Source organism: Mycolicibacterium elephantis DSM 44368 (genome assembly GCF_004014805.1).
Taxonomy (GTDB): domain Bacteria; phylum Actinomycetota; class Actinomycetes; order Mycobacteriales; family Mycobacteriaceae; genus Mycobacterium; species Mycobacterium elephantis.
Map to the genome: position 1 here is coordinate 1 of NZ_ATDN01000006.1, position 111,502 is coordinate 111,502.

Annotated in this window: 111 protein-coding genes and 3 pseudogenes (1 of these 114 cut by a window edge); 66 read left to right on the forward strand and 48 right to left on the reverse strand. The window is 68.4% G+C overall.

The features are described 5' to 3' along the window. The first annotated feature begins 96 nt into the window (after positions 1-96). Positions 97-1,383 carry an HNH endonuclease gene (locus MELE44368_RS05685; RefSeq protein WP_128107612.1) on the forward strand — a complete coding sequence of 429 codons (1,287 nt, stop codon included), beginning with the start codon at positions 97-99 and terminating at the stop codon, positions 1,381-1,383. Here the strand turns inward: MELE44368_RS05685 and MELE44368_RS27405 are convergent. Continuing rightward, positions 1,380-1,658 carry a hypothetical protein gene (locus MELE44368_RS27405; RefSeq protein ID WP_306439136.1) on the reverse strand — a complete coding sequence of 93 codons (279 nt, stop codon included), beginning with the start codon at positions 1,656-1,658 and terminating at the stop codon, positions 1,380-1,382. The genes MELE44368_RS05685 and MELE44368_RS27405 overlap by 4 nt on opposite strands. A 360-nt stretch (positions 1,659-2,018) precedes the next feature. On the opposite strand from MELE44368_RS27405, the gene MELE44368_RS05695 reads away from it, so the two are divergent. Further along, positions 2,019-2,879, forward strand: a complete 861-nt coding sequence (locus MELE44368_RS05695) for an oxygenase MpaB family protein (RefSeq protein WP_128107614.1) — start codon at positions 2,019-2,021, stop codon at positions 2,877-2,879. A gap of 7 nt (positions 2,880-2,886) precedes the next feature. Here the strand turns inward: MELE44368_RS05695 and MELE44368_RS05700 are convergent, their stop codons facing one another. Continuing rightward, entirely contained in the window at positions 2,887-4,518 is a 1,632-nt protein-coding gene (locus MELE44368_RS05700; RefSeq protein ID WP_128107615.1) for a fatty acid--CoA ligase, read from the reverse strand. Between the two features lie 118 nt (positions 4,519-4,636). On the opposite strand from MELE44368_RS05700, the gene MELE44368_RS05705 reads away from it, so the two are divergent. The 3 genes from MELE44368_RS05705 (at position 4,637) to MELE44368_RS05715 (ending at position 6,755) form a co-directional block, all read left to right on the forward strand. After that, the gene (locus tag MELE44368_RS05705; RefSeq protein WP_128107616.1) at positions 4,637-4,876 is read left to right on the forward strand and encodes a hypothetical protein; all 240 of its coding nucleotides are present in this window, start codon (positions 4,637-4,639) and stop codon (positions 4,874-4,876) included. A gap of 72 nt (positions 4,877-4,948) precedes the next feature. Beyond that, positions 4,949-5,797, forward strand: coding sequence for a hypothetical protein (locus tag MELE44368_RS05710; protein ID WP_128107617.1), 849 nt, complete (start codon positions 4,949-4,951; stop codon positions 5,795-5,797). 37 nt (positions 5,798-5,834) lie between these two features. Then, positions 5,835-6,755: an alpha/beta fold hydrolase gene (locus MELE44368_RS05715; RefSeq protein WP_128107618.1), complete on the forward strand. Its 921-nt coding sequence runs from the start codon at positions 5,835-5,837 to the stop codon at positions 6,753-6,755. Here the strand turns inward: MELE44368_RS05715 and MELE44368_RS05720 are convergent. Beyond that, positions 6,745-6,969, reverse strand: coding sequence for a hypothetical protein (locus tag MELE44368_RS05720; RefSeq protein ID WP_046751766.1), 225 nt, complete (start codon positions 6,967-6,969; stop codon positions 6,745-6,747). The two genes, MELE44368_RS05715 and MELE44368_RS05720, sit on opposite strands and share 11 nt — an antisense overlap. A gap of 42 nt (positions 6,970-7,011) precedes the next feature. Between MELE44368_RS05720 and MELE44368_RS05725 the strand changes: the two genes are divergently transcribed. Continuing rightward, positions 7,012-7,509, forward strand: coding sequence for a macro domain-containing protein (locus MELE44368_RS05725; RefSeq protein ID WP_128107619.1), 498 nt, complete (start codon positions 7,012-7,014; stop codon positions 7,507-7,509). Here MELE44368_RS05725 and MELE44368_RS05730 read toward each other — a convergent pair. Then, on the reverse strand, positions 7,506-8,777 hold the full coding sequence (locus tag MELE44368_RS05730; protein ID WP_128107620.1) for a competence/damage-inducible protein A: 1,272 nt from the start codon (positions 8,775-8,777) through the stop codon (positions 7,506-7,508). The genes MELE44368_RS05725 and MELE44368_RS05730 overlap by 4 nt on opposite strands. A gap of 58 nt (positions 8,778-8,835) precedes the next feature. On the opposite strand from MELE44368_RS05730, the gene MELE44368_RS05735 reads away from it, so the two are divergent. Then, positions 8,836-9,222, forward strand: coding sequence for a PaaI family thioesterase (locus tag MELE44368_RS05735; RefSeq protein WP_046751763.1), 387 nt, complete (start codon positions 8,836-8,838; stop codon positions 9,220-9,222). A gap of 30 nt (positions 9,223-9,252) precedes the next feature. On the opposite strand, the gene MELE44368_RS05740 is transcribed toward MELE44368_RS05735, so the two are convergent. Beyond that, complete coding sequence (locus tag MELE44368_RS05740; RefSeq protein WP_128107621.1) at positions 9,253-9,999, reverse strand: glucose 1-dehydrogenase; 747 nt, start codon at positions 9,997-9,999, stop codon at positions 9,253-9,255. Between the two features lie 70 nt (positions 10,000-10,069). Between MELE44368_RS05740 and MELE44368_RS05745 the strand changes: the two genes are divergently transcribed. The 7 genes from MELE44368_RS05745 (at position 10,070) to MELE44368_RS05775 (ending at position 17,022) form a co-directional block, all read left to right on the forward strand. Continuing rightward, positions 10,070-11,170: an NAD(P)H-dependent amine dehydrogenase family protein gene (locus MELE44368_RS05745; RefSeq protein WP_128107622.1), complete on the forward strand. Its 1,101-nt coding sequence runs from the start codon at positions 10,070-10,072 to the stop codon at positions 11,168-11,170. Positions 11,171-11,183: 13 nt separating this feature from the next. Beyond that, positions 11,184-11,948, forward strand: a complete 765-nt coding sequence (locus MELE44368_RS05750) for an HAD family hydrolase (protein WP_128107623.1) — start codon at positions 11,184-11,186, stop codon at positions 11,946-11,948. Positions 11,949-12,061: 113 nt separating this feature from the next. After that, complete coding sequence (locus MELE44368_RS05755) at positions 12,062-13,195, forward strand: nitronate monooxygenase (protein ID WP_128107624.1); 1,134 nt, start codon at positions 12,062-12,064, stop codon at positions 13,193-13,195. A 79-nt stretch (positions 13,196-13,274) separates the two neighbouring features. Then, complete coding sequence (locus tag MELE44368_RS05760; RefSeq protein ID WP_064927680.1) at positions 13,275-13,610, forward strand: DUF6766 family protein; 336 nt, start codon at positions 13,275-13,277, stop codon at positions 13,608-13,610. An 87-nt stretch (positions 13,611-13,697) separates the two neighbouring features. Beyond that, on the forward strand, positions 13,698-14,288 hold the full coding sequence (locus MELE44368_RS05765; RefSeq protein WP_128107625.1) for a TetR/AcrR family transcriptional regulator: 591 nt from the start codon (positions 13,698-13,700) through the stop codon (positions 14,286-14,288). Further along, on the forward strand, positions 14,285-16,552 hold the full coding sequence (locus MELE44368_RS05770) for a molybdopterin-dependent oxidoreductase (protein WP_128107626.1): 2,268 nt from the start codon (positions 14,285-14,287) through the stop codon (positions 16,550-16,552). Before MELE44368_RS05765 ends, MELE44368_RS05770 begins: the two co-directional genes overlap by 4 nt. Positions 16,553-16,554: 2 nt before the next feature. Further along, positions 16,555-17,022, forward strand: a complete 468-nt coding sequence (locus MELE44368_RS05775; protein ID WP_128107627.1) for a hypothetical protein — start codon at positions 16,555-16,557, stop codon at positions 17,020-17,022. A 4-nt stretch (positions 17,023-17,026) separates the two neighbouring features. On the opposite strand, the gene MELE44368_RS26560 is transcribed toward MELE44368_RS05775, so the two are convergent. Then, complete coding sequence (locus MELE44368_RS26560) at positions 17,027-17,578, reverse strand: hypothetical protein (RefSeq protein ID WP_206613699.1); 552 nt, start codon at positions 17,576-17,578, stop codon at positions 17,027-17,029. 216 nt (positions 17,579-17,794) lie between these two features. Between MELE44368_RS26560 and MELE44368_RS05790 the strand changes: the two genes are divergently transcribed. Continuing rightward, on the forward strand, positions 17,795-19,036 hold the full coding sequence (locus tag MELE44368_RS05790; protein ID WP_128107630.1) for a cytochrome P450: 1,242 nt from the start codon (positions 17,795-17,797) through the stop codon (positions 19,034-19,036). On the opposite strand, the gene MELE44368_RS05795 is transcribed toward MELE44368_RS05790, so the two are convergent. Beyond that, positions 19,015-19,320: a hypothetical protein gene (locus MELE44368_RS05795; protein WP_128107631.1), complete on the reverse strand. Its 306-nt coding sequence runs from the start codon at positions 19,318-19,320 to the stop codon at positions 19,015-19,017. The two genes, MELE44368_RS05790 and MELE44368_RS05795, sit on opposite strands and share 22 nt — an antisense overlap. A gap of 110 nt (positions 19,321-19,430) precedes the next feature. Between MELE44368_RS05795 and MELE44368_RS05800 the strand changes: the two genes are divergently transcribed. The 5 genes from MELE44368_RS05800 to MELE44368_RS05820 are packed head-to-tail and all read left to right on the forward strand — an operon-like array spanning position 19,431 to position 22,495. Then, positions 19,431-20,207, forward strand: a complete 777-nt coding sequence (locus MELE44368_RS05800; protein WP_128107632.1) for a helix-turn-helix domain-containing protein — start codon at positions 19,431-19,433, stop codon at positions 20,205-20,207. A gap of 42 nt (positions 20,208-20,249) precedes the next feature. Next, positions 20,250-20,669, forward strand: a complete 420-nt coding sequence (locus MELE44368_RS05805) for a lipoprotein LpqH (protein ID WP_128107633.1) — start codon at positions 20,250-20,252, stop codon at positions 20,667-20,669. Positions 20,670-20,675: 6 nt separating this feature from the next. Continuing rightward, positions 20,676-21,047, forward strand: a complete 372-nt coding sequence (locus MELE44368_RS05810) for a nuclear transport factor 2 family protein (RefSeq protein WP_128107634.1) — start codon at positions 20,676-20,678, stop codon at positions 21,045-21,047. Between the two features lie 51 nt (positions 21,048-21,098). Further along, a complete protein-coding gene (locus MELE44368_RS05815; RefSeq protein WP_128107635.1) occupies positions 21,099-21,821 on the forward strand; it encodes a FadR/GntR family transcriptional regulator in 723 nt (240 codons plus the stop codon). Next, positions 21,818-22,495, forward strand: a complete 678-nt coding sequence (locus MELE44368_RS05820) for a sterol desaturase family protein (RefSeq protein ID WP_128107636.1) — start codon at positions 21,818-21,820, stop codon at positions 22,493-22,495. The genes MELE44368_RS05815 and MELE44368_RS05820 overlap by 4 nt, the downstream gene beginning before the upstream one ends. A gap of 5 nt (positions 22,496-22,500) precedes the next feature. Here MELE44368_RS05820 and MELE44368_RS05825 read toward each other — a convergent pair whose 3' ends face one another. From MELE44368_RS05825 to MELE44368_RS05835, 3 genes are all read right to left on the reverse strand, one after another. Beyond that, the gene (locus MELE44368_RS05825) at positions 22,501-23,277 is read right to left on the reverse strand and encodes a L,D-transpeptidase family protein (RefSeq protein ID WP_409366104.1); all 777 of its coding nucleotides are present in this window, start codon (positions 23,275-23,277) and stop codon (positions 22,501-22,503) included. A gap of 146 nt (positions 23,278-23,423) precedes the next feature. Continuing rightward, positions 23,424-24,716, reverse strand: a complete 1,293-nt coding sequence (locus tag MELE44368_RS05830; RefSeq protein WP_128107637.1) for a DUF7159 family protein — start codon at positions 24,714-24,716, stop codon at positions 23,424-23,426. 166 nt (positions 24,717-24,882) lie between these two features. Then, complete coding sequence (locus MELE44368_RS05835; protein ID WP_128107638.1) at positions 24,883-25,830, reverse strand: threonine ammonia-lyase; 948 nt, start codon at positions 25,828-25,830, stop codon at positions 24,883-24,885. A 52-nt stretch (positions 25,831-25,882) separates the two neighbouring features. On the opposite strand from MELE44368_RS05835, the gene MELE44368_RS05840 reads away from it, so the two are divergent. Both MELE44368_RS05840 and MELE44368_RS05845 read left to right on the forward strand, forming a co-directional pair. Next, complete coding sequence (locus MELE44368_RS05840; protein ID WP_128107639.1) at positions 25,883-26,872, forward strand: NAD(P)H-dependent flavin oxidoreductase; 990 nt, start codon at positions 25,883-25,885, stop codon at positions 26,870-26,872. Between the two features lie 5 nt (positions 26,873-26,877). Continuing rightward, the gene (locus MELE44368_RS05845; protein WP_128107640.1) at positions 26,878-27,255 is read left to right on the forward strand and encodes a thiol-disulfide oxidoreductase DCC family protein; all 378 of its coding nucleotides are present in this window, start codon (positions 26,878-26,880) and stop codon (positions 27,253-27,255) included. Here MELE44368_RS05845 and MELE44368_RS05850 read toward each other — a convergent pair. Continuing rightward, the gene (locus MELE44368_RS05850) at positions 27,252-27,809 is read right to left on the reverse strand and encodes a lipoprotein LppJ family protein (protein WP_128107641.1); all 558 of its coding nucleotides are present in this window, start codon (positions 27,807-27,809) and stop codon (positions 27,252-27,254) included. The genes MELE44368_RS05845 and MELE44368_RS05850 overlap by 4 nt on opposite strands. Then, complete coding sequence (locus tag MELE44368_RS05855; RefSeq protein ID WP_128107642.1) at positions 27,793-28,443, reverse strand: TetR/AcrR family transcriptional regulator; 651 nt, start codon at positions 28,441-28,443, stop codon at positions 27,793-27,795. The genes MELE44368_RS05850 and MELE44368_RS05855 overlap by 17 nt, the downstream gene beginning before the upstream one ends. Positions 28,444-28,504: 61 nt before the next feature. On the opposite strand from MELE44368_RS05855, the gene MELE44368_RS05860 reads away from it, so the two are divergent. The 3 genes from MELE44368_RS05860 to MELE44368_RS05870 all read left to right on the forward strand — a co-directional run bounded on the left by MELE44368_RS05860 (position 28,505) and on the right by MELE44368_RS05870 (position 31,476). After that, complete coding sequence (locus tag MELE44368_RS05860) at positions 28,505-29,356, forward strand: alpha/beta fold hydrolase (RefSeq protein ID WP_128107643.1); 852 nt, start codon at positions 28,505-28,507, stop codon at positions 29,354-29,356. A gap of 63 nt (positions 29,357-29,419) precedes the next feature. Then, positions 29,420-31,240: an MFS transporter gene (locus MELE44368_RS05865; RefSeq protein WP_128107644.1), complete on the forward strand. Its 1,821-nt coding sequence runs from the start codon at positions 29,420-29,422 to the stop codon at positions 31,238-31,240. Further along, positions 31,237-31,476, forward strand: a complete 240-nt coding sequence (locus MELE44368_RS05870; RefSeq protein WP_128107645.1) for a DUF1660 family phage protein — start codon at positions 31,237-31,239, stop codon at positions 31,474-31,476. Before MELE44368_RS05865 ends, MELE44368_RS05870 begins: the two co-directional genes overlap by 4 nt. A gap of 1 nt (position 31,477) precedes the next feature. On the opposite strand, the gene MELE44368_RS05875 is transcribed toward MELE44368_RS05870, so the two are convergent. Then, positions 31,478-32,362, reverse strand: coding sequence for a cyclopropane mycolic acid synthase family methyltransferase (locus MELE44368_RS05875; RefSeq protein WP_128107646.1), 885 nt, complete (start codon positions 32,360-32,362; stop codon positions 31,478-31,480). A gap of 256 nt (positions 32,363-32,618) precedes the next feature. Here MELE44368_RS05875 and MELE44368_RS05880 point away from each other — a divergent pair, with 256 nt between their 5' ends. Both MELE44368_RS05880 and MELE44368_RS05885 read left to right on the forward strand, forming a co-directional pair. Continuing rightward, positions 32,619-32,918 carry a hypothetical protein gene (locus MELE44368_RS05880; RefSeq protein WP_128107647.1) on the forward strand — a complete coding sequence of 100 codons (300 nt, stop codon included), beginning with the start codon at positions 32,619-32,621 and terminating at the stop codon, positions 32,916-32,918. Positions 32,919-33,001: 83 nt separating this feature from the next. Continuing rightward, positions 33,002-33,466, forward strand: a complete 465-nt coding sequence (locus MELE44368_RS05885; RefSeq protein WP_128107648.1) for an SRPBCC family protein — start codon at positions 33,002-33,004, stop codon at positions 33,464-33,466. Positions 33,467-33,494: 28 nt separating this feature from the next. Here MELE44368_RS05885 and MELE44368_RS05890 read toward each other — a convergent pair whose 3' ends face one another. After that, positions 33,495-34,460: an alpha/beta hydrolase gene (locus MELE44368_RS05890; RefSeq protein WP_128107649.1), complete on the reverse strand. Its 966-nt coding sequence runs from the start codon at positions 34,458-34,460 to the stop codon at positions 33,495-33,497. 25 nt (positions 34,461-34,485) lie between these two features. Here MELE44368_RS05890 and MELE44368_RS05895 point away from each other — a divergent pair, with 25 nt between their 5' ends. Further along, complete coding sequence (locus MELE44368_RS05895) at positions 34,486-35,946, forward strand: glycosyltransferase family 39 protein (protein ID WP_128107650.1); 1,461 nt, start codon at positions 34,486-34,488, stop codon at positions 35,944-35,946. A gap of 74 nt (positions 35,947-36,020) precedes the next feature. After that, a complete protein-coding gene (locus tag MELE44368_RS05900) occupies positions 36,021-36,524 on the forward strand; it encodes a nuclear transport factor 2 family protein (protein ID WP_128107651.1) in 504 nt (167 codons plus the stop codon). On the opposite strand, the gene MELE44368_RS05905 is transcribed toward MELE44368_RS05900, so the two are convergent. Then, positions 36,521-38,446: a flavin-containing monooxygenase gene (locus MELE44368_RS05905; protein ID WP_128107652.1), complete on the reverse strand. Its 1,926-nt coding sequence runs from the start codon at positions 38,444-38,446 to the stop codon at positions 36,521-36,523. The genes MELE44368_RS05900 and MELE44368_RS05905 overlap by 4 nt on opposite strands. 101 nt (positions 38,447-38,547) lie before the next feature. Here MELE44368_RS05905 and MELE44368_RS05910 point away from each other — a divergent pair, with 101 nt between their 5' ends. Further along, a complete protein-coding gene (locus MELE44368_RS05910; RefSeq protein ID WP_128107653.1) occupies positions 38,548-39,831 on the forward strand; it encodes a cytochrome P450 in 1,284 nt (427 codons plus the stop codon). Here the strand turns inward: MELE44368_RS05910 and MELE44368_RS05915 are convergent, their stop codons facing one another. The 5 genes from MELE44368_RS05915 to MELE44368_RS05935 all read right to left on the reverse strand — a co-directional run bounded on the left by MELE44368_RS05915 (position 39,832) and on the right by MELE44368_RS05935 (position 42,898). Continuing rightward, entirely contained in the window at positions 39,832-40,530 is a 699-nt protein-coding gene (locus MELE44368_RS05915; RefSeq protein WP_241566495.1) for an HAD family hydrolase, read from the reverse strand. It lies immediately after the preceding gene. Beyond that, positions 40,520-40,891, reverse strand: a complete 372-nt coding sequence (locus MELE44368_RS05920) for a hypothetical protein (RefSeq protein WP_128107654.1) — start codon at positions 40,889-40,891, stop codon at positions 40,520-40,522. Before MELE44368_RS05920 ends, MELE44368_RS05915 begins: the two co-directional genes overlap by 11 nt. 140 nt (positions 40,892-41,031) lie before the next feature. Further along, entirely contained in the window at positions 41,032-41,460 is a 429-nt protein-coding gene (locus MELE44368_RS05925) for a cupredoxin domain-containing protein (RefSeq protein ID WP_128107655.1), read from the reverse strand. 80 nt (positions 41,461-41,540) lie between these two features. Beyond that, complete coding sequence (locus MELE44368_RS05930) at positions 41,541-41,936, reverse strand: hypothetical protein (protein WP_128107656.1); 396 nt, start codon at positions 41,934-41,936, stop codon at positions 41,541-41,543. 53 nt (positions 41,937-41,989) lie between these two features. Further along, positions 41,990-42,898 carry a dienelactone hydrolase family protein gene (locus MELE44368_RS05935; RefSeq protein ID WP_128107657.1) on the reverse strand — a complete coding sequence of 303 codons (909 nt, stop codon included), beginning with the start codon at positions 42,896-42,898 and terminating at the stop codon, positions 41,990-41,992. 118 nt (positions 42,899-43,016) lie between these two features. Between MELE44368_RS05935 and MELE44368_RS05940 the strand changes: the two genes are divergently transcribed. Together MELE44368_RS05940 and MELE44368_RS05945 are read left to right on the forward strand one after the other, a co-directional pair. After that, the gene (locus MELE44368_RS05940; protein WP_241566496.1) at positions 43,017-44,807 is read left to right on the forward strand and encodes an N-acyl-D-amino-acid deacylase family protein; all 1,791 of its coding nucleotides are present in this window, start codon (positions 43,017-43,019) and stop codon (positions 44,805-44,807) included. Between the two features lie 16 nt (positions 44,808-44,823). Beyond that, a complete protein-coding gene (locus MELE44368_RS05945) occupies positions 44,824-45,240 on the forward strand; it encodes a nuclear transport factor 2 family protein (protein WP_206613701.1) in 417 nt (138 codons plus the stop codon). 20 nt (positions 45,241-45,260) lie between these two features. On the opposite strand, the gene MELE44368_RS05950 is transcribed toward MELE44368_RS05945, so the two are convergent. From MELE44368_RS05950 to bfr, 4 genes and pseudogenes are all read right to left on the reverse strand, one after another. Further along, positions 45,261-46,622: a type I glutamate--ammonia ligase gene (locus tag MELE44368_RS05950; RefSeq protein WP_128107660.1), complete on the reverse strand. Its 1,362-nt coding sequence runs from the start codon at positions 46,620-46,622 to the stop codon at positions 45,261-45,263. Between the two features lie 29 nt (positions 46,623-46,651). Then, the gene (locus tag MELE44368_RS05955) at positions 46,652-47,134 is read right to left on the reverse strand and encodes a carboxymuconolactone decarboxylase family protein (protein ID WP_128107661.1); all 483 of its coding nucleotides are present in this window, start codon (positions 47,132-47,134) and stop codon (positions 46,652-46,654) included. A 67-nt stretch (positions 47,135-47,201) separates the two neighbouring features. Next, positions 47,202-48,695, reverse strand: a pseudogene (locus MELE44368_RS05960) (MFS transporter); the annotation flags it as partial. A 76-nt stretch (positions 48,696-48,771) separates the two neighbouring features. Then, the gene (gene bfr, locus MELE44368_RS05965; protein ID WP_128107662.1) at positions 48,772-49,257 is read right to left on the reverse strand and encodes a bacterioferritin; all 486 of its coding nucleotides are present in this window, start codon (positions 49,255-49,257) and stop codon (positions 48,772-48,774) included. A gap of 241 nt (positions 49,258-49,498) precedes the next feature. Between bfr and MELE44368_RS05970 the strand changes: the two genes are divergently transcribed. After that, positions 49,499-50,134, forward strand: a complete 636-nt coding sequence (locus tag MELE44368_RS05970; protein WP_128107663.1) for a fatty-acid--CoA ligase — start codon at positions 49,499-49,501, stop codon at positions 50,132-50,134. Positions 50,135-50,142: 8 nt separating this feature from the next. Then, positions 50,143-50,337, forward strand: coding sequence for a (2Fe-2S)-binding protein (locus tag MELE44368_RS05975; protein ID WP_128107664.1), 195 nt, complete (start codon positions 50,143-50,145; stop codon positions 50,335-50,337). A 24-nt stretch (positions 50,338-50,361) separates the two neighbouring features. Here the strand turns inward: MELE44368_RS05975 and MELE44368_RS05980 are convergent, their stop codons facing one another. The 5 genes from MELE44368_RS05980 to MELE44368_RS06000 are packed head-to-tail and all read right to left on the reverse strand — an operon-like array spanning position 50,362 to position 53,821. Further along, complete coding sequence (locus MELE44368_RS05980) at positions 50,362-51,123, reverse strand: enoyl-CoA hydratase/isomerase family protein (RefSeq protein WP_128107742.1); 762 nt, start codon at positions 51,121-51,123, stop codon at positions 50,362-50,364. Between the two features lie 14 nt (positions 51,124-51,137). Beyond that, complete coding sequence (locus MELE44368_RS05985) at positions 51,138-51,866, reverse strand: EthD domain-containing protein (RefSeq protein ID WP_128107665.1); 729 nt, start codon at positions 51,864-51,866, stop codon at positions 51,138-51,140. Positions 51,867-51,911: 45 nt separating this feature from the next. Continuing rightward, a complete protein-coding gene (locus MELE44368_RS05990) occupies positions 51,912-52,268 on the reverse strand; it encodes a thiocyanate hydrolase (RefSeq protein WP_128107666.1) in 357 nt (118 codons plus the stop codon). After that, positions 52,265-52,966: a thiocyanate hydrolase subunit gamma gene (gene scnC, locus MELE44368_RS05995; RefSeq protein ID WP_128107667.1), complete on the reverse strand. Its 702-nt coding sequence runs from the start codon at positions 52,964-52,966 to the stop codon at positions 52,265-52,267. The genes MELE44368_RS05990 and scnC overlap by 4 nt, the downstream gene beginning before the upstream one ends. 15 nt (positions 52,967-52,981) lie before the next feature. Continuing rightward, entirely contained in the window at positions 52,982-53,821 is an 840-nt protein-coding gene (locus MELE44368_RS06000) for an SH3-like domain-containing protein (protein WP_128107668.1), read from the reverse strand. Between the two features lie 269 nt (positions 53,822-54,090). Between MELE44368_RS06000 and MELE44368_RS06005 the strand changes: the two genes are divergently transcribed. Next, complete coding sequence (locus MELE44368_RS06005) at positions 54,091-56,079, forward strand: FUSC family protein (RefSeq protein ID WP_128107669.1); 1,989 nt, start codon at positions 54,091-54,093, stop codon at positions 56,077-56,079. On the opposite strand, the gene MELE44368_RS06010 is transcribed toward MELE44368_RS06005, so the two are convergent. After that, a complete protein-coding gene (locus MELE44368_RS06010; RefSeq protein ID WP_128107670.1) occupies positions 56,048-56,677 on the reverse strand; it encodes a PaaI family thioesterase in 630 nt (209 codons plus the stop codon). The two genes, MELE44368_RS06005 and MELE44368_RS06010, sit on opposite strands and share 32 nt — an antisense overlap. A gap of 76 nt (positions 56,678-56,753) precedes the next feature. Between MELE44368_RS06010 and MELE44368_RS06015 the strand changes: the two genes are divergently transcribed. The 10 genes from MELE44368_RS06015 (at position 56,754) to MELE44368_RS06060 (ending at position 68,493) form a co-directional block, all read left to right on the forward strand. Next, positions 56,754-58,424, forward strand: a complete 1,671-nt coding sequence (locus MELE44368_RS06015) for a tetratricopeptide repeat protein (protein WP_128107671.1) — start codon at positions 56,754-56,756, stop codon at positions 58,422-58,424. Between the two features lie 11 nt (positions 58,425-58,435). Then, a complete protein-coding gene (locus tag MELE44368_RS06020; protein WP_128107672.1) occupies positions 58,436-58,912 on the forward strand; it encodes a nucleoside deaminase in 477 nt (158 codons plus the stop codon). 26 nt (positions 58,913-58,938) lie between these two features. Further along, entirely contained in the window at positions 58,939-60,216 is a 1,278-nt protein-coding gene (locus MELE44368_RS06025; RefSeq protein ID WP_128107673.1) for an alpha-amylase family glycosyl hydrolase, read from the forward strand. Positions 60,217-60,227: 11 nt separating this feature from the next. Beyond that, positions 60,228-61,472 carry an alpha-hydroxy acid oxidase gene (locus MELE44368_RS06030; protein ID WP_128107674.1) on the forward strand — a complete coding sequence of 415 codons (1,245 nt, stop codon included), beginning with the start codon at positions 60,228-60,230 and terminating at the stop codon, positions 61,470-61,472. A gap of 203 nt (positions 61,473-61,675) precedes the next feature. After that, positions 61,676-62,680: an esterase family protein gene (locus MELE44368_RS06035; protein ID WP_128107675.1), complete on the forward strand. Its 1,005-nt coding sequence runs from the start codon at positions 61,676-61,678 to the stop codon at positions 62,678-62,680. 177 nt (positions 62,681-62,857) lie between these two features. Beyond that, on the forward strand, positions 62,858-65,191 hold the full coding sequence (lon, locus tag MELE44368_RS06040) for an endopeptidase La (RefSeq protein ID WP_128107676.1): 2,334 nt from the start codon (positions 62,858-62,860) through the stop codon (positions 65,189-65,191). Between the two features lie 53 nt (positions 65,192-65,244). Beyond that, positions 65,245-65,892, forward strand: a complete 648-nt coding sequence (locus MELE44368_RS06045; protein ID WP_128107677.1) for an HhH-GDP family DNA glycosylase — start codon at positions 65,245-65,247, stop codon at positions 65,890-65,892. Then, complete coding sequence (locus MELE44368_RS06050; protein WP_128107678.1) at positions 65,889-66,653, forward strand: DUF72 domain-containing protein; 765 nt, start codon at positions 65,889-65,891, stop codon at positions 66,651-66,653. Before MELE44368_RS06045 ends, MELE44368_RS06050 begins: the two co-directional genes overlap by 4 nt. Before the next feature lie 11 nt (positions 66,654-66,664). Beyond that, on the forward strand, positions 66,665-67,870 hold the full coding sequence (locus MELE44368_RS06055) for an NAD(P)/FAD-dependent oxidoreductase (protein WP_128107679.1): 1,206 nt from the start codon (positions 66,665-66,667) through the stop codon (positions 67,868-67,870). Positions 67,871-67,911: 41 nt separating this feature from the next. Beyond that, positions 67,912-68,493: a hypothetical protein gene (locus MELE44368_RS06060; protein ID WP_241566498.1), complete on the forward strand. Its 582-nt coding sequence runs from the start codon at positions 67,912-67,914 to the stop codon at positions 68,491-68,493. A gap of 4 nt (positions 68,494-68,497) precedes the next feature. Here the strand turns inward: MELE44368_RS06060 and MELE44368_RS06065 are convergent, their stop codons facing one another. Both MELE44368_RS06065 and MELE44368_RS06070 read right to left on the reverse strand, forming a co-directional pair. Beyond that, positions 68,498-69,967 (reverse strand): acetyl-CoA acetyltransferase, encoded by a 1,470-nt coding sequence (locus tag MELE44368_RS06065; RefSeq protein ID WP_128107680.1) that lies wholly within the window; start codon positions 69,965-69,967, stop codon positions 68,498-68,500. Beyond that, positions 69,967-72,279 carry a CaiB/BaiF CoA-transferase family protein gene (locus MELE44368_RS06070; protein ID WP_128107681.1) on the reverse strand — a complete coding sequence of 771 codons (2,313 nt, stop codon included), beginning with the start codon at positions 72,277-72,279 and terminating at the stop codon, positions 69,967-69,969. The genes MELE44368_RS06065 and MELE44368_RS06070 overlap by 1 nt, the downstream gene beginning before the upstream one ends. 90 nt (positions 72,280-72,369) lie before the next feature. Between MELE44368_RS06070 and MELE44368_RS06075 the strand changes: the two genes are divergently transcribed. Together MELE44368_RS06075 and MELE44368_RS06080 are read left to right on the forward strand one after the other, a co-directional pair. Continuing rightward, positions 72,370-74,787 carry a phosphoketolase family protein gene (locus MELE44368_RS06075; RefSeq protein ID WP_128107682.1) on the forward strand — a complete coding sequence of 806 codons (2,418 nt, stop codon included), beginning with the start codon at positions 72,370-72,372 and terminating at the stop codon, positions 74,785-74,787. 11 nt (positions 74,788-74,798) lie between these two features. Next, a complete protein-coding gene (locus MELE44368_RS06080) occupies positions 74,799-75,563 on the forward strand; it encodes a CPBP family intramembrane glutamic endopeptidase (protein WP_164890034.1) in 765 nt (254 codons plus the stop codon). An 8-nt stretch (positions 75,564-75,571) separates the two neighbouring features. Here the strand turns inward: MELE44368_RS06080 and MELE44368_RS06085 are convergent, their stop codons facing one another. Continuing rightward, positions 75,572-76,159, reverse strand: coding sequence for a CGNR zinc finger domain-containing protein (locus MELE44368_RS06085; protein WP_128107683.1), 588 nt, complete (start codon positions 76,157-76,159; stop codon positions 75,572-75,574). A 108-nt stretch (positions 76,160-76,267) separates the two neighbouring features. On the opposite strand from MELE44368_RS06085, the gene MELE44368_RS06090 reads away from it, so the two are divergent. Then, positions 76,268-76,735 carry a hypothetical protein gene (locus MELE44368_RS06090; protein ID WP_241566499.1) on the forward strand — a complete coding sequence of 156 codons (468 nt, stop codon included), beginning with the start codon at positions 76,268-76,270 and terminating at the stop codon, positions 76,733-76,735. Here MELE44368_RS06090 and MELE44368_RS06095 read toward each other — a convergent pair. Then, entirely contained in the window at positions 76,732-77,808 is a 1,077-nt protein-coding gene (locus MELE44368_RS06095; protein WP_409366105.1) for a zinc-binding alcohol dehydrogenase family protein, read from the reverse strand. The two genes, MELE44368_RS06090 and MELE44368_RS06095, sit on opposite strands and share 4 nt — an antisense overlap. A gap of 170 nt (positions 77,809-77,978) precedes the next feature. On the opposite strand from MELE44368_RS06095, the gene MELE44368_RS06100 reads away from it, so the two are divergent. Then, positions 77,979-78,224, forward strand: coding sequence for a CDGP domain-containing protein (locus tag MELE44368_RS06100; protein ID WP_046754462.1), 246 nt, complete (start codon positions 77,979-77,981; stop codon positions 78,222-78,224). A 35-nt stretch (positions 78,225-78,259) separates the two neighbouring features. Here MELE44368_RS06100 and MELE44368_RS06105 read toward each other — a convergent pair whose 3' ends face one another. From MELE44368_RS06105 to MELE44368_RS06115, 4 genes and pseudogenes are all read right to left on the reverse strand, one after another. Beyond that, a complete protein-coding gene (locus MELE44368_RS06105; RefSeq protein ID WP_128107684.1) occupies positions 78,260-79,333 on the reverse strand; it encodes an alanine and proline-rich secreted protein Apa in 1,074 nt (357 codons plus the stop codon). A 224-nt stretch (positions 79,334-79,557) separates the two neighbouring features. After that, positions 79,558-80,070 (reverse strand): TOBE domain-containing protein, encoded by a 513-nt coding sequence (locus MELE44368_RS27485; protein ID WP_409366106.1) that lies wholly within the window; start codon positions 80,068-80,070, stop codon positions 79,558-79,560. A 138-nt stretch (positions 80,071-80,208) separates the two neighbouring features. Next, a pseudogene (locus tag MELE44368_RS27490) lies at positions 80,209-80,550 on the reverse strand (ATP-binding cassette domain-containing protein); the annotation flags it as partial. 66 nt (positions 80,551-80,616) lie between these two features. Then, entirely contained in the window at positions 80,617-81,408 is a 792-nt protein-coding gene (locus MELE44368_RS06115; RefSeq protein WP_206613702.1) for an ABC transporter permease, read from the reverse strand. 168 nt (positions 81,409-81,576) lie between these two features. Here MELE44368_RS06115 and MELE44368_RS06120 point away from each other — a divergent pair, with 168 nt between their 5' ends. From MELE44368_RS06120 to urtE, 8 genes are all read left to right on the forward strand, one after another. Then, entirely contained in the window at positions 81,577-82,248 is a 672-nt protein-coding gene (locus MELE44368_RS06120; protein WP_128107686.1) for an SDR family oxidoreductase, read from the forward strand. 29 nt (positions 82,249-82,277) lie between these two features. Further along, complete coding sequence (locus tag MELE44368_RS06125) at positions 82,278-83,207, forward strand: LLM class F420-dependent oxidoreductase (protein ID WP_128107687.1); 930 nt, start codon at positions 82,278-82,280, stop codon at positions 83,205-83,207. A 112-nt stretch (positions 83,208-83,319) separates the two neighbouring features. Next, on the forward strand, positions 83,320-84,693 hold the full coding sequence (locus MELE44368_RS06130; RefSeq protein ID WP_128107688.1) for a type II NADH:quinone oxidoreductase Ndh: 1,374 nt from the start codon (positions 83,320-83,322) through the stop codon (positions 84,691-84,693). A gap of 181 nt (positions 84,694-84,874) precedes the next feature. Then, a complete protein-coding gene (gene urtA / locus MELE44368_RS06135; protein WP_128107689.1) occupies positions 84,875-86,125 on the forward strand; it encodes an urea ABC transporter substrate-binding protein in 1,251 nt (416 codons plus the stop codon). Positions 86,126-86,132: 7 nt separating this feature from the next. Beyond that, the gene (urtB, locus tag MELE44368_RS06140; RefSeq protein WP_128107690.1) at positions 86,133-87,017 is read left to right on the forward strand and encodes an urea ABC transporter permease subunit UrtB; all 885 of its coding nucleotides are present in this window, start codon (positions 86,133-86,135) and stop codon (positions 87,015-87,017) included. Then, positions 87,014-88,138, forward strand: coding sequence for an urea ABC transporter permease subunit UrtC (gene urtC / locus MELE44368_RS06145; RefSeq protein ID WP_128107691.1), 1,125 nt, complete (start codon positions 87,014-87,016; stop codon positions 88,136-88,138). Before urtB ends, urtC begins: the two co-directional genes overlap by 4 nt. After that, the gene (gene urtD / locus MELE44368_RS06150; protein ID WP_128107692.1) at positions 88,135-88,941 is read left to right on the forward strand and encodes an urea ABC transporter ATP-binding protein UrtD; all 807 of its coding nucleotides are present in this window, start codon (positions 88,135-88,137) and stop codon (positions 88,939-88,941) included. Before urtC ends, urtD begins: the two co-directional genes overlap by 4 nt. Next, positions 88,941-89,633 carry an urea ABC transporter ATP-binding subunit UrtE gene (urtE, locus tag MELE44368_RS06155; RefSeq protein WP_128107693.1) on the forward strand — a complete coding sequence of 231 codons (693 nt, stop codon included), beginning with the start codon at positions 88,941-88,943 and terminating at the stop codon, positions 89,631-89,633. The genes urtD and urtE overlap by 1 nt, the downstream gene beginning before the upstream one ends. Here the strand turns inward: urtE and MELE44368_RS06160 are convergent. From MELE44368_RS06160 to MELE44368_RS06195, 8 genes and pseudogenes are all read right to left on the reverse strand, one after another. Further along, a complete protein-coding gene (locus MELE44368_RS06160; protein WP_128107694.1) occupies positions 89,630-90,256 on the reverse strand; it encodes an urease accessory protein UreD in 627 nt (208 codons plus the stop codon). The two genes, urtE and MELE44368_RS06160, sit on opposite strands and share 4 nt — an antisense overlap. After that, positions 90,256-90,942, reverse strand: coding sequence for an urease accessory protein UreG (ureG, locus tag MELE44368_RS06165; RefSeq protein WP_128107695.1), 687 nt, complete (start codon positions 90,940-90,942; stop codon positions 90,256-90,258). Before ureG ends, MELE44368_RS06160 begins: the two co-directional genes overlap by 1 nt. 10 nt (positions 90,943-90,952) lie before the next feature. Beyond that, positions 90,953-91,554: pseudogene (locus MELE44368_RS06170) on the reverse strand (urease accessory protein UreF). Continuing rightward, entirely contained in the window at positions 91,554-93,275 is a 1,722-nt protein-coding gene (locus tag MELE44368_RS06175) for an urease subunit alpha (protein ID WP_128107696.1), read from the reverse strand. The pseudogene MELE44368_RS06170 and the gene MELE44368_RS06175 overlap by 1 nt, the downstream one beginning before the upstream one ends. Next, positions 93,272-93,586, reverse strand: a complete 315-nt coding sequence (locus tag MELE44368_RS06180) for an urease subunit beta (protein WP_128107748.1) — start codon at positions 93,584-93,586, stop codon at positions 93,272-93,274. The genes MELE44368_RS06175 and MELE44368_RS06180 overlap by 4 nt, the downstream gene beginning before the upstream one ends. An 8-nt stretch (positions 93,587-93,594) precedes the next feature. Next, a complete protein-coding gene (locus MELE44368_RS06185; protein WP_128107697.1) occupies positions 93,595-93,897 on the reverse strand; it encodes an urease subunit gamma in 303 nt (100 codons plus the stop codon). Positions 93,898-93,951: 54 nt separating this feature from the next. Further along, positions 93,952-94,356 (reverse strand): PaaI family thioesterase, encoded by a 405-nt coding sequence (locus tag MELE44368_RS06190; protein ID WP_128107698.1) that lies wholly within the window; start codon positions 94,354-94,356, stop codon positions 93,952-93,954. 187 nt (positions 94,357-94,543) lie between these two features. Then, positions 94,544-95,323, reverse strand: coding sequence for an iron reductase (locus MELE44368_RS06195; RefSeq protein WP_128107699.1), 780 nt, complete (start codon positions 95,321-95,323; stop codon positions 94,544-94,546). Positions 95,324-95,543: 220 nt separating this feature from the next. On the opposite strand from MELE44368_RS06195, the gene MELE44368_RS06200 reads away from it, so the two are divergent. The 9 genes from MELE44368_RS06200 (at position 95,544) to MELE44368_RS06240 (ending at position 107,872) form a co-directional block, all read left to right on the forward strand. Next, on the forward strand, positions 95,544-95,960 hold the full coding sequence (locus tag MELE44368_RS06200; RefSeq protein ID WP_128107700.1) for a BlaI/MecI/CopY family transcriptional regulator: 417 nt from the start codon (positions 95,544-95,546) through the stop codon (positions 95,958-95,960). Positions 95,961-95,974: 14 nt separating this feature from the next. Continuing rightward, complete coding sequence (locus MELE44368_RS06205) at positions 95,975-96,919, forward strand: M56 family metallopeptidase (RefSeq protein WP_128107701.1); 945 nt, start codon at positions 95,975-95,977, stop codon at positions 96,917-96,919. A 72-nt stretch (positions 96,920-96,991) separates the two neighbouring features. Next, complete coding sequence (gene gndA, locus MELE44368_RS06210) at positions 96,992-98,455, forward strand: NADP-dependent phosphogluconate dehydrogenase (protein WP_128107702.1); 1,464 nt, start codon at positions 96,992-96,994, stop codon at positions 98,453-98,455. Between the two features lie 48 nt (positions 98,456-98,503). Beyond that, the gene (locus MELE44368_RS06215; protein ID WP_128107703.1) at positions 98,504-99,940 is read left to right on the forward strand and encodes a GuaB1 family IMP dehydrogenase-related protein; all 1,437 of its coding nucleotides are present in this window, start codon (positions 98,504-98,506) and stop codon (positions 99,938-99,940) included. Positions 99,941-100,133: 193 nt separating this feature from the next. Further along, positions 100,134-101,492: a hemolysin family protein gene (locus tag MELE44368_RS06220; protein WP_128107704.1), complete on the forward strand. Its 1,359-nt coding sequence runs from the start codon at positions 100,134-100,136 to the stop codon at positions 101,490-101,492. Then, positions 101,492-102,544: a hemolysin family protein gene (locus MELE44368_RS06225; protein ID WP_128107705.1), complete on the forward strand. Its 1,053-nt coding sequence runs from the start codon at positions 101,492-101,494 to the stop codon at positions 102,542-102,544. The genes MELE44368_RS06220 and MELE44368_RS06225 overlap by 1 nt, the downstream gene beginning before the upstream one ends. A 55-nt stretch (positions 102,545-102,599) precedes the next feature. Then, entirely contained in the window at positions 102,600-103,520 is a 921-nt protein-coding gene (locus MELE44368_RS06230; protein WP_241566501.1) for a 3-methyladenine DNA glycosylase, read from the forward strand. A gap of 115 nt (positions 103,521-103,635) precedes the next feature. Next, positions 103,636-105,837: a malate synthase G gene (locus MELE44368_RS06235; protein ID WP_128107706.1), complete on the forward strand. Its 2,202-nt coding sequence runs from the start codon at positions 103,636-103,638 to the stop codon at positions 105,835-105,837. After that, on the forward strand, positions 105,824-107,872 hold the full coding sequence (locus tag MELE44368_RS06240; RefSeq protein WP_128107707.1) for a vWA domain-containing protein: 2,049 nt from the start codon (positions 105,824-105,826) through the stop codon (positions 107,870-107,872). Before MELE44368_RS06235 ends, MELE44368_RS06240 begins: the two co-directional genes overlap by 14 nt. Here the strand turns inward: MELE44368_RS06240 and MELE44368_RS06245 are convergent. Both MELE44368_RS06245 and gcvP read right to left on the reverse strand, forming a co-directional pair. Further along, a complete protein-coding gene (locus MELE44368_RS06245; protein ID WP_128107708.1) occupies positions 107,869-108,741 on the reverse strand; it encodes an alpha/beta fold hydrolase in 873 nt (290 codons plus the stop codon). The genes MELE44368_RS06240 and MELE44368_RS06245 overlap by 4 nt on opposite strands. Before the next feature lie 86 nt (positions 108,742-108,827). After that, on the reverse strand, positions 108,828-111,502 hold the 3' portion of the coding sequence (gene gcvP, locus MELE44368_RS06250; protein ID WP_128107709.1) for an aminomethyl-transferring glycine dehydrogenase. 172 nt of this gene lie beyond the right edge of the window; 2,675 of the gene's 2,847 nt are visible here — the last part of the coding sequence; the start codon falls outside the window, past its right edge; it ends in the stop codon at positions 108,828-108,830.

A 111,502-nucleotide genomic window follows, 5' to 3' on the forward strand; every position in this document is an offset into this window, starting at 1 on the left:
GACAACCCAGCAGGGCGTCAGTCGGACCCAGAGTCACGACCTGCGCGGTAACGCTCTTCCATTATCAATGTCGGACCCCTTGTTTAGGGTCGGGTCATGCTCGATATCACGGCGTTGACCTCGGTGGATGTGGAGGCCGATGAGGCGGTGCTAGTCGAGCGGATTGCGGTGCTGGAGCGGGTGAAGTCTGCGGCGGCGGCGGGTCAGGCGCGGGCGGCGGCGTTGTTGGATGCCAAGCGACGCGCGAGCGAGGCCGCCGCGGGGTTGCCCGCGGCGAAACGGGGCCGCGGGTTGGCCAGTGAGGTCGCCTTGGCTCGGCGGGATGCTCCGTCGTGCGGCAGCCGGCATCTGGGTTTTGCCAAGGCGCTGGTGTTCGAGATGCCGCATACGTTGGCGGCCTTGGAGTGTGGGGCGCTCTCGGAGTGGCGCGCCACGTTGATCGTGCGCGAGTCAGCCTGCCTGTCGGTGCCGGATCGGCGCACGTTGGATGCCGAGATGTGCGCCGATATCGCGGGCCTGGACGGTATGGGTGACAAGCGGGTGGAGGCCGAGGCGAAAAAGATCGCTTATCGGCTGGATCCACAGGCGGTGGTGGATCGGGCGGCCAAAGCCGAAAAAGACCGCAACGTCAGTATCCGCCCCGCCCCGGACACCATGACCTATGTGACGGCGTTGTTGCCCGTGGCGCAGGGGGTGGGGGTGTATGCGGCGCTGAAGCGCTCCGCCGACACCACCTTCGACGAGCGTTCGCGCGGCCAGGTGATGGCCGACACGCTGGTGGAGCGGGTGACTGGATGTCCGGCCGAGCAGCCCGAGTCGGTCGCGGTCAATCTGGTGATCAGCGATCAGACGCTGTTGGGTGAGGACGAGCACCCGGCGGTGGTGGACGGGTATGGGCCGATCCCGGCGACGGTGGCGCGCAAGGTGGTGGCCGCCGCGGTGGCCGACAAGAAGGCGGTGGCCACGTTGCGCCGGCTGTATCGGCACCCTAAGTCGGGGGCGCTGGTGGCCATGGAGTCGCGTGCGCGGCGCTTTCCCAAGGCGTTGGCGTTGTTCATCGGGCTGCGGGATCAGCGCTGTCGCACGCCCTACTGTGATGCCCCGATTCGTCATCGCGATCACGCCGTGCCGCATCATCGCGGCGGGCCCACCAGCCGGGTCAACGGGCTGGGCGCGTGTGAGCGCTGCAATTACGCCAAGGAAGCCCCTGGCTGGCAGGTCAATTGCTCGGAGGTCGATGGGGTGCATCAGGCCGAGTTTATCGCCCCCACCGGGGCGACTTACAACTCGACCGCGCCACCGCCACCGGGACCGGCGCCGATCACCGTCAGCGAAGTCGAGATGCACATCAGCATCGAACTCGCCAACCTGCACGCCGCCTAGATCTTTGCGATCAGATCGGTGGTGTAGAACTCTGCGGGGTTCTGCGAGAAGGCATCAGGACGGCTGACGAACAGCCACACCCCCGTGGTGCCCGGCTCGATCGCATCCGAGAGCGTCACCGTTCCAGCGCCCGCGCCGTCGGTGTGCAACGTCGCCTGCGCGACACCGGGATCGCCGCCCCAGCACGGCGCCGACGACGGCCGTGGCGCCTGAATCAGCCGTACCTCGTAAGGGATGTTCGGGATGGCCAGCACCAACTGGACGTCAGCGCTCACCTGAGAACCGTCCGACCGGATATCGGCAGTGGGCCTGGCGTTGCCCGTCGGGCCGTTGTAGTCCGTCTCGCTGAAATCACACCGACGCAGTAGCTGGGAGAACGGCATGAACGTGGAGTCTGAAGCCGTTGCTGTGCCGGCGCCATTCGTCAACGCAGGCGCCAGCGGCGCTGCGACAACGACTGCTGCCGCCATGGTCACAACCCGATTGATCTGGCCCATGCTTCCACTCCGTCTCTTTACGCCGACAGTGTTGCGCGCGAGTCCACGCTCGTCGCTACGGTAAACCACCCGGTAGGCGCGCTGCACCGCTTCGCGTCCAATCGACGAACGGGCATGCCGGTACGTACTGTTGAGAGCATGACGGTGTTACCGGATCTGGACGCCGTGCGCAAGAACCTGGGACGCAGTCTGTTCGGCATGGTTGCCGGGCCCGAAGGCCCCGCCAACCGGGCGCGAATCCACGACACCCCTGGCCCGCGCTGGTTCGCCGAGGACCGCCCGATCCGACGCGTCCACGCGGACGCGTCGATGTTCGTCGGCGGGTTGCGGGCACTGCTGCTGCAGTCGTTGCATCCACTGGCGATGGCCGGCGTCGCCGACCACTCCGACTATCGGGCCGACCCGTGGGGTCGGCTGCAGCGGACCAGCACGTTCCTCGCTGTCACCACCTTCGGACCCGCTGCCGACGCTCAGCGAGCCGTGGACCGGGTGCGCGGCATCCATCAACGGGTGCGCGGCGTCGCGCCCGACGGACGGCCGTATAACGCCGTCGATCCGCACCTTCTGGAATGGGTGCACATCGCCGAGACCGACAGCTTCCTGCTGGCCCATCGACTTTACGGCGAGGCGCCGCTCGACCAACGCGGTCGAGACGCCTACGTCGCCGACACCGCGCGCGTCGCCGTCGCTCTCGGCGTGCCCGATCCGCCCCGCACCGAACGCCAACTGGCCCAACGGATCGAAGAGTATCGGCCCGAGCTCCGCGGCACCGCAGCGGCCCGCGACGCCGCCCGGTTCCTGCTGCTGACTCCCCCGCTGCCGCTCGTCGCACGCGCACCCTACGGCGTACTCGCGGCGACGGCTGTGTCGATGCTGCCCGCCTGGGTCCGAAAGCCTTCGCTGCTGCCCTACTTTCCGCCGATCGAGGCGACTGTGATACGGGCGGCCGGGCGCGTCCTCGTCGGTGGTATCCGCTGGGCGCTCACGGCCACCCGTTGAGCGTCTGTCAGTCCCGGCACTCGATGACGTCGTAACCACCTTCGGCGTGCTGCGACCGGATGCGCTTCTTGTCGAATTTGCCGACGCTGGTCTTGGGCACTTCGTCGATGAACGTCCACCACTCGGGAAGCCAGAAGTGGGCTACCTTGTCGCACAGATGCTTTCGCAGTTCCTGCGGTGTGACCGAGGCGCCTTCCTGGACGACGACCGCCGCCAACGGCCGCTCCTGCCACCGTTCATCGGGCACCGCCACCACCGCGGCCTCGCGCACGGCCGGATGGTCGGCGAGGCGCAGTTCCAGCTCGACCGAGGAGATCCACTCCCCACCGGACTTGATGACGTCCTTGGCGCGGTCGGTGAGGGTGATGAAACCCTGCGGGTCGATGCGGCCGACGTCGCCGGTGCGCAGCCAGCCGTCGTCGAACTTCTCCGGATCGGCATCGCGGTAGTACGAAGCGGTGATCCACGGTCCGCGAATCTCGATCTCGCCCACGGCCTTTCCGTCGTTGGGCAGCACGTTGCCGTCGTCGTCGACCAAGCGGGTCTCCACCCCGCACATCACCCGCCCCGCTGAGGCACGCAACGTCCAATGGTCGTTTCCGGTGACCTCCGGCGGCGGCACCGCCACCGCCGCCAACGGCGACGTCTCGGTCATGCCCCAACCCTGACGAATCACCACCCCGTGGTGTTCCTCGTATTCCTTCATCATCCCGAGCGGAACCGCCGAGCCCCCGCAGACGACAAGCCTCAACGACGAGATGTCGCGGCCGGGGTTGGCGTGCAGGTACTGCAGCACGTCGTTCCAAATGGTCGGCACCGCGGCCGCGAGCGTCGGGCGGTGGCGTTCGATCATGTCGACCAGCGGAGCGGCCTGCAGATGCCGGTCGGGCAGCACCAAGTCCGCGCCCGCCATGACGGCCGCATACGGCTGCCCCCACGCGTTGGCGTGAAACATCGGCACGACCGGCAGCACCCGGTCGCCGTCGGCCAGACCGACCGCGTTGGCCATGCACACCGCCATGGAGTGCAGATAGCTCGAGCGATGGCTGTACACCACACCTTTCGGATTTCCGGTGGTGCCGCTGGTGTAACACATTGCGGCCGCGCTCTTCTCGTCGAGATCAGGCCAGTCGTAGTCGACCGGCCTGCCGTCGATCAGGTCGTCGTAGCGGACCACGGTGCGGCCTGATTCCGCCAACGGCCCGAGATCGCCTGCGCCCACCGCCACCACGGTGCGCACCGACGTCATGGCCGGCAGCATGGGGGCGAGCAACGGCGCCAGCGACATGTCCACCAGCACCACCGAGTCCTCGGCCTGGTTGGCGATGAACGTGAGCTGGTCGGCCATCAGGCGAATGTTGAGGGTGTGCAGCACCGCGCCCATACACGGGGCGGCGAAGTACGCCTCGAGGTGTTCCTGGTTGTTCCACATGAACGTGGCCACCCGCTGGCCCGGCGTCACGCCGAGTTCCCGCAACCCGTGGGCGAGCTGGGCCACCCGCGTCCCGAGCTCGCCGTAGCTGATCTCGCGGTAGCCCTCAGGCGTGGCCGTGATGACTTTGCGGTTCGAGTTGAACTCGGTGCCGTGGCGGAGAATCCCCGTCACCGTCAACGGGAAGTCTTGCATCGTACTGTCCATGAACCACTCCCAAGACAGGTGCCAGCGCGATGAGCGCCATGATGGTCGATGCCGCAGTGGTTTGGCGGGAAACGGAAAAAGGCGCATGACCGCGACCGTTTCCCCTACCGTTTTCAGCGTGGAAGCACACCCTGGAAACTCCCCCGATCTGATACCGGTCGAGGCACTGCGCTCAGGGGACCCCATTACCGATGTCAACGGTGGCGGTCAGCATTACAAGGTGTTGGAATCCAAGGTTCTCGGTGAAGGCTGCGTGGTCCTGGAACTGGAATCCAAGGCCAACGATCAACTGCGGGTGATCGAGATGTCGTTTCCCGCCGGGTACCAGATGGGCAGGTCGCCGAGACACTTCTGGTAGTCGCGCCACCGGCGGTCGATGCGTCGCGGCTTACATGATTAGCTCATCGTGTAAACATCGATGGGAGCGCGCATGCTACGAGACATCCGTGAGCTGACCGATTCGCCGGAGGAGTACGCCGCCGAGCTTCGCCGCCGTTGGGGCGGGTTGCTGAGCTACCGCTACATCGGCCGCCACTACGCGACGATGGATCTCGGCCCAGAGGACAACACCGTCACGGTGCGCCGCGACATGCGAAACCCCACGGGTGGATTGCTGTTCGCGGTGTTGGGGATCTCGGCTCCGGAAAGCGGCCACATGTCCGACCTGGAGGCGGTGCCCAACCCGGTCATCCACTCCTGCCAGATTCTCGACCCCGGGCACGACGTCGCGCGCTTCGAGGTCATCTCCGAGGAACTCAGGCGTGGCCGTCAGCTGGGATACAGCCGCGCGACGATCGTCGACGCCGACCGTCCGGACCGGGTGCTCGCGCTCATCGAAGGCCAGGGCGTCAGCATCGGCACCCCGCCCGAGGGTCTGGAGCGGATGGAGGCCAACCCGCTCGAGGTGGTCGACTCCCCCGACCTGCCGCCGCTGTGGCAGGTGTTCGGCGGGTTCCGCCGGGACGACGGCCACTGGGCGCTGCCGGAGCTCGCCGTCGAGGTCGCCTCGCCGGATGCGGCCCTGCACATCGGACCGCAGTTCGTCATGCTCGAGACCGCCGCGGTCGACGCCGCCGCCACGTTCGCAGGCACCGACCGGCTCCAGGGCGTCTCGACCCACGTCATGTTCCTGGCCCGCGGAAAGGCCGGCCCGTTCCGGCTGGAAACCGATCCCATGTCCGGCACCGACGGCATGGTCGCCGTACGCGTGCACATGCACGACGAAGGAACGGACGACCGGCTGACCACGGTGGCGTCCTACCTGTTCCGGCCGGTGTAGTTCCAGACCGTCGTCGAGCGCGTGAGACAATTTGGGTATGGCTGTCGCAATCGCCCGACCCAAGCTCGAGGGCAGCATCGCCGTCGGCGCTGACCGTCGCATCGGTTTCGCCGAGTTCGGCGACCCGCGGGGACGGCCCGTGTTCTGGTTGCACGGCACCCCCGGCGCCCGCCGTCAGATACCGATGGAGGCCCGCGTCTACGCCGAGCGCTCGGCGATCCGGCTGATCGGCGTCGACCGGCCCGGCATCGGTTCGTCGACCCCGCACCAGTACGAGTGCGTGCTGGCGTTCGCCGACGATCTGCGCGTCATCGCCGACACCCTCGGTATCGAGAAGATGCTCGTGATCGGCTTGTCCGGCGGCGGCCCCTACACACTGGGTGCGGCCGCGGCGCTGCCCGACCGGGTCGTCGCCGCCGGCGTCATCGGCGGGGTGGCGCCGACGGTGGGGCCCGACGCCGTCGGCGGTGGGTTGATGGGGAACGTCGGATCGCGGGTGGCGCCGTTACTTCAGGTCGCCGGCGTGCCGATCGGGGTGGCGGCCAGCGCGCTGATCAGGGTGATCCGTCCGGTCGCCTCGCCGGTCGCCGACCTGTACGGCCGGGTGTCGCCGGAGGCCGACCGGCGGCTATTGGCGCGTCCGGAGGTCAAGGCGATGTTCCTCGACGACATCCTCCACGGCAGCCGCAAGCAGATGGCCGCTCCGTTCGCCGACATCGTCGGGTTCGCGCGCGACTGGGGGTTCCGGTTGGGCGACATCACGGTGCCGGTGCGCTGGTGGCACGGCGACGCCGACCACATCGTGCCGTATGCCCATGGGCAGCACGTGGTCGCCAACCTGCCCGACGCCGAGCTCTATCCGATGTCGGGTGAAAGCCACCTCGCCGGGCTGGGCCGTGCCGAGGAGATCCTGCGGACCATGACGAAGGTCTGGGACGAGTCTCGGATCAGCGCTTGAGCCAGCCCACGACGGTGTCGAGATCCCGCGAGTAGGCCATCAGAATGTCGTCGTGGTACAGCGCACCGCCGCTGATCGCGTCGTCACCCTGCCAGATGACGTGGATGCGCACCGGGCTGCGCGTGTAGTAGTCCACCCGGTCCGAGTCCCTGCGGTGCCAGCCGGCCTCGGTGGCGAACTCGGATAGTTGCCCTCGTTCGACGATTGCCGTCATTAGGTATTCCTCCTGTGTCGCCCGGCGAGAGACGATACCCCCATGATGGAACTCGAGGTGCTTCAGGCCGACGTGACCCAACTCGACGTGGACGCGATCACCAACGCGGCCAACACCCACCTCCGGCACGCCGGCGGGGTGGCCGCCGCCATCGCCCGCGCCGGTGGCGCTGAACTGCAGCGGGAGTCCCGGGAGAAGGCGCCGATCGGGCTCGGCGAGGCGATCGAGACCACCGCGGGTGACATGCCCGCGCGTTACGTCATCCACGCGGCGACGATGGAACTCGGTGGGCCCACATCGGCGGAAATCATCGAGCGGGCCACCGGATCCGCGTTGGCCAAAGCCGACGAACTCGGTTGCCGCTCCCTGGCTTTGGTGGCGTTCGGGACCGGCGTCGGCGGCTTCCCGCTCGAGGAGGCCGCGCGCCTGATGGTCGGGGTCGCCCGCAACCATGAGCCGCAGAGCCTGCAGCGGGTGGTGTTCGCCGTGCACGGCGATGCCGCGGAACGGGCGTTCAAAGCTGAGGTGGAACGCGGTTAGGCCCCGTCGCCGGCCAGCGCACGGCGCAACAGATGCATCGCGACCGTGGTCGACCGTTCGCGGACGTCGGCGCGGTTGCCCGGCAGCTGCAGGGTGCGCGTCACGGTGCGGCCGTCGGCCAGCATCAGGCTGAAACACACTGTCCCCACCGGCTTTTCGGGGGTGCCGCCGCCCGGGCCCGCGATGCCGGTGATCGCGATCGCGGTGTCCGCGCCGAAGCGTCGCATCGCGCCGGCGGCCATGGCTTCGGCCACCGGCTCTGACACCGCGCCGTGTGTTTCGATGAGCCCGGGGTCGACGCCCAGCAGCTCCGACTTGGCCTGGTTGGAGTACGACACCACTCCCCCGGCGACGTAGGCCGACGATCCCGGCCGCTCCGTCAGACGGGCGGCCAGCAGGCCGGCGGTGCACGATTCCGCGGTGGCGATCCAGCGTCCGGTCAACAGCCGGGCCACCTGCTCGTCGACGGTGGAGCCGTCTTCGGAGAAGATGTCGTTCCCGTGGCGTTCGCGCAGCAGCGTCATCAGATCCGCGTACGCGCCCGCGTCGTCGGGTTCGTAGCGCGTCACGATCTCGATCTCGCCGCGGCGCAGACACGTGGTGATCTCGAGGCGGTCGAACCCGGTCACCCGGTGTTCGGCGTCGCGCAGGGTGTCGGCGAGGCCGGACTCCGGTAGCCCGAACATGCGGACCGTCTCCTGCCGGTAGGCGGTGCGGTGCGCGATCGCCTCCTGTACGGCGGGGGTCTGCACGGCCACCTTCCACATCGGCTGCAGTTCGCGCGGCGGGCCGGGCAGCACCACGACCGTCGGCTTGCCGGGCACCACCACACCGGGCGCCGTGCCGACCGGGTCCAGTACGTGCGCGCCCTCGGGGATCAGGGCCTGTTTGCGGTTGGCGGCGCGGATCGCCTCGGGGTCGACGTTGGGAAAACGCACCATCAGGCCCGCCACGATGTCGGCGATCATGTCCTCGACGCGACTGTCCAGCACGAGTTCGCGGCCACAGAAGCGGGCGACGGTCGCGACGGTCATGTCGTCGGCGGTCGGACCGAGACCACCGGTCGTCACGATCAGGTCCACGCCCTCGGCGGCCAGGAACCGCAGTTGGGCCTCGATGTCGCCGGGGCGGTCACCGCAGATCGTGATGTGCGCGAGTTCGACGCCGAGCTCGAGGAGGCGCTCGGCGATCCAGGGCCCGTTGCGATCCTGGATGCGGCCCGTGAGGACCTCGGTGCCGGTGACGACGATGCCCGCGCGTGCGCTCACGAGCTACGAGACTACGCACACCCGAGACCGAGCGCGCCGCCCGGTAATGTCGTTACCCATGACGGCGCCGAGGTCGCTACGCGAACTGTTCGATCAACTCGGGCTGACCGAGGTTCCGTCATCCGACGACACCGTGGTCATGGAGATGCCCGTCGACGAGCGCACGGTCAACACCGCGGGCGGATTGCAGGGTGGTTTGATCGCCACGATGGCCGACGTCACCGCCGGCCAGCTCGCGTCGAGGGCCACCCCGTTCGGGTTGCGGATCGCCACCACGGACCTGTTCATCCGCTATCTACGGCCCATCAAGGTCGGCCCGGCGCGCGCGGTCGCACGCATCCTGCGCACCGGTAAGCGCTCGGTCGTGGTTCAGGTCGACGTCTACCGCGGCAACGACGACGAGATCGGTGCCACCGCCACGGTCAACTTCGCCGCGGTGGACTGAGCCGCAACTTCGACGCGGCGTACTGAGGGGTTATCCAGGTAGTTGCTTGTGCGGCACGTCGGCGACCAGGCCGCCGTCCATCACGAATTCCGCTCCGGTGGCGAACGAGGACTCGTCGCTGGCGAGGAACAACACGAACGTCGCCACCTCGTCGACGGTGCCGGGCCGACCCAGCGGCGCCTGCACCATGTCGTCGGGCAGGTGCTTGGTCATCGGGGTCCGGATGAAGCCCGGGTGGATCGAGTTCACGCGAATCTTGTTCTGCGCCAACTCGAGTGCCGCCGACTTGGTCAGGCCGCGCACCGCCCACTTGGAGGCGACGTAGCTGTGCACCCAGGCGGCGCCGCGCAGGCCTTCGATGGAGGAGACGTTGATGATCGAACCGCCGCCCGCGGTGGTCATCGGGTCGATGACGGCCTTGATGCCGAGCATCGTGCCGGTCAGGTTGACGTCGAGGACGTTCTGCCACTTCTTCACGTCGAGCGTCTTCAGCGGCCCCAGCGCCACGATGCCGGCGTTGTTGACCAGCACGTTGAGGGTCCCGAAGTTCTGGGTCGCGGTCGCTACCGCGGCCTGCCACTGGTCGTAGTCGGTGACGTCGAGGTGCACATAGCGCGCGGCGCTGCCGAGTTCGTCGGCCAGCGCCTTGCCCTCGTTGTCGAGGATGTCACCGATGACCACCTTGGCGCCCTCGGCCACCAGCATCCGGGCGTGCGCGGCGCCCATGCCCCGTGCGCCACCGCTGATGAGTGCAACTTTTCCGTCCACGCGTCCCATGAGGGGTCAGGCTACAGGGCACACGTGCTACAAGTAGAACCTGTTCCAGTTCGGGCGAAGGGAAGCAGCCATGACCGAAGTGCCGACTCGGACGGAGGCGATCCGCGTCGCCCTCATCGGTACCGGTAACTGCGGCAGCCTCGCGCTGCGGCAACTCGTCGAGGACGGCCGCTTCGATCTGACCGGCGTGTGGGTGTCCTCGGACGCCAAGGTCGGCAAGGATGCCGGCGAGCTCGCCGGGCTGGACGTCACCACCGGCGTCACCGCGATCAACGACCTCGACGCGATCATCGCCGCGAAACCGGACTGCATCGTGTACTGCGCGATGGGCGACACGCGGCTGCCCCAGGCGATGGCCGACATGCGCAAGATCCTGGCCGCGGGCATCGACGTGGTCGGTTCCGCACCCGGGGTGCTGCAGTATCCCTGGCAGGTGATTCCCGACAAATACATCGAACGCATCGAGGACGCTGCGCGCCAAGGTGATTCCAGCGTGTTCATCACCGGCGTCGACCCCGGTTTCGCCACCGATCTGCTGCCGTTCGCGCTGGCGGGCACGTGCCAGCGCATCGAGCAGATCCGCACCATGGAGATCGCCGACTACGCCAGCTACGACGGGGCGACGGTGATGTTCGAGGTGATGGGCTTCGGCAACCAGATCGGCGACTTTCCGCTGCTGTTTCAGCCGGGTGTGCTCAGCATCGCCTGGGGCACCGCGATCCGGCAGCTGGCCGCCGGCCTGGGCGTCGAGGTCGACGAGATCAAGGATTCGGTCGAACAGGAACCGGCCCCCGAGGATTTCGACGTGGCGGTGGGCACCATCAAGAAGGGCACCGTGGCCGCGCTGCGCTTCCAGATCGAGGGGATGGTCGAGGGCAAACCGGTGATCGTCGTCGAACACGTCACCCGGTTGCGGCCGGACCTGCGCCCGGACTGGGCGCAGCCCGCGCAGCCAGGCGGCTCCTACCGCGTCGAGATCGTCGGTGAGCCGTCCTACGCGATGGACATCTGCCCGACCAGCCGCAACGGTGACCACAACTACGCGGCGATCCTCGCCGCGGCCGGGCGCATCGTCAACGCCATCCCCGATGTTCTCGCGGCCCCACCGGGCATCCGGACCACACTGGACATGCCCCTTGTGACGGGTAAAGGCCTGCTGCGACTTAAGTAGTCTGGAGCGCGATATGAGCGCCCAATCGGTGGCACCCGACCCGATCGCCGAGATCGCCGCCAGCCCGTCCGGCCCGCAGATCGGTGCGTTCTTCGATCTGGACGGCACGCTCGTCGACGGGTTCACCGCCACCGCGCACGCCGCCGACCGCATCAGGCGCAGACAGGCGCGCATCGGCGAGGTGCTCGGCGTCGTCGAGGCGTCGCTGCGATATCGGTTCGGCCGCATGCAGTTCGAGCGACTGCTCACCAGGGCGGCCGGCTATCTTCGTGGGGAGTCGCTGGCCGAACTCGACATCCTCGGCGAGCGGCTGTTCGTCGAACGCGTGGCCGCGCGCGTCTTCCCCTACATGCACGAGATCGTGCAGGCGCATCAGCAGCGCGGCCACACCGTCGTGCTGAGCAGTTCGGCGCTGACCATTCACGCCGAGCCCGTTGCCCGCTTCCTCGGGATCGACCATGTGCTGTGCAACCGGTTCGAGCTTGACGACGCCGGTCTGCTGACCGGCCGGATTGCCAAGCCGGTGATCTGGGGGCGACGGAAATTCACTGCGGTGCACGGCTTCTGCGAGTCCAACGACATCGACCTGCAGCGCAGCTACTTCTACGCCGACGGCGACGAGGACGCCGCGCTGATGGTTCAGGTCGGCAACCCCAGGCCGGTCAACCCGCGCCCGCGGCTGGCCGCGATGGCCGCCGAACACGGCTGGCCCGTGTTGCGCGTCGCCGGGTCGCCGCGCCGACGCCGGTCGCTGCGCCGTCTCGTCGGCTACGACTGACTGATGCCCGTAGTGCCTCCGGAGTGCGACACCCCGGCCCGAGTGGTTGACGCAGCGCCTACGCTAAACTAGAACACGTTTCAATTCGTGAAGCGCCCTATCGAGGAGCCGGCATGCACACCCCCATCTGCGACGAACTCAACATCGAGTTCCCGATTTTCGCCTTCACCCACTGCCGCGACGTCGTCGTCGCCGTGAGCAAGGCCGGCGGGTTCGGCGTGCTCGGCGCCGTCGGCTTCACCCCGGAGCAGCTCGAGATCGAGTTGAAATGGATCGACGAGAACATCGGCGATCATCCCTACGGCGTGGACATCGTCATCCCGAACAAGTACGAGGGCATGGACGCCACCGACCTGTCCCCCGAGGTGCTCAAGAAGACGCTGAACGACCTCGTCCCCCAGGAGCACATCGACTTCGCCAAGAAGATCCTGGCCGACCACGGCGTGCCGGTCGAGCACAGCGACGACGACGCGCTGCAGTTGCTCGGCTGGACCGAGGCGACGGCCACCCCACAGGTCGAGGTGGCGCTGCAGCACCCGAAGTGCACGCTGATCGCGAACGCGCTCGGTACACCGCCCGCCGACATGATCAAGCACATCCACGAGACCGGCCGCAAGGTCGCCGCGCTGTGTGGCTCGCCGTCGCAGGCGCGCAAGCACGCCGACGCCGGGGTGGACATCATCATCGCCCAAGGCGGTGAGGCCGGCGGCCACTGCGGCGAGATCGGCTCGATCGTGCTCTGGCCGCAGGTGGTCAAGGAGGTCGCGCCGCGCCCGGTGCTCGCGGCAGGCGGAATCGGCAGCGGGCAGCAGATCGCCGCCGCGCTGGCCTTGGGCGCGCAAGGCGCGTGGACCGGCTCGCAGTGGGTGATGGTCGAAGAGTCCGAACACACGCCCGTCCAGCATGCCGCCTACGCCAAGGCCACCAGCAAGGACACCGTGCGCAGCCGGTCGTTCACCGGCAAGCCGGCGCGGATGCTGCGCAACGAGTGGACCGAGGCGTGGGAGCATCCGGACAACCCGAAGCCGCTGGGGATGCCGCTGCAGTACATGGTGTCGGGCATGGCGGTGGCCGCCACTCACAAGTACCCCAACGAAAGCGTCGACGTCGCGTTCAACCCGATCGGCCAGGTGGTCGGCCAGTTCACCAAGGTGGAGAAGTCCGCCGCGGTGATCGAGCGTTGGGTACAGGAGTACCTCGAGGCCACCAACCGGCTCAACGAGATCAACGAGGCGGCTTCCGTTTAACTCGCGGCCCCGCCGCGTGCGTCTGATTCGAGACCCCGCCGCGGGCGTCTGATTCGCGGCCCCGGGTACTCCCCCTCGCATGAAGCACTTTCGGCGATGGGGCGCGGTCTATGTGCTGTTGCTGCTGTTCATCGGATCGTGGCTGGGGCAGTTCTTCACCCAGCTCGCGGAGTTCACCGCCACGCAGCAACAGCACGGTCAGCCGTTCCAATGGGGCGAGTACCTGCACACGTTCTTTGCCGCCACGTTCGAGAACTGGCAGAGCGAGTGGCTGCAACTGATCTTCCAGGCGATCCTGCTGCTGGGCGCCAAGCACTGGCTTTTCAAGGTCGACGCTGAAGACCTCGAACGCATCGAGGCCAAGATCGACGAGGTCAAGGACCGGCTGGGCCTGCCGACTCCCCCGCCGGCCTGATCGAAAAGCGACTGTCGCCGGGGTCTGGTGCGTCGCCCCGCGATTATGTAAGGTGACATACATAGTCACGGACGGAAGGGTTCGGACATGCCCAGCCCCCGAGAGCGGATGGTTGTCTCCGCGGCGCTGCTGATCCGCGAACGCGGAGCGCACCCGACCGCCATCGCCGACGTCCTCGAACACAGCGGCGCCCCACGCGGCTCCGCGTACCACTACTTCCCCGGCGGCCGCACCCAACTGCTATGTGAGGCAATCGATTACGCCAGCGAGCGCGTCGCTGCCCGAATCGCGAAGGGCCGCAGTGGAGTCGAGATCCTCGACGGGCTCGTCACGGGCTTTCGCAAGCAACTCATCGACACCGACTACCGGGCCGGATGTCCCGTCGTCGCCGTCAGTGTCGAGGCCGGCGATTCCGCCAAACAGGAACAGGCCGCACCGGTGCTCGAGCGCGCCGGCGCGGCTTTCGGTCGGTGGACCGAACTCATCGCGGCGCAACTGGTCGCGGACGGGCTGTCCAGGGAACGCGCTGACGAACTCGCCATGCTGATCACCACCGCGATCGAGGGGGCGATCGTGGTGGCCCGCGCCTCCCGCGACGTGAAACCGCTCGATCTCGTGCACGGCCAACTGCGGGCGCTGTTGCAGGCGTCGGCGCCGGAAAGGAAGTCGCAACGATGACCGCTGATGTCGCCTCCGCCGCAACCCCCCGTGAGCAATGGCAGCCGACGGCCTGCATCCTGTGCGAATGCAACTGCGGCATCGTGGTGCAACTCGACGACCGAAGGTTGACCAAGATCCGTGGCGACAAAGCGCATCCGGCCTCTCAGGGCTACACGTGCAACAAGGCGTTACGGCTGGACCACTACCAGAACAACCGCGGTCGGCTGACCTCGCCACTGCGGCGACGGCCCGACGGCGAATACGAGGAGATCGACTGGGACACCGCGATTTCCGAGATCGCCGCCGGCTTCAAGGACATCGCTGAGCGTTTCGGCGGCGACAAGATCTTCTACTACGGCGGCGGCGGTCAGGGCAACCACCTCGGCGGCGCCTACAGCGGGGCGTTCCTCAAGGCGCTGGGCGCGCGGTACCGGTCCAACGCCCTGGCGCAGGAGAAGACCGGCGAGGCCTGGGTCGACGCCCATCTCTACGGCGGCCACACGCGAGGCGAGTTCGAGCATGCCGAGGTGTCGGTGTTCGTTGGGAAGAACCCGTGGATGTCGCAGAGTTTCCCGCGGGCGCGGGTGGTGCTCAACGACATCGCGAAGGACCCGCTGCGCTCGATGATCGTCATCGATCCGGTTGTCACCGACACCGCCAAGATGGCCGACTTCCATCTGCGCGTGCGGCCGGGAACCGACGCCTGGTGCCTGGCCGCCCTTGTGGGCGTGCTGGTTCAGGAAAACCTCTGCGACGAAGCGTTTCTGGCCGAGCACGTCACCGGCGTCGAACCGGTGCGCGACGTGCTGCGCGACATCCCGGTTGCCGACTACGCCCAGCGCTGCGGCGTCGACGAGGAACTGATCCGGGTGGCGGCGCGGCGGATCGGCACGGCCGACAGCGTCGCGGTGTTTGAGGATCTCGGAGTTCAGCAGGCGCCCAACAGCACGTTGTGTTCCTACTTGGACAAGCTGCTGTGGATACTGACCGGAAACTTCGCCAAACGCGGCGGGCAGCACCTGCATTCGTCGTTCGGCCCATTGCTGCGCCATGCGCCCGAGATCGGCCGGACCCCGGTGACCGGCGCACCGATCATCGGTGGCCTGGTGCCGGGAAATGTGGTGCCCGAAGAGATCCTGACCGACCACCCGGACCGATTCCGGGCGATGATCGTCGAGAGCAGCAACCCGGCGCATTCGCTGGCCAATTCCGCGGCGTGTCGCGAGGCCTTCCGGTCGTTGGACCTGCTGGTGGTCATCGACGTCGCGATGACCGAAACCGCCCGGTTGGCCCATTACGTGTTGCCCGCGGCCAGTCAGTTCGAGAAGGCCGAGGCGACGTTCTTCAACCTGGAGTTCCCGCACAACACTTTTCACCTACGGCACCCGCTGATGGACCCGCTGCCGGGCACCTTGCCCGAAGCCGAGATCTGGGCACGGCTGGTGCGCGGACTCGGCGTCGTCGACGAGGCGGAGCTGGCGCCGTTGCGCGCGGCGGCGAAACAGGGCCGCGCCGAGTTCGCCGAGGCGTTCCTGCACGCGGTGGGCTCCTCGCCGATGCTGGGCAAGGTGTTGCCGTACGTGCTGTACGAGACGCTCGGACCGACACTGCCCGAAGGGCTTTCGAGTGCAGCCGCGCTGTGGGGGCTGGCGCTGAAAGCGGCGCTCGCCTACCCCGAGGCGGTCCGGCGCGCCGGGTACGCCGACGGCAACGCGCTGTTCGACGCGATCCTGGCCAGCCCGTCGGGGCTGACGTTCACGGTGCACGAGTACGCGGAGGACTTCGAGCTGATCTCGCACCCCGACCGCAAGATCGCCCTGCACATGCCCCAGATGCTCGACGAGATCCGCGCCCTCGCCGCGTCCGCGCCCACGTTGACCAGCCCGGAGTTCCCGATCGTGTTGTCTGTGGGCGAGCGCCGTGCCTACACGGCCAACGACATCCTTCGCGATCCCTCCTGGCGCAAACGCGATCGCGACGGTGCGCTACGGGTCAGCGTCGAGGATGCCGAGGCGCTCGGGTTGAGCAACGGCGGCCGCGCCCGCATCACCACCGCCGCAGGCATCGCCGAAGCGACCGTGGAGATCAGCGAGGCCATGCTCCCCGGCCACACGTCACTGCCCAACGGGTACGGCCTCGACTTCGAAACCGAGGACGGCGGAACCCATGTCGCCGGCGTCGCGCCCAACGCGCTGACCTCGACCCGGTGGCGGGACGCGTACTCCGCGACGCCCTGGCACAAGCATGTGCCGGCGCGCATCGAACCGGTCCCGGTGCACTGACCATGGGCGTCCGCCAGACCACACCGGTCGCCGACATCAGGACGGTGAGCAAACTGTCGCGGATCGACTACGCGGACGCGTTTGTCGTCGATGTCGCATCGCCACAGGCGCGCTCGGCCGAACAGTGGATGCGGGTGATTCTCGAAGATGCACCGACGGTCGTACGGGCGCGGCTGCTTTCGGGCTGGAAGTCGCTGGGGCTCAAGGACGCCGCCGAACCCTCGCTGCTCGGCTGGCAGATCCACGACAGCGCACCCGATTACGTGCTGCTGGGCCGGAACTCGTGGGTCGGAATGCCCGGTGAGCTGTTGCTGCGCCGCACCGAGCGCGATCTGTTGTTCGCGACGTTCGTGCGATTCGGCAACCCGATCGTCCGGATGCTGTGGGCGGCCGTGAAACCGACGCATGTGAAAACGGTGAAGTCCCTACTCGAGGACACCGTGCGTCGCACACAGCCGGCCGACAACTAGCCGGTCACGGTGCCGGTGCCGGTGCGGGTGCGGCTGCCGGCGGCACGTCGGTCGGAGCCGGTGCGGTCACCGGCTGCGGTGGCGTCGGGTTGGCCGACATGCCCGGTGGCGGGGTGGCATTGGAACTGAGCGGCCGCTGCGTCAGCAGCAGCAGGGCGTCCTCGCCGCTGACCTCCTGGGTCCGCACCGCCTGCCACAGCTCGCGAAGGTAGGTTAGCCCGCTGCCCTGCCGGTTCACCGGCGTCAAGGTGGTGCCGGGCGGCAGGTTCTCGGGACTCGACAGATGCGGTGTACCTTCCACCGGCGCCGCCGCCTGGGTGGAAACCTCTTCCGCGGCCGGTGGCGCGGCCGGTGCCGGCGCAGGCGCAGCCGCCACGGGCTGTGCGGGCGGAGCGGGAATTGTCTGCGCGGCAACGGGCGCCGGCGGGGGTGGTGCGGGGGGCGTGGGCGTGACCGGGCTGGCCAGAGCCGACGGTGCTCCGAGCGTCAGTGCGGTGATCAGGCCGAGACCTCCGGTGGCGACCGCGAGCGCCTTGGCATCGATGTCGAACCTCACGCGTGCCCCCTTCCGGATCTCACAGGCGACGTCACTGGGTGAATATGCCGGACCGATGAAATTGTTACACCTGTGTCGCCAGTGACCAAGAGGTCAATTCGCGAGCGCGTCAGAACACGTTTCACTTCCGAAATCACCCAACACGCTTCAACGGGCTCAACTGTGGTGTAGCAATGCGGTAGGCGTACTAGATCCCGTCATGGGAGGAATGCATCCATGCCGACTCCGAATCTCCCGCCCGGCTTCGACTTCACCGATCCCGACATCTACGCCGAACGATTGCCGGTCGAGGAACTCGCCGAACTGCGCAGGGTCGCACCGATCTGGTGGAACGAGCAGCCGACGGGTGCCGGCGGCTTCGACGACGGCGGCTTCTGGGTGGTCACCAAGCACAGGGACGTCAAGGAGGTGTCGCTGCGCAGCGACGTCTTCTCGAGCCTGGCCAAGACCGCGCTGCCCCGGTACCGCGACGGCACGGCCGGCGAGCAGATCGAACGCGGCAAATACGTCCTGCTCAACATGGACGCACCGCACCACACCCACCTGCGCAAGATCATCTCGCGTGCCTTCACCCCCAGGGCCATCGAGCGGTTACGCGACGAACTCGGCCAGCGCGCACAGGCGATCGCCAAGGCGGCCGCCGAGCAAGGGTCCGGGGACTTCGTCGAGCAGGTGTCCTGTGAGCTGCCGCTGCAGGCCATCGCCGGGCTGATGGGGGTCCCGCAAGAGGAGCGGATGAAGCTGTTCCACTGGTCCAACCAGATGGTGGGCGATCAGGATCCGGAGTTCGCCGACAACGACGCAATCACCGCCTCGGCCGAACTGATCATGTACGGCATGAAGCTGGCCGCCGAACGCGCCGACAAGCCCGGCGAAGACCTCGTCACCAAGCTCGTCCAAGCCGACGTCGAAGGACACAAACTCTCCGACGACGAGCTCGGGTTCTTCGTCATCCTGCTGGCCGTGGCCGGCAACGAGACGACACGCAACTCCATCACGCAGGGCATGATGGCGTTCACCGACTACCCCGACCAGTGGGAGTTGTTCAGGAAGGAACGCCCTGCGACCGCCGCCGACGAGATCGTCCGGTGGGCCACCCCGGTCACCTCGTTTCAGCGCACCGCGCTGGAGGACACCGAGTTGTCCGGCGTGCCGATCAAGAAGGGTCAACGGGTCGTGATGTTCTACCGGTCGGCCAACTTCGACGAGGACGTCTTCGACGACCCGTTCACGTTCAACATCCTGCGAGATCCCAACCCGCACGTGGGATTCGGCGGCACCGGCGCGCACTACTGCATCGGAGCCAACTTGGCACGCATGACAATCGACTTGATGTTCAACGCCATCGCCGACCACATATCGGACCTCGCCCCGCTCACCAAGCCCGAGCGGCTGCGGTCGGGCTGGCTCAACGGGATCAAACACTGGCAGGTCGACTACTCCGGCGCGGGCCGATAGTCGATGATCGAACGCCAGTACTCCTCCGGGATCTCGGCGTTCGCACGCAAGACCATTGCCAGACCGGTCGCCATGGCGATGCCCAGTAGGCCCAGCCACAACCCGAACACCCCGATGACGGCCCACAGCACCGCGGTGACCGCCGGCCACGGCGAGAGCACCGCGAGCACCGGCGCGAAAAAGAAGCCGGCGCCGATGTAGGCCGCCGAACCGGTGCGATCGGAGATCAGCACGAAGCGCAGCCACCGCGGAATCGCCGTGTCGGCGGGAGGTTTGGTCCCCATCGTCACTCCTGTCCTCGGCCTGACGCCACCACCGTGCTCCCCCATGGGTAGGCGGCGCAATTACCTGACAGGTAGTGGTCCCGGCCGTCGTGGTGGGTGACACTGAACAAATGAGCACAGTTGACGCACCGGCGCCGGCCTTCGGCACCCTCATGCGCGACTGGCGGCAACGCCGACGCCTTTCGCAACTCGACTTGGCGATCGAGGCCGACGTCTCGGCCCGCCACGTCAGCTTCATCGAGACGGGGCGGTCGGCGCCGAGCCGGGCGATGGTGCTGCGACTGGCCCGGGTGCTCGACGTGCCGTTGCGTGAACAGAACCAGCTGTTGCTGGCCGCCGGTCTGGCGCCGGTGTACGGCGAACGCTCGCTCGACGATCCGGACATGGTGGCCGTCCGCGAGGGCGTCACCCGAGTTCTGGACGCCTACAACCCATTTCCGTGCGTGGTCGTGGACCGGGGTTGGCAGATCGTGCAGGCCAATGCCGGCGCAGGCGTGCTGTTGGAAGGTGTCGCCGAGCACCTGCTCGCGCAGCCGAACGCGCTGCGCATCGCATTGCACCCAGAAGGCTTGGCGCCGCGGATCCGAAACCTCGGCCAGTGGCGGCACCATCTGATCGCTCGGTTGCGACGCGAGGCGGCCGCCGGCGGCTCGACCGAGTTGTCCGCGCTGCTGACCGAGATCGAGGCCTACCCAGGAGGTTTCGATGAGACCCCCGACCTCGGCGGTGTCGCCGTCCCACTCGAGCTCTACACGCCGGACGGCAGGCTGCTGACGTTCCTCAGCATGGTCACGACGTTCGGCACCGCGCTCGACGTCACCGCCGCCGAGCTTTCCATCGAGGCCTTCCTGCCCGCCGACGAGGACACGGCCGCCGCTCTGCGGTGAAACGCACGTGAATGGCCGGCGACGGCAATAGAGTCTGGCCACATGGACAACCGACTAGTTGTGACGGCCGCAGTCGCGCTCATCGCCGGTACGGCTGGGTGTGCGGCGCAGCCCCCCGCACTCGGCAGCACCACCGCGAAGGTGACGATCAACGGCGAGAGCACCGGCGGACCCCATCCCATCACCTGCTCGCAGTCAGGCTGGGCGTGGACCATAGAAACCTCCGACCAGGACAAGGGGTTCACCGCCGGCATCGACACCGGCGACGACGTCAGCGTCCAGTCGGTCGAGTTCCATGATCTCGGCGGCTTCACCGGCACCTTCTGGAACGGAAACATCGGCGAGGCCGAGGTGACCGGTGAGGGCGGGACGTTCATCATCGACGGATCGGCCGACGGCGCCTTCACCGACAACCCGAGCAACGCGGTGACCGCGACGTTCCACATCGAAGCCAACTGCTGAGCGCCGATGCATCCGTTTCGCAACGCGATCGAAGCCGGCGATCTGGACGGCGCCGTCGCCCTTCTCCACGAGAACGTGGTGTTCAAGAGCCCGGTCGTCTTCACGCCGTATGAGGGCCGGGATGCGATGCGACGCATCCTGGCCGCCGTCATCGAGGTTTTCCAGGACTTCCGCTACGTCCGTGAGATCGGCGCGGCCGACGCCCGACATCACGCGCTGATGTTCGAGGCGCGCGTCGGCGACAAGCGCCTGGAAGGGTGCGACTTCATACAGCGCGACGACGACGGCGTGATCACGGAGTTCACCGTCATGGTGCGGCCGATGTCGGCGATGTTGGCGTTGGCCGAGGCGATGAAGGTTCGGCTGGCCGAGTCCTAGCAACTGGTCAGACCACTTGACCTCTGGCCGGTGTGCTGGCAGGGTGGCGGCATGGCCCTGCAACCGGTGAACCGTCGCTCGGTGCCCGAGGACGTCTTCGAGCAGATCGTCACCGAGGTGCTCAGCGGCGAGATGCAGCCCGGTCAACAGCTGCCCAGCGAACGCCGGCTGGCCGAGGTGCTGGGGGTCTCGCGGCCCGCTGTCCGTGAGGCGCTCAAGCGGCTCACCGCCGCCGGACTGGTCGAGGTGCGACAGGGTGACGCCACCACCGTTCGCGACTTTCGCAGGCACGCCGGCCTGGATCTGCTGCCCCGGTTGCTCATTCGGGGCGGCGAGTTGGATCTGTCCGTGGTGCGCAGCATCCTCGAGACGCGCTTGCACAACGGGCCCAAGGTCGCCGAGCTTGCAGCCGAACGGCGCGGACCCGAGTTGGCCGATGTCCTCGACGACGTGTTGTCGGCGCTGGCCGGCGAACGGGATCCGGTCGAACAGCAACGCCATGCGCTGAGCTTCTGGGACCACGTCGTCGACGGCGCCGATTCGATCGCCTTCCGGCTGATGTACAACACGCTGCGCGCCACCTACGAACCCGCGCTGCCCGCTCTCGCCGCGGTGATGGCCGACGAGGTCGGCAGGCCGCAGGCCTATCGGGAACTGGCGGACGCGATCTGCGCCGGTGAGCCCGAACGTGCCAGGCAGGCCGCGCACGACCTTCTCGAACCCGCCACGAGGGCACTGCTCGCCGCGCTCGAGAACTTGGAGGAAGCCCGATGAGCGCCCCTACGCGTACCCGAAAAACGTTCACCTTGGCCGATGCACGCCGCGAGTTCTGGAGATACCCGTCACCCTGGATGCTCAGCGCGACGCTGGCCGCGGCGGTCGGCGCGCGGATCGCCGTCGGCGACTGGCAGCTCACCGACGCCGTCGTGCCGGTCGTGATGGTGGCGCTCTTCCCGTTCTTCGAGTGGGTGGTGCACGTCTTCATCCTGCACTGGCGGCCAAAGACGTTCGGCCCGTTGACTCTTGATCCGCTGCTCGCCCGTGAGCACCGGGCCCACCATAGGGATCCGCGCAAGATTGCGTTGATCTTCATTCCGTGGAAGGCGCTGCTGTGGGTACTTCCACTCGCGGTAGGCGTTGCACTGTTGGCATTTCCGCGACTCGGTATGGGCCTGACGTTCCTGGTGAGCATCGCGACGTTCGGCCTGGCCTACGAGTGGACCCACTACTTGATCCACACCGACTACAAGCCGAAAACCCGTCTGTACCGCGCTGTTTGGCGCAACCACCGGCAGCATCATTTCAAGAACGAGCACTACTGGTTCACCGTGACCAGTTCCGGCACCGCCGACCGGGTGCTCGGGACGTATCCCGACCCGGCGAAGGTCGAGAACTCACCGACGGCCAAGAACCTTCATGCCGAGGCGGTTTCGGCCGCGGCTGGGTGAGGTTTCTACGCCTGGACGATGATCGGGTCGCCGATGCGGACCGTATCGAAGTACCACGCCGCGTTGTCGGGGCTGAGGTTGATGCAGCCGTGGCTGACGTTGGCGTAGCCCTGCGAGCCCACCGACCAAGGCGCGGAGTGCACGTAAACACCGCCCCACGTGACCCGCACACCGTACTCACCGTTGATCAGATATCCCTCGGGATCGCTCAGCGGGATGCCGATGGTGCGCGAATCGAACGTGACCCGGCGCTGCTTCTCAAGGGCGGTGAAGTTGCCGGTCGGCGTCGGATACCTGGGTTTACCCATCGACGCGGGCATCTCGCGCGCCACCTCGCCATCGATGCTGACGGTGAAGGTGTGGGCGCTGATGTCGGCGACGCTCACCACCTTCGCGCCCGTCTGGAAGTTGATCTTCGCCCCGCCCGCCGTGACCGCAATGGTCGAGTGGGCGGGCCAGTAGGTGGTGGGTGTGAATTCCACCACCCGATCGCTCAGCCACGTGAACTCCCCGACGGCCGGCTCCGGGCTGGCGATGTCGATGGTGCGCTCGGCGGCCGCGCGATCAGCGACGGCACCCGCGAACGTCACCGTCACCGGATGCGCCACGCCCACCGTCTGGCCCGCGGGCTGGATGCTGACGACGTCGGTGGGCACGGTGCTACCGGCAGAAGAGACGGCTACCGACCCGGGCGCGGTGAGCGCGACCATGCCTACTGTGACCGCGATCCGTCGCAGCGCCCGGCGTAGCGCCGGCAATCCTGGCTTTTCGGCGTTCAGCACACTGCCATCCTAAGTTGTCACGTGCGATCACTCCGGCAACCGCAGCTGGATCGACCGCACATGTCGGTTTACTCGACATGCACGGTGTACCCGCTAATCGGTCGCGTTGCCAGGATCGTTTCAGGGCAAACCTGAACGCCGCGAGATCACGCGGGCGGTGGCGGTGCGGGCGGGAGAGCTTCGGGCGGCGGTGGTGGCATAACCGGTGCAGGTGGCGGCGGCGGGACGGCGTCGTCGCCGATGGCGGCGAGCCGGTCCTTGATCCGGCGCAGAAGCCCGGGCCGCTCCTCGGGCACCGGTGCCGGTTCGGCGGGGGCCAGGCCGGGAGGCGGCGGCGCAGCTTCGGGGGCAGCCATCGGCGGGGCGGCCTCGGGAAACGCTGCGGGAGCAGGCCCGTCGAACACCGGCGCTTGCGGGGGTTCGGGGGTCTCGACCAGCACCGCAAGTGGGTCCTGCGCCGGTGGCGGGGTCTGCTCGGGTACGGGCGCCGCCCAGCGCCCGGCTGTCGGTGTGGCCGACGGAGGCGGAGCGGGCGGGATCGGGCTGACCGCAACGGCCGCTTCGGGGACGGAGCCGGTCGCGCTTCGCGACTCGGCCGGCGTCGAGTCCGTCGGCGCCAGCCGCATACTGACCGCCGCGGACAGCGACACCACAAACGTCACCGCGCCGGCGGCCAACATGGCCAGCGCACCGGTGTGGCCGATCCGCCGACGGCGCCGCGGCGCGCGGTGGTCGGCGGGTTCGACGTGGTCGTCGAGCCCGAAGTCGGCGTTGTGCGTCCAGGCCAGCGCCGCGCCGCGGGCCAGCGCCAGCTCCGAGCCGGCAGGGGCGTACACGGGCACCGACAGCACGCCTTCCAGCCGCGGCAGCAGCTCGTCGGCGGCACCGCCCGCGCTGACCACCACCAACGCCTGCGGCGGCCAATCGACCCGGCAGAACACGGCGTGAAGCCAGCGGATCAGCGCTTCCTCGCTGTCGATACCGTGGTGGACGGCGGTCTGTACCGCGCCCTCGCTCTGGTGGACGAACAGCGCGATCGCCGTCGACGACTCGATCACGCACACCGCGGTGACGTCGTACCCCAGAACGTCCGCGACGCCCCACGCCAACGCCTCGGAGGCCTCCAGAAAGCTGACGGGCAGCACATTGTCGAAACCGCAGTTGCCCAACGTCTTCAGGAGCAGCGCCGCCTCGCTGTGGGACTCCTCACTCCACGTCACCCCGATGCAGGCCAGCCGCCGGCCACGGTCGGCGGCCAGTTCCTCGGTCCGCAGCACCGCCGCCGCCGTCTCCTCGGACCGCTGTAACGGCGTCGACCGCCGGGCCCCGAAGATCTCGAAGGCAGCCTGGTCGGCAGAGTTGCCGTCGTCGTCGGGTCCCTCGACGAGGATCACACCGACTGCGGACGGCGTCACGGACAACCCGAGTACGGCGTCCACTTCCACCCTTCGGACGTGCATCTGTCCGGCTGACGGTAACAGCACGGAATGTCAGTGGATCCGCGGGTGTCACGGGCTACCGAACCGCACCGGAGTCCAAATGTGCTGCGCCACATGAAACTCCTGAGTGCCCCCGTGCGGAGTATTTGCCCTCCCGCTGTGGCCGCTAAGCGAGAATCTCTTGCAGCAGCGCGGGATCGATGTTGCCGCCGGACAAGACCATCACGGTGCGGCCGACGGGGGTCGAGCCCTGGCGGTAGGCGGCGAAGGCCACCGCGCCGCTGGGCTCGCTGACCAGATGCGCGCGGATGGCGAGTTCGCGCACCGCTGCGCGGATTTCGTTCTCGGTTACCGTGACGACACCGTCCAGCACCGCTTGCAGGTGCGCGAACGTCAACTCCGACGGTTGTGAGCGAAGACCGTCGGCGATGGTGCGGTTGCGGTCCTCGATCGACCAGTCGACGCGGTGACCGACCCGCAGACCCTGCGCGGTGTCGGAGGCCAACTCCGGCTCCACCCCGATCACGCGGGCGTCCGGGCAGAGCGCCCTGATCGCCGTCCCGATCCCGGACGCCAGGCCGCCGCCGCTGACCGGCACCAGGACGTTTTCGACAGTGGGCAGGTCCTCGGCGATCTCCAGGCCGATGGTGCCCTGCCCGGCGATGACGTCGGGATGGTCGAACGGCGGTATCAGCACGCCGCCGGTTTCCTCCACCACCTCGGCCGCGACGCGCTCGCGCTGTCCCGCGTCGCACAGCACCACCTCGGCGCCGTGGCCGCGGGTGGCGGCCACTTTGACCTCAGGGGTCTCGCGCGGCATGACGATGTGCGCGGGAATTCCGAACACCGCGGCGGCGTGCGCCACCGCCTGCGCGTGGTTTCCGCTGGAGTACGCCACCACTCCCCGGGTGCGGACGGATTCGTCGAGGCGACCGATCGCGTTGAACGCGCCGCGCACCTTGAACGCGCCGATCGCCTGCAGGCTCTCGGGCTTGATCCACAGCGGCCGGTCGTCGTCGCCGGCCCACGCTGCCCGCAGCAGCGGCGTGCGCACGATGAAGGCACGGACCCGCGCGGCCGCCTCCTCGACATCGTCGATCGTCACCAGCCGCACGCGTTCAGTCTGACGCACGCAGCGGGCCGATATGGTGATGCCGTGACGGGTCATGGATCTGCTTGACCGGCTGCGCCTGGACGTTCCGGTCGCCCAGGCGGGCATGGGCGGCGGGCTGGCCGGCCCCGAACTGGCCGCCGCCGTCGCCGCGGCCGGTGCGCTGGGCACCCTCGGCCTGACCGCACCCGACCGGCTCGCAGCGGCCGTCGAGCGCGTGCGCGACGCGGCGCCGGACCGTGCGGTCGCGGTGAACCTGCTGATGCCGTTCGTGCGGCGCGGTCACGTCGAAGCGTGCATGCGGTCACACGTCGATGTCGCGGTGATGGCGTTCCAGATCGACCGGGCGATGATCGCGCGCCTCCACGAGGGCGGGGTGTTCGTGTTCGTCATGGTCGGTACCGAAGAGCAGGCCCGCAGGGCCATCGCCTGGGGCGCCGACGGGTTGATCGCTCAGGGCGGTGAGGCCGGCGGCCACCTCACCGGCGACACCGACGCGCTGACTCTTCTGCCGGTGGCATTGCGCGTCGCCGAGGGCCGACCCGTGCTGCTCGCCGGCGGCATCGCGACGGCTGCGGACACCCGCGCGGCGCTGGCCGCCGGAGCGCACGGCGTGGTGGCGGGCACGCGCTTCCTGTTGACCCGGGAATCACGCGCCCATCACGCATATCAGCAGCGAATCCTCGCTGCCGACAGGACATTTCGTACCACGCTGTTCGGACTCGGCTGGCCCGCGCCGCACCGCGTCGTCGCCAACGCCGCCACCCGCCGCTGGTGCGACGACGACGGCGGCGCGCGGTTGGCGCCGCGGCTGGTGAACGCGCTCAGCAGCCCACTGGCCCGACTCCCCGATCGCGCCGCGGCGTCCGTGTACAACCTGCAGAACCCGAAACTCCCGCTGTTCTCCCCCATCGCTCCGACGCTGGACATGCCGGACTCCGCGGTGGAGCGCACCGCGCTCTACGCCGGTGAGACCGTGCTGCGGATCGACTCTGTGATCTCGGCCGCCGACGCTGTCGCCGAGCTGTCACCGGGAGGACACTGAACGCCATGAGCGGAGTGCTGTTCTTCGACGGCCGATGCGGGATGTGCACCAGGGCGCGCGGCTTCTTGCTGCGGTTGGACCGCACCGGCGAGCTGACCACCGAACCGCTGCAGGTCGGCGGTGCTGCCCAGCGGCTCGGCATCCCGGAGTCGCGCCTGCTCGAGTCGGTGCGCTGGCTCGACTCGTCCGGCGCGGTCTACGCGGGCGCCGAGGCGGTGAACGCCGCGCTGTCGTCGGCGCTCGGCACTCGGCTACCCCTGCGGCTCTACCGACTTCCCGGCGTCCGCGGGCTGCAGGAGGCGGTGTATCGGTGGGTCGCCGATCACCGCCACCGCTTCCCCGGCACCACCCCTTACTGCGAATCGCATCCGGTGTCCTGCTAGCTCAGGGCTGCCTCGAACGCGACCTCGATCCACGCCGGGTTGTCGTTGCGGTGATCGGCGGTGTTGCGGCACTCGCCATACAGCCGCATCGAGGCGACGTCGGCGCCGGCGCTCTCGCGCTGCATCACCGCCGTGACACCGTCCTTGGTCAGCTTGTGGCCGAAGTGTTCGGCCGCCGTCGGCGCGGGCGTCCAGCCGTGCGCGGCCATGGCAGTCGCGATGTCGTCCAGATGCCGCCAGTTATTTTGCGGCATAACGAAATTGAGGTAGAGAACCGCTTGGTATGGCGGTTCATACGCGTTCTTGCACGACACATACGCGTAGCCGCCCGCCGGTTCACGCAGAGGCGCGACGGCCACCACCTGCCGTGCCGCGTCGACCACCTGTGCGGCGGCCTGCTCGTCGGTCAGCGGTTCGGCGGACAGGCTCGGCGCCTGCACGACCGGCTCGTTGACCACCACGAAAGCGACTCCCAACAGCAGGCACATCACCATGGCCGCCCACAGCAACGCCATGGACTGCTTGGACCGGATCCAGTCACCCCGGTTCGGCATGGCCCTCCCCGGCGATTCCGCTGATCAACCGGTCACACACCGCCTCCATCTCGGCGCGTGCCTGCTCGGGGTCGGCCGCGCGCGACACGTAAAGCGCGGCCTCGTCGAGCGCGCCGAGCAGCACGTGGGCCGTCGAGCGCAGCGGCTGCTCCGGGATCACGCCCTGTTCGATCGCGGCGGCGAGCATCGCCTCGATCACGCCGAGCCCGTACTTCATCCCGACCGCGCGCCACCGCTCCCAGCCGAGTACCGCAGGCGCATCGATCAGCACTATCTGCTGCACATCCGGCGCCGAGCAACCGTCCAGGAACAGCCGGGTGCCGACGCGCATCGCCGACAGCGGGTCGAGTGGGCCCGCGGCGCCGATCTGGGTTCCGATGTCGGCGACCAGCTCTTGCTCCACGTCCTCATACACCGCGGCGAACAGCTCGGTCTTGTCGCCGAACTGGTGGTAGAGAGCGCCGCGGGTCACGCCGGCCGCCTCGACGATGGCCTGCGTGGAGACCTCGGAGAAGCCTTTGTCGGCGAACAGTTTTCGCGCGGCACCGATCAGCTGCGCGCGGGTCGCCGCCGTCCGCTCGGCCTGGGTACGGCGCACCTTGCGCGCGGGCTCCGCCGCATCATTGACTTTCATACAGGCTGCACGTAACTTTCGTACTAGGTGTTTGTAAGTACTGATCGGAAGGATATCGAAGATGCCGCAGGTAGCGCTGGAACAGGCCACAATCAATTACCGCGTGCTGGGCCCGGAGGACTCCCCGCATCCGCCCGTGGTGTTCGTGCACGGCATCCTGGCCGACAGCCGACTGTGGGACCGGGTCGCAGACGGCCTGGCCGCCCTCGGATACCGCTGCTATCTGCCGGACTGGCCGCTGGGCTCACACACCATTCCGGTCAAATCTTCGCCGCAGTTGACCCCCGAGGGTGTCGCGGCGATGATCCGAAACTTCATCGTCACGTTCGACCTCTCCGATGTGACGCTGGTCGGCAACGACACCGGAGGCGCCCTGTGCCAGTTCGTCATCGACGCGTATCCCGAACACATCGGCCGGCTGGTGCTGACCAACTGCGACGCCTTCGACCAGTTCCCGCCGTTCCCGTTCAATCTGGTCTTCGCCGTGCTGCGCGGACCGATGTCGATCAAGCTGCTGTTCGAACCACTGCGGTTCCGAGCGCTGCGCAACTCCCCGCTCGGCTACGGCATGCTGATGCGCCAGGATGCCCAGCTGACGGCGTCCTGGGTCGAACCGGCCCGCACCGACGCGCGCATCCGCCGTGACCTGGCGGCGCTGTTGCGCGCCGTCGCCAAGACCGATCTCGTCGACCTCGCCGCCCGGCTGCCGCGGTTCACCAAGCCCGTCGCCGTGGTGTGGGGACTGCGGGACCGCTCGTTCACGCCCGCGCTGGGCAGGCGACTGGCCGCCGCCCAGTTCCCCCACTCGACCTTTGTCGAAGTGCCTGATGCGAGGACGTTCGTGTCGTTGGACGCCCCGAAACCCGTGATCGACGCCATCGTCGGGGTGCACGCAACCAAGCCGCAGAGCTGACCTGGATGAACCGCGGCCGCCCTGGGTACTCCCCCGCCAGCACGGAGGGTGAGGGAGGGCGCGATGGGTGCCCAGGCGGAGTTGAGCACGATCACGACACAGGTACCGTCGCGGTTGGATCGGTTGCCGTGGTCGCGCTTTCACTGGCGCGTGGTGCTCGGGCTCGGCGGGGTGTGGATCCTCGACGGCCTCGAAGTCACCATGGTCGGCAATGTCGCATCCCGGCTGACCGAGGAAGGCAGCGGAATCGAGCTCACCGCCGGTGAAATCGGGATCGCTGCAGCGATTTACATCACCGGGGCCTGTCTCGGGGCGTTGTTCTTCGGTCAGCTGACCGACCGGTTCGGCCGCAAGAAGCTGTTCATCCTCACCCTCCTGGTATATCTGACCGCCACCGTGGCAACGGCTTTCGCGTTCGCGCCGTGGTACTTCTATCTCGCCAGATTCTTCACCGGCGCCGGTATCGGCGGCGAATACGCCGCCATCAACTCCGCGATCGACGAACTGATCCCGGCCCGCGTCAGAGGCCGCGTCGACCTGCTCATCAACGGCTCCTACTGGCTCGGTGCCGCCGGAGGCGCGGCGGGCGCGCTGCTGCTGCTGGACACGTCGATCTTTCCCGCCGACATCGGCTGGCGGATCGCGTTCGGAATCGGCGCCGTTTTCGGGCTGGTGGTGCTGGTCGTGCGCCACAAGGTTCCCGAGAGTCCCCGTTGGCTTTTCATCCACGGTCACGAGGAGGAAGCCGAACGGATCGTGGATGAGATCGAGCGCGAGGTGGAGCGCGGGACAAGCCCACCGCTCGAGGAAGCCGAGGGTTCCATCACCGTAAAACAGCGCAAGACGATCTCGTTCCGGGAGATCGCCAAGGTCGCCTTCACGCACTACCCGAAGCGGGCGTTCCTCTGTCTTGCCCTGTTCATCGGGCAAGCGTTCATCTATAACGCGTTCACGTTCAATCTCGGCACCATTTTGAGTACCTTCTTCGGCGTCGCCTCCGGCATCGTTCCGGTGTTCTTCATCGTCTGGGCGCTGAGCAACTTCGCCGGACCGCTGGTGCTCGGGCGCCTGTTCGACACCATCGGGCGAAAGCCCATGATCTCGTTCGCCTACATCGGGTCGGCGGCCATCGCGGCGCTGCTCGCCTGGCTGTTCGTGGCCGAAGCCGGCGGAGCCTGGGTGTTCATCGCGGTGCTGGCGGCCTGCTTCTTCCTGGCGTCCTCGGGTGCCAGCGCGGCGTATCTGACTGTCAGCGAGATCTTTCCGATGGAAACCCGAGCGATGGCGATCGCGTTCTTCTACGCGGTGGGCACGGCGATCGGTGGCGTCACCGGACCGCTGCTGTTCGGGCAGTTGATCGATTCCGGCGAACGCGGCCTGGTGGCGACGGGATTCCTGATCGGCGCCGGAGTGATGGCGGTCGCGGGCGTCGTCGAACTGGTGCTGGGCGTCAAGGCGGAGGGCAAGGACCTCGAGTCGGTGGCGGAGCCGTTGACGACGACAGACGAGCAGCCGGCCGCCGACCCCGACCGGCAGGCACGCGAGGCCCGCATCGCAGCACGCGCGGAACGCCAGCGCGCCAGCCTGTCTCGGGCTCGACGGTACCGTCCCGGCCCGGCCCCGGGATGGGCCGCTGCCTGGCGCGAGCCGCCCAGCCCGGGTGCGCCGGAGACCGCGCTGGATCACGAGATCGAGTCGATCGCCCGCGCGGTCAGCGAACATGAGCCGATCACGCTGCGTGAGCTGCACAGGGTGGTGGGCGCGCGGTACTGGGGTCCCGGCGAGTTTCGTAAGGCGCTGCGGGAAGCGATGGCGGAGAACCGGATCGCCCGGCACCGCCGTGGCGTCCTGGTGCTTCCCGAACGCGAACAGGCGTCGCGATGACCTTGGCGTGCCGGGTGTTCGGTCATCAGCCGACGTTCGCGGTCGACGGTGCGACCATGCGGTGGTCGTGTGAGCGATGCGGTCAGGCGGCGGGTGCCAAGCAGTACCGCACCGCCGAGGAGGCCAGCCGCTATGCCGCGGCGTTCAACAAGCGTGACGCCGACGAGTTGGGCAAACGCGCACCGCTGATCGGGCTGCTTCCGCTGAGGCTGTGGCGCCGGTTCCGGCGCGGATGACCTAGTTCTTGGCCAGGGTGAACTGACAGATGTCGGTGTAGCCCTCGCGGAACAGATCCGCGCAACCGGTCAGGTACTTCATGTACCGGTCATAAACCTCTTCGGACTGGATGGCGATGGCCTCGTCCTTACGGGCCTGCAACGCCTCCGCCCAGATATCCAGCGTGCGGGCGTAGTGCAGCCGCAGCCGGTGAGCGCGCTTGAGCTCGAAGCCGGCCTTGGCGGCGTGCTCCTCGACGACGTTCGGCTTCGGTAGATCACCGCCGGGGAAGATCTCGTCCATGATGAACTTCGAGAAGCGCAGCAGCTTCATCGTCAACGGCAGCCCGCTCTCGGCGAACTCCTCGTCGGTCGGCTTGATGATGGTGTGCAACAACATCACGCCGTCGTCGGGCAGCACCGAATAGGCCATCTTGAAGAAGTCGTCATATCGATCGCGACCGAAGTGCTCGAACGCGCCGATCGACACGATGCGGTCCACCGGCTCGTCGAACTGCTCCCAGCCGCGCAGCAGCACCCGCTTGCTGCGGGGGCTGGGTGATCGGGCGAACAACTTCTCGACGTGGGCCTTCTGGTTCTCGCTCAACGTGAGGCCGATGACGTTCACGTCGTAGCGCTCCAGCGCCCGGTTCAACGTCGCGCCCCAACCGCAGCCGACGTCGAGCAACGTCATACCCGGTTCCAGGCCCAGCTTGCCCAGCGAGAGGTCGATCTTGGCGATCTGCGCGTCTTCCAGCGTCATGTCGTCGCGTTCGAAGTACGCGCAACTATAGGTCTGCGTCGGATCGAGGAAGAGCCGGAAGAACTCATCGGAGAGGTCGTAGTGCGACTGCACATCCTCGAAGTGGGGCTTCAGCCCCCCCGCGTCGTTCGTGGTCTCTGGCAAAAATCCAACCCTTTTGGACATCGACTGTGTGTGATGTGTGAGGCTTCGCGTCTGGACGAGCGCCTCCCCCGTCGTCTGCGCAGTCTACGCACAGTACCGGGGGTATGCCGAATGCCATGCAGACACGATTGTTCGACAACGATGGCGAACGAATTGCCAACGGCGTCGATAATCCTAGCGAACCCCTGTGACGTGCACAGACGGTAATCGAACATGGGCGGTGGCCGGACGCGTCTCGGCACGTAAAGATGAGGACATGAACCTACAAGACGCCGGTGAGATGCTGCGCCGGCTCGAGGCCGACCCCGATGCCGCACACACCTGCGGACAGCCGTTCGAGACCGCCGACGGGACCACGGTGATCCCATGGGCCAAGCCGGTCGGTGTCTTCGTGATCAAGGACGGGCACGCGAGCTGGAAACCAGCGGTCGACACCAGCCGCATCGCCATGCTGGGCATCCTGGTGGGCCTGACGTCCGCGGTGTTCGCCGGGGTGGCCATGGTGCGTCGTCCCCCGTGGCCGGATCTGCACGGCGACATCGCGCAGCTGCGCTAGCCGGCAGCCGCAGCTGGTGGTCCGCCCTTGTGCCTGCCCGACCGACACGCCAAGGTGGGTAGCGGCGACGAAGGGACCCTGACATGGACGGTTCGGTGACGGTGTCGATGGCGGCTCCGGCGGAGCGCATCTGGAACGTGATCGCGGACGTGCGCAATACCGGCAAGTTCTCTCCCGAGGTGATGGAGGCCGAATGGCTCGGCGGCGCCACCGCTCCGGCGCTGGGGGCGCGGTTCCGCGGGCACGTCAAACGCAACGAGATCGGGCCGGTGTACTGGACGACGTGTGAGGTCACTGCCTGCGAACCTGGCCGCGAGTTCGGCTTCGCGGTATTGCTCGGCGACAAACCCGTCAACAACTGGCACTACCGGCTCACCCCGACCGACGGCGGCACCGACGTCACCGAGTCGTTTCGGCTGAGCGACTCGCTACCGATGAAGCTGTTCTCGGTGTTCGGTGGTCAGCTGCGGCGACGGCGCAACATCCGCGACATGCGCAAGACGCTGGAACGCATCAAGGCCGTGGTCGAGGCGCCCGAGGGCGCCTGAAAATAGCTCTGCGGCAACGAGTCTCGATCTAGAGGCTGCACAGGCGCCGGATCCGATCGGCGAGGGCCCGGCGCGACACCGGCGCGTCGGCGGCCAGCGCCTCGAACGCATGCGGGCACCCGGGGTGCACGTGGAGCTCGGTCGGCACCCCCGCATCGGCGAGCCGGGTCGCGTAGGCGACGTCTTCTTTGCGGAAGATGTCGAGATCGCCGACGTCCAGATAGGTGTCGGGCAGGCCGGAGAGGTCCTCGGCGCGGGCGGGTGCGGCGTACGGTGACACCGCGTCGGTCCCGGTGCTCGCGCCGAGCAACGCGCCCCATCCGGTGACGTTGTCGTCGTAGGTCCAGGTCAGGAACGGCAACAGTTGCGGATCCGGGGTGGCCGTGCGGTCGTCGAGCATCGGGTAGATCAACAGTTGCTGCGCGACGGCCGGGCCGCCGCGGTCGCGTGCCATCAGGCACACCCCCGCCGCCAGGCCGCCGCCCGCGCTGTCGCCCATCACCGCGATGCGGGCCGGGTCCACCCCCAGCGTGGGGGCGGTGGCGACCAGCCATTCCAGCGCGGCATAACAGTCTTCCACCGGTGTGGGGTGCGGGTGTTCGGGTGCGACGCGATAGTCGACGACGAGCATCGGCACCCCGGAGGCCGCGACATAGTCGCGCACGGCGAAGTCGTAGAGGGCGCCGATGTGCTCCAGCCCGAAAATCATTCCGCCACCGTGTACGTACAACGCTGCGCTACCAGGACCGCCTGACGCGTCGGACAGGTGATACCAGAGCAGGTCTACCGTTGTGCCGTCGGCGACGGGCATTGCGTGCCGCTGGATCGCCACCCCCGGTGCCGGCGTCGTGGCGGCCGTGACCGCGTCGAACATCCGGTGCCCGTTGACACGACGTGCTGCGACATCACCGACAGGGGGCGGCTCGACCTCGCCGAGCGCCGCCAGCAACGGGGCCATCTGCTCGGCCACCTTGAGGTCCATCCCGAGTGCCATTCTTCAGACACTAGCTTGGAGCCATATGACCGCGACGCGATTGGACACCGCCGACGATCAACACACCATCAGCCCCTTCGCCACGACGGCGGTTTTGCCGATCGCGGGCCTGGTCGCCGTATTGCACTGTGTTGCAGGGTCATTAGCGCAGGGTTACTGGTTCGACGAGGTGTACATGCTGGCCATCGGCCGTCATCACCTCGACTGGGGGTCGGCCGACCAGCCGCCGCTCACGCCCGCGCTTGCGGCGGTCATGGACGCGATCGCTCCCGGCTCGCTGCCGGTGCTGCGAGTGCCGGTGGTGCTCGCAACCGCGGGCGCCGTGGTGGTCGCGGCGCTGATCGCGCGCGAACTCGGAGGTGACCGTCGCGCACAGCTACTAACCGCGTTCGCGCAGGCGACCGGCGTGTGGGTCGCCCTGGGCGGACACTGGCTGACGCCCTACATGCTCGAACCGGTGCAGTGGCTGATGATGGTGTGGCTGCTCATCCGGTGGCTACGGGTGCGCGACGATCGCCTGCTGCTGGTGTTCGGCGTCGTCGCCGGGATCGCCGCGCTGACGAAGTTCCAGGTGTTGCTGTTGTGCGCGGTGCTGCTCGTGGCGGTCGCCGCGGTCGGCCCACGCGAGTTGTTGCGCCGGCCGTCGCTGTGGGCAGGCGCCGCCGTTGCCGCGCTGCTCGCGGCGCCGACGCTGCTGTGGCAGCACGCCAACGGGTGGCCGCAGCTGAGCATGTCGTCGGTGGTGATCGGCGAGGCCGACGCACTGTACGGCGGGCGGATCGGCGTCGCGCTGCAGATGCTGCTCTTCGCAGGGGTCATCGGAACCGCGCTGATGGGTTACGGCCTCTGCCGGCTGTGGCGCGAGCCGCAGCTGCGCGACTACCGCTTTCTCGGCGTCGCGTTCCTGGTGTTGTTCGCGGTGTTCGTCGCCTCGCCGGGCCGCCCCTACTACGTGGCAGGCTTGTACGCGCCGCTGGCGGCCTTCGGGGCGTTAGGCCTGCAGCGACGCCGGCAGGCGGGTCGCTGCGCGCGCCGGTGGCTGGTGTGGTCGGCCGGCGTGTCCAGCGCGGCGCTCGCGGCCGCGGTGCTGGTGTTGTCCGTCACGATCATTCGTGCCGACGCCGGTGAGCAGATCGCCCGCGATACCGCGGGCGCCTATCACGCGTTGCCCGAGGAGCAGCGCGCCCGCACCGTGGTGATCGGCCAGTCCTATATCGTCGCCGCCTACATCGACGGCTACTCAACCCGATTCGAACTGCCGCAGGCTTACAGCACCAACCGCAGTTACGGATTCTTTCCTCCCCCGCCCGCCGAGTACGACACCGCGCTCTACGTCGGCAGCGACGAGGAGGAGATCGCTTCGTATTTCACGGAGAGCGAGCCGATCGCCGAGATCGCCGACGATATGCAGGCCTACCTGCTGACCGGGCAACGTCAGCCGTGGGAGCAGATCTGGCCGCAGATGCGCAGCTTGACGGTCGGCTGAAACCGCTTCGCCGCCGGGCCCGGTTTGGTAGAACCAGTTCGAATCTGCCGCCGCGTGCCGAAGGAGTCTTGCGAATGGGTCAGTGGTCACGCGAGGAGATCGAAGACGCGTTCCACCAATACGAGCAGGCGGTGACGGAGATCGGCGACACCTGGAACTGGTCGGCCTACGCCGACCAGTTCACCGAAGACGCCACCTACGTCGAACATGCCATGGGCAACATGACTGGGCGCGAACCGATCCGGGAGTGGATCGTCTCCACGATGAACATGTTTCCGGGCAGCGAGATGCCGCACTACCCGGTCGAGTGGTCCTCGATCGACACCGACAAAGGTTGGGTCATCAGCAAGGTGATGAACCGCATGAAGGACCCCGGCGACGGCAGTATCCACGAGACGCCGGTCATCACCGTGCTCAAGTACGCCGGGGACGGCAAGTGGAGCTACGAGGAAGACGCCTACAACCCGATGAACTTCCTCGTCATGGTGCAGGGGTACATCAAGCGTTGCCATGAACTCGGAACCCTCAGCGACGACGCCCGCGCGTTCGCCGAGAACATGAACTGGGAACTGGCCTAACGGATCACGAAGTCGGTCGGATCCGGTTCGCGGGTCCAGTTCCAGTAGTCGACAAGGCGCCACGGCGACAGCGTGTGCACCTCGCCGAAACTGTTCTTGAAATAGGAGTGCTTGATCGTGGGTTGCGACCAGACCAACGTGCGCATCTCGGCCTGACTGCGTTGGTGCCAGTCGGTCGTCTTTTCGACGGTGGGCTCCATCGTCCTGTGACCGTCGGCGATCAGTAACTCCAGACACTGTGTGATGTAGCGCATCTGGCATTCCGAGTGGAAGATGAGGCTGCCGCCGCTCGCCAACCAGGTGCCGGGGCCGTTCATGCAGAAGAAGTTCGGGTAGCCGGGAATGGTGATACCCAGGTAGGCCGCCGGCCGCTCCCCCCAACGCTCGCTGAGGATTTCACCGCCACGGCCCCGAATGGTCATGGGCCACAACAGCTTGGTGTGCGCGAATCCGGTGGCGTAGATGAGGACGTCGGCCGGATACCGAGTACCGTCCTCGGTGACGACGGCGTCGGACTCGATATGGTCTATCCCGGTCCGGACGAGGTCGACGTTCTCGCGCGTCAAGGTTTTGAGCCAGCTGCCGTTGTCCTGCAGGGTGCGCTTCCCGGTCGGTGGGTAGTCCGGCACCACCTTGGCCAACAGCTCGGGATCGTCGCCGACCTGGCTTTTGATCCACTCGGTGAACATGATGCGGGCGCCCTCGCTGACCTCGTTGACCGCCCTCTGCTGGTCCGGGTAACTCGGGTCGACGCGCGCCACGTCGAACCCCTTGTCGCACCACGGCCAGAACAGCAGGAAGCGATACCAGCGGCCGTAGAAGGGTAGGTGTCGGAGCGCCCATTGCACGCCGGGGCCGACTTCGTCGTGGTAGCCCATGTTCGGGAACATCCACTGCGCCGTGCGTTGAAATATGGTGAGGTGCCCGACATCCGGTGCGATCGTCGGCGCGATCTGAAAGCCGCTGGCCCCCGCGCCGATCATCGCGACCCGCTTGCTGTGAAGGTCGACGGTGTGGTCCCACGCGCTGGAATGGAATGTCGGGCCGGTGAACTCGTGCTGTCCGTCGATCGTCGGTATGTGCGGCCGGTCGAGCTGCCCGACCGCGCTGATCACCGCACGCGCCGACAGTTCGGTTGGCGTTCCGTTGCGGTCGCGGACACGAACCGTCCACGTGGCGGTGTCGTCGTCCCAGGCTGCCTCGGTGACCTCGGTCTCCCACAGGACGTGGCGGCCGATGTCGTGCTTGTCCATCACGCGTTCGAAATACGCCTGCAGCTCCGGCTGTTCGGCGAAGAAGTGGGTCCACTGATCGGTGGGCTCGAAGCTGTAGCAGTAGAAGTGGTTGGGCACGTCGACGCGCGCGCCCGGGTACGTGTTCTGGTACCACGTGCCGCCGACGCCCGCGTTCTTCTCGACGATGGTGAACGGGATGCCCGCCTGTTTGAGTCGGATCCCCGCCAGCAGGCCCGATTCGCCGCAGCCGATGACCACGACCGGGAAGTCGGCGGCGTCGCCCTCGACGGCGGCGCGGGCGGCCCGGCTGTCTCTGCCGTCGAGCTCCATCTCCTCGAGAAGCATCGGCACATACTCGTCGGGCACCGGCTCACACACCAGCCACTGCATCATCTCGTGTAGCAGGTCGGCCCCGATCGGCTCCGGCTCCGGGCAGCCACGGTCGCGGTAGTCGGCGATGATCTCCAGCGCGAGTTTGCGCGCGGCGGCCTTGTCCTCCTCGGACATGTAGCCCTGCACCTCGTTGAGGAACAGGCCCGCGGGCTTGAGCTCGCCCCGGATGATGCTCGGGTCGCCCGCCATGTGCACGCACGACAGCAGCAGCGTGGGGATGCTGACGTCGAGCAGCGCCTCGGCGATCTCCTCGTCCGTCGTCGTGAACGGCTGCCCGGCATGTGGATTTCGCACCTCCCCTTTCTAGCGCGAGCAGACGTGAAAACCCCCGAAATGGCCCACTTTTAGGGGTTTTCACGTCTGCTCGGCGGAATGACGTGGGTAGGCTGGCGAAGGTGGGAATCGTGACCCGGGTCAACGGCGCCGCGCCGCCCGACGTACCGCTGGCGGACATCGACCTGGGGTCATGGGAGTTCTGGGGGCTCGACGACGACATCCGCGACGGCGCGTTCGCCACGCTGCGCCGCGAGGCGCCGGTGTCCTTCCACTCGGCCTACATCGAGAACGCCGAGGAGGAAGTCGCCGGTCATTGGGCGCTGACCCGCTACGACGACGTCTTCCACGCCAGCCGCCACCCCGAAATCTTCAGCTCGGCACTGGGCATCACGATCGGCGACCAGGACCCGGAGCTCGCCGAGTATTTCGGCTCGATGATCGCGATGGACGACCCACGGCACGGCAGGCTGCGCAACATCGTGCGCAGCGCGTTCACGCCGCGTGTGCTGGCGATGGTCGAGGACTTTGTGCGCGACCGCGCCCGGCGGCTGGTCCAGGACATGGTGGCCGCCCATCCCGACGGCAAGGGCGAGCTGGTCGCGGATTTGGCCGGCCCGCTGCCTCTGCAGATCATCTGCGACATGATGGGCATCCCCGAACAGGATCACCAGCAGATCTTCCACTGGACCAACGTCATCCTCGGCTTCGGCGACCCGGACATCGCGACCGACTTCGACGAGTTCGCCCGGGTCGCGATGGACATCGGCGCGTATGCGAAGGAGATGGCAGACGACCGGCGGGCCCGGCCCGGTGACGACCTCACCACCAGCCTGGTGCAGGCGGAATTGGACGGTGAGGGGCTGACCTCCGGCGAGATCGCGTCGTTCTTCATCCTGCTGGTCGTCGCCGGGAACGAGACCACTCGCAACGCGATCAGCCACGGGGTGCTCGCGCTGAGCCGCTACCCCGAGCAGCGCGACGAGTGGTGGCGCGACTACGACGAGGTGGCGCCGACGGCGGTCGAGGAGATCGTGCGCTGGGCGTCGCCGGTGGCGTACATGCGCCGCACCGCCACCTGCGACACCGAGGTGCGCGGCGTGAAGATCGCCGCCGGGGACAAGGTGACGCTCTGGTACGGGTCGGCGAACCGCGACGAGATGAAGTTCGCCGACCCGTGGCGCTTCGACGTCCGCCGCCACCCCAACCCGCACGTCGGCTTCGGCGGCGGCGGCGCCCACTTCTGCCTGGGCGCCAACCTCGCCCGCCGCGAGATCACGGTCGCCTTCGAGGAACTGCACACCCAACTGCCGGACATCACCGCGATCGAGGAGCCCGACCGGCTGCATTCGGCGTTCATCCACGGCATCAAACGGCTGCCGGTGGCCTGGACCCCGCCTCGCTGACTACCGCGCGCGCATGATGTTGGCGAGCGCGGCGATGGGCGTGTCGTCCAGATGCTGGCACAGCTCCAACGGGTTCTCGAAAACCCGTGCCGCGCCGGCGTTTTCCAGCTCGGCCTGGGATGTTCCTCCGCTGAGCAGCGCGACGGTCTCCACGCCGGCGCGCTGGGCGGCCACGACGTCCCACACCGCGTCGCCGACGAACACGGCGTGCGCGGCGGGCACCCCGGCCCGGTCGAGCGCGACCTCGACGATGTCGGGTTGAGGTTTGGCGGTCTCCACGTCAGCCGATGACGTCACCGACGACACCAGATGATCGCTGTCGAGCACCTCGCGCAGGATCGACAACTCGTCTTCGGGCGCCGAGGTCGCCAGGACGATCTGCAGTTCCAGCTGATGGACGACCTCCAGCAGTTCGCGGGCACCGGGCAGGCGTCGCAACTCCGGGGTCATCTCCTTGTAGTAGCGCGAATGCAGGTCCTTGACGCGTTCCCGGCTGTTCTCGTCGGCATCGTCGGCCAAGGCAGCGACGAGCGTGCTGCCGTCCATGCAGATCGAGCGGTGGATGCGCCACGCTTCGACGGGGATGCCCACCTCCGCGAACGCCCGGCTCCACGCGTGCACGTGCAGGTAGTTCGAGTCGACCAGCGTGCCGTCGATGTCGAACAGCACGGCGGGCGGAGCGCTGCGGCTACGGCTCACGGCGATCGGTCGTCTTCGCCTTCGGATCCATCGAATCGTTCGTCCTCGCTTTCGGATCGATCGAATCGGCGTGCTCGCGGCGGGCGTCGAGATCCTGCTGTGACGCGGCGGCCGAATCGCGATGCGTTGCCGCGGTGTCCGCCAGCCTGGCGGCCTCGGCCGCCTTCGCCTCGGCGTCGGCCTGCGCGGCACGCGCCTTGGCCTCGGTCTCCTGAGCAAGCGCCTCACGCTTTTCCACCCGCTGGGATTCCTGGTGCACCTCTTCGCGGATGCGTTCGGCCTGCACGTGCCGCTTGCGGTTGCGCGACTGCATCGCAACGTAGGCCAGCACTGCGAGCGCGATGATCACCGCGATTGCCACGATGACCCATATGACGGCGTTGTCCATCTCGGCTCCTTCGTTCATTCGGGGCCCGTGCCTGACGGACCCGCTAATAACACGAATGCCCGTGAAGTGGAGGGCTAAACCGGATGGAACCGAAATCCGAGGTCAGCGCCTGTTCACTGGACGATCAAGGTGCCCGTCATCGAGGGGTGATACACGCAGTAGAACGCGTACTCGCCGGGTTCGGTCGGCGCCGTCAACGTGGCCTGCTGACCGCCGTCGACGTGCACATCGAAGGCGCCCTCGGTCGGAGACGTCACCGAGTGCTCGACGGAGTCGTTGTTCGTCACGGTGATCTGGGTGCCGGGCGCCACGGTGACCGTGTCGCCGAAGCTCATGTCGGCGATCGTGATCGTCGCGGCCTCGGCCGCCGCGGGCGCGCTGGTGGTCGTCGTCTCCTCGGCGGCGGTGGTCGTCGTGGTCGCGGTGCCCGTCGCGGTGGCCGTGCCCGCGGCCTCGTCCTCGGTGGTCGCCGACTGGGTGCAGCCCACGGCGACCGCGGCGAGCAGGCACAGGGCGGTGCAGAACAGCAAGACCTTCTTCATGGTGTCCCCTTACTTTGCGGCTACCGAGGACACGAGTATCGAACCGCGCGGGTTCGACCCGCCGGTGTTCGGCGATATCGCTACAGCGTCGCGGTGATCGGGCCCGTCGGCTGACAGACCGGCTGCGGCGGGTTGCCGACGGTGGCGCAACCCCGGCCGGTGGACACATACGTCGCGCCCGGTTGGTACGCGCCGTAGTACACCCGAGCGGGCAGGTTCCCGTTGTTGGATCGGCACTGGCCGGGCCCCGCCGCGCCCTCCAGCTGCACGCAGGCCACCGTCGAGAACACGGTGGCCTGGTCGCAGGCCCCGGGTTCCAGCGTCGCGGTCACCATGGCGGTTCCGGACACATCGACGACGTAGGGCGCCGACAGTCGGTAGTCGCACACCCCCGCGTCCTGCTGCGCGCCGGCCACCGCGCCGGTCGTGCCCAGCAGGGTGAGCGACGCGGCGACAACCATCAGCGGCCTGATCATCCTTGGATGGTAGATCACCCGTTCCTCGCGAGCAGGCACTCGCGCATTAGGCACTAGGCCAGGTAGCGGGCGAACCAGTCCTGCACGCGCTGCCACGCGTCGGCGGCCGCGGCGGCGTTGTAGCGCTTGCCGGTGTCGTTGAAGAACGCGTGGTTGGCGTCGGGTTCGGTGACCAGTTCGAACTGCATCCCCGCCTTCTCCAGCGCCGCGCGGGCCACCGGCTCGGTGGCGTTGACCCGCTCATCCTGCGCCGCGTAGATCCCCAGCACCGCAACGTCTTTGGACTTGGAGAAGTCCGGATTCTTCGGGGCCGGGCCGTAGAACGGGACGGCCGCCGACAGCCGCGGTTCCCCTGCGTTCAGCAGCCGCCACACCATCGCGCCACCCATGCAGAAGCCGACGGCGGCCAGCTTTCGATCGGGCACGCGGCGGCTGAGCTCGTCGATTCCGGATCGCATGTCGGCGACGGCGTCCCTGGGCGGGATCTTGCTGAGCGCCGCGGTGGCCTCCGCCGGATCGGCGAAAGCGCCCGTTCCGCCCTGTCCGGACAGCAGATCGATCGCCAGCGCGGAGTAGCCGGTGCCCGCGAAGCGGCCCGCCACCGACCGGATGTGGTCGTTGAGCCCCCTGTTCTCGTGGATGACCAGCACAGCGCCGCGTGGGTCCGACGCCTCCGCCCACGCCCCCTGCAGCTCACCGCGCGGCCCGGGCCAGGTGATCGGGGTCGTCTCCACCGCGGTCTGCGCACCCGGCGGACCGCCGCCCGTCGCGGGCTCGCTCGACGTGGCGGTGGTCTGAGCCTCGGGTTGGCGGTTGTCGCTGCACCCGGCGATCAGGGCCGTCGCCGCGGCGGTGCCGACACCGAGCAGTGCGAGCCTGCGCAGGGCCTCGCGTCTGGACAACAGCCCGTCGACGTGGTCGATGGCGATTTCCTCAGCGATGTAGCGCTGCAGTGGCGTCATCTTGGCTAGTATGCTCCGGTCGGCCGATAATGCCAGGTCATCGGACAAAATAGACAGAATCGGAAATCTGTTCACAGTTTTCGTTGACAGGCTAATTGGCGCCCTGTTCTATGACGGGGTGACCTACGACACGATCATCCGCAACGGCCGCTGGTTCGACGGCACCGGCGCGCCGTCCGCGGTTCGCAACATCGGCATCCGCAACGGCCACATCACGACCATCACCGAAGACGAGCTCGACCCGACCGGCTGCCCCGAGGTCATCGACGCGTCCGGAAAATGGGTGCTGCCCGGCATGCTCGACATCCACACCCACTACGACGTCGAGGTGCTCGACGGCCCGTCGCTCGCCGAATCGCTGCGGCACGGCGTGACCACGGTGCTGCTCGGTTCCTGTTCGCTGTCCACCGTCCACGTCGGCGGGACCGACGCCGGCGACATCTTCGGCCGCGTCGAGGCCATTCCGCGCGATCACGTCATCGACGCGGTCGATCGCCACAAGACATGGACGAACTGCGAGGAGTACATCGCGGCGTTGGAGTCACGGCCCCTCGGCCCGAATCTGGCAGCATTCATCGGGCACTCCGACATGCGCGCCGCCATCATGGGACTTGACCGCGCCACCCGCAAGGATGTGCGCCCCACCCGCAGCGAGCAGCTCCAGATGGAGCGATGGCTCTCGGAGGCGCTGAAGGCGGGCTTCGTCGGAATGTCCTCGCAGCAACTGCTTTTCGACAAACTCGACGGCGACATCTGCCGGTCGCGGACGCTGCCGTCCACGTATGCCAAACCCCGCGAACTGCGCAGGCTCAAGGCGTTGCTGCGGCGAACGGGGCGCGTGTTGCAGTCCGGCCCCGACATTCAGAACCCGCTGAACCTGCTGTCCCAACTGGCACAGTCGCTCGGCGTCTTCCGCAACCCGCTCAAGACCAGCCTGCTGTCGGCGGCCGACGTGAAGTCCAACCCGTACAGCATCCACGCGCTGGGCCCGGCCGCCCGGTTGGTCAACAGACTCGGTGGGAACTTCCGCTGGCAGCACCTGCCGGTGCCGTTCGAGGTCTACGCCGACGGCATCGATCTGGTGGTCTTCGAGGAGTTCGGCGCCGGCGCCGCGGCGCTGCACCTGCGCGACGAGGTCGAGCGCAACGAACTGTTCCGCGACGAGGCCTACCGCCGCCGGTTCCGCAAGGACTACGAAAGCAAGCTCGGCATCCGGGTGTGGCAGCGCGACTTCTTCGACGCCGAGATCGTCGAATGCCCCGACGTGTCGATCATCGGAAAATCGTTCGGGCAGGTCGGGCGCGAGCGCGGCGGGTTGCACCCCGTCGACGCGTTCCTCGACCTGGTGCTCGAACACGGTCGCGCGCTGCGTTGGCGCACGACCATCTCAAACCATCGGCCCGAGGTGCTCCAGAAGCTCGCGCGCGACGGCGGCATCCAGATGGGCTTCTCGGATGCCGGCGCGCACCTGCGCAACATGGCCTTCTACAACATGGGCCTGCGGTTCCTGCGCCATGTCCGCGACGCCGAGCGGGCCGGCCGGCCGTTTCTGAGCATCGAGCAGGCCGTGCACCGGCTCACCGGTGAACTCGCCGACTGGTATCGCCTGGACGCGGGGCACCTGCGCATCGGCGACCGCGCCGATCTCGTGATCGTCGACCCGGCCCGGCTCGACGACTCGCTGGATGCCTACGCCGAGGACGCCGTCGAGCAGTACGGCGGACTGTCGCGGATGGTCAACCGCAACGACGACACCGTGACCGCCGTCTACGTCGGCGGTTGGGCGGTCTTCGTCGGCGGTCGGCCGACCGAGCTTGTCGGCAGGCAACGCACCGGCCGGTTCTTGCGCGCAGCGCACAAGGCGCCCGCGATCTCCGCACAGGAAGGCGAATTCACCAGTGTCAGTTGAAGATACCGTTCTGGGGATGTGGAAGGCGCTGTCCGCGCGCGATTGGGATCAGGTGAAGACGTTCCTCTCGGACGACTGCATCTACCTCGACGTGCCCGTCGGCCCGTCCGCGGCGGCGCGCGGACCCGAGGACATCGTCAAGCGGCTGAAGATCGGCCTGGAGCCGCTGGCGTCCTACGAGAACTTCACCGGGCTGCTGGTCGACAACGGCACCGACGCGATGTACGAACACAGCGAGGAATGGCACTGGCCCACAGGTGAATCCGCTGTCCTGAAGTTCGTCTCGGTGCACAAGGTGGTCGACGGCAAGATCACGCTGTGGAAGGACTACTGGGACATGGGCGCGCTGGCCAACAACGCCCCGCCGACCTGGATGGAGGACTTCGCGAACGCCGACATGAGTTGGGTGTTCGACGCGACCGGCCTGGTGTGAGACACCGAGGCCCCGCCGACTCATACGCTCCAGGCCAGCCGGAACCTTTCGGCCAGTTCGTCGGGCGCCATGTCGCCGTAGGTGGCGTGCTCGTAACGGCGCACCGCGACGGTGGCGTCGACGACCTCGTCACCGAGGATCGAACGCAGCAACGACGATCGGTCCAGCCGCTCGATCGCCTCGCGGTGATCCGGTGAGAGCAGCGCGATGCCGGCCTGTTCTCGTTGCGCGTCGGTCAGGGTGGCCGGACCGACGGTCGTCTCCTGCCCCAGGGACAGCTCGCGCTCGATGCCGTCGAGCGCCAACCCCAGGATGGTGGCTGTTGCGAGATACGGGTTGGCCGACGGGTCGATCACCTTCACCTCGACGTTGGCGCCGCACGGGTTGCCCGGCCCGCCGATGAGGAAACGCACTGCGGCTTCCCGGTTCTCGGTGCCCCAGCAGACGTACGCACCCGACCAATGCCCCGGCTTCAGCCGCATGCCGGACAGCACCGAGCCGCACAGCACCCCCTGCGCCTCCGGCAGCCCGGCGATCAGCCCGGCGATCGCCGACTGGCCCTCTGGCGTCATCGAGCCGACACCGTCTCCGCCCGAGAACAGCGGGGTGTCGTCACGGGTGAGCGAAAAGTGTTGATGCGAGCCCGATCCCACACTCTCTGCGAACGGTACCGGCGACAGGCTGACCCGCAGTCCGTGCTTGCGGGCGACGCGGCCGATGATGATGCGCATGAGCACCAGTTGGTCGGCCGCGGCCAGCGGCGGCACCGGGGACAGCGAGATCTCGAACTGGTTGCGCCCGTACTCGGGGTGGAACTGCTCGATCGAAACACCTGATCCGGCTGCGGCATTGGTGACGTCACGAACGAAGCCCTCGAACTCCAGCACGCCGGCCAGCCCGTACTGAGCCCACAGGTGCGACGGCAGCCGCGCGCCGTCCGGGCCCACCAGCACGAATTCCATCTCGTGCCCGACGACCGCGTCGATGCCCGCGTCGGTGAGCCGTTCGGCCACCCTGCTGAGCGCACCGCGGCTGCAGTAGGGATCGGGCGAACCGTCCTGGTTGAAGAAAGCGCCAGGGGCCCAGGCCAATCCGTCCCCGAGGATACGAAGCGCGCCGAGGTCGATGCGGATCCGCTGATCCCCGACCACGCCGATCGCATCGCCGAACACGATGCCGGTCTGGTCGATGGCGAACACATGCCACACCGGGCTGGCGCCCAGTCCGGGATCGGCGAACGTGCTCATCCGCCGGAGCGGCACGGTCTTGGCCAGCGTGAGCCCCGCGGGGTTGACGACCGTGCCGATCAGCGTGATCACCCCGTCGGCCTCGAGTTGGGCGATCGCGGCGGCTGCGAGCGGTTTGGCGGCGCGCGATGTCATGCGCTAATTCTGCGTGCTCGCGCGGGCGGTTACAGCGTGATCTTGCAGCTTTGGCCGATGTCGAGGGTGCGCAGCATCCGGCCCATGCCCAGCCACATCGCGCACGACAGCGCCAGATCGGTGAGCAGTTCGTCGTCGAGGTGCTCGCGGCACCGCGCCCAGAAGTCCTCGTCGTCGCGCAGGCCGGTGTGGTCGTTGGCGAACCGTTCGGCGAACTCCGCGGCGAGGCGCTCCTGGGTGCTGTAACCCGGCCACGTCCGCCACTGCGCGGCATGGTCGTAGAGATCCTCGTCGACGCCGGCCGCCACCCCCTGCGAATCCCGGGTGTTCTGGCACACGACGCATTCGTTGGCCAGGGCGATGACCATCCTGGCCAACTCGCGCACGCGCATCGGCAGCCGATTCTTGGTGTAGACCGCGTTGGTGAAATTGGCCATCGCGCTCCCGATGTCGGGCGACTTGACCACCCAGGCCGCCGCGTCGTCGTCGGCGAAGTCTCCTATTCGGCTCATGGCCGAATCGTACGCGGGCGGGTGCGAAGTTGGAACACGTTCTAATACGCGGGCGGGGCCGCGGCAATCATGTCGCGGCGCCGGTCATCTCCGCCTGCTCGCGGTCCCAGTCCCGCTGAACCAGCATCCGATGCGCGATGCGCTCCAGCGCCGCCTCGCCCTGCGCTCGATCCGGCCTACCCTCGAACGCCTGCGACGCGGCCAGCTTCTCGGTGATCTCGTTGACCAACACCGAAGACGCGGTGTCCACCTGACGGGCGGTGCCGATAGATCTGGATCAGCGCCCACAGCCGCGCGACGTCGAGTTCACACCCCGGCCGGCCGGCGATGCTGCGCAGCCTGATCTCGGGCGAGTGCCGCAGCAGTCGGCCGATCGCGGACTCCAGCACCTGGTCCGGAGTGTCGGTGCCGGGCATCGCGAACCCCTCACCGAGATCCACGCCGCCGGCCTCCATCTCGTGCAGCGGCACCTCTTTGAGGGTCAGCGCGACGAGCAGGCCGATGAACGCGACCGGTGCGGCGAACAGGAACACCAATCCGAGCGAGTCGGCGTAGGCGGTGACGATCGGGGCGGCGACGTCGTGCGGCAGCTGGTGCAACACCTGCGGCGACTGCGCGGCCGCCGGCGGCGCACCGCTGACGGCGAGCGCCGCACCGATCCGACCGTCGACGAAGTTGGCGAACAGTGAGCCGAAAACCGCTGCGCCGAACCAACTTCCGATGGCCCGAAAGAAAGTCACACCGGAGGTCGCCACGCCGAGATCGTCGAAGCCGACCGTGCTCTGCACGATCAGGATGAGCACCTGCATGCACATGCCGATCCCGGTCCCGAGGACGAAGAGGTAGAGCGACTGCAAGAGCACCGAGGTGTCGGCGTCCATCCGGGACAGCAGGACAAAGCCCGCCACCATCACCGCGGTGCCCACGACCGGAAAGACCTTGTAGCGTCCGGTGCGGCCGACGACGGCGCCGCTGCCGATCGAGGTCAGGAGCAGACCGAGCACCATCGGCAGCGTGCGCAGCCCCGACTCCGTGGCCGAGACCCCGTCGACGAACTGCATGTACGTCGGCAGGAACGTCAACGCGCCCAGCATCGCGAACCCGACGATGAACGACAACACACAGCACACCGTGAAGACCGGGCTGGCGAACAGCCGGATCGGCAGGATCGGTTCGGCCGCGCGGCTTTCCACCCAGAGGAAGACGGCGAGCGCGGCCACCGAGCCGACGAACAGGCCGATGATCGTCGGAGAGCCCAAGGCGTAGGTGCTGCCGCCCCCCAACTCGTGGCCAGCGTGAGGCCCGCCGCGCCGAGGCCGACGAACACGATGCCGGCGTAGTCGATCGTGGGCCGGTCCCGGCGGCCGAGCGCGGGGATGGCGGCCGCGGCCACGAAGAGCACCACGATCCCGACCGGCACGTTGATCCAGAACGCCCACCGCCAACTGAGGTGGTCGGTGAAGTAGCCACCCAGCAGCGGGCCGATCACCGTCGTCACGCCGAAGACGGCACCCAGCGCGCCCTGATAGCGGCCGCGATCCCGCAGCGGAATGACCTCACCACCGTCGGCAGCGCGGTCGTTGCCGGGACGGCACGGGCGAAGACGCGGGTCGGCGATCAGGCGCGGGTGGTGACCGTCACAAGCTGGTCGGTGGCCGCGAGACGCACTGCGCGGCGTAGAGCTCGTCGCCCAGCTTGTCCATCAGCTGCAGCTGGGTTTCGAGATAGTCGATGTGTTCCTCTTCGCTGGCGAGGATCTTCTCCAGCAGGTTCGCGGTCGTGGCGTCTTCCTTCTCGCGGCACATGATGATCCCGGGCTTCAGCCGCGCCATCACCTCGTACTCGATCGCCAGGTCGGCCTCGAATTGTTCACGCAGATTCTGGCCGATTCGCAGAGAAAACAAACGCTGATAATTCGGCAACCCGTCGAGTATGAGGATTCGGTCGGTGATGTCTTCCGCATGATTCATTTCGTCGAATGATTCTTTGCGGGTGTATTCGGCGAGCTCGGTGAAGCCCCAATTCGCCTGCATCTTCGAATGCAGGAAATACTGGTTGATGGCCGTGAGTTCGCTTGTCAATTGCTCGTTGAGCAATTTCAGAACGTCCGGGTCGCCTTGCATCGTGGCTCCTTGGCACCTTGAGGGCTGATCAAGTGTCGCTGTCGGTCGTGCGCCACCCAATCTAGTGCACAAGCGGGCCGCTAGACAGTGTTTGAGCTTGTGGGACGCGGCATTTCGGCATTTCGGCGAGCGTTGGGCGTGCCATGGGCCGCCGAGCCGGCACAAACTCTGGACTGCCTAGGCTAAGTAAGGTTAGACTGTGCTAACCTCTTCGCGGCACGTCGAGCAGGCAGGAAAAGAGATGAGTGAGAACAATTTGCACTCGCTTATTCTCGCCTGCGACTTCCGCGTCGACGACGTCGAACGGATGTGGGATTGGCTGAAAAAGCACCGTGACGGATTGGCGTCGATAGGCGCCCACCATGTCGTGCTCTATACGTCGATTTGGGAGCCGCGACGAGTATTGGTCACGATCGGAATTCGACGGGCCGGCTCCATCCGGGAGGTTTTGCGGTCCCCCGCGATATTCGAGTGGTTCGACATCTCCGGCGCCGATGACATTCCGCCCATATTCGGCGGCGAAGTGGTGGAGAAGATCGACCTCTACCCGCCGTCCCCCGTAGATCATGTCGGGCGCGTGGTGGTCGGTGTCATGTCGTCGGTGCACGACGTCGGCGCGTTGATGGTCAAGGTGCATGACGGGCTGGACCGGTTCAAGCGTGGCGGCGTTCGCAAGATCTGGGTGTATCGGGCGCTCGACGACGGGCACGAGGTGCTGATCCTGCAGGAGATCGAGGACGAGGTCGCCGCCCGGCAGTGGCTCGACCACCCCGATGCCGCCGCCGAATGGATGTGCCAAGCGGGTTTCGGCCCGTACCCCACCCAGTTCGTGGGCAGGTTCGCCCACATCATGAGCATCGACGAGCGAAGCGGTTAGGGACGCCGATGTTTGTCTGTCTGTGCATGGGAATCACGAGCAACGACGTCGACGAGGCCGTCGCAAACGGAGCGACGACGTCCAAGCAGATCGCCGAGGCGTGTGGCGCCGGCGGTGACTGCGGGCGCTGCCGGCGCACCCTGCGCGCGATCATCGCATCCAACCATGAGGTCAACGGCTGCCCCAAGGCCGTCAACCACTAGCGCCGCGCCGCGCCTCATCGCGGATCACCGGGCTGCGCGGCGACCGGTGAAGTCCGCGAGCGCCTCGGCGTTGGCCGCGCCACCCATCAACACGGTGAAGTGTTCGATCTCCCTGGCCGTCGCGGCGGCGATCTCCGGGCGGGTCGGGGCGACGATCGTCTGTTTGACCGCCATCAGGCTTGAAATCGGTTTGTCGGCAAGGATGTTGGCGTGTCGGCGGGCCTGCGGCAACAGGTCGTCGGGTTCGCACACCTTCCACGCCAACCCCATCCGGTGCGCCTCTTCGGCGTCCACCCACTCCGATGACATCAGCAGCCACGCGGCGTTCTGCCGTCCCATCAGCCGCGGCAACAGATACGACGACGCGGCCTCCGGCGCGACCCCGAGGCTGGTGAAAGGGGTCTTCAACTTCGCGGTCGACGACATGAACACCAGGTCGGCGTAGCCGAGAATCGTTGCGCCGATACCGACTCCGACGCCGTTGACCGCGCAGATCAGCGGCTTGGGCAGGTCGGTGAGCGCGTCGATCATCGTGGAGAAGTGGCTGCCCTGCTCGTTGAAGGCGGGATCGGTGATGCGGCGCTGCATCTCGTTGAGGTCGTTGCCCGCGCTGAACGCGCGACCCGCACCGGTGAGCAGCACCACTGCCACCTCGGGATCGGCGGCGGCGTCGCGCAACGCGGTCGCGGTGGCGTGATACAGCTCTTCGTTGAAGGCGTTGAGGACCTCGGGCCGGTTCAACGTGAGGGTGCGCACCCGGTTCTCGTCGCTGATCTGCAGTGGCATCGATTGCTCGTCGGTCACCGGTCGACTGTACGACGCAGCGGATTGCCGGCAAACGGGGTGCGATAGACGTAGCGGCTCGTCGGGACGGTGTCGACGTCGCGGTTGGCGCCGAATGCCGCGGTGCTGGCAACCATCCGCTCCATCCGGTCCCGCAGGTCGTCGTCGTCGGCGGCGCCGAAGAAGGCGTGCAGGTCCGAGATGGCCTCTTCGGGGAACAGTTCCTCGACGATGGCGGCCAGCGTCGGTGCGTCCGGCGTCAGCGACCGGACGACGGCGTTCTGTGTGTAGCCGAACGTCGCCTGGGTCTCGATGGCCACCGGGGTGTGGTCGATGTGCCACCGCGCGAGCCAGGTCGCCTCGTCCATGTCGGCGGGCCGGCGCAGCAGTGCGACGTTGGCCAGGCCCGGGCTGCGCTGGCCGGGCACGGTGTCGGGCGGGGCCAGCGGAACGGACTCGGTGACCAGATAGGCGGCGACGTCCCCGGCTTCGTGCTGCAACCGCGCGACCGCGGCCCGCACCTGTTCGCCGTAGGACTGTTGCGTCCACAGCGTGACGAACGCGACCACCGGGGGCTCCATCGTCGTCAGCGTCATCAGCGAGTCCCGCACCGCGGGGTCGCGCAGGTTGATGGCAAGGCCCGGCAGGTCCATGTCGAGTAGGTCGGCCGCCACCCGGGCGCGCATTCGCGCACACCATTTTTCGTCCGCCTCGGCGCCTCGCAGCGTGATGATGACTTTCTCCACGCTGCCGAACCCTACCGTGGCTGCGGCGGCGCGCGTGGTCGGCGGCTAGGCCTCCAGCCGGTCGCGGATCTCGGCCATGCGCCGGCTCAGTTCGGTCTCGTCGATGATGCCGCGGGCGACAAGAGAATGCGCCAGCGCCACCAGCTGGCTCTCCGGGTACGGCAGGTCCGCGTACAGCGTCGCCGACAACTCGTCCTCCTCGTCGCGACGCTCCTTGAAGTCCGGAACCTCGGCGTCGCAGGCGGCGCGGTCGAGCGCGTCGCACATGCCGTCGAGGCTGGTCTTCCACGGCGGCACCGGGTTCTCCACGCCGTACTTGGCCGCCATCCGCGGCCACACCTGATTGCGGCGCACGATGTCCTGTAGCGGTGCGACCGAGCGCGACTTCTCGGCGGCGCTCATGAACTCGACGCCGGATGAATCGCGGGGCGGGTCTGGGTGATCACGTTGGTCGTCACACCGGGTTTGGGCAGCGCGACTCCGATCAGACAGTCCCGCGTGACGATCTCCGTCAACTGGTTCTCGGTCCAGTCCTCGGTGCCCTCCGGACGCATCGGCATCACCATGAACCGGTGCTTCTGATTGGAATCCTGCACCCGGATCGCGACGTCGTCGGGCAGGTACAGGCCGAATTCGGCGAGCACCTGACGTGGCCAGCGGACCAGGCGGCGCCGGTAATTCGGGGTGCGGTACCACTCGGGTGAGTTGCCGAGGATCGGGCGCGGATAGCACGAGCACAACGCGCAGACGATGACGTGGTGCACCCCGGGTGTGTCCGCGAGGATCTCGAACGCGGTGAAATCGCTTGGGGTGCCGAACCCCGTCGGCTCCATCCAGTCCACGCCGACTTCCTTGCTGGCCGCCATCGGTTCGCTCAGCGCGAGCCTCTTGAACTCGGGATCCACCCACGCCCGCGCCACCAACCGGGCCGCGGGTGTCGGGCCGATCTGCTCGGCGAACTCGGTGAAGCGGCGATGCTCCTCGGCAGTGAAGATGCCCTTCTCGATACACAATTCGCGTAGCGCGATCTCGAGCACCTCGAAGTCGGTGATCTCGTCGACCATCGGGGCGATGGTGCGTTCGTGATCGTGATCGCTCATAGGCGCCCCTTTGGCTCAGGTGGCCGACTGCAGCCAGCGTTCGGGAATCTCGGTCTGGATGGCGTCGTCTGCGGTGCCGGTGTAGCCGTCCCACAACTCCGACATGTTGAACCGCACGACGTAGAACCACTCCGGTTTCGCGTCCGGACGGTCCCAGGTCTCGTCCTCGGCGGCCGGGCTTTCGTAGGCCACCGTCGCGATCTCGCCCGTCGCGCCGCGCACGTATTCGGGCGTGCGGGTGTAGAACACGACGGGAAGTTCACGCACCACCACGGCGTCGCCGACTTTGAACTTCGGCTCCCCCGCCTGGCCGGCATAGACCTGAGGGTCGCCCTTGCCGACCGCGTGCTTGTGATGGGCGTTGCGTCTGACCTGTGACCCGTCCCCTTCGGACTTCGGCCTGGCCTCCAGCGCCCGGCCGTCGAGCCCGCCTGCGTAGCGGTCCGCGACCTCGGCCATCCGCTCGCTCAGCTCGCCGAGCGAGATGTGGTGCTTTTCCACCAGGACCCGCGCGACGGCCAGCAGCCAGCGGCCGTAGTAGGGCAACCCCAGATACTGGGCCCGCCCGACGTCGACATTGCCGATGCGGCGGCGCTCCTCCGAAAGCCAGATCCCCCGCCATGCGAGCACTTCGCAGATGACGTAGGTCATGTGCTCCCACAGTTCGTACTGCTTGTTCTCGTACTTCATCGGCGCATCCGGCTCACCGCCCACGTCGTGGACGGGTTTGAGGTACGCGGTGATGCGGCCGTGGTCCAGCAGATCGGGTGTCGGGGCGTCGGGAAGCTCGGGATACGCCGACTTCAGCCGGGCGACGAGATCCAGTTGAGCTGCGCGTTCGGCCGCTGTGCTCATCACAGTTCCTTCCGGATCGAAGCGTCGAGCCTGGCGAAGTGAGCTGAACTTTATCTTTGCTCGACGGCTCAGACCACCCGAATTGCAGACTGGCTGCGGGGTTCAGGACGGCCGATGCCCGCTGCTCAATCGGGATACCCTGTGCCACAGACTATTTGGTGTGTCCCGTTGCGCCGAATCGTTTATTGTCAGGTGCGGTGATTGCGTGACCGGTCACGCCGCCTGCGTGTGCTTCCCCGATACCGGTCGAAAAGGGTCAGAATGGGGTGGTGACCACCGGGGGCAGGATCGTCGAAGCCCTCCGGCCGACATTGCCGGACATCGGGGCGGTTGCCCGCAGCCTGCTCGGCATGGTTGCGATGGCAGCCGTGGCGCTGCTGTGGCATTCGGGCACGGCGGCGCTGTGGGCGGCCGGAGCCGCGGCCATCGCCGGGGCGATCGCCCTGCAGGACAGCCCCGGTGGCCGGGTGTCGCTGGTCGTCACCGTCTCGCTGCAGATGGGGTGCGCTGTGCTGCTCGGCACCCTGACGGGCGCGTACAACGTGTTGTTCGTCGTGGCGGTCGCCGTGTGGTGTTTCGGCGCGGGGCTGCAGTGGGCGCTGGGCGGCAACGCGGGCCTGGTCGGGGCGGCGGCCAGCGCCCTGCTCGTGGTGGCGCCGCCCATCGCCCCGTCGGTGTCGTCGGTGCTCGTGCCCACGGCGCTGACGATCGCCGCGGGTTGCCTTCAGGCGGCGCTGATCGCGGTGTGGCCGCCGCAACGGTGGCGCACTCAGCGGGAGGCGTTGTCGAACGCCTACCGGTCGTTGGCCGAGGACGCACGCCAGGTCGCGGCCGACCGGGCGGCGCCGCTTGACGCGGCGTTGTCGCCGTCGTTGCGTGACGCATTCATGGACACCCAGGCCAGCCGGCGGCCGGAGGCCTATCTCGGCGGTCACCGGCTGCCGGAGCGGATCATGGCCACGCTGCACGGCTTTCGCGGCTCGGCGGGCAAAGAGCGTGACGACGTCACCCGTGTGCTCGACTCCGCGGCGGAGGTGCTCGACGCGCTCGCCGACCACAAGCACACCGCACGCCGCGACGCCGAACACGCGCTGGTCCGCGTCGACACCGCGGTGTCGATGATCACCGGCTCCGAAGCCGCCACCGCGCAACGTCTTTCGCAACAGCTGCACGAGGCCGCAGAACTGCGCTTCCCCGACCTCTACCGGCCCGATCTGATCAACCCGATGCGCAGGGCGGTCGGCGCGGTGCGCGGGCACCTGACGCTGACATCGCCGATTCTGCGCCACGCTGTCCGGTTGTCGGCGGCCGTCACGCTGGGCATCGCCGCCGACCGCTTCGCGCCCGTCAACCACGGCTACTGGGCAGCGCTCACGGTCCTGATGGTGCTGCGTCCGGAGACCGCGCACACCTATACCCGGTGCGTCGGACGCATCGCCAGCATCGCGGCGGGCATCGTGCTGACGTCTACGATCACGCTGTTGGTGGATCCCACCGGATACGTCGCGGCGGTGTTGGCGACACTGTTCGTCGGGATCACCTACTCGGTCACCCGGTTCGGCTACATCGCCGCCAGCGCGGCGCTGGCCGGCGCCGTGGTGTTCCTGCTGGACATCGGCGCCGCGACTTCGGGCGCGACACTGGAAGACCGGTTGTTCTCGGTGGTCATCGGCGGCGGCCTGGCGGTGGTGGCCCACGTGTCGTTTCCCGACCACGCGCTGATCCGGCTCTGGCAACGGTCGGGCGAACTGCTGAAAACCGAGATCGACTACGCCGCGACCGTGATCAAGGCATTCGTCCACGAACTCGACCGTCCCGCCGATGCGGTGTCCGCGGCCTGGCAGAAGGCCTTTCGCGCCCGCGCCTCGTTCGAAGCGGCGGCCGGTGCGGCCGGGCTTGATTCACCGGAACTGCGTCGCTGGCTGCGTTCGTACCGGGCGGCGCTGAACGGTGTCACCAGTTCGTGCGCGACGCTGGAGACCAGCCTCCCGCCGCGCCCGCTCACCAACGTCACACCAGAATTCGTCGCGGCCATCGACGACTACGTCGACGCGCTGCGCGGCGCCCCACCGAGCCCGGCCGCGCCGTGGACCGTCGACCTCGCCGCCCTCACCGCGGCCAACCAGCAGGTCCGTGATCGGGCTGCCGAGCTACCGGCCGACAACGGCGCCGCCCGGGTGCTGGTCGCCGAGATCGCGACGATCACCCGCCACCTGTCGAGTATCGCTACTGTTCGCGAGCCCACTTCGGTTGGATGAACACACCCTGCGCCTCCACGGTGACACCGTCTTCGTCAGCCAAATGCCCTGCGGCATAAGTCTTGACGCCCTCGCTGTGGGTGACCTTCGCCTCGGCGTGTAGCCGGCCCAGCCGGGTGGTGCGCAGATAGCGCAGGGTAATGGTGCCGGTGAAGCGTGGATTCACCCCGTCGCTGGCCGCCTCACCGAGCAGATGGTCGAGCACGAGCGCCGCGATGCCGCCGTGCACGTGGCCCGGCGGTCCCTCGTAGGCCGCACCCATGTCGAAATCGGCGTGCACCCGCCCGTCGGCGTCGCGGTGAACGACCAGCGGCGGCGCGACCGGATTGCGGATCCCGATCACCGGGTTGCCCCACGGCATGCGGTCGCCGCCGGTGGTGTAGCGGACACCGAACGGGCCGTCGCTCTGCTGGGCACGCAGCCGCGCGGTCGCCGCATCGATCTGGGCCTTGACCGCCGACACCGTCTCGGCGTCGACCTCGGTGCGGATTGTCGCGTCGACAAGCTCTCGCACGGACTGTGCGAGCGGTTCATGGACCGCGCGCATCTGCGCGACCTCGGCCGCGGACACGTCACCGATGTGGGTGAACTCCACCATGGGAGCACTAGAACACGTTCTAGCGCAGCTTGTCGAATCAGCGTGCCGCCGCTGCGTGGCGGAATTATCGTGCCTTATGACCGTCGCCGACCTCGAGCCCTACTACGACTTGGGCCGCTATCACCGACGCATCGACACGCCCGCGCCGGAGGCACAGGTGTGGTTCGACCGGGGCATGGTGTGGGCCTACGCGTTCAACCACGAAGAGGCCATCAGGTGTTTCGAGCGCGCGCTGCGGTTCGATCCTGACCTGGCGGTCGCACGCTGGGGCATCGCCTACTCGGTCGGGCCCAACTACAACAAGGGGTGGGACGCCTTCGACCCCGTCGACAAGGCGACGTCGTTGGCCAGGGCCAGAACCGAGCTCGAGCTGGCCACCGGTGGGCGGGCCTCAGAAGTCGAACGCGGCCTGATCGACGCGCTGCGGAAGCGGTTCTCGATCGACGATCCCGACGACCTCGAGGCGCTGAGCGCCGCGGGTGAGGCCTACGCCGCCGCGATGGACGCTCTCTGCGCAGCCCATCCCGACGACGTCGACGTGGCGGCGCTGACCGCCGACGCCCTGGTCAACGTGACGGCGTGGGCGCTGTGGGACACTCGCACCGGCGAACCGGCCCCGGGATCGCGGGTGCTGCAGGCCAAACAGATCCTCGAGCGCGCGCTCGCCGGCACGGCGGGACGCGAGCACCCCGGGATCCTGCACCTGTACCTACACACCATGGAGATGTCGGCTCGCCCGCAGGACGCGTTGCCGGCCGCCGACCTACTGCGCGACCTGGTGCCCGACGCGGGCCATCTGCTGCACATGCCCAGCCACATCGACGTGCTGTGCGGAAACTACCGGGACGCGGTTGTCGCGAACACGGTCGCCGCGCGGGTGGATCGGCGGTTCGTCGAACGGGAGGGGCCGCTCAACTTCTACTCGCTCTACCGCGCCCACAACCTGCACTTCATCGTGTATTCGGCGATGCTGGAGGGCAATTCGCGCGCCGCCTTCGCCGCCGCCGACGAACTGGCCGCGCAGCTGACCCCGGAACTGCTGCGCATCGAGTCGCCGCCGATGGCCGACTGGCTCGAGGCGTTCGTGCCGTTGGGGGTCCATGCGCTGGTCCGCTTTGGTCGCTGGGATGAGCTGATCGCCCACCCGCTGCCGCAGGACCTGGATCTGTACTGCTCCACCGCGGCGACCATCCACTACGGCCGCGGGGTGGCGCACGCGGCGAGGGGCAACCTGGCCGAGGCGCGCGCCGAGCAGGACGCGTTCGCCCGCGCCTATGCCCGCATCCCCGACACCCGGTACCTGTTCAACAACACCGTGATCGACATCCTGGCGATCGCCGCCGAGATGCTCGCCGGCGAGATCGCCTACCGGGAGGGCAGATTCGACGAGGCGTTCACCCGTCTCGAGGCCGCGATCGCGCTCGACGACGCCCTCCCCTACGACGAGCCGTGGGGCTGGATGCAGCCGACCCGGCACGCGTACGGCGCTCTGCTGCTCGAGCAGGGCCACGTCGAGCAGGCCGCCCGGGTGTACGCCGCCGACCTCGGACTCGACGACACGCTGCCGCGACCCTGCCAGCACCCCAACAACGTGTGGAGCCTGCACGGCTACCACGAATGCCTGCAGCGGCTGGGCCGAACCGGCGAGGCGACGATCATCGGCCGCCAGTCGGCGCTGGCCTTGGCGCGCGCAGACGTGCAGATCGCGGCTTCGTGCGCGTGCCGACTGGAGGTCTTCGCCCCGTAGACTGCGGGTCGATGTCCCTGCGCGACGACGACCTCACCCGCCTGAGCCGCTGCGTGGAACTGGCGCGTGAGGCGCTTGACAACGGCGACGAGCCGTTCGGGTCGATCCTGGTCGACGCCGACGGCCGCACCCTGTTCGAGGACCGCAACCGGGTCAAGGACGGTGACCACACCCGCCATCCGGAGTTCGCGATCGCGCGGTGGGCCGTCGACAACCTCAGCCCCGCCGAACGCGCGCATACGACCGTGTACACCTCCGGTGAGCACTGCCCGATGTGCGCGGCGGCGCACGCCTGGGTCGGTCTCGGCCGCATCGTCTACGCGACGTCCTCGGCGCAACTGAGCGGGTGGCTCCAGGAGTGGGACGCACCGCCGCCGGTGGCACCGCTGCCGATCACCACCGTCGCTCCACGGGTGACCGTCGAAGGGCCCGCCGCGGAGTTCGCCGAGACGATGAAGGCGCTCTACGAAGCGAAGTTCCGGCTGTGACAGGGTCTTCGCGCAAGCGCTCATCCATGAGGGAACCGGCCTGGGTCCAGCACGTGATCTGGTGGCAGATCTATCCGTTGGGCTTCGTCGGCGCGTATCCGGCCGACCCGCCGCCGGGCCCGGAGGAACACCGGCTACGCCGCGTCGTCGAATGGCTGGACCACGCCATCGAACTCGGCACGTCCGGCATCGCGCTCGGACCGGTGTTCGCCTCGCGCACCCACGGCTACGACACCGTCGACCACTACCGCATCGACCCCCGGCTCGGTGACGACGACGACTTCGACACGCTGGTGGCCGAGGCCAAGCGCCGCGGGCTGCGCATCCTGCTCGACGGTGTGTTCAACCACGTCGCCGCCGATTTCGCGCGGTCCGAATGGTTCCGCAAGGGCAGCAACGGCTTTGACACCTTCGAGGGGCATGGCGACCTGATCGCACTCGACCACGACAATCCCGAGGTCGTCTCCTACGCCGCCGACGTCATGGCCTACTGGCTGGGCCGCGGCGCCGACGGGTTTCGCCTGGACGCGGCATACGCGGTCCCCGACCGGTTCTGGGCCGCGGTGCTGCCCCGGGTCCGCGCCGCGTTTCCCGACGCCTGGTTCGTCGGGGAGGTCATCCACGGGGACTATGCCGCGCGGGTCGGCGCGGCAGGGTTCGACTCGGTGACCCAGTACGAGCTGTGGAAGGCGATCTGGAGCAGCCTGGTCGACGGCAACTTCCACGAGCTGGACTGGGCGCTGCTGCGCCACAACGAGTTTCTCGACGTCTTCGTGCCGATGACCTTCGTCGGAAACCACGACGTCACCCGGATCGCCAGCCGGCTCAACGACACCGGGCACCTCGAGCACGCGCTGGTCGTCCTGTTCACGACCGGCGGCACCCCCAGCGTGTACGCGGGCGACGAGTTCGCCTACCTCGGCGTCAAAGAGGAGCGGTTCGGCGGCGACGACGCGGTCCGTCCGGAGTTCGGCGCGCCGCCGTCGGCCGACGAGCAGCAACACGACGTGCTGCGGCTGCACCAGCACCTGATCGGCCTGCACAGGCGCCACCCGTGGCTGCGCACGGCGCGCACGTCGGCGCTGCAGCTGTCCAACCGCCAGTACCTCTACGAAACCCGCGGCGGCACAGACGCGTTGGTGGTCGCGCTGAACATCGACGACGCGCCGATGCCGCTGTCACTGCCCGCTCTCGGACTCGGCAGCGGGCGCATCGTCGCGGGATCCGGCGCACGTCCGGCCGACACGGTGGCCGAGACCGAGGTCGCGCCGCACGGCTGGCTCGTCATCGATCCGGGGGCCTAGACGTGGTCGCGGTGAACCGGCGCGTGCCCCGGCCCCGTGAGCTGGCGCCGCTGCTGCAGTTCCGCAGGCCCACGCTCAACCGCACCGAGCGCCGCCTGCAGACCGCGTTCACCATCGAGGACCTGCGCCGGATCGCCAAGCGGCGCACCCCGAAAGCCGCGTTCGATTACACCGACGGGGCCGCCGAAGACGAGCTGTCGCTGGCCCGGGCGCGACAAGCGTTCCGTGACATCGAGTTCCACCCGACGATATTGCGGAACGTCGCCACCGTCGACACCAGCCGCACCGTCTTGGGAGACACCGTCGCCCAGCCGTTCGGCATCGCCCCGACCGGCTTCACCCGGCTCATGCACACTGAAGGCGAGATCGCCGGGGCCCGCGTCGCTGCCCGGGCGGGTATTCCGTTCTCGCTCTCGACGCTGGGTACCGCGTCGATCGAGGACGTCAAGGCCGCCAATCCGCACGGCCGCAACTGGTTTCAGCTGTACATGTGGAAGGACCGGGATCGGTCGATGGCTCTGGTGAAGCGGGCGGCGGCCGCGGGCTTCGACACGCTGCTGGTGACGGTCGACGTTCCGGTGGCCGGGGCCCGGCTTCGGGACAGCCGCAACGGCATGTCGATCCCGCCCACCCTGACCCTGCGCACGGTGCTGGACGCGCTGCCCCGGGCCCGCTGGTGGTTCGACCTGCTCAGCACCGAGCCGCTGGCCTTCGCGTCGCTGGACCGCTGGCCCGGCACGGTCGCCGAATATCTGGACACGATGTTCGATCCGACCGTCACGTTCGAGGACCTGGCCTGGATCAAGAAGCAGTGGCCGAATCGGCTGGTGGTCAAGGGGATCCAGACCCTCGAGGATGCCAGGGCCGTCGTCGAACTCGGCGTGGACGGCATCGTGCTGTCCAACCACGGAGGTCGCCAACTCGACCGTGCCCCGGTGCCGTTCCATCTACTCCCCCACATCGCACGTGAGCTCGGCAAGGACACCGAGGTTTTGCTGGACACCGGGATCATGTCGGGCGCCGACGTCGTCGCCGCGGCGGCGCTGGGCGCCCGCTTCACCCTGGTCGGACGCGCCTACCTCTACGGGCTGATGGCCGGCGGCGAGGCCGGCGTCGCACGTGCCGTCGAGATCCTGTCATCGCAGGTCAGTCGCACAATGCGGTTGCTCGGAGTGACGTCGCTCGACGAGCTGGGACCGCATCACGTGACCCAGCTGCACCGGTTCACACGCGGCGACTCCCGGCCCGTCGGCTAATCACAGCAGTCACTTCTTTCCCACAGGTCACGGGATATTACGGCGCTGCCCGAGTCCGCGCCGAGTCGGAATCGTTAGCCAACCGCGATGTGGCAACCGAGTGTTGCGCGCGTCGACCCGGCCGCCATGCGTGTTTCATAGCGCAGGAAAGCGACGGCAATTGCTTTGTGAAACAAGCGATGAAAGGTGGGTTGGTTGCCGTTATGAAGTTCTTGAAGAGGTACCGAGATACCAAGACGAAACTGTTGCGCCGCCTGGCGGTGACCGCGGTGGCGGCGGCCGCGATGCCCGGCCTGATCGGCGTCGTCGGGGGTTCGGCGACCGCTAACGCGTTCTCTCGGCCGGGTCTGCCCGTCGAGTACCTGGATGTGTTCTCCGCGGCGATGAACCGCGACATCCGGGTGCAGTTCCAGGGCGGCGGCCCGCACGCCGTGTATCTGCTCGACGGCCTGCGTGCCCAGGACGACTACAACGGCTGGGACATCAACACCCCGGCATTCGAGTGGTACTACCAGTCGGGGCTGTCGGTGGTCATGCCGGTCGGGGGCCAGTCCAGCTTCTACACCGACTGGTATCAGCCGTCCCAGGGCAACGGCCAGGACTACACCTACAAGTGGGAGACGTTCCTGACGCAGGAGCTTCCGGCCTGGCTGGAGGCGAACCGGGGTGTGTCGCAGAACGGCAACGCGGTGGTCGGTATCTCGATGGCCGGTAGCACTGCGCTGACGTATGCGATCTACCACCCGCAGAAGTTCATCTACGCCGCATCGCTGTCGGGGTTCCTCAACCCGTCCGAGGGTTGGTGGCCGATGCTGATCGGGCTGGCGATGCAGGATGCGGGCGGATTCAACGCCGAGAGCATGTGGGGCCCGTCAACGGACCCGGCGTGGAAGCGCAACGACCCGATGGTCAACATCGGCCAGTTGGTGGCCAACAACACCCGCATCTGGATCTACTGCGGCACCGGCACCCCGTCTGACCTGGACGCCGGCGTCGCGGGGCAGAACCTGATGGCGGCGCAGTTCCTCGAAGGGTTCACGTTGCGCACCAACATCACCTTCCGCGACAACTACATCGCCGCGGGCGGCACCAACGGTGTGTTCAACTTCCCGCCGCAGGGCACGCACAGCTGGGGCTACTGGGGTCAGCAGCTCGAGCAGATGAAGCCCGACATCCAGCGGGTGCTTGGAGCCTCTGGCGCCGTCTAAACCACCCCACACAGGGAGCCTGCCGTAACCCCCGAACGGCAGGCTCCCTGCCATTTGCGGGGGCTTTACGGCGTGCCCAGCCCTGTGTACGTCTCGCGAACAACCGAGCGCGCGCGGCGGGAACAAACGCCGGACCGTCAAGGTTGAGTCGATCAGACTGAACTTTGGAGGAATCTGATGGCTGAAGCCAAATCAGTGCCGGTGTTGTTCGTGAGCGACCCGATCGTGCTGCCGTCGATGGTCGTGCCCATCGAACTCGACGACGCCGCGCAGGCCGCCGTCGACGCCGCGCAGGCCAGCGAGCCGGGCGAACTGTTGATCGCCCCGCGGCTGGAAGACCGCTACCCGTCCTACGGCGTGCTGGCGACGATCGTGCAGGTCGGCCGCGTCGCCGGAAGCGGAAGCACCGCCGCGGTGGTGCGCGGCAAGAGCCGTGCGCAGATCGGCGCCGGGGCCAGCGGCCCGGGTGCCGCGCTGTGGGTCGAGGTGACCGAGGTCGTCGAGCCCGAACCGACCGACGAGATCCGCGCGCTGGCCGGCGAGTACAAGAAGCTGCTGCTGGCCATGCTGCAGCGTCGGGAAGCCTGGCAGATCATCGACTTCGTCAACCAGCTGACCGACCCGTCGGCGCTGGCCGACACGGCCGGCTACGCCTCCTATCTGACACGGGTGCAGAAGCGTCAGCTGCTGGAGACCCCCGAGGTCGCCGAGCGACTCAAGCTGCTGATCGAGTGGACCGGGGAACACCTCGCCGAGGTCGAGGTGACCGACAAGATCGCCGAGGACGTTCGCGAGGGCATGGAGAAGCAGCAGAAGGAATTCCTGCTGCGTCAGCAACTCGCCGCGATCCGCAAGGAACTCGGCGAGGACGACGACACGGGGTCTTCTGATGACTACCGCAGCCGCATCGAGGCTGCCGACCTGCCCGAGAAGGTCCGCGAGGCCGCGCTGCGCGAGGTCGGCAAGCTGGAACGGGCCGGCGACCAGAGCCCGGAGAGCGGCTGGATCCGCACCTGGCTGGACACCGTGCTGGACCTGCCGTGGAACGTCACGACCGAGGACAGCACCGACCTGAAGGCCGCGCGCGAGATTCTCGACGCCGACCACCACGGGTTGGAGGACGTCAAGGACCGCATCGTCGAGTATCTGGCCGTGCGGGCGCGTCGCGCCCAGCGCGGCATGGAGGTGGTCGGCGGCCGCGGTTCAGGCGCGGTGATGGTGCTGGCCGGCCCGCCCGGGGTGGGTAAGACCTCGTTGGGCGAGAGCGTGGCTCGGGCGTTGGGCCGCAAGTTCGTTCGCGTCGCCCTGGGCGGGGTGCGCGACGAGGCCGAGATCCGGGGCCACCGGCGCACCTATGTCGGGGCGCTGCCCGGGCGCATCGTTCGGGCCATCGGCGAAGCGGGTTCGATGAACCCCGTCGTGCTGCTCGACGAGATCGACAAGGTCGGCTCCGACTTCCGCGGTGACCCCGCGGCGGCGCTGCTGGAGGTCCTGGACCCGGCGCAGAACCACACGTTCCGCGACCACTACCTGGACCTGGATCTGGACCTGTCGGACGTGGTGTTCCTGGCCACCGCCAACGTGATCGAGAACATCCCGTCGGCGCTGCTGGACCGCATGGAGTTGGTGGAGATCGACGGCTACACGGCCGACGACAAGCTCGCCATCGCCAAGGACTTCCTGCTGCCCAGGCAGCGGGAACGGGCGGCGCTGACCGAGGACGAGGTCACGGTGACCGAGGCCGCGCTGCGCAAGATCGCCGCCGACTACACCCGCGAGCCGGGTGTGCGGCAGTTCGAACGGCTGCTGGCCAAGTTGATGCGCAAGGTCGCGACGAAACTGGCCGAGGCCGACGTCACCAGCATCACCGTCGACGAGCCCGATCTCGTTGAGTACCTGGGCCGTCCGCGGTTCCTGCCCGAGTCGGCCGAACGCACGGCGGTGCCTGGGGTGGCCACGGGCCTGGCGGTGACGGGCATGGGCGGCGATGTGCTCTACATCGAAGCCAACGCCACCGATGGGGAACCGGACCTGAGGCTGACGGGTCAGCTCGGCGACGTGATGAAGGAATCAGCGCAGATCGCGCTGTCCTACGTGCGGTCGCACGCCGACCAGCTGGGTGTCGACCCGAAGACGCTGGAACGGCGTATCCACCTGCACGTGCCCGCGGGCGCGGTGCCCAAGGACGGGCCGTCGGCCGGTGTCACGATGGTGACCGCGTTGGTGTCGATGGCCACCGGACGCCAGGTGCGTGCCGACGTCGGCATGACCGGTGAGGTGACCCTGAACGGTCGGGTGTTGCCGATCGGCGGCGTCAAGCAGAAGCTGCTCGCCGCGCAACGGGCCGGGTTGTCAACGGTTTTCATCCCGCAGCGCAACGAGGCCGACCTGGACGACGTCCCGGCCGACGTGCTCGAGTCGCTGGAGGTCAAACCGATGACCGACGTCGCCGAGATCGTCGCCCAGGCGCTGGTGCCGGCCGAGGACAGGACCGCGACGGCCGCGGCCTGACCTCGGCACCCGCCGGGGTTTGCTGACCTGGTAGCGGGGGTACGTCAGCGCAGGTGAGCACCTCTGACCACAAGCGACTGGTCCAGGGCCTGCTCGAGCAGGCCGGAACCACCTACGCCGAGGAGGCGGGCATCCGGCTCAAGGACCAGCCGATGCCGCTGTTCGAACTGCTGGTGCTGTGCATGCTGGCCAGCAAGCCCATCGACGCCGCGATCGCGGTGCGGGCAGCACGTGAACTGTTCGAAGCCGGGCTGCGCAAACCCGATGCGGTGCTCGACGCCGACCGCCAGGACATGATCCGCGCGTTCGGCCGCGCGCACTACGTGCGCTACGACGAAAGCTCGGCCACCCGGGTCACCGATATCGCCGAGATGGTCCGCGACCGATACGGCGGTGACCTACGGCGGTTGGCCGCCGAGGCCGACGGTGACGTGCGCGCGGCGGCTGAGTTGCTCAAGCAGTTCAAGGGGATCGGCGACACCGGAGCCGACATCTTCCTGCGCGAGGTGCAGGACGTCTGGACGTGGGTTCGGCCCTACTTCGACAAGCGTGCCCTGGACGCCGCGCGCGACCTGGGCCTGCCCGCCAAGCCCGGCGCCCTGGCCGAGCTGGCGCCGCGGTCGACCGCGAAGCTGGCTGCCGCGCTGGTGCGGGTGTCTCTGGACGACGCACTGCGCGAGAGGATTTCGGCGTCGCAATGATTCTCATCGGCACCTCGGGGTGGTCCTATCCGCACTGGGACGGCGTGCTGTATCCGCCCGGTACACCGGTGGCCAAGAGGCTGGACCGCTATGTGCAGGAGTTCGACACCGTCGAGCTCAACGCCAGCTTCTACCGATGGCCCAAGGACGCCGCGTTCGCCGGGTGGCGTGAGCGGCTGCCACCCGGGTTCACCATGTCGGTCAAGGCCCACCGCGGGCTGACCCACTACCGCAGGCTGCGCGACCCCGAGCCGTGGATCGAGCGGTTCGAGCGGTGCTGGACGGAGTTGGCCGACCGCAGCGAGGCCCTGCTGGTGCAGGCTCACCCGCAGCTGGAGCGCGACGACGCGCTGCTCGACAACTTCCTGCGGCTCATGCCCGACCGGATTCCGGTGGCGATGGAGTTGCGTCACCCCTCCTGGGACGACCCCGCGGTATACACCCTGCTGGAACGGCATCGCGCCTCATACGTGGTGATGAGCGGCGCGGGCCTGCGCTGTGTGCCACGGGTGACAAGCGAGCTGGTCTACGTGCGGATGCACGGCCCCGACCAGAGCGCCATGTATGCCGGGTCCTATCCCGACGACGAGCTGCGGCGCTGGGCCGAAAGCATCCTGGGCTGGGATGCCGCGGGCAACCGGGTGGTCGTCTACTTCAACAACGATCTGGGCGGCCACGCGATCCGCAACGCGCGCGTGCTCAAGCAGCTGACCGCGCGAACCGGTGATACCGACTCCCCCGCGCTGGTCCACCGCGAGTAAGCTGCGATGGCATGACAACGTCGTCCAGGATCGTCGTCGTCGGTGGTGGCCTCGCGGCAGCCAAGACTGCAGAAGCACTGCGCGACAAGGATTTTGACGGTCACATCGCATTGTTCACCGCCGAGGAGCACCTACCGTACGAGCGGCCTCCGCTGTCCAAGGAATTCCTGGTGGGCAAGAAGACGCTCAGCGACTTCACCGTCGCTTCCGCGGCGTGGTACCGCGATCACCACGTCGAACTGCAGTTCGGCACTGAAGTGACCGGCATCGACCCCAGCGCCCACACCGTTTCCCTGCCCGACGGCGAATCGGTGCGTTACGACAAGCTGGTACTGGCCACCGGATCGCGTCCGCGCACGCTGCCGATCCCGGGTGCCGACGCGGCGGGTGTGCACTACCTGCGCACCGTCGACGACGCGGAGGCGCTGAAATCGACCCTGAAAGACGGTGTTTCGCTGGCCATCGTCGGCGCGGGATGGATCGGCCTCGAGGTGGCCGCCGGCGCACGGGAGTACGGCGCGGCGGTCACCGTGGTCGAGACCGCCGACACTCCGCTGCAGGCGGCGCTCGGACGTGAACTCGGCGAGGTGTTCGCCAACCTGCATCGTGAGCACGACGTCGACCTGCGGTTGTCGACGACGGTCCAGAAGATCACCGTCGCGGACGGCGCCGCCACCGGGCTGAAGCTCAGCGACGGCACGACCGTCGAGGCCGACCGAGTGCTGATCGCCGTCGGCGCGGCACCCAACATCGCGCTGGCCGAGGCCGCCGGGCTGGCGATCGCCGACGGCGGAGTGCAGGTGGATTCCTCGCTGCGTACCAGCGATCCGGACATCTACGCCGTCGGGGACATCGCGGCCGCCGAGCACCCGCTGCTGGGCACGCGTATCCGCGTCGAACACTGGGCGAACGCGCTCAAGCAACCGGCGGTCGCCGCCGACGCGATCCTCGCGAGGCCCGCCGAGTACGCCGACCTGCCGTACTTCTTCACCGATCAGTACGACCTCGGCATGGAATACGTCGGCTACGCCCCCGATTACGCGCGGGTGGCCTACCGCGGCGATGTCGGCGCCCGCGAGTTCACGGCGTTCTGGTTCGACGGGGACAGCCGGGTGGTCGCCGGGATGAACGTCAACATCTGGGAGGGCCTCGACGACATCAAGGCGTTGATCGCCTCGCGGGAGCCCATCGACCCGGAGCGGATCGGCGCTCAGTGAGCGTGTTGGCGCACAACGGTTTACGGATCCTCTCGGTTACGGTGGCGCTCACGATCGTCGGTGCGGGATGTTCAGGAGAACGAATCGTCACCACCGACGAACCGCGCCCGACCACGCGGGCGAACACATCACCGTCGCCGCCACAGCCGCCGAGCAGCAAGCATCTGGTGAACGCGTTCGACTACGTCGCCCACCCGCAGGACACGGCGGCCTACTATTTCACCACCCCGAGCGGGCGGTGGGCGTGCGCGATAGTGCCGCGCGTGGAGGCCGGCTGTCAGTCGGCGACCGGGTGGGCCTCCGGCATGGGCATCACCGGCGCGCCGACAACCGTGCCCGACGCATCGGGCGAGGACGCGACGCCCAACGCCGTGGTGATCGAGCGTGAGGGAGATGCTCGGTTCGTCGCGCTCGACGAGCCCGAGTTCTCGCTGGCCGCAACCGATCCCGGGAACACGGCGAAGGTTCTGGGCTTCAACAGGATCCTGGCCGCCGCCGGGTTTCGCTGCAACGTGCAGGAGTCCGGGGTGTCCTGCATGAGCGAAGCCAGCGGCAACGGGTTCACGTTCTCGACGCAGGAGTTCGTGCCGCGCTACACCGAGGTACCGCCCGAGGCGCCTTAGGCTCTCACCGCAGTGTCGCGGTGCCGTCCGAATTGACCTGCACCTTGGCCCCGGCGATGTCGTCGCGGACCGTCGCGGCGGCGTCGGTCGCATCGGTGATGACGGCCAGCACCCGCGCATCATCGGGCGTGCGGACCGCGAGAAACGCCTTCTCGGGCTGCCCGTCGCGGTTGAACGGCGCGGTCCACGACTCGACGGTGCCCACCCCTTCCCACTCGACGACCGCCGTGCGGATCGGCTCGCGGTCGACCTCCGATTGCACATCCTCCCAACGGAATTCGTGTGGCGGCGGTTGGGTGCCGTACACACCGAAGCTGTGCTTGGTGAGATAGCCGCCGTTGGCGGTGATCAGGCCACGCCCGCCGGGGTTGGCGACCAGCTGCTCGGCCATGGTGGCGATCGAATGGGTGACGTAGTTGTTCCACGGGCCCCCGGCGAACGTGAGCCCGCCGGTCACGGTGAGCGGACGGTCGGGGTCGCCCAGCGGTAACCCCAACTCGTTGGCGGCGACCTGCACCGCCGACGGGAAGCACGAGTACACGTCGACCGCGTCGACGTCGTCGATCCCGGTGTCGGCCAACGCCAGCGCGCGCCGCCCGGCGATCCGGATCGCCGGCGAGGTGTGGAACTCGGCGCGTTCGCCGATGGCGTAGGTGTCGTGCGCGTCGGTGCCCGCATACGGATACACCCAGCGGTCGGTGGGGATCTGCAGATGCCTCGCCTTCTCCGCGGAGGCGAGTATCAACGCCGCGCCCTGATCGACCATGTTGTTGGAGTTCATCAGCTTGGTGTAGGGCCAGCTGATCATCCGGTTGTCGGGTGCGGGTTGCCAGATCGCTTCGGCCGAGCGTGGCTCCCGGCTCCACGCGTGCGGGTTGCGCGCCGCGACGGCGGAGAACTGCGCCCACAGTTCACCGATGCGGCGCCGGTGGTCCTCGGGCGTCTCGCCCGCGGCGATCCGCAGCGCCTGTTCGAACATCGGATAGACGTAGGCCGGCCGGTCCAGGTTGATCCGGATCTCCGCCGGTCCGGCCATCGGCACGTGCTCGTCGGCGCCCTCGGCGACCGGTACCGAATCGTCCTGGCTCGTCCACGCGGGCTTCTTGCCCGCGGCGCGCAGCCGCGAGCGGGTGCGCCAGGTCTCGGCGCCGGTGATCAGCACCACGTCGGCGCGTCCGCTCTGGATATCCAGGCAGGCCTGGTTGACCAGCGACTGGGGCACGTTGCCGCCGATGCCGGTGTATCGCGTGCGGGCGCCGGTCGCCCCGATGCGCTGGGCGACAAGCAGACCCGGGTCGCGGTACCGCCAGGACAGCAGGTTGACCACGCGTACCGAGTCAACGGCCTCGAGCAGACGCGGATCGCCGGCTTCGCGGGCGGCCGCGGCCATCAGGTCGACGGGCTCCACGGTGGGGTCCTCGTCGCGCTGGTTCACTTGGCCGTAGCCGATCAGCACGGGTGTTCTGGGGTCCATCATGGCCTTCCTCGGTATGCGAACAGCGCGTCCTGCGCGATCAGCCGGTCGATGTCCTCGGCCGTCAAACCGAGCACCTTCTGGCATATCTCGCGGGTGTGCTCACCCGGCATCGGTGCGGGCCGCAGTTCGGCGGGCGCGATGTTGGTGAACGGTGCCGGACGCGTCTCGGTCGGCATGGGGGCGTCGAACAACGGATGCACCATGTCGGTGTAGGTGTTTCGGAACCGCACCTGCGGGTCGTCGAGCACGTCGACGGCCCGGTTCATCGGTGCCGCGGCGATCCCGGCCTGCTGCAGCGTGTTCGCGACGACGGTCTTGTCGCGCGCCGCGGTCCACGAGGACAGGTCGGCGTCGCCGACCACGGCGGCCAACGCGGCCCGGTCCTCGTCGGAACGGATCGAGACCACACACCATTCGTCGTCGCCCGCGCACGGATACACGCCGTGAACCGCGCCGTCTTCGGCCACGGGTAGGCCCGCGGTCCTGGCGGCCTCGGTGACGTACGTCGTCGCCAACTGGTTGACCGCGGCTTCTGCCTGCGAAATATATACGTGCGCACCGGTTCCGGTGGTGCGGCACTGAACCAGCGCGGCCAGGGCCGCGATCGCGGTGATTCTCGCCGAGACGTGATCGGGAAACACCGTCGTCGCGTCGTAGAACTCGCCTGGGCCGGCGTCCGGGGAGGTCCACAGCCACGTGACGCCGGTGGTGGCCCGCACCAGCGGGCCGTAGCCCATGCGAGCGCTCCACGGCCCCGATGCCCCGAACGCGCTGCTCTCGGCGAGCACGATGGCGGGGTTGAGCTCGCGCAGCCGGTCATACGAAAAGCCAAGCGAGGCAAGTGTTCCCGGTTTGAAGTTGGCGAACACCGCGTCGGACTCGGCGACCAGCCGTGCGAACACGTCGGCGCCGTCGGGGTGACGCAGATCCAGGCCGAGGCTGTATTCGTTGCGGTGCGTCAACGCCCACGAACGGCTCATCGCCATGCCGGGTGGGGTCTGCCGCAGCCCGTCGGGATAGGCCGCGCTCTCGATCTTGATGACCTCGGCGCCCAGATCGGCGAACAACCGTCCCAGCTCGCCGCCGGCGACGATGACACCGAGGTCGAGAATGCGCAGACCCTCGAACGGTCTGTGGACCGGGTCGGCGCCGCTTTCCGCGCGCGGCGTGCCGTCGCTCCAGACGGCGTCGTGGGCACCGGGCGCCGGTGCGGGTCGGGTCAGCCCGGCGCGGACGCCGTCGACGACGAACGCCCCGGTGGGAACGACGGCGTCCGCGCCGGGTCCCAACTCGGTGCTGGTCAGCGCGTCCACCTCGCGGAAATGACTGGAGGACAACGTCTCTTGCGGGGTGAGCACCGCGGCGATCGGAACTCCGCGGGTCTGGCCCTCGGCCACCAGCTCATCGCGTGTCTTGTCCATGAACAGGTCGGCGATGAGCGGGTTGAGTTCTCGCGACGCGGCGTAGCGCGCGGCGATCGTCGCGAATTTGGGGTCGGCGAACTGTTCGGGCTCACCGAGCCAGCCGAACATGGCCTGCCATTGGCGCGGGGAGAGCAGGCAGATGCGCACATACCCGTCTCGGCAGCCGAAGATCGGATAGATCTGCTGGTTTCGCGGGCGACCCCGCCACAGCTCGTTGGCCCGTTTCATCCCGACGGCGGCCTGGCCCTCCGACCCGTACGGCGGATCCAAGGACTGCAGAACGCCCTCCAAGCGGGAGAAGTCGATGTAATCGCCTGTGCCGTCGCGCAATCGGCGATAGTAAGCGGCCAGCGCGGCCCAGGTGGCCTGTGCCGCGGCCGTCGCCGACGCCATCCCGATGGGCGGCAGCACCGGGGTACCCGTGGTCGGCCCGGTGCGCGACAACGCCGTCGACAACGCATACAGCTCGGCGTCGGTCGCCTGCCATCCCGCCCGCGGCCCGCCGGTGCCGAAGTCGGTGACCGACAGCGCGACCAGATGGCCGAAGCGCTGCGAAAGCGCGGCACACGACGTGCCGAACGCGGCCGCCGTCCCGGAATCGCCGCTGTCCACCACGATGTCGGCGGCGCCCGCCAGTTCGATCAGCCGCTCGCGGTCGGCGGCGTCGGACGGATCGAGCAGGGCACTGCGCTTGTTGGCGTTCTGCAGCGCGAACCGCACGCTGGTGCCGGCCACGCTGGGCCCCTCGCGACGTGCCTCGCTGCCGCCGGGCGGTTCGATCTTCAGCACGTCGGCGCCGAGGTCGGCGAGCAGCCGGCCGACGCCGTCGGATTCGGCCCCGCCCAGGTCAAGCACGCGCAACAGCGCCAGCGGCGCCCTGCTCATCGCGGCAACTCAACACGTGTCAGCACGACCCTGAGCGTAATGGGTGACGATCCGGTTAGTTCTCAGGCACCGTGGGTACCTCCGCGCATCATGACCGCGGAGCAGCTCTCCCCCACCCTGGCCGACGACGAGCTGGCGCTGATCGACGCCTACTGGCGCGCAGCCAACTACCTCTCGGTGGGACAGATCTACCTGCTGGACAATCCGCTGCTGCGCGAGCCGCTCGCCGCCGAGCACATCAAGCCGCGGCTGCTCGGCCACTGGGGCACCACGCCCGGGCTCAACCTGATCTACGCCCATCTCAACCGCGTCATCCGCGACCGCGATCAGTCGGTCATCTACGTCACGGGCCCCGGCCACGGCGGGCCGGGACTGGTCGCCAACGCCTACCTCGAAGGCACCTACACCGAGGTCTACACGACGATCACCGAAGACGCCGACGGGTTGCGAAAACTGTTTCGCCAGTTCTCTTTTCCCGGCGGAATACCCAGTCACGTCGCAGCCGAGACGCCCGGGTCGATCCACGAGGGCGGCGAGCTGGGATACGCGCTGGTGCATGCCTACGGGGCGGCGTTCGACAACCCTGACCTGGTGGTGGCGTGTGTGGTCGGCGATGGCGAAGCCGAAACAGGCCCGCTGGCCGCCAGTTGGCATTCCAACAAGTTCCTCAACCCGGTCACCGACGGTGCCGTGCTGCCGATCCTGCACCTCAACTCCTACAAGATCGCCAACCCGACGGTGTTGGCGCGCATACCGCAGGAGGAGCTGGAGTCGCTGCTGTTCGGCTACGGATACCAGCCGATCACGGTCGCCGGGGACGACCCGGTCGACGTGCATCAACAGCTGGCCACCGCGTTCGACGAGGCATTCGACCAGATCGCCGCGATCCAGCGGGCTGCCCGACTCGACGGCGAAACGGGCCGTCCGCTGTGGCCGATGGTGGTGTTGCGCACGCCGAAGGGCTGGACCGGACCCAAAAAGGTGGACGGCAAGAAGGTCGAGGGCACCTGGCGCTCCCACCAGGTGCCGCTGTCAGAGACGCGGACCAACGCCGAGCACATGGCCGAGCTGGAAGCGTGGCTGCGCAGTTATCGTCCGGACGAGCTGTTCGACGAGCACGGGGCGTTGCGCCCGGAGCTGCGGGCCCTCGCGCCGACCGGGCAGCGCCGGATGAGCGACAACCCGCACGCCAACGGCGGGCTGCTGCTGCGGGATCTGGACCTGCCGCCGTTCAGCGACTACGCCGTGACGGTGGGCGAACCGGCGAGCGAAACCGCAGAGGCCACCTGGGTGCTCGGCACGTTTCTGCGGGACGTGATCGCGCGCAACCCCGACAGGTTCCGGTTGATGGGCCCTGACGAAACCGCCTCCAACCGGCTGTCGGCGGTCTACGAGGCGACCGCCAAGGCGTGGCTGGCCGAGATCACCCCCGACGACGAAGACCTCGCCCCGGACGGGCGGGTGATGGAAGTGCTCTCCGAGCACCTGTGTCAGGGCTGGCTCGAGGGTTACCTGCTGACCGGCAGGCACGGGCTGTTCAGCTGTTACGAGGCGTTCGTCCACATCGTCGACTCGATGCTGAACCAGCACGCCAAATGGCTGTTCAGCAGCAGGAGCCTGAGCTGGCGCCGGCCGATCGCCTCGTTGAATTACCTTCTGACATCCCATGTTTGGCGACAGGATCACAACGGCGCGTCACACCAGGATCCCGGCTTCATCGACCACGTCGCCAACAAGCGCCCCGAGGTCGTGCGGGTGTATCTGCCGCCGGACGCCAACACGTTGCTCTCGGTCGCCGACCACTGCCTGCGCAGCCGCCACTACGTCAACGTGATCGTCGCGGGCAAGCAGCCCGGGCTGACGTACCTGACGATGGACGAGGCGATCGCGCACTGCACCCGCGGGCTCGGGATCTGGGACTGGGCCAGCAGCACCACCGGTGAGCCCGACGTCGTGTTGGCCTGCGCCGGCGACATTCCGACACTGGAAACCGTGGCCGCCGCCGACATCCTGCGCCGCGAACTGCCCGAACTCGGCGTGCGGGTGATCAACGTCGTCGACATCATGCGGCTGCAACCCGACGCCGAGCACCCCCACGGGCTCTCCGACCACGAGTTCGACGCGCTGTTCACCACCGACAAGCCGGTGATCTTCGCCTACCACGGCTATCCGTGGCTGATTCACCGGCTGACCTACCGCAGGACCGGCCACGCGCACCTGCACGTGCGCGGCTACAAGGAGCGCGGCACCACCACCACCCCGTTCGACATGGTGATGCTCAACGACCTGGACCGCTTTCACCTCGTCATCGACGTCATCGACCGGGTGCCCGGGCTGGCCGGTCGCGCGGCGGTGCTGCGGCAACGGATGGTCGACGCGCGGCAGGCCGCCCGTCGGTATACCCGCGACCACGGCGAGGACGACCCGGCGGTCTCCGACTGGACATGGGACCCCGCCTACCAGGGACCGTCGCTGTCCCAGGACGCCCGCGGCGAGATCCCCCGCTAGGATTGACGGTTGTGTCCGAGCAAGCAGTGCCAGCGAACCCGCCGCACCCGCTGATCGAGCAGTTGTCGGCCCTGCACCGCTTCCGCACCTACGTCGACATCGGCGTCGTCATCGTGGTGCTGGCGCTGACGAACCTGATCGCACACTTCACCACGCCGTGGGCCAGCATCGCCGTCGTTCCCGCCGCCGCGGTCGGCCTGCTGCTCCTCGTGCGCTCCCGCGGCCTGGGCTGGGCCGAGCTCGGGTTGAGCCGCGCGCACTGGCGGTCGGGCACGGGCTACGCCCTGGCGGCGGTCGCGGTGGTGGTGTCGGTGATCGCGATCGGCGCCCTGCTGCCGTGGACCCGGCCGCTGTTCATGAACAACAACTACGCGACGATCTCCGGGGCGCTGATCGCCTCCATGATCATCATCCCGCTGCAGACCGTGATCCCCGAGGAGCTGGCGTTTCGCGGGGTGCTGCAGGGCGCGCTGGACCGGGCCTGGGGATTTCGCGGGGTGGCCGCCGCCGGGTCGCTGCTGTTCGGGCTCTGGCACATCGCGACGTCGCTGGGTCTGACCAGCAGCAACGTCGGCTTCACCCAGCTGTTCGGCGGCGGATGGCTGGGCACGCTGGCGGGCGTCGTGCTCGCCGTGGTGGCCACCGCCGTCGCCGGGTTCGTGTTCACCTGGCTGCGCCGCCGCAGCGGCAGCCTGATCGCCCCGATCGCGCTTCACTGGTCACTCAACGGGCTCGGCGCGTTGGCCGCCGCCCTGGTGTGGCACCTGTCGATCTGATCCGCGGCTCAGCGCGACGCGCGTCGACGCGCGCGAAACTGCCGGTTCTTGAGCTTGTTGCCGCACGTCGCCATGCTGCACCAGGTTCCGCCGTGGTTGCGTGATCTGTCGTAGAACGCCCACAGGCACTCGTCGTTGCCACACGCCTTGAGCAGCGGCCAGGTGCCGTCGCGCTGGGCGTCGCGAGCGATCAGCAGCAGCTCGAGAAGCCGGTCCGGCAGGGAGTCCCCGGACACACTCAACAGGATCTTTCCGTCGTCGCCGACCCGGGCGTGCGCCGTCGCGCGGGCCGCGACGGCGCGCAGCGGCGCCAACGCGGCGGCGCTGGGCGGCGGGCCGCCGGCGTTGTGCACCAGCTGGGCCCGAAACGCCTCCCGCACATCGCGGAGCAGCTCCAGGTCGGCGGCGGTCGGCTCGTCGTCCACTCCGAGCAGACTGTTGTCGATCAACCAGGGCCGCGCATCGGCAGGGGCGGCGAGCCGGTCCGGTCCGGACGGCAGCTCGAAGGTGTTGACCAGCGACTGGATCCGGCACAGGGGCGCGGGCGCCGGTTTGCTCTCGTGATCGCCCAGCCAGTGGATCCGTGGTGCGGTCATGCCTCCACTGTACGGGTTAGTGACTAGTAAAACCCGTTGACTAGTCATGGTGACCGGTATAGCGTTTTTGATAGTCATCCTGAGCGGGATGGCGGAATCGGGGTAGGCATGATCGACAACTGGACTTCAGCGCCGGCGACCACCGCAGACGCTCACGCCTCCGATCGCCCGTCGCTGGCTGCGCGGCTGACGGCAAGACTGCGGGCCGCCAAGTTCGACCGGCTGATCGCGGTGGGGGTGCCTGCGCAGGACGGCAGCGCGCTCGCGGTGCACTACGCGCGGCTCACGTCGGCGGACGAGCGTGCCGCGGTCGCCCGTGCCCTACGCAGAGCCGTGCGGGACGCGCGTTCCGGCGGGCCGCTGATGTCGTCGCGGATACCGATGCACGTGCCCAACATCACCGCCGCCGCGCCGTTGATCGAAACGGTGGCGCGGCGAGTGGACTCCGGGCCACCGGTCGGTGCGCGTGGGATGGCTCGGCTGCGCGAGCTGCTCGCCGACGGGTCGGGACCGATGTACCGGTTCGGCCGCGGGGATCTGGCCGGTCGGCTCGGCGCCGCGCTTGCCGAGCTCTAGACCATCAACACCGCCGCACCCGAAATCCGGCCCGCGGCAAGGTCGTTGAGCGCGTCATCGGCCCGGGCGAGCGGGTACTGCGGCGAGGTGACCTCGATGCGGTGCTCGCCGGCGAACGCCAGAAACTCCCTGGCGTCGGCGCGGGTGTTGGAGGTCACCGAACGCACCTGGCGCTCCTGGAACAGGTGGCGCTGATAGTTCAGCACGGGAATGTCGGTCAGGTGGATTCCGGCGATGGCCAGCGTGCCGCCCCGGTCCAGCGCCTCGAGTGCGGGCAACACCAGCTCACCGACAGGGGCGAACAGGATCGCCGAGTCGAGTGGCACCGGCGGGGGGTCGGGGGCGCCCTGCGCGGACGCCGCGCCAAGGGCCAGCGCCAGTTCCCTCGCCTTCTCGGCGGCGCCCTGCGCGGACGCCGCGCCAAGGGCCAGCGCCAGTTCCCTCGCCTTCTCCCCCCGGGTCATCACGTGCACCTTGGCGCCCTGCGCCAGCGCCACCTGCGCGGTGATGTGGGCGCTGCCGCCGAACCCGTAGATCCCCAGCCGCCCCGCGGCGGGCAGGTCGGCCCGCGACAGCGCGCGGTAGCCGATGATGCCGGCGCACAGCAGCGGCGCCAACTCGGCGTCGGTGTATCCCGACGGCAGGTGATGTGCGTAAGCGGCAGGCACCGTGGTGAATTCGGCATAGCCGCCGTCGGCGTCCCATCCGGTGTAGCGCGATTCGGGGCAGAGGTTCTCGGCGCCGCGCCGGCAGTACGGGCACCGCCCGCAGGTGTGCCGAAGCCACGCGACGCCGACACGGTCGCCGACGGCGAACTCGTCGCCGGTGTCGGGGCCGACCTCGACGACCTCGCCGACAACCTCGTGACCGGGAATCACCCCGGGCCGATGCACCGGCAGGTCCCCTTCGGCGACGTGAAGGTCCGTGCGGCAGACACCGCACGCGCGCACCGCGATCAGCAGCTCGCCGGCCCCGGGTCGGGGTGTCTGGGCCGTCACACGCTCCAACGGGGCGGTGTCGATGGGGCCGGGTGCCCTGACCCGCCACGCGGTCATCGTCGAGGTGGTGCTCATCACCCCATGGTCGCGCAATGCGTTGTGCCGCACCACCCCTCACAGTCAGCCGCCCGTCGGATCTCGATGTCACAACGAACACGTAGCCTGGTGGTAACGAGGGCCGACTGGGCGGCCGAGGTAGGTGGTGCCGGTGCGACGCCGGTACCAGCGCGAAGGGAGGGTGACCGATGAAAGGTTTGGTTGCGCTGGCGATCGGCGCGCTCGCGGCGGGCGGCATCGCCTTCGCCGCCCCGGCCAACGCCGGTTGTCAGGGTGGTTGGACGCCGTGGGGCGGCGGCGAGATCTGCGACGGGCCGATCGCGCCCGACGGCAGCTTCGAACGGTGCCAGGCGGCGGGCGCCTTGGGCTGGGGCGGCAACAACTGCTACATCGCCAATGTCGCCACCGCCCAGCCGCCGTGGATCGGTCCTTGAGCGGTTGCCGGCGCGCTGCTAGTCGCTGACCGGGCTCAGGGGGGCGGCAGCATCCCCGGCGCGTTCTCAGGCGCCACCGGAACCGGCTGGCCGACACCGGGCCGCGGCGCCGCGTTCGGGTCGGCCGGCGGTGGCGGCGGCGCGTTGGGATCGGCAGGCGGGGCCGGCGGCGCGTTCGGATCCGGCGGCGGCAGCGGGGCGTTCGGGTCCGCGGGCAGCGCGGGCACCGGCGGGGTGTACGGCCGGATCGAGTTGGCCAACGTGACGGCCTCCTCCTTGGGCACCGGGTTGTTGGCCGTGCCCAGCCAGACGACGAACCACCGCTCGGGGGTGCGCTGGCCGCGCGGTGTGCCCGGCTCGGTGGCCTCGCCGACCACACCCGCCCAGATCTGGCCGTTGGGCTTGTTGGTGTCGGTGAACTTCACCTCGTAGTACGAGGCGACGCCCGGCATGCCGTCGGCGTCGAGCTCCACGGTCTCCTGGTTGATGCGGGTGCCCGGGAACGGCATGAAGAACTCACCCATGTCCGAGGCCAGGCGCTGCGCGGCCTTGGTGTTGTCGGTCTCGGCGCCGGCGAACAGCTTCAGGTCCAGGCGCCCGAGCAGGATGCTGGTGTCGTTCGGCGGTTCGGCGCCTTCGGGGGTGATCTTGGTCAACAACGCCTGCCCGTAGGACAGCTGGGTCGAGTCCGACACCTGCCAGCCGGCCGGCACGACGAAGCTCAAACCGCCCGCGGCGTTTTCGACGCGTCCGGGATCTGCCGGCGGCGGGGCCGGCGCGTTGGGATCGGCGGGCGGGGCCGGCGCATTCGGATCGGCCGGCGGCAACGGTGCGCCCGGAGGCGGCGGCGGACCGGGAGCGACGCCCGGCGGGGGCGGCGGCGCATTCGGATCGGCCGGCGGCAGCGGTGCGCCCGGAGCCGGCGGTGGTGGCGCCTCCACGACCGTATCGCCGTTCGGCGGCGGCGGAGGCGGCGGCGTGGGTCCAGGTTGCGCATACGCCACCGACGGCAGCGCGAGGGCGACCGCGGTGGCACCGGTCAACACGGCGGTCGCGAGCGACCTCGAGATGCCCCTACGGTGTTGAATTAACGCGTCCGGCTGATCCATGTGAAAGAAGTTACCGTGTTACCGGCGTGACGCAAGTGTGAGTTGCTCTTATTGTGCTTAATTTTGTGCTTGCTGAAAGCGCAAGAGTCACTGGGAGCACCACCCAAGGCCGATTGCTGGCAGCAAAAGACCCCCGCGCGTCGCACGGGGTGCGTCGGCCACGACGCCGGCTGCCCGTTGGCTGGGCCGTTCCACCCGGAATTTCGTGGCGATCGGCGGCGGTGTTACGGGCTCGGATGGATCGACACCTCCTGCGCCTTGACCGCGAAGTAGATCCGGTCGCCCGGCGCCAACCGCAGCTCCGCGGCCGACTCCGCGGTGATGTCGGCCGCCAGCCCCGGAGCACCGTCGGGTTGGTCCTCGGCGCGCACCCGGATCGCGGGTCCGCGACTGTCGAGTTCGGCCACCGTCACCTCGACGGTGTTACGCGGGCTGCCGTGCGGTCGGTCGCGGTAAACCGCGACGGCGGCCGGGTAGAACAGCGCCACCGCGGAGTCACCCGCGACCAGGTCGGCGGCCTGGCTGCCGTGCCAGCTCATCCCCGTTCGCGTCGTCAACGCGCCGTCGGCGCCCACCACCCCGCTGACCAGGTTGACACCGGCGAACCGCGCCCCGAACCTGCTGCGAGGTGTCGCCAATGTCGCTGCCGCCGAACCGGTTTCCGCGACCCGGCCGGCCTCCAGCACGATCACCCGATCGGCCAGCGTCAGCACGTCGAGGATGTCGTGGGTGACCATCACCGCCGAGCGGCCGTCGTCGGCCAGCACCTTTCGCAGCACCTTGCGGACCGCGGTCGCCGCGGCCACATCCAGCCCGGCCAGCGGCTCGTCGAGCAGCAGCACGTCGGGTTCGGCGGCCAGCGCGCGCGCCAGCGCCACGCGCTGCGCCTGCCCGCCCGAGAGTTGACGCGGCATCCGGGTGGCCAGGTCTGCGGCGTCCACCTCCGCCAGCCAGTGGGCGGGCCGACGACTGCGAGGCGGAAATGCCACGTTGGCCGCGACGCTCAGATGCGGAAACAGCAACGGATCCTGCAGCAACAGCCCGACACGGCGGTCATGGGTGGCGACGTGGATCCCCGACCGTGTGTCGGTCAGCACCCGCTCCCCCACCCGCACGCAGCCCCAGTCGGGACGCAGCAGCCCCGCGATCACATGCAGCGACGTCGACTTGCCCGCGCCGTTCGGGCCCAGCAGCGCCAGCACCTCGCCCGCGGCAACCTCGAATTCGACGTCCACGCCGCGGTTTTCGACAACGGCGCGCACGCTGATCGCGGTCACGGTCGACTACCAGGCACTGGCGCCTCGCAGCCGTCTGGCGCCGAGCCCGACCACCACGACCGCGGCGACCGCGACCAACAACAGCGACAACGCGACCGCGGCCTCGGCGTCGCTTTCGCGCTGCAGATAGATCTCCAGCGGCAGTGTGCGGGTCACGCCCTGCCGTGAGCCGGCGAACGTCAGGGTGGCGCCGAACTCGCCGAGCGCCCGCGCGAACGCCAGCACGGCCCCCGACACCAGGCCCGGCGCCAGCAGCGGAAGCGACACCCGCCACCACACGGTGGTCGGCCCTGCGCCGAGCGTCGCGGCCACCATCTCGTAATCGGCGCCGAACGTTCGGGCCGCGCCCTCCAGCGCGAGCACCAGGAACGGCAGCGACACGAACGTCTGGGCGAGCACGACGGCCGTCGTCGTGAACGCGATCTCGACACCCGCCATCTCGAGGTACCTACCGAGCAGGCCGAGTCGCCCGAACGCGTACAGCAGCGCGATGCCCGCCACGACGGGCGGCAGCACCAGCGGCAGCAGCACCAGCGGACGGATGAGACGCACCAGCCTGCTGTCGCTGCGGGCCAGCACGAACGCCATCGGAACACCGAACAGCAGGCACAGCGCGGTGCTGGCGGCGGCGGTTCTGAGGCTGAGCAACAGCGCCGTGACCGACGGCTCGCTGCTGATCAGCGCGATGAAATTCGGCCAGTCGACCTTGACCGCCACCGCGACCAGTGGCACCGCCACGAACAGCGCGCCGAGCGCGGCGGGCAGATACAGCCAGCGGGGCAGGGCGGACGTGCTCAAATCGGCCCCGCTTCCCGGTCCACAGCCAAACCTTAAGACACGTCGGCGGTGCTCAGCGGCACGCCGTGAGCAGGCGCCCGCGCGCCTGTTTCGTCCCCTAGCTACTGTCCAGTAACATTGGCCGGACGCGCGTGGATTTCAGCGCCGATCACAAAGGAGGTCCTTGCGATGGAGGTCCTGGTCACCGGGGGTGACACCGATCTGGGTCGCACGATCGCGGAAGGTTTCCGCGACGCCGGACACCGAGTCGTGATCGCCGGGGCTCGGCGCGGCGATCTGGAGATCGCCGCCAAAGAACTCGACGTCGACGCGATCGTCGTCGACAACACCGACCCGGCCGGCCTCGAAGAGGCCCGCACGCAGTTCCCCCACCATCTGGACACGATCGTCAACGTGCCCGCCCCGCGGTGGGACGCCGGCGATCCGCGCGCCTACTCGCTGGCCGATCACGCGGCGGCGTGGCGTCATGCCTTGGACTCCACCGTGCTCTCGGCGGTGCTGACCGTGCAGCTTCTCGGCGACCATCTGCGCTCCGGCGGGTCGATCGTCACGGTCATACCCGAACATCCGGGCGACGGCAGCGCGGAGGCGGGCATCAAAGCGGCCGTGACGGACTGGACATCCGGGCAGACAACCCATTTCGGCACCCGTGGCATCACGGTGAACGCCGTGGCTGCCGGGCGTAGCGCCGAACCGGGCTACGACGGTGTCTCGGCGGCGACGCCGACGGTCGCCCAGGAGATCACCCGGCTCGCGCTGTTTCTGACCACGCCGGCGGCGCGCCACATCACCGGGCAGACCCTGCACGTCAGCCAGGGCGCGCGAACCGGCTGGGAATGAATCGGGTGCTCGCGAGGTAGAAGTACTGCGTGAGCATTCGACTTGGACTCCAGATACCCAACTTCTCCTACGGCACCGGCGTCGCACAGATCTTCCCCACGGTGATCGCCCAGGCGCAGGAGGCCGAGGCCGCCGGCTTCGACTCGGTCTTTGTGATGGACCACCTCTACCAACTGCCCGGGCTCGGCACGCCCGATGCGCCGATGCTCGAGGCGTACACCGCGCTGGGCGGGTTGGCGACCGCCACCGAGCGCGTCGCGCTGGGCACCCTGGTCACCGGCAACACCTATCGCAACCCGACGCTGCTGGCCAAGGCCATCACCACGCTCGACGTGATCAGCCAGGGCCGCGCTGTGCTCGGCATCGGCACCGGCTGGTATGAGCTCGAGCACAACAGCCTCGGCTACGAGTTCGGCACCTTCACCGAGCGGTTCGACAAGCTCGACGAGGCGCTGCAGATCATCCTGCCGATGTTGCACGGCGAGCGTCCGACGTTCTCGGGCAAGTACTACCGCACCGAGGAGGCGATGGCCGAGCCACGCTTCCGCGACCACATCCCGCTGATGATCGGCGGCAGCGGCGAGAAGAAGACGATTCCGCTCGCGGCGCGGCACTTCGACCACCTCAACCTCATCGCCGGCTTCGACGAATTACCCCGCAAGCTGGATGTGGTCAAAGCGCGCTGCGAAGAGATCGGCCGGGACCCGGCGACGCTGCAGACCAGCATGCTCGTCGTCGCGATCATCGGCGAAAACATCACGGGCGACTTGATTCCCGACGATTTCAAGCAGCAGGCCGTGTACGGCAGCCCCGAGCAAATCGTCGAGCAGCTCAAGACCAAGGTGTTCGACGTCGGCGTCGACGGCGTGATCCTCAGCCCGGTGACGAGCCTCAACGGATATCAGCCCGGCGGTGTCACCGCGATCGGCGAGCTCCTCAAGCCGGTTCTGGGCGGCTAGCCCGAGCCTCTGACGTGGGATACGCCACAGCGAGCGGATTCGTCGATCCGAGGTTCAGACATCTACCGTGGTGGGTAGAACTGCACGTGAAGCACCGTCGAGGAGCCCAACCATGAGCCATCCCGGAGCCACTGCATCTGATCGGCACACAGTCGTGATCATCGGATCAGGGTTCGGTGGATTGACCGCTGCCAAAAGGCTCAAGCGGGCCGACGTCGACATCAAACTGATCGCCAAGACCACCCACCACCTGTTCCAGCCGCTGCTGTATCAGGTCGCGACCGGCATCATCGCCTCGGGTGAGATCGCCCCGCCGACCCGGATGATCCTGCGCAAGCAGAAGAACTGCCAGGTGCTGCTCGGTGACGTCAGCCACATCGACCTGACCAACCAGACCGTCACTTCGGAGCTGCTCGGCCACACCTACGTCACGCCGTACGACTCGCTGATCGTGGCCGCGGGTGCCGGACAGTCCTATTTCGGCAACGACCACTTCGCTGAGTGGGCGCCGGGCATGAAGTCGATCGACGACGCGCTCGAGCTGCGGGCGCGCATCCTGAGCGCCTTCGAACAGGCCGAGCGCTCCAGCGACCCGGCTCGCCGCGAGAAGCTGCTCACGTTCACCGTCGTGGGTGCGGGCCCGACCGGCGTCGAAATGGCGGGCCAGATCTCCGAATTGGCCGACCACACTCTCAAAGGTACGTTCCGCCAGATCGATACGACCACCGCGCGGGTGATCCTGCTCGACGCGGCACCCGCGGTGCTGCCGCCGATGGGTGAGAAGCTCGGCAACAAGGCCAAGGCCCGGCTGGAGAAGATGGGCGTCGACATCCAGCTCAACGCCATGGTCACCGACGTCGACCGCAACGGCATCACGGTCAAGGACGCCGACGGCACCATCCGCCGCATCGAGTCGGCGACCAAGGTGTGGTCGGCCGGCGTTTCGGCCAGCCCGTTGGGCCGCGATCTGGCCGACCAGTGCGGCGTGGAGATCGACAAGGCCGGCCGTGTTGTGGTGCAACAGGACCTGTCCATTCCCGGGCATCCGAACGTGTTCGTCGTCGGCGACATGGCCTACGTCGAGGGGGTGCCCGGCCAGGCGCAGGGCGCCATCCAAGGCGGCAGATACGCCGCCGACATCATCAAGGCCGAGACCAAGGGCGCCGACCCGGCGCAGCGCGAGCCGTTCCAGTACTTCGACAAGGGCTCGATGGCCACCGTGTCCCGGTTCTCCGCGGTCGCCAAGATCGGGCCGCTGGAGTTCGGCGGGTTCATCGCCTGGCTGGCCTGGCTGGTGCTGCACCTGGTCTACCTCGTCGGATTCCGCCGCAAGCTCACCACGCTGCTGTCGTGGACCGTGACGTTCCTTTCGACCCAGCGCGGCAACCTCACCATCACCGAGCAGCAGGCCTACGCCCGCACCCGGATCGAAACGCTCGAGGAGATCGCCGCGTCGTTGCAGGACACGCAGAAAGCCGCCGTCTAGGCACGCTCAACAGCGTTGTGCCGGCACGGTAGTCGCGTGGTTCGAGCTGCGCTGACCCGGGCCTCGCCGCCGACAGGTTAATTTGTTCGTCACATACAGACATTTGGCAGAAACACAGCCGCTCTAACGTCCCGAAGCGACAACCGCACGTGGTCTGCGGACATATAGGGAAAGGCTGTTCATGCGACTTCAACGACGCTCACTGCTGGTGGTCGGAAGCATCGCCGCCGCAACGGGACTGGTGTTGGCCGGCTGCGGAAGCAAGGCAACCGAATCCGGCTCGGCCAACGCCGAGTCATGTGTGGACACGTCGGGCCCGACTGTCAAAGTGGGAGCGCTGAACTCGCTTTCGGGGACCATGGCCATCTCCGAGGTGACCGTCCGGAACGCCATCGACCTGGCCGTCGAGGAGATCAACGCAGCCGGCGGCGTGCTGGGTAAGCAGCTCGAGCTGGTGGCAGAGGACGGGGCATCCGAGCCGACCGTGTTCGCCGAGAAAGCGGAGAAGCTGATCAGCAGCGACTGCGTGGCCGCGGTCTTCGGCGGCTGGACCTCGTCGTCACGCAAGGCCATGCTTCCGGTGTTCGAATCGGCGAATGCGCTGCTGTACTACCCGGTGCAGTACGAGGGATTGGAAGCCTCCGACAACATCTTCTACACCGGCGCGACCACCAACCAGCAGATCGTGCCCGCGCTGGACTACCTCAAGGAGAAGGGCGTCACGTCGCTCTACCTGGTGGGCAGCGACTACGTCTTCCCGCAGACCGCCAACCGCATCATCAAGGCCTACGCCGACGCCAACGGCATCGAGATCAAGGGCGAGGACTACACGCCGCTGGGCTCCACCGACTTCTCCACCATCGTCAACAAGATCCGCACCGCCGACGCCGACGCGGTGTTCAACACCCTCAACGGCGACTCCAACGTGGCCTTCTTCCGCGAGTACCGCAACGTCGGCCTGACCCCGCAGGACATGCCCGTCGTGTCGGTGTCGATCGCCGAGGAGGAGATCGGCGGCATCGGCGTGCAGAACATCACCGGCCAGCTGACTGCGTGGGACTACTACCAGACCATCGACAGCCCGGTGAACAACGCGTTCGTCAAGGCGTACAAGGACAAATACGGCGCCGACAAGCCAACCTCGGATCCGATGGAGGCGGCCTACGTCTCGGTGTACCTGTGGAAGAACACCGTCGAGAAGGCACAATCGTTCGCGGTGCCCGACGTGCAGAAGGCCGCCGGGGGTGTTCAGTTCGACGCCCCTGAGGGTCTGGTGCAGATCGACGGCGACAACAACCACATCACCAAGACCGCCCGCATCGGTGAGATTCGGCCCGACGGCCTGATCTACACGGTCTGGGAGTCGCCGGGACCGATCGAGCCGGACCCCTACCTCAAGGATTATCCGTGGGCCGCCGGCCTCTCCAGCTGATTCGGGCATGGATGTCCTGATCGGGCAGCTGGCAACGGGATTGAGCCTCGGCTCGATCCTGTTGCTGGCCGCGCTGGGACTGTCGCTGACATTCGGCCAGATGGGCGTCATCAACATGGCGCACGGCGAGTTCATCATGGCCGGCTGCTACACCGCCTATGTGGTGCAGCAGATCGTCTCCAATGCCGGTGCCTCACTGCTGATTTCGTTGGTGGTCGGGTTTCTGATCGGCGGCGCGCTCGGCGCGCTGCTCGAGACCGCGCTGATCCGGCGGATGTATCACCGGCCGCTGGACACGCTGTTGGTGACGTTCGGTGTGGGCATGGTGCTGCAGCAGGTGGCCCGTGACATCTTCGGGGCGCCCGCGGTCAACGTGGTGGCGCCGTCGTGGCTGTCCGGCGGTGTGGAGATCCTCGGCGCCGTCGTGCCGAAGACCCGGATCTTCATCCTGGTACTGGCCGTCGTCTGTGTCGCCGCGCTGGCCGCCGCATTGAAGTTCAGCCCGATGGGGCGGCGGATACGGGCGGTGGTGGCGAACCGCGACCTCGCCGAGACCAGCGGAATCTCCTCGCGCAGAACCGATGTCACAACGTTCTTCATCGGCTCCGGGCTGGCCGCGGTCGCCGGCGTGGCGTTGACCCTGATCGGTTCGACGAGCCCCACCATCGGGCAGAGCTACCTGATCGACGCGTTCCTGGTGGTGGTGGTCGGCGGCCTCGGCCAGCTCAAGGGCACGGTGATCGCGGCGTTCGCGCTGGGCTTTGCGAACTCGTTCATCGAGTACAACACCACCGCGTCACTGGCCAAGGTGATCCTGTTCGTGATCATCGTCATCTTCCTGCAGGTCCGTCCGCAGGGCCTGTTCGCCGTCCGGACAAGGAGCCTTGCGTGAGAACCCTTCTGGGCCGCTGGCAGACCTGGGCCGGTTTCGGCGTCGCGGCCGTCCTGCTGTTCGCGGTCGCGCCCGCGGTCTTGTCCGACTTCCGGCTGAGCCTGCTGGCCAAGTTCTTGTGCTTCGCGATCGTGGCCGTCGGCATCGGCCTGGCGTGGGGCCGCGGCGGCATGCTGGTACTGGGCCAAGGCGTGTTCTTCGGCCTCGGCGGCTACATGATGGGCATGCACCTCAAGATCGCCGATGCGCACCTGCGCGGCGACGCCGTGCCGGACTTCATGCAGATCGCCGGGGTGCGCGAACTACCCGGCTACTGGGCACCGTTCGTCTCCCCCGCGTTCACGCTCGCCGCGATCGTGCTGCTGCCGACCGGCATCGCCGCCGCCCTCGGTCTCGGCGTGTTCAAGCGCCGGGTCAAGGGCGCCTACTTCGCGATCCTGTCGCAGGCGCTGGCGGCGGCGCTGGCGATCCTGCTCGTCGGGCAGACCAGCCTGGGAGGCAGCAACGGGCTCAACAGGTTTCGCACCTTCTTCGGTTTCGCGCTGAACGACCCGGTGAACCGGCGGATGCTGTACTTCATCGCCGCCGCGGTGCTGCTGGTCGTAGTCGCCGTGGTGCGCCAGCTCATGGCCAGCCGGTACGGCGAGCTGCTGGTGGCCGTGCGCGACGGCGAGGAGCGGGTACGTTTCCTCGGCTACGACCCGGCCAACATCAAGGTGGTCGCGTATTCCGTCGCGGCGCTGTTCGCCAGCATCGCGGGCGCGCTGTTCGCCCCGATCGTCGGCTTCATCGCGCCCTCACAGGTCGGCATCCTGCCGTCGATCGCGTTCCTGATCGGTGTGGCGATCGGCGGCCGCACCACGCTGTTGGGCCCGGTGCTGGGCGCCATCGGCGTCGCCTGGGCACAAACCGTGTTCTCCGAACGCTTTCCGTCGGAGTGGACCTACGCCCAGGGGTTGCTGTTCATCGTGGTCGTCGGGTTCATGCCCGCCGGCATCGCCGGCCTCGGCGCGGTGTTCGCCCGCCGACGCCTGCGCAGGCCCAAACCACCCGCCGAACCGCAGCCGGTGTCCGAACCCGACACCGAACCCGACAGTCAGAAGGTGGGGGCAGCCACATGACGGCCCAGAGCGCACCGGTCGCGGGCGGCAACGCCGGGATGGCCGCCGAGTATCTCGAGATCCGCGGACTCACCGTCGATTTCGACGGGTTCAAGGCGGTCAGCGACGTCGACCTCACCCTGTTCCAGGGGGATCTGCGGTTCCTGATCGGCCCGAACGGGGCGGGCAAGACCACCGTCATCGACGCGGTCACCGGGCTGGTCAGCGCCACCGGATCGGTCAACAAATCCGGCGTCGAACTGCTCGGGAAGAAGGTGCACCAGATCGCCCGGCTCGGGGTGGGACGCACATTTCAGACCGCCAGCGTGTTCGAGCAGCTGACCGTGCTGCAGAACCTGGACATCGCCGCGGGCGCGGGCCGGTCGGTGTGGACACTGCTGCGGCGCCGCCGCGGGGTGCTGCCCGCCATCGAAGCCGCGCTCGACACGATCGGGCTGGCCGACCTCGCCGACAGGCCCGCCGGTGCGCTGGCCCACGGCCAGAAACAGTGGCTGGAGATCGGCATGCTGCTGGTACAGAACGCCGACGTGCTGTTGCTCGACGAGCCCGTCGCGGGCATGAGCCACGAGGAACGCGAAGAGACCGGAAATCTGTTGCGCCGCATCGGAGCCGAACGCACCGTCGTCGTGGTCGAACACGACATGGACTTCATGCGGGCCTTCGCCACCTCGGTGACGGTGCTGGCCCGCGGGCGCGTGATCGCCGATGGAACCGTCGGCGAAGTGCAGGCCAACCCGAAGGTGCAGGAGGTCTACCTCGGCACCGCCGCTGCCGGTGCCGAGCTCGTCGAGGAGAACCGCTGATGCTGCAACTGATCGATGTCCGCAGCGGCTACGGCCGCTCCGAAGTCGTCCACGGCGTCAGCATCGAGGTGCCCCGCGAGGGGGTGGCCGCGGTGATGGGGCACAACGGGGCTGGCAAGACCACGCTGCTGCGCGCCGCCGTTGGACTGCTCAAATGCAAGGCGGGCAAAGTGCTTTTCGACGGCGAGGACATCACCAAGCTGCGACCCAGCGCCCGGGTGGCGCGTGGCCTGGCCTACGTCCCGCAGGGCCAGCAGTCCTTCGGCCAGCTGACCACCATGGAGAACCTCCAGGTTGTCGCCGACGGGCGCAGGAACGGAAGGCAACTCATCGACGAGCAGCTCGACCTGTTCCCCGCGCTCAAGGAGCTGCTGACCCGCAAGGCCGGGCTGCTGTCCGGTGGGCAACGCCAACAGCTGGCGATCGCACGCGCGCTGATCACCACCCCCAAGTGCCTGATCCTCGACGAACCGACCGAAGGCATCCAGCCCTCCGTGGTCGCCGAGATCGAAACCGCCATCGTCGAGTTGACCAACCGCGGCGACCTCGGGGTCCTGCTCGTCGAGCAGCACATCGGGTTCGCGCTGGAGTCCTCGCAGCAGTACTACATCCTGGAAGCCGGACGCCTCACCTCCAGCGGCACCGGCGGCTCGGCGTCGGAGACCGATGTCCGCGCCGCGATGGCGATCTAGAGCCGCTCCCCCTGCCACGTCGACAGGCACCCGCCGCCGGCCAGCGTCAACGGCATCCCCGCGGTCCGCGCGGTGCCCTGCGGATAGTGCAGTTCGCTGACACACGCCATCGGGGCGCCGAGTTCGTCGTCGCCGAGCGAGCCGCTGCCGAGTTCGACACGGTGACGCACCAGCGGCGAGCCGTCGACGTCGGCGCGCAGCGATCCCGACCAGAACCCCTGGCGTTCACCGGATCTGCCGATCTGGACCCGTTCCCGCAGCCGGACCCGACCTGAGGCGGTCAAGGCCAGCCGGGTGGCGCTGAGGTGGCGGGACGTGGCGGCGACGACCGTGGGCTCCGGATCGACGTCGAGGTCACCGGCCACCTCGAGGTTCCACACCGCGTGCGACTCGACCGTCGACGCACCCGGCAGCGTCACCGTCGCCGCCGCGGTGCGCACCCGCAGCCGCGCGCCGGGCTCGACGACGACGCGGATGTGCAGCGCGTCACCGCCCAGCGGGGTGGCGGCGGCCGACACCAGATGAACGGTGTCGGCCTCGGTGTGGCGCGCAGCGAGGCCGCCGCTGCACTCGATGCGCGGTCGGCGGTCCGGGCTGGCGACGATGAGAACGTCCGAGCGCACTAGACCGGCACCTGCAGCTGCTGGCGCACCCAGTCCAGAACCGGGGCCGCCGCCGGATCGCGGGTCAGCGAGATCAGCGCGGTGGGGCGGCCACCGCGGACGGCGGCGGCGTCGCGGGCCATCACCTCGAGGTCGGCGCCGACCAGCGGCGCCAGGTCGATCTTGTTGATCACCAACAGATCCGAATAGGTCACGCCGGGACCGCCCTTGCGGGGCACCTTGTCACCGCCCGCGACATCGATGACGAAGATCTGAACGTCGACCAGCCCCGACGAGAAGGTGGCGGTGAGGTTGTCGCCGCCGGACTCCACCAGGATGAGGTCCAGCCGGTCGGCGGGCCCCGAGTTGGCCGCGATGAGGTCGTCGATGGCGTCCAGGTTGGCGGTGATGTCGTCGCGGATGGCGGTGTGCGGGCAGCCGCCGGTCTGGACCGCTGCGATGCGCGCGTCGGGCAGCACCGCATGGCGGCGCAGAAAATCCGCGTCCTCGGTGGTGTAGATGTCGTTGGTCAGCACCGCCAGCGACAGCTCGTCGCGCAGCTGCCTGCACAGCGCAGCCACCAGTGCGGTCTTTCCCGAGCCGACGGGCCCGCCCACGCCGATGCGCAACGGCTCCCCCGGCAGGCGCGGGCGCTTCGGCCGGTCGATATGCCCGTGCGGCTGACCCTCGAGGAAATGCGGTGGCATAGCGTGCCTTTCAGGAGGCGAACAGGGGACGTTCGCGTTGGCCGTGCCGTTCGGCCAGCACGTCGAGCAGCGGATCGGAAAGCTCGCACAATCCTCTGGCGGCCTCGATAGCGAGTTGGTCGCACAGCGGCGCCAGGTCGAACGTCACGGCCGCGACGTCGCCGGGGTCGAGCGCCAACAAACGTTGCGCGGCCGTCGCCGACCCGGTCATCGTCGTGTAGATCACCGACAGCGCGGTGTGTTCGGGCGGCATGCCGCTCGCCGCGCCCCGCCCAGCGGGCCCCAGTCCGCGTCCGGCCACACCCGCCGCGCCAGGCGCACGAGCCCGCGGCCCTGCGCGCGTGAGGCCCGTCGTGCCGCGGGGGCCGGTGTGCGCGCGTCGGTTTCGCGATCGGCCGCTTCGATGCCCAGGCCGCCTCCGCAGACTGCCGCGGCGATCGAGGCGGCCACCAGACCGTGGGTGCGCACCCGCCTGCGCAGAAACGCCCGCAGCGTCGCAAGGTCACGAACCAAGCCCTCGGCGACCGCCTGCTCGACGCCCCCGGAGTGCACGTGCCCCCCGGTGGGCAACCGCGAATCCGACAACGTGAGCAGCGTCGTGAGGTTCGTCATCAGAACAGGAAATACCGTTGCGCCATCGGCAGTTCCCGGGGCGGATCCTGCTGCCACACGTCGCCGTCGATGCGCACCGTGAACGTGTCCGGGTCGACCTCGATGGCCGGCAGCGCGTCGTTGAGCGGCAGGTCGGCCTTGCCGACCGCGCGCACGTCCTTGACGGGGACCATGCGGCGGTTGACGGCGAGGCGATCCGCCAACCCGTCCTCGACGGCCTGCGGCGCCACGAAGTGCAGCGAGGTGGCGGCCGCGGCCACCGGCGCGGCGCCGAACATCGGCCGTGGCAGGACCGGCTGCGGGGTGGGAATCGAGGCGTTTGCGTCTCCCATCGCCGCCCAAGCGATCATGCCGCCCTTCAGCACCGCGTGCGGACGCACCCCGAAGTACGCCGGCTCCCACAACACCAGGTCGGCCAGCTTGCCCACCTCGACGGAGCCCACCTCGTCGTCGAGGCCGTGCGCGACGGCGGGACAGATCGTGTACTTGGCCACGTAGCGGCGCACCCGGTTGTTGTCGGCGGCGTCGTCGCCGGGCAGCGCGCCGCGGCGGCGCTTCATCACATGTGCGGTCTGCAGGGTACGGATGACCACCTCCCCGATGCGGCCCATGGCCTGGGAGTCGCTGCCGATCATCGAGATCGCGCCGATATCGTGCAACAGGTCCTCGGCGGCCATCGTCGATGGCCGGATGCGGCTCTCGGCGAACGCGAGATCCTCTGGGACGGCGGGGTTGAGGTGATGGCACACCATCAGCATGTCGAGGTGCTCGTCGAGGGTGTTGACGGTGTGCGGCCGGGTGGGGTTGGTCGAACTCGGCAGCACGTTCGGGTGCGCGGCCACCGTGATGATGTCGGGCGCGTGCCCGCCGCCCGCGCCCTCGGTGTGATAGGCGTGGATCGACCGGCCGTTGATCGCGCCGATCGTGTCCTCGACGAAACCCGCCTCGTTGAGCGTGTCGGAATGCAGTGCCACCTGCACCCCGGCCGCGTCGGCCACGCTCAGGCACGCGTCGATGGCCGCGGGTGTGGACCCCCAGTCCTCATGCAGCTTGAAACCCGAAGCGCCGCCGCGCAATTGCTCCCACATCGCCTCGGCGCTGACCGTATTGCCCTTGCCGAGCAGCGCGACGTTCACCGGCCAGGCGTCAAGCGACTCCAGCATCCGCCCCAGATGCCATGCGCCGGGGGTGACGGTGGTGGCCTTGCTGCCTTCGGCAGGTCCCGTGCCGCCCGCGATGACGGTGGTGATGCCCGCGCCGAGCGCCTCCTCCATCAGCTGAGGGCAGATCAGATGCACATGGCAGTCGATGCCTCCGGCGGTGACGATGCGGCCGTTGCCCGCGATGATCTCCGTCGACGGCCCGACCACCAGGTCGGGGTGCACCCCCGCCATGATGTCGGGGTTGCCGGCCTTGCCGATGCCGACGATCCGGCCGTCACGAATGCCGATGTCGGCCTTGATGATTCCCCAGTGATCGATGATGACCGCGCCGGTGATGACGGTGTCGGGGGCGCCGTCGGCCCTGGTCGCACGCGCCTGTCCCATCGACTCGCGCAGCACCTTGCCGCCGCCGAACACCGCCTCGTCGCCCGCGAGCCCCGGGCCGCCGCTGCGGTCCTCGGTGATCTCGACGAACAGGTCGGTGTCGGCGAGCCGGATGCGGTCGCCGGTGGTGGGACCGAACAGCGCGGCGTACCGCGCCCGCGACAGCCGGGTCATGACGCGTCCAGCCGGCCGGGAGGCGACAGCGTCAGCCCGTGCACTTCCCGCGCCCCGTTCATCGGCACCAACGCAACGCGTTGGGTCACACCGGGTTCGAAACGCACCGCGGTGCCCGCGGGAATGTCGAGCCGGTGGCCGTGCGCGCCGCCGCGGTCGAACTGCAGCGCCGCGTTGGCCTGCGGCAGGTGTACGTGGCTGCCCACCTGGACGGGGCGGTCGCCGGTGTTGACCACCTCCATCTCCACGCGCGGTGCGCCGGCGTTGATCTCGATGTCGCCGTCCCCGAACACGACTGCACCGGGCACCATCGGTGCGCTCACGAGATCGGGTGGTGGACGGTGACCAGCTTGGTGCCGTCCGGGAACGTCGCCTCCACTTGGACGTCGTCGAGCATCTCAGGCACCCCTTCCATGACGTCGTCACGGCGCAGGACCTCACGGCCGCTGACCATCAACTCCGCGACCGTGCGTCCGTCGCGGGCCCCCTCGAGGATGTGGTCGGTGATCACGGCGACCGCTTCGGGGTGGTTGAGTTTGAGCCCGCGGGCCTGTCGACGCCGCGCCAACTCGGCGGCATAGGACAGCAACAGCAGGTCCTGCTCATGCGGTGTCAAACGCATAGTCGGCGATATTGCCATGCCGCGCACGGGACAGCAGCGCAAGCAATGCGCTTGTTACTCCGCGGGCATGTTCTGCAGCCGCACCTGGCCGAGCGCCACCACCCGGTCGTTGTCGTCGGTGATCGTGATCTGCCACAGCTGTTGACGCCGGCCGCGGTGGATCGGGCGGGACAGCGCCGTGACCGTGCCCGAGGAGATCGCGCGCAGGAAATCGGTGTTGTTGTTGACCCCCACCACGTGACCGCCGCCGTGCTCGCTGAGCCAGAGTTGCCCGGACACGCTGGCCAGGCTCTCGATGATCGAGCAGTACACCCCGCCGTGCACGATGCCCCACGGTTGCAGCAGCCTGTCGTCGATGGTCAACTGCGCGGTCCCGCCGTCGGGGCTGAGCTCGAGAAATCTCAGGCCGAGTTCGCTGTCGAATCCCTTGCCGAGTTCGGCCGGTACGTCGATGGTCACGCGATCGTGTCTACACGTCCTCGCCGCGGCGCTGCCTTCAGGGGGCGAACGGTACGAAGAAATCGGACGGGCCCCACACCAGTGGTGCGGGGCCCGTCCTTGGTGTGGACCGGGAGTCACTGCAGCCCTCAGGACTCCGGCGCGGTCCGGTGGTTGTTCGGTCCAGCCAACAATAGGCAAGGCTTACCTAATTAAGCAAGACCTTTCGCGCGGCCATGCGAGATGTTCCCCGGACCGGCAGCCCGAAGTCGGCGAACGCGTCGAGCACCGCCTGGCTGCGCTGCATGCTGGTGAGCTCGCTGCATCCGGCCAGCAGCGGCATCCGGGTGGCCGCGCTGACCACGGCCGTGCCGACGGCGTGCCACATCGAGGCGACCGACATCGCCCCGCCGCTCACGTCGGCCAGCTTGGTGAACAGCGGCTCGAGGGCGCGGTGGCTGCGGTGGGCGATCCACGTCGTCAGCGCCGCCTCGCTCGGCAAGGCCACGATCCCGTCGCGCGCGGGGTTGGTCACCCGCACGGCCCTGCGCGCGGCGAAGAACGGATCGTCCGGCAGGGCCCGCAACGTCGGGTCGACGACGCCGACCCAGTCGATGGCGCCTTCGGAGTCGACATGCACCCACAGGTTCTCCAGGCCGGTATCCCACGCGCGCGCCTCGAGCACGACGAGCGGGATCACCCGTCCCACGACGACGTGGGCGAACGTGGCCGCCAACTGCTGAGCCACCGCGGCCGGGCTGTCGGTTTCCTCGGCGCCGACATCGAACATCGTCTGCAGGCGGTCGGTGGTCACCGCCTCGGTCAGCGGCCACCACCGCCGGCGCGACAGGTCGCCCATCACCGCGACGCCATAGACTCGCGGACAATCGGGATAGAGCTCGCGCAGGCGCCGGCTCGATTCGTGCAGGGGCATCGGTTGCTTGATCGTCATGCTGGCGATCAGCGGATCGTCGACCGCGACTGTCATGCGCACCTCCCAAAGCGTTACTTAGGTTAGGCTTACTATAGTGCTCTGCATGGCGAGGGCCAGACCGTGTGACTGGACTCACAAGACGCCGAGAAGCAGTGGTGAGCGCGTCGAAAATGGTCGACCGGGAACGGGCATGGCGATCCGCGGAAAGGGATACGACGCACCGTAGTAAAGCAGTAGTAAGCTGGACCGCAGTCTCTAGGAGAGAACATTTCGCATGGCCAAATTGACGCGTCTAGGGGACCTTGAACGCGAGGTGATGGACCATCTGTGGTCCGCCCCCGAGCCCCAGACCGTGCGGCAGGTCCACGAGGCCTTGTCGGCGCGGCGCGACCTGGCCTACACCACGATCATGACCGTGCTGCAGCGGCTCGCGAAGAAGAACCTGGTGGTGCAGCACCGCGACGATCGCGCCCACCGCTACGCACCCACTCACGGCCGCGACGAACTGGTCGCCGGCCTGATGGTCGACGCGCTCGACCAGGCAGCGGACTCGGGAAGCCGCGAAGCAGCGCTCGTGCATTTCGTCGAGCGGGTCGGCGCCGACGAGGCGGCCGCGTTGCGTCGTGCGCTGGCCGACCTGGAAAGCAAGGACGGCATTCCTCCGGTCGCTGGCAATTCAGGCACCGACTGAGAGAGACTGACAGCGTGTCCGCGCTGGCCTTCACCGTCATGGCGCTGGTCCTGTCCGGACCAGTGCCGGGCCTGCTGGCCAGGGCGACATGGCCGGCGCGTGCCCCAAGGGCCGCCATCGTGCTGTGGCAGGCGATCGCGCTCGCGGCCGTACTATCCGCGTTCTCCGCGGGCATCGCCATCGCCAGCCGGCTCTTCGAGCCCGGCACCGACGGCAGGCCGACGGCGTACATCTTCAGCGAAATCGATGCGCTGGGTTGGCCGTTGTGGACCGCCTACGTGTTGGTCTTCGCGCTGACCCTGGTGATCGGCGCGCGGCTGGCCCTCGCCGTGTTGCAGGTGGCCATCGCCACCCGGCGTCGTCGCGCACATCACCGCATGGTCGTGGACCTGGTCGGCAAATCCCGCACGTGCCACCACCTGCCGGCAGCGGGCTACGGGCTGCGCATCCTGGACGTGGATCAGCCGCTGGCCTACTGTCTGCCCGGCGTGCGCAGCCGGGTCGTGGTCAGCGAGGGCACCCTGACGGCGTTGGCGGACAACGAGTTCGCCGCGATCATGTCCCACGAACGCGCCCATCTGCGGGCCCGCCACGACCTGGTGCTGGAGATGTTCACGGCCGTGCACGCCGCGTTCCCGCGGTTGGTTCGCAGCGCCAGCGCGCTGGGCGCCGTCCGGCTGCTGATCGAGATGTTGGCCGACGACGCCGCGGTGCGCGCCGCCGGTCCCACTCCCCTGGCCCGTGCCCTGGTCGCCTGCGCGGGCGGGCATACCCCGTCGGGTGCGCTGGCCGCGGGTGGGCCGACGACGCTGCTGCGCGTACGCCGCCTGGCCGGGCGCGGCAACAGCCTGGCGCTGGGCATGGCGGCGTACCTGGCCGCGGCGGCGGTGTTGGTGGTGCCGACCTACGCCGTGGCGCTGCCCTGGCTGACCGAACTCCACCGGCTCTTCACCGCATAGGGATCCATCAGGCCCCTATCGGACCCCGTGAGGAAGCGTTGCCCCACAACAAAACAACGAAAGGCTGCCCGAATGAGCTCTGACGACACTGCCTCCACCACCGGTACCGCTCAGATCGGGGTCACCGGCCTCGCCGTGATGGGCTCCAACATCGCACGCAACTTCGCCCGGCACGGATACACGGTCGCGCTGCACAACCGTTCCGTCGCCAAGACCGATGCGCTGCTGGCCGAGCACGGCTCCGAGGGCAAGTTCGTCCGCAGCGAGACCATCGCCGAATTTCTTGACGCGCTGGAGAAGCCGCGCCGGGTGTTGATCATGGTCAAGGCCGGGGAGGCGACCGACGCCGTGATCAACGAACTCGCCGACGCGATGGAAGAGGGCGACATCATCATCGACGGCGGCAACGCGCTCTACACCGACACCATCCGTCGGGAGAAGGCGATGCGGGAGCGCGGGCTGCACTTCGTCGGCGCGGGCATCTCCGGCGGTGAGGAAGGCGCGCTCAACGGGCCGTCGATCATGCCGGGCGGCCCCAAGGAGTCCTACGAGAGCCTCGGCCCGCTGCTCGAGGAGATCTCCGCGCACGTCGACGGCGTGCCGTGCTGCACGCACATCGGGCCCGACGGGGCAGGGCATTTCGTGAAGATGGTGCACAACGGCATCGAGTACTCCGACATGCAGCTCATCGGCGAGGCCTACCAGTTGCTGCGCGACGGGCTGGGCAAGTCCGCGGGCGAGATCGCCGACGTGTTCGACGAGTGGAACTCCGGCGACCTGGACAGCTTCCTGGTCGAGATCACCGCGAAGGTGCTGCGCCAGGTCGACGCCAAAACCGGTAAGCCGCTGGTCGACGTCATCGTCGACGAGGCCGAGCAGAAGGGCACCGGGCGCTGGACGGTGAAGTCCGCGCTGGACCTGGGTGTGCCCGTGACCGGCATCGCCGAGGCCGTGTTCGCCCGCGCCCTTTCCGGGTCCGTCGCCCAGCGGCGGGCCACGACCGGACTGGCCTCGGGGGATCTGGGTGAAAAGCCCAGCGACGCAGCCCAGTTCACCGAGGACGTGCGCCAGGCGCTGTACGCGTCGAAGATCGTGGCGTACGCGCAGGGCTTCAACCAAATTCAGGCCGGCAGCGCCGAACACAACTGGAACGTCAACCCCGGCGATCTGGCCACCATCTGGCGCGGCGGGTGCATCATCCGCGCCAAGTTCCTCAACCGGATAAAGGACGCCTACGACACCGATCCCGACCTGGCCACGTTGCTCGCCGCGCCGTACTTCCGCAGCGCGGTCGAGTCGGCGATCGACAGCTGGCGCCGCGTCGTCGTCACCGCCACCCGATTGGGCATCCCGATCCCCGGGTTCTCCTCGGCGTTGTCCTACTACGATGCGCTGCGCACCGAGCGGCTGCCCGCGGCGCTGATCCAGGGGCTGCGCGACTACTTCGGCGCGCACACCTACGCGCGGATCGACGCCGACCGCGACAAGAAGTTCCACACCCTGTGGAGCGGCGACCGCACCGAGGTCGAGGCCTGAGTTCGCTTCTGCAGGCGCCGGCCGAGGGCCCAACTAGACTCGGCAGCGATGCGTTTTCTTGACGGCCACCGGCCCGGCTACGACCTGACCTATGAGGATGTCTTCATCGTCCCGGGCCGCTCGAAGATCCAGTCACGGATGGACGTCGACCTGGCCACCTCCGACGGCTCGGGAACGACCATCCCGGTGGTGGTCGCCAACATGACCGCGGTGGCCGGTCGGCGGATGGCCGAGACGGTGTCCCGCCGCGGGGGCCTGGTGGTGCTGCCCCAGGACCTGCCGATCGACGTGGTGAAGCAGACCGTCGACTTCGTCAAGAGCCGCGACCTGGTGGTGGACACTCCTGTCGTCCTGTCCCCCGACGACTCCGTGTCGGATGCGACGGCGCTGATCCACAAACGCGCGCACGGCGCCGCCGTCGTCGTGCACGAGGGCCGCCCGACCGGCCTGGTCACCGAGGGCAACTGCGTCGGGGTGGACCGGTTCACCCGGGTACGCGACGTCGCGATCTCCGATTTCGTCACTGCCCCGGTGGGCACCGATCCGCGCAAGGTCTTCGACCTGCTCGAACACGCACCCGTCGAGGTGGCGGTGATGACCGACGCCGACGGCCACCTGGCCGGCGTGCTGACCCGCACCGGCGCGATCAGGGCGGGCATCTACACCCCGGCCGTGGACGCCGACGGCCGGCTGCGGATCGCCGCGGCGGTCGGCATCAACGGCGACGTCGCCGCCAGGGCCCGCAGCCTGGCCGAGACCGGCGTCGACCTGCTGGTGATCGACACCGCCCACGGACACCAGGACAAGATGCTGGACGCGATCGCGGCCGTGGCGTCGCTGGATCTGGGGTTGCCGCTGGCCGCGGGCAACGTGGTCTCCGCGGAGGGCACCCGCGACCTGATCGACGCGGGCGCCTCGATCGTCAAGGTCGGCGTCGGTCCCGGGGCGATGTGCACCACCCGGATGATGACCGGGGTCGGGCGGCCCCAGTTCTCGGCGGTTTACGAATGCGCTGCGGCGGCAAGGCAACTCGGCGCGCACGTGTGGGCCGACGGCGGTATCCGGCACCCTCGCGACGTCGCGCTGGCGCTGGCCGCCGGGGCGTCCAACGTGATGATCGGGTCCTGGTTCGCGGGCACGTACGAGTCGCCGGGTGATCTGATGCGCGACCGCGACGACCAGCCGTACAAGGAGAGCTACGGAATGGCGTCCAAGCGGGCCGTTGCGGCCCGCGCCGCCGCCGACAGCCCGTTCGACCAGGCCCGCAAGGCGTTGTTCGAAGAGGGCATCTCGACTTCGCGGATGGGGCTGGACCCCTCCCGCGGCGGCGTCGAGGACCTTCTCGACCACATCACCTCGGGTGTGCGCAGCACCTGCACCTACGTCGGCGCGGCCAACCTGTCCGAACTTCACGAGAAGGCGGTGCTGGGCGTGCAGTCCGGGGCCGGCTTCGCCGAGGGCCATCCGCTGCCCACCGGTTGGTGAGCCAGCGCGCACCGGATTCACCCCGCTACGATGATTTCCTCAGCACTCGACTACTCGAAAGGGAACCCGTGCCGCAGGCACCCGTCGAGGCCGTGAGCTTGTCGGCCGAGCGGCCCGGTCACGAGCCTTCCGACGCCGAGCCCTCTTCTAGCCAGCCGGGCATCAGGCCCGGCGATCCCGAGGCGAGGCGGCGATGAGCCTCGCGATGTCGCTGGTGTCGATAGCGGCGATCATCCTGCTGACCGCGGGCACGGCGGTGTTCGTCGCCGCCGAGTTCTCACTGACGGCGCTGGAGCGCAGCACCGTCGAGGCCAACGCGCGTGGCGGCGACCGCCGCGACCAGATGGTCCGGCGCGCGCACCGCACGCTGTCGTTTCAGCTCTCCGGCGCCCAGGTCGGCATCTCGATCACCACCCTGGCCACCGGCTACCTGGCCGAACCTGTCGTCGGCCGGATGATCCAGCCCGGGCTGGACGCGCTGGGTGTGCCGGCGCGCCTGTCCCCCGGCATCGCGCTGTTCGTCGCCGTCGTCATCGCCACCTCGCTGTCGATGGTGTTCGGCGAGCTGGTGCCCAAGAACCTCGCCGTGGCCCGACCGGTGCCAACGGCGCGGTGGTCGGCGGGCCCGCAGCTGCTGTTCTCGGCACTGTTCACCCCGCTCATCCGGATCACCAACGGCACCGCCAACCTGATCCTGCGCCGGCTGGGCATCGAGCCCGCCGAGGAGCTGCGATCGGCGCGTTCGGCGCAGGAACTGGTGTCGCTGGTGCGCAACTCGGCGCGCAGCGGCGCACTGGACCCGGTGACCGCCCTGCTGGTCGACCGCTCGCTGCAGTTCGGTGACCGCACCGCCGAGGAGCTGATGACCCCACGGTCGAAGATCGAAGCGCTCGACGCCGACGACACCGTCGCCGATCTGGTCGACGTCGCCATCAAGACCGGCTTCTCGCGGTTCCCGATCGTTCGCGGCGACCTCGACGAGACCATCGGCATCGTTCACGTCAAGCAGGTGTTCAAGGTGCCGATGGACAAACGCGCCACCACGCGCCTCGCGACGTTGGCGGTGCCGGTGGCGAAGGTGCCGTCCACGCTCGACGGGGACTCGCTGATGACCCAGATCCGCGCCAACGGGCTGCAGACCGCGCTGGTGGTCGACGAGTACGGCGGCACCGCAGGAATGGTCACCGTCGAGGACCTGATCGAGGAGATCGTCGGCGACGTCCGAGACGAGCACGACGTCGAAGCGCCCAACGTGGTGCCCGCCGGGCGGGGCTGGCGGGTGTCGGGGTTGCTGCGCATCGACGAGGTCGCCGGCGCCACCAACTTCCGGGCGCCCGAAGGCGACTACGAGACGATCGGCGGCTTGGTGCTCGAAAAGCTCGGGCACATCCCCGACGAGGGCGAATCGGTGGAGCTCACCGCGTTCGACCCGGACGGCGTGGTGGAGGATCCGGTCTACTGGCTGGCCACCGTCCTGCGGATGGACGGCCGCCGCATCGACCTGCTCGAGCTGACCGAACTGGGCCGTCGCAGCGAGAACGGGGAGACCTGATGGGCGACTTGTTCGGCGTGCTGCTGACGATCGTGCTGCTCGGCGCGAACGCGTTCTTCGTCGCCTCGGAGTTCGCGCTGATCTCCGCGCGCCGCGACCGACTCGAGGCGCTCGCCGAGAACGGCAAGAAGAGCGCGGTCACGGTGATCAGGGCCGGCGAGCACCTGTCGTTGATGCTGGCCGGCTCGCAACTCGGCATCACGATCTGTTCGATCCTGCTCGGACGCGTCGGCGAGCCCGCCGTCGCGCACCTGCTGGAGAAACCGTTCGACCTGATCGGGATCTCCGACGCGGTGCTGCACACGGTGTCGTTCTTCGTCGCGCTGGGCATCGTCGTCACCCTGCACGTGCTGCTCGGCGAGATGGTGCCGAAGAACATCGCGATCGCCGGCCCGGAGACCACCGCGATGCTGCTGATCCCGACGTATCTGGTGTGGATCCGGATGGCCAGGCCGCTGATCGCGTTCTACAACTGGTGCGCCAACGCGACGTTGCGCATGTTCCGCGTTGAGCCCAAGGACGAACTGGACATCACCGTCTCGACGGTCGAACTGTCGGAGATGATCGCCGAGTCGGTGTCGGAGGGGCTGCTCGACCCCGAGGAACACGGCCGGCTGACCCGAGCCCTGCAGATCCGCAACCGGGTGGTCAACGACGTCGCCGTGCCGCTTGGCGAGATCCGGACGGTGCCGGTGGCCCGCGAGGGTGCAGGCCCGACCGTCGGCGCCATCGAGGACGCGCTGACCGAGACCGGCTACTCGCGGTTCCCGGTCGCCGACAAGAACGGCAACTACCTCGGCTACCTGCACATCAAGGACGTATTGCCCCTGGTCAACGACCCAGAGGCGGTGCTGGACGCGACGATGGTGCGGCCGTTGCCGCGGGTGCCCGCCTCAACGCCGCTGCCCGACGCGCTGTCGCGACTGCGGCGCCGCAATGCCCACCTCGCGCTGGTCACCGACCGGGACGGCACGGTGTCGGCGATGGTGGCGCTGGAAGATCTGGTCGAGGACCTGGTCGGCACCGTGCGTGACGGGACGCACCGTGTCTGATGTCGCGCTGCGCGCGACGGTGTCTGATGTCGCGCTGCGCGCGACACGGTGTCTGATGTCGCGCTTCGCGCTCGGCGCGGCGGACTGGACCGCCCGGGCGCGCCGCCACCGGCAACGCGTCGACGCGTTCCTGCGGGTGTACCGGGCCGCGCCCGCCGAACCCCACCCCGTGTGGGACTTCCTGTTCACCTACTACAGCCTGCGCCCGCGCCAGTTGCGGACCTGGCATCCGGGGTTCGGCGTGATCCTGACCGGCGACGCGGCGCGACGCTATCTGGGCCGCACCGGATACGGCCCGGCCGCCGGCGGGGTCACCGTGACCGGCGACTACCTGGCGGCCCGCCTCGACACGGTCGACTTCATCGCGCGGTTGCTGCGCGCGACCGCCGCGCGGCCGGCGCGGCTGAACTGCTTCGGGCTGCACGAATGGGCCATGGTGTATCGCGCGCCGACCGTGCGTCACGCCCACGTCCCGTTGCGGTTGGGGACGACGGGCACCGATGCGGTGGTCGAGTCGATGCCGTTGCGCTGCAGCCACTTCGACGCGTTCCGCTTCTTCACCGAACCGGCCGCTCGGCGCAACGCCGAGCGGCTCACCCGCGCGGACCAGATCGGTGCCGAACAACCCGGCTGCGTCCATGCGGCGATGGACTGCTACAAGTGGGCGTTCAAGCTGGGCCCGCTGGTCAACTCCGAGCTCGTGATGGACTGTTTGGAGCTGGCCGCCGATGCCCGTGAACTGGACATGCGGGCCAGCCCCTATGATCTCCGCGAATACGGATTCGCCCCGATCGCGATCGAGACCCCGGCCGGTCGGGCGGAATACGTGCGGCTCCAGCAGAACGTCGCTGACCGGGCTGCGCCGCTGCGCGCGGCCCTGGTCGACAGGTGCGACCGACTCCTCGCCGCGGCGGGCCGCGAATTTGAGGAAGCGGCGGGCCGCGAATTTGAGGAAGCGGGCGGGCCGCGAAAATAGGAGAAGCGGCGGGCCGCGAAACGGAAGATGCGGCGAGCCGCGGTTAGGTGACGCTGCCGGCGGATAAAGCCCAGCTACCGGTGGGTAAGCTAAACGAAGGCTCAAGGGAGGAAAGATGACCGATCGTGTGACGGTGGGGAACCTGCGCGTCGCCCAGGTGTTGTACGAATTCATCAACAACGAGGCGTTGCCGGGCACCGATATCGATCCCGACACCTTCTGGTCCGGGGTGGACAAGGTCGTCGCCGATCTGACCCCCAAGAACCAGGATCTGCTGGCCCGGCGCGACGATCTGCAGGCCCGGATCGACAAGTGGCACCGCCACCGGGTGATCGAGCCGATCGATCCCGAGGCCTACAAGAACTTCCTGATCGAGATCGGGTACCTGCTCCCCGAGCCCGACGACTTCACCATCACCACCACCGGCGTCGACGACGAGATCACCACCACCGCCGGCCCGCAGCTGGTGGTGCCGATCCTCAACGCCCGGTTCGCGCTGAACGCCGCCAACGCCCGCTGGGGTTCGCTGTACGACGCGCTGTACGGCACCGACGTGATCTCCGAGGAGGGCGGCGCCGAAAAGGGCACCAGCTACAACCCGGTGCGCGGCGAGAAGGTCATCGCGTATGCGCGGCGCTTCCTCGACCGCGCCGCACCGCTGGCCACCAGCGGCTGGAGTGAGGCCACCGGCTTCAAGGTCGATGACGGCGCTCTGCTGGTCACCCTCGGCGACGGCCTGTCGACCGGGCTGGCGACGCCCGAGCAGTTCGTCGGCTACACCGGCGACGCCGACGCGCCCAAGTCGCTGCTGCTGAAGAACCACGGCCTGCACGGCGAGGTCCTCATCGACCCCGACTCCCCCGTCGGCTCGACCGACAAGGCCGGCATCAAGGACGTTGTGCTGGAATCCGCGGTCACCACGATCATGGACTTCGAGGACTCCGTGGCCGCCGTCGACGCCGGCGACAAGGTGCTCGGCTACCGCAACTGGCTCGGCCTGAACAAGGGCGACCTCGCCGAGGAGGTCACCAAGGACGGCAAGACCTTCACCCGGGTGCTCAACCAGGACCGCACCTACACCACCCCCGACGGCGGCGAGCTCACGCTGCCCGGCCGCAGCCTGTTGTTCGTGCGCAACGTCGGGCACCTGATGACCAACGACGCGATCGTCCTCGACGACAACGGCTCCGACGGCCCCGAGGTGTACGAGGGTATCCAGGACGCGCTGTTCACCAGCCTGATCGCGATCCACGGGCTCAAGTCCGGTGAGCAGAACGGGCCGCTGGTCAACAGCCGCACGGGGTCGATCTACATCGTCAAGCCCAAGATGCACGGCCCCGACGAGGTGGCGTTCACCTGCGAGCTGTTCAGCCGGGTCGAGGACGTGCTCGGCCTGCCCGCCAACACCATCAAGGTGGGCATCATGGACGAGGAGCGGCGCACCACCGTCAACCTCAAGGCCTGCATCAAGGCCGCGGCCGACCGCGTCGTGTTCATCAACACCGGCTTCCTCGACCGCACCGGCGACGAGATCCACACGTCGCTGGAGGCTGGTCCGATGGTCCGCAAGGGCGCGATGAAGAACACCGTTTGGATCGCCGCCTACGAGGACCAGAACGTCGACATCGGCCTGGCGACCGGATTCTCCGGGCGCGCGCAGATCGGCAAGGGCATGTGGGCCATGACCGACCTGATGGCCGACATGGTCGAGCAGAAGATCGCCCAGCCCAAGGCCGGCGCCACCACCGCCTGGGTGCCGTCGCCGACCGCGGCGACCCTACACGCCATGCACTACCACGAGGTCGACGTGTACGCGGTGCAGAAGGAACTCGCGGGCAAGAAGCGCACCACCATCGACCAGCTGCTCACGATTCCGCTGGCCAAGGAGCTGGCGTGGGCGCCCGAGGAGATCCGCGAGGAGGTCGACAACAACTGCCAGTCGATCCTCGGCTACGTGGTCCGGTGGATCGACGCCGGCGTGGGTTGCTCGAAGGTGCCCGACATCCACAACGTCGCGCTGATGGAAGACCGTGCGACGCTGCGTATCTCGAGCCAGTTGCTGGCGAACTGGTTGCGCCACGGCGTCATCACCGAAGAGGACATCAAGGCCAGCCTGCGCCGGATGGCCGCCGTCGTCGACAAGCAGAACGAGAAGGATCCGGAATTCCGCCCGATGGCACCGGATCCCGACAACAACATCGCGTTCCAAGCCGCGCAGGAGCTGATCCTCTCCGGCGCTGAGCAACCGAACGGCTACACCGAGCCGATCCTGCATCGACGGCGTCGCGAGTACAAGGCCGCAAGTGGGCAGGCATAGCCTTCCGGACCCCGAGGACTCGCCGGACCGAGAGCAGTTCGACGAGTCTTCGGAATCTCAGACCGAGCGCTTCGGTTTGGGCCGTGATGAGCCGGGCCATGACCCCGGCTTCGGCGGTTCCGAATACGGCGACTCCGCTTATCGGACACCGCAATACGGTGACGGGTCCGACGAGCAGGGCTACTTCGACGACGGCGACGTCGTCGATGCCGAGCGCCCCGAATCGGCGTCAGGCACCGGCGCGCCTCCCCCGCCGCCGCGCCGCCCCGGCCGACACAGCGGTGAGTGGGAAGGCGGCGAGTGGACCGGTAGCCACCGCGCGGTGACCGCCGGACGGCGTGGCGTCAGCGTCGGCGTCATCGTCGCGCTGGTGGCGGTCGTGGTGCTGGTCGGCGCCGTCATCTTGTGGCGGTTCTTCGGTGATGCGCTGTCCAGCCGCAGCGACGTGGCCGCCGCCCGCTGCGTGGACGGTGAACTCGCGGTGGCCGTGATCACCGATCCGTCCATCTCCGAGCAGGTTCGGACGCTGGCCGACAGCTACAACGAGACCGCGGCGCCGGTCGGTGACCGGTGCGTGAAGGTCGGCGTCAAATCCGCGAACTCCGATCAGGTCATCAACGGTTTCGGCGACACCTGGCCCGCCGAACTCGGCGAGCGGCCCGCCCTGTGGGTGCCCGCCAGCTCCATCGCGGAGGCACGCCTGGAGGCCGTGGCCGGTCCGCAGCTCGTCAGCGACAGCCGGCCGCTGGTCAACTCCCCCGTGCTGCTCGCCGTCCGGCCGCAGCTCAAACCGGCGCTGGCGCAGCAGAACTGGGGCACCCTGCCAGGACTGCAGACCAATCCGACGTCGCTGGAGGCGTTGAACATGCCGGGCTGGGGATCGCTGCGATTGGCGCTGCCGCTCAGCGGTGACAGCGACGCCTCCTACCTGGCCGCCGAGGCGGTCGCCGCGGCGTCGGCGCCGGAAGGGGCGCCGCCGAGTGCCGGGACGGGCGCGGTGAACACCCTGCTGGCCGGCCAGCCGCAGCTGTCTGACAACACGGCGTCGACCGCCATGGACGCCCTGCTGAACGCACCGGATCCGGCGTCGGCCCCGGTGCACGCCGTCGTCGTCACCGAGCAACAGCTGTACAAGCGCACCTCGGAGATGCAGGACGCCGCAAAGAGTGTCGCGTCTTGGCTGCCGCCGGGCCCGCCCGCGATGGCCGACTATCCGACCGTGCTGCTGTCGGGTGATTGGCTGAGCCAGGAACAGCTCAGAGCCGCCAGCGAATTCGCGCGGTTCATGCGCAAACCCGACCAGCTCACCGAGTTCGCCGAGGCCGGGTTCCGCACCGAGGGCGGCACCCCACCGGAGAGCGAGGTCGTGGACTTCGCTCCGGTCGCCGAGCCGTTGCGGTTGGGCGACGACGCCGCGCGCGCCTCGCTGGCCGCCGCGTTGACGGCGCCTGCGGAGAACCCGGCGGTGACGATCATGCTCGACCAGTCGATGCCGGCCGACGAAGGCGGCCGATCGCGGCTGGCGAACGTGGTGGCCGCGCTGCAGGCGCGTCTGCAGGCGCTGCCCGCGACGTCAGCGGTGGGACTGTGGACCTTCGACGGCACCGCGGGCCGCTCCGAGGTGAGCACCGGGCCGCTGACCGACCCGGTGGACGGCGGGCCGCGGTCGGCGGCGCTGGCTGCCGCGCTCGACTCGCAGTCCGCCTCCGGCGGTGGCGCGGTGTCGTTCACCACGCTGCGGCTGGTCTACACCGATGCGATGGCCAATTACCGTGAGGGGCAGCCCAACTCGGTTCTGGTCATCACCACCGGCCCGCACACCGACCGGACCCTGGACGGGCCGGGGCTGCAGCAGTACATCCGCGGGGCGTTCGATCAGGCCCGCCCGGTCGCCGTCAACGTCATCGACTTCGGCGCCGACTCCGACCGCGAGACCTGGGAGGCCGTCGCGCAGATCACCGGCGGCACGTATCAGAACGTGGAGAGTTCGGCGTCACCGGAACTGAACGCGGCGATCGCCACCATGCTCGGCTAGGTCGGGGCCGACAGCAGGCTCAGCGCCGACCTGGCGAACACCTCCGGCACCTCGACCTGTGGGTAGTGCCCGACGCCGGGAAGCTCGATGACGTCTGCGGCTGACCGTAATTCGCGCAATCCGTCGAGCACGTTGGTGGTCGCGACGATGTCATCGAGCGCCCACAAGAAGCTCAGCTTCTTGGGCCAGTCGCGGACCGCGCCGTGCCATCGGTCGGCGTAGCGCACCCGCTCGTCGAGATAGGAGATCAGCAGGTGGGCGATGCGGTGGCCGTCGTTGTGGGTCAGCAGCGACCACTGCGCCTCGGCCTCCGCGTCCGACAGCGGGTGCGCGTCGGTGAACAGCTTGCCGAACCCGCGGACGAACCCGCCGCGGTTGACCAGTCGGGCCATCAGCGGCCCCAGCGGGCCGCGCAGAATCTTCTGGCTGGGCCGCAGGCTGGCCCGGTCCAGGATGATGCTGCCGTTGCTCAGCACGACCCGTTGCAACTCAAACGGCAAGCGGCCCTCGATGTCTCGGGCCAGTAGCTCGGTGGTCACCGACGTTCCCATGTCATGTGCGATCAGCACCACCGGGCCGGCGTTGGCGTCGGCCACCACCGCCTGCACGATATCGGCCTGCTCCAGCAGGCTGTAGCGGTGCGGGCGCGGCTTGTCGGACAAGCCGAAGCCCAAGAAGTCCAGCGTCAGCCATGCCCTGCCGCCGAGGTGGTCGATCACCTGCCGGTAGTCGAAGCTGCTCGACGGGTAGCCGTGCAGCATCAGGATCGTCGGGCCGTCGCCGGGGGCGCTGCGGACGAACACCTTGCCCGCGGGGGTGGTCAGCCAGCGGCCGGCGTCGCGCCATTGCGCGACCGTCGGTGGTAACACCCGCCCGACCATAGCCGCCGAACGTTCCTTACCGCTCGAAAAGTCGGCGAATTATCGCGCGGTAAGGAACGTTCGGCGAAGGGCCGTCAGGCGAACGCCTCGACCGGCGGGCACGAGCACACCAGGTTGCGGTCCCCGTAGGCGCCGTCGATGCGGCGCACCGGCGGCCACACCTTCGGCCGGAAGTTCTTGCCCAGCGGATAGGCCGCCTGCTCGCGGGTGTAGGGGTGATCCCAGTCGTCCACCAGCAGGCACTCCGCGGTGTGCGGCGCCCCGCGTAACGGGTTGTCGTCGACCGGCCAGGTGCCGTCTGCGACCTTGTCGATCTCGGCGCGGATCGCGATCATCGCCTCGCAGAACGCGTCGATCTCGGCCAGGCTCTCGCTCTCCGTCGGCTCGACCATCAGCGTGCCCGCGACCGGAAAGCTCATCGTGGGTGCGTGGAAACCGAAGTCCGCCAACCGCTTTGCCACATCATCGACGGTGACGCCGGTCTGCTTGGTGATCTTGCGCAGGTCCAGGATGCATTCATGAGCGACCATGCCGTTCTCGCCGGTGTAGAGCACCGGGTAATACTCGTCGAGGCGGCGGGCGATGTAATTGGCCGAGGCGATCGCCGTGAGCGACGCCGCCCGCAACCCGGTGGCGCCCATCATCCGGATGTAGGCCCAGGTGATCGGCAGAATCGACGCCGAACCGTACGGCGCGGCCGACACGGTGTGCGCATCGGGCAGTTCATCGGCCAGCGGATGACCGGGCAGGTACTCGGCCAGGTGCGAGCGCACCGCGACCGGGCCGACGCCGGGACCCCCGCCGCCGTGCGGGATGCAGAACGTCTTGTGCAGGTTGAGGTGGCTGACGTCGCCGCCGAACCGGCCCGGCCGGGCCAGCCCCACCAGCGCGTTGAGGTTGGCGCCGTCGACGTACACCTGTCCGCCGGCGTCATGCACCGCGGCGCAGATGTCGGTGATGTCGTGTTCGTACACCCCGTGCGTCGACGGATAGGTGATCATCAACGCCGACAACCGGTCTGCGTGCTCGGCCACCTTGGCGCGCAGGTCGTCGAGGTCGACGTCACCGTTCTCCCGGCACGCCACCACCACGACCCGCATGCCCGCCAGCGCCGCCGAGGCCGCGTTGGTGCCGTGCGCGCTGGACGGGATCAGGCAGACGTTGCGGTCGGGTTCGCCGCGCTCGGCGTGGTAGGCCTGGATCGCCAGCAGTCCCGCGTACTCGCCCTGCGAACCGGCGTTGGGTTGCAGCGACACCGCGTCGTAGCCGGTGATCTCGGTCAGCCACTTCTCCAGATCGGCGATCAGATTGCGCAGCCCCGGCGCGTCGGCGGCCGGCGCGAACGGATGCTGACGGCCGAACTCCGGCCAGGTGATCGGCTCCATCTCGGCGGCCGCGTTGAGCTTCATCGTGCACGAGCCGAGCGGAATCATGCTGCGGTCCAACGCGATGTCCTTGTCGGCCAGCGACCGCAGGTAGCGCATCATCTCGGTCTCGGTGCGGTATCGGGTGAACGCGGGATGGGTCAGGAAGGCCGACGTCCGCGTCGCGATCTGCGGGCCGTCGAACGCCGTGTCGACCGGGGCGGCCCCGAACGCCGACAGGACCGCGTCGAGGTGCGACGCGATGGTGGCCTCGTCGCAGGCCACCGACACGTGGTCGTCGTCGACGCGCCACACGTTGATGCCGCGGGCCTTGGCCTTGTCGCGGATCTCGGTGGCACGGCCGGGCACCCGCGCCAGCACCGTGTCGAAGAACGTGTCGTGCACCACCTCGACACCCGCGGCGGTCAGCCCGGCGGCCAGCGCGCGCGCCCGGGCGTGCACCCGGCGCGCGATCCCGGTCAGCCCGTCGGCGCCGTGATAGCTGGCGTACATCGCGGCCAGCACCGCCAACAGCACCTGCGCGGTGCAGATGTTGCTGGTCGCCTTGTCGCGGCGGATGTGCTGCTCGCGGGTCTGCAGCGCGAGCCGATATGCCGGCGACCCGTCGGCGTCGACGGAGACCCCGACCAGCCGGCCGGGCAGTTGGCGGGCGTGCTTGCTGCGCACCGCGAGATAGCCCGCGTGCGGACCGCCGAAGCCCATCGGCACCCCGAACCGTTGCGTGCTGCCGAAGGCGACGTCGGCGCCCAGCTCGCCGGGCGGGGTGATCAACGTCAGGGCCAGCAGGTCGGCCCCGATCGCGACCAGCGCGCCGCGTTCATGGGCCTGCCCGATCAGCTCGCTCCAGTCGACCACGGCCCCGCTGGCGGCGGGCAACTGCGCGATCACCCCGAAGAACTCGCCGTCGGGCAGCCCGCGGCGCAGGTCGGCGCTGACGAGCTCGATACCGAGCGGCTCGGCGCGGGTGGCCAGCACGGCGGCGGTCTGGCGGTATACGTCGACGTCGACCGCCAGCCGGTTCGACGGGCCCTTGACCGCCCGGTGCATCAGCGTCATCGCCTCCGCGGCCGCGGTGCCCTCGTCGAGCATCGACGCGTTGGCCACCTCGAGGCCGGTCAGGTCGGTGACCATGGTCTGAAAGTTCAGTAGCGCCTCCAGGCGGCCCTGGCTGATCTCGGGCTGATACGGCGTGTAGGCGGTGTACCAGGCCGGGTTCTCAATGATGTTGCGGCGCAACACCGGCGGGGTCAGCGTGTCGAAGTACCCCTGTCCGATCATCGACACCGCGATCGTGTTGGACTCGGCCATCGCGCGCAGCTCCGCCAGCGCCTCCTCCTCGGTGGCCGGCGGCAGCAGCTGATCCA

What these genes read in the sequence shown, in the direction of transcription:
- MELE44368_RS05685 (WP_128107612.1), top strand. Translation starts at nt 97, where the DNA reads ATGCTCGATATCACGGCGTTGACCTCGGTGGATGTGGAGGCCGATGAG.
- MELE44368_RS05695 (WP_128107614.1), top strand. Translation starts at nt 2,019, where the DNA reads ATGACGGTGTTACCGGATCTGGACGCCGTGCGCAAGAACCTGGGACGC.
- MELE44368_RS05700 (WP_128107615.1), bottom strand. Translation starts at nt 4,518, where the DNA reads ATGGACAGTACGATGCAAGACTTCCCGTTGACGGTGACGGGGATTCTC.
- MELE44368_RS05710 (WP_128107617.1), top strand. Translation starts at nt 4,949, where the DNA reads ATGCTACGAGACATCCGTGAGCTGACCGATTCGCCGGAGGAGTACGCC.
- MELE44368_RS05715 (WP_128107618.1), top strand. Translation starts at nt 5,835, where the DNA reads ATGGCTGTCGCAATCGCCCGACCCAAGCTCGAGGGCAGCATCGCCGTC.
- MELE44368_RS05720 (WP_046751766.1), bottom strand. Translation starts at nt 6,969, where the DNA reads ATGACGGCAATCGTCGAACGAGGGCAACTATCCGAGTTCGCCACCGAG.
- MELE44368_RS05725 (WP_128107619.1), top strand. Translation starts at nt 7,012, where the DNA reads ATGATGGAACTCGAGGTGCTTCAGGCCGACGTGACCCAACTCGACGTG.
- MELE44368_RS05735 (WP_046751763.1), top strand. Translation starts at nt 8,836, where the DNA reads ATGACGGCGCCGAGGTCGCTACGCGAACTGTTCGATCAACTCGGGCTG.
- MELE44368_RS05740 (WP_128107621.1), bottom strand. Translation starts at nt 9,999, where the DNA reads ATGGGACGCGTGGACGGAAAAGTTGCACTCATCAGCGGTGGCGCACGG.
- MELE44368_RS05745 (WP_128107622.1), top strand. Translation starts at nt 10,070, where the DNA reads ATGACCGAAGTGCCGACTCGGACGGAGGCGATCCGCGTCGCCCTCATC.
- MELE44368_RS05750 (WP_128107623.1), top strand. Translation starts at nt 11,184, where the DNA reads ATGAGCGCCCAATCGGTGGCACCCGACCCGATCGCCGAGATCGCCGCC.
- MELE44368_RS05755 (WP_128107624.1), top strand. Translation starts at nt 12,062, where the DNA reads ATGCACACCCCCATCTGCGACGAACTCAACATCGAGTTCCCGATTTTC.
- MELE44368_RS05760 (WP_064927680.1), top strand. Translation starts at nt 13,275, where the DNA reads ATGAAGCACTTTCGGCGATGGGGCGCGGTCTATGTGCTGTTGCTGCTG.
- MELE44368_RS05765 (WP_128107625.1), top strand. Translation starts at nt 13,698, where the DNA reads ATGCCCAGCCCCCGAGAGCGGATGGTTGTCTCCGCGGCGCTGCTGATC.
- MELE44368_RS05770 (WP_128107626.1), top strand. Translation starts at nt 14,285, where the DNA reads ATGACCGCTGATGTCGCCTCCGCCGCAACCCCCCGTGAGCAATGGCAG.
- MELE44368_RS05775 (WP_128107627.1), top strand. Translation starts at nt 16,555, where the DNA reads ATGGGCGTCCGCCAGACCACACCGGTCGCCGACATCAGGACGGTGAGC.
- MELE44368_RS05790 (WP_128107630.1), top strand. Translation starts at nt 17,795, where the DNA reads ATGCCGACTCCGAATCTCCCGCCCGGCTTCGACTTCACCGATCCCGAC.
- MELE44368_RS05795 (WP_128107631.1), bottom strand. Translation starts at nt 19,320, where the DNA reads ATGGGGACCAAACCTCCCGCCGACACGGCGATTCCGCGGTGGCTGCGC.
- MELE44368_RS05800 (WP_128107632.1), top strand. Translation starts at nt 19,431, where the DNA reads ATGAGCACAGTTGACGCACCGGCGCCGGCCTTCGGCACCCTCATGCGC.
- MELE44368_RS05805 (WP_128107633.1), top strand. Translation starts at nt 20,250, where the DNA reads ATGGACAACCGACTAGTTGTGACGGCCGCAGTCGCGCTCATCGCCGGT.
- MELE44368_RS05810 (WP_128107634.1), top strand. Translation starts at nt 20,676, where the DNA reads ATGCATCCGTTTCGCAACGCGATCGAAGCCGGCGATCTGGACGGCGCC.
- MELE44368_RS05815 (WP_128107635.1), top strand. Translation starts at nt 21,099, where the DNA reads ATGGCCCTGCAACCGGTGAACCGTCGCTCGGTGCCCGAGGACGTCTTC.
- MELE44368_RS05820 (WP_128107636.1), top strand. Translation starts at nt 21,818, where the DNA reads ATGAGCGCCCCTACGCGTACCCGAAAAACGTTCACCTTGGCCGATGCA.
- MELE44368_RS05840 (WP_128107639.1), top strand. Translation starts at nt 25,883, where the DNA reads ATGGATCTGCTTGACCGGCTGCGCCTGGACGTTCCGGTCGCCCAGGCG.
- MELE44368_RS05845 (WP_128107640.1), top strand. Translation starts at nt 26,878, where the DNA reads ATGAGCGGAGTGCTGTTCTTCGACGGCCGATGCGGGATGTGCACCAGG.
- MELE44368_RS05850 (WP_128107641.1), bottom strand. Translation starts at nt 27,809, where the DNA reads ATGCCGAACCGGGGTGACTGGATCCGGTCCAAGCAGTCCATGGCGTTG.
- MELE44368_RS05855 (WP_128107642.1), bottom strand. Translation starts at nt 28,443, where the DNA reads ATGAAAGTCAATGATGCGGCGGAGCCCGCGCGCAAGGTGCGCCGTACC.
- MELE44368_RS05860 (WP_128107643.1), top strand. Translation starts at nt 28,505, where the DNA reads ATGCCGCAGGTAGCGCTGGAACAGGCCACAATCAATTACCGCGTGCTG.
- MELE44368_RS05865 (WP_128107644.1), top strand. Translation starts at nt 29,420, where the DNA reads ATGGGTGCCCAGGCGGAGTTGAGCACGATCACGACACAGGTACCGTCG.
- MELE44368_RS05870 (WP_128107645.1), top strand. Translation starts at nt 31,237, where the DNA reads ATGACCTTGGCGTGCCGGGTGTTCGGTCATCAGCCGACGTTCGCGGTC.
- MELE44368_RS05880 (WP_128107647.1), top strand. Translation starts at nt 32,619, where the DNA reads ATGAACCTACAAGACGCCGGTGAGATGCTGCGCCGGCTCGAGGCCGAC.
- MELE44368_RS05885 (WP_128107648.1), top strand. Translation starts at nt 33,002, where the DNA reads ATGGACGGTTCGGTGACGGTGTCGATGGCGGCTCCGGCGGAGCGCATC.
- MELE44368_RS05890 (WP_128107649.1), bottom strand. Translation starts at nt 34,460, where the DNA reads ATGGCACTCGGGATGGACCTCAAGGTGGCCGAGCAGATGGCCCCGTTG.
- MELE44368_RS05895 (WP_128107650.1), top strand. Translation starts at nt 34,486, where the DNA reads ATGACCGCGACGCGATTGGACACCGCCGACGATCAACACACCATCAGC.
- MELE44368_RS05900 (WP_128107651.1), top strand. Translation starts at nt 36,021, where the DNA reads ATGGGTCAGTGGTCACGCGAGGAGATCGAAGACGCGTTCCACCAATAC.
- MELE44368_RS05925 (WP_128107655.1), bottom strand. Translation starts at nt 41,460, where the DNA reads ATGAAGAAGGTCTTGCTGTTCTGCACCGCCCTGTGCCTGCTCGCCGCG.
- MELE44368_RS05930 (WP_128107656.1), bottom strand. Translation starts at nt 41,936, where the DNA reads ATGATCAGGCCGCTGATGGTTGTCGCCGCGTCGCTCACCCTGCTGGGC.
- MELE44368_RS05935 (WP_128107657.1), bottom strand. Translation starts at nt 42,898, where the DNA reads ATGACGCCACTGCAGCGCTACATCGCTGAGGAAATCGCCATCGACCAC.
- MELE44368_RS05945 (WP_206613701.1), top strand. Translation starts at nt 44,824, where the DNA reads ATGTGGAAGGCGCTGTCCGCGCGCGATTGGGATCAGGTGAAGACGTTC.
- MELE44368_RS05950 (WP_128107660.1), bottom strand. Translation starts at nt 46,622, where the DNA reads ATGACATCGCGCGCCGCCAAACCGCTCGCAGCCGCCGCGATCGCCCAA.
- MELE44368_RS05955 (WP_128107661.1), bottom strand. Translation starts at nt 47,134, where the DNA reads ATGAGCCGAATAGGAGACTTCGCCGACGACGACGCGGCGGCCTGGGTG.
- bfr (WP_128107662.1), bottom strand. Translation starts at nt 49,257, where the DNA reads ATGCAAGGCGACCCGGACGTTCTGAAATTGCTCAACGAGCAATTGACA.
- MELE44368_RS05970 (WP_128107663.1), top strand. Translation starts at nt 49,499, where the DNA reads ATGAGTGAGAACAATTTGCACTCGCTTATTCTCGCCTGCGACTTCCGC.
- MELE44368_RS05975 (WP_128107664.1), top strand. Translation starts at nt 50,143, where the DNA reads ATGTTTGTCTGTCTGTGCATGGGAATCACGAGCAACGACGTCGACGAG.
- MELE44368_RS05980 (WP_128107742.1), bottom strand. Translation starts at nt 51,123, where the DNA reads ATGCCACTGCAGATCAGCGACGAGAACCGGGTGCGCACCCTCACGTTG.
- MELE44368_RS05990 (WP_128107666.1), bottom strand. Translation starts at nt 52,268, where the DNA reads ATGAGCGCCGCCGAGAAGTCGCGCTCGGTCGCACCGCTACAGGACATC.
- scnC (WP_128107667.1), bottom strand. Translation starts at nt 52,966, where the DNA reads ATGAGCGATCACGATCACGAACGCACCATCGCCCCGATGGTCGACGAG.
- MELE44368_RS06000 (WP_128107668.1), bottom strand. Translation starts at nt 53,821, where the DNA reads ATGAGCACAGCGGCCGAACGCGCAGCTCAACTGGATCTCGTCGCCCGG.
- MELE44368_RS06010 (WP_128107670.1), bottom strand. Translation starts at nt 56,677, where the DNA reads ATGGTGGAGTTCACCCACATCGGTGACGTGTCCGCGGCCGAGGTCGCG.
- MELE44368_RS06015 (WP_128107671.1), top strand. Translation starts at nt 56,754, where the DNA reads ATGACCGTCGCCGACCTCGAGCCCTACTACGACTTGGGCCGCTATCAC.
- MELE44368_RS06020 (WP_128107672.1), top strand. Translation starts at nt 58,436, where the DNA reads ATGTCCCTGCGCGACGACGACCTCACCCGCCTGAGCCGCTGCGTGGAA.
- MELE44368_RS06025 (WP_128107673.1), top strand. Translation starts at nt 58,939, where the DNA reads ATGAGGGAACCGGCCTGGGTCCAGCACGTGATCTGGTGGCAGATCTAT.
- MELE44368_RS06035 (WP_128107675.1), top strand. Translation starts at nt 61,676, where the DNA reads ATGAAGTTCTTGAAGAGGTACCGAGATACCAAGACGAAACTGTTGCGC.
- lon (WP_128107676.1), top strand. Translation starts at nt 62,858, where the DNA reads ATGGCTGAAGCCAAATCAGTGCCGGTGTTGTTCGTGAGCGACCCGATC.
- MELE44368_RS06050 (WP_128107678.1), top strand. Translation starts at nt 65,889, where the DNA reads ATGATTCTCATCGGCACCTCGGGGTGGTCCTATCCGCACTGGGACGGC.
- MELE44368_RS06055 (WP_128107679.1), top strand. Translation starts at nt 66,665, where the DNA reads ATGACAACGTCGTCCAGGATCGTCGTCGTCGGTGGTGGCCTCGCGGCA.
- MELE44368_RS06065 (WP_128107680.1), bottom strand. Translation starts at nt 69,967, where the DNA reads ATGGACCCCAGAACACCCGTGCTGATCGGCTACGGCCAAGTGAACCAG.
- MELE44368_RS06070 (WP_128107681.1), bottom strand. Translation starts at nt 72,279, where the DNA reads ATGAGCAGGGCGCCGCTGGCGCTGTTGCGCGTGCTTGACCTGGGCGGG.
- MELE44368_RS06075 (WP_128107682.1), top strand. Translation starts at nt 72,370, where the DNA reads ATGACCGCGGAGCAGCTCTCCCCCACCCTGGCCGACGACGAGCTGGCG.
- MELE44368_RS06085 (WP_128107683.1), bottom strand. Translation starts at nt 76,159, where the DNA reads ATGACCGCACCACGGATCCACTGGCTGGGCGATCACGAGAGCAAACCG.
- MELE44368_RS06090 (WP_241566499.1), top strand. Translation starts at nt 76,268, where the DNA reads ATGATCGACAACTGGACTTCAGCGCCGGCGACCACCGCAGACGCTCAC.
- MELE44368_RS06095 (WP_409366105.1), bottom strand. Translation starts at nt 77,808, where the DNA reads ATGAGCACCACCTCGACGATGACCGCGTGGCGGGTCAGGGCACCCGGC.
- MELE44368_RS06100 (WP_046754462.1), top strand. Translation starts at nt 77,979, where the DNA reads ATGAAAGGTTTGGTTGCGCTGGCGATCGGCGCGCTCGCGGCGGGCGGC.
- MELE44368_RS06105 (WP_128107684.1), bottom strand. Translation starts at nt 79,333, where the DNA reads ATGGATCAGCCGGACGCGTTAATTCAACACCGTAGGGGCATCTCGAGG.
- MELE44368_RS27485 (WP_409366106.1), bottom strand. Translation starts at nt 80,070, where the DNA reads ATGGTCACCCACGACATCCTCGACGTGCTGACGCTGGCCGATCGGGTG.
- MELE44368_RS06120 (WP_128107686.1), top strand. Translation starts at nt 81,577, where the DNA reads ATGGAGGTCCTGGTCACCGGGGGTGACACCGATCTGGGTCGCACGATC.
- MELE44368_RS06130 (WP_128107688.1), top strand. Translation starts at nt 83,320, where the DNA reads ATGAGCCATCCCGGAGCCACTGCATCTGATCGGCACACAGTCGTGATC.
- urtA (WP_128107689.1), top strand. Translation starts at nt 84,875, where the DNA reads ATGCGACTTCAACGACGCTCACTGCTGGTGGTCGGAAGCATCGCCGCC.
- urtB (WP_128107690.1), top strand. Translation starts at nt 86,133, where the DNA reads ATGGATGTCCTGATCGGGCAGCTGGCAACGGGATTGAGCCTCGGCTCG.
- urtD (WP_128107692.1), top strand. Translation starts at nt 88,135, where the DNA reads ATGACGGCCCAGAGCGCACCGGTCGCGGGCGGCAACGCCGGGATGGCC.
- urtE (WP_128107693.1), top strand. Translation starts at nt 88,941, where the DNA reads ATGCTGCAACTGATCGATGTCCGCAGCGGCTACGGCCGCTCCGAAGTC.
- ureG (WP_128107695.1), bottom strand. Translation starts at nt 90,942, where the DNA reads ATGCCACCGCATTTCCTCGAGGGTCAGCCGCACGGGCATATCGACCGG.
- MELE44368_RS06175 (WP_128107696.1), bottom strand. Translation starts at nt 93,275, where the DNA reads ATGACCCGGCTGTCGCGGGCGCGGTACGCCGCGCTGTTCGGTCCCACC.
- MELE44368_RS06180 (WP_128107748.1), bottom strand. Translation starts at nt 93,586, where the DNA reads ATGGTGCCCGGTGCAGTCGTGTTCGGGGACGGCGACATCGAGATCAAC.
- MELE44368_RS06185 (WP_128107697.1), bottom strand. Translation starts at nt 93,897, where the DNA reads ATGCGTTTGACACCGCATGAGCAGGACCTGCTGTTGCTGTCCTATGCC.
- MELE44368_RS06195 (WP_128107699.1), bottom strand. Translation starts at nt 95,323, where the DNA reads ATGACAGTCGCGGTCGACGATCCGCTGATCGCCAGCATGACGATCAAG.
- MELE44368_RS06200 (WP_128107700.1), top strand. Translation starts at nt 95,544, where the DNA reads ATGGCCAAATTGACGCGTCTAGGGGACCTTGAACGCGAGGTGATGGAC.
- gndA (WP_128107702.1), top strand. Translation starts at nt 96,992, where the DNA reads ATGAGCTCTGACGACACTGCCTCCACCACCGGTACCGCTCAGATCGGG.
- MELE44368_RS06215 (WP_128107703.1), top strand. Translation starts at nt 98,504, where the DNA reads ATGCGTTTTCTTGACGGCCACCGGCCCGGCTACGACCTGACCTATGAG.
- MELE44368_RS06220 (WP_128107704.1), top strand. Translation starts at nt 100,134, where the DNA reads ATGAGCCTCGCGATGTCGCTGGTGTCGATAGCGGCGATCATCCTGCTG.
- MELE44368_RS06225 (WP_128107705.1), top strand. Translation starts at nt 101,492, where the DNA reads ATGGGCGACTTGTTCGGCGTGCTGCTGACGATCGTGCTGCTCGGCGCG.
- MELE44368_RS06230 (WP_241566501.1), top strand. Translation starts at nt 102,600, where the DNA reads ATGTCGCGCTTCGCGCTCGGCGCGGCGGACTGGACCGCCCGGGCGCGC.
- MELE44368_RS06235 (WP_128107706.1), top strand. Translation starts at nt 103,636, where the DNA reads ATGACCGATCGTGTGACGGTGGGGAACCTGCGCGTCGCCCAGGTGTTG.